The organism is Paraburkholderia sp. Cpub6 (assembly GCF_014201065.1).
In the GTDB taxonomy this organism is placed as follows: Bacteria; Pseudomonadota; Gammaproteobacteria; order Burkholderiales; family Burkholderiaceae; genus Paraburkholderia; species Paraburkholderia tuberum.
This window is the reverse complement of sequence record NZ_JACHDM010000025.1, coordinates 1-103,066: the sequence shown is the minus strand read 5'-3', so window position 1 is coordinate 103,066 and position 103,066 is coordinate 1. Positions and strand designations below refer to the sequence as shown.

92 protein-coding genes and 15 pseudogenes are annotated in these 103,066 nt (G+C 62.4%); 66 read left to right on the top strand and 41 right to left on the bottom strand.

Translation table 11 applies throughout. The annotated features are described in order from the left end of the window. From HDG33_RS29885 to HDG33_RS29865, 5 genes and pseudogenes are all read left to right on the top strand, one after another. A pseudogene (locus tag HDG33_RS29885) lies at positions 1–434 on the top strand (IS3 family transposase); the annotation flags it as partial. A 213-nt stretch (positions 435–647) separates the two neighbouring features. Beyond that, positions 648–1,697: an IS110 family transposase gene (locus HDG33_RS29880; RefSeq protein WP_184037803.1), complete on the top strand. Its 1,050-nt coding sequence runs from the start codon at positions 648–650 to the stop codon at positions 1,695–1,697. A gap of 12 nt (positions 1,698–1,709) precedes the next feature. Beyond that, a pseudogene (locus tag HDG33_RS29875) lies at positions 1,710–1,916 on the top strand (IS3 family transposase); the annotation flags it as partial. A 74-nt stretch (positions 1,917–1,990) separates the two neighbouring features. Next, complete coding sequence (locus tag HDG33_RS29870) at positions 1,991–2,230, top strand: hypothetical protein (RefSeq protein WP_184037800.1); 240 nt, start codon at positions 1,991–1,993, stop codon at positions 2,228–2,230. A 376-nt stretch (positions 2,231–2,606) separates the two neighbouring features. Next, a pseudogene (locus HDG33_RS29865) lies at positions 2,607–2,882 on the top strand (HU family DNA-binding protein); the annotation flags it as partial. Between the two features lie 313 nt (positions 2,883–3,195). On the opposite strand, the gene HDG33_RS29860 reads toward HDG33_RS29865, so the two are convergent. Continuing rightward, positions 3,196–3,465: a hypothetical protein gene (locus HDG33_RS29860; protein WP_184037794.1), complete on the bottom strand. Its 270-nt coding sequence runs from the start codon at positions 3,463–3,465 to the stop codon at positions 3,196–3,198. Between the two features lie 328 nt (positions 3,466–3,793). Beyond that, positions 3,794–3,886 (bottom strand): hypothetical protein, encoded by a 93-nt coding sequence (locus HDG33_RS38465; protein WP_409259094.1) that lies wholly within the window; start codon positions 3,884–3,886, stop codon positions 3,794–3,796. Between the two features lie 338 nt (positions 3,887–4,224). On the opposite strand from HDG33_RS38465, the pseudogene HDG33_RS29850 reads away from it, so the two are divergent. The 7 genes and pseudogenes from HDG33_RS29850 to HDG33_RS29820 form a co-directional block, all read left to right on the top strand. Next, positions 4,225–4,320 (top strand): annotated as a pseudogene (locus HDG33_RS29850) (electron transfer flavoprotein subunit beta/FixA family protein); the annotation flags it as partial. 362 nt (positions 4,321–4,682) lie between these two features. Further along, complete coding sequence (locus HDG33_RS29845; protein WP_184037791.1) at positions 4,683–7,010, top strand: DUF3141 domain-containing protein; 2,328 nt, start codon at positions 4,683–4,685, stop codon at positions 7,008–7,010. Then, positions 6,997–7,980 carry a phosphate acetyltransferase gene (locus HDG33_RS29840; RefSeq protein WP_311548397.1) on the top strand — a complete coding sequence of 328 codons (984 nt, stop codon included), beginning with the start codon at positions 6,997–6,999 and terminating at the stop codon, positions 7,978–7,980. Before HDG33_RS29845 ends, HDG33_RS29840 begins: the two co-directional genes overlap by 14 nt. A 4-nt stretch (positions 7,981–7,984) precedes the next feature. Beyond that, positions 7,985–9,163 (top strand): acetate/propionate family kinase, encoded by a 1,179-nt coding sequence (locus tag HDG33_RS29835; RefSeq protein ID WP_184037788.1) that lies wholly within the window; start codon positions 7,985–7,987, stop codon positions 9,161–9,163. A gap of 12 nt (positions 9,164–9,175) precedes the next feature. Next, on the top strand, positions 9,176–9,967 hold the full coding sequence (fabI, locus tag HDG33_RS29830) for an enoyl-ACP reductase FabI (protein WP_184037785.1): 792 nt from the start codon (positions 9,176–9,178) through the stop codon (positions 9,965–9,967). A gap of 23 nt (positions 9,968–9,990) precedes the next feature. Continuing rightward, positions 9,991–10,245, top strand: a complete 255-nt coding sequence (locus HDG33_RS29825; RefSeq protein WP_184037782.1) for an RNA-binding protein — start codon at positions 9,991–9,993, stop codon at positions 10,243–10,245. Between the two features lie 17 nt (positions 10,246–10,262). Further along, positions 10,263–11,291 carry a hypothetical protein gene (locus HDG33_RS29820; protein ID WP_184037779.1) on the top strand — a complete coding sequence of 343 codons (1,029 nt, stop codon included), beginning with the start codon at positions 10,263–10,265 and terminating at the stop codon, positions 11,289–11,291. Between the two features lie 77 nt (positions 11,292–11,368). Here HDG33_RS29820 and HDG33_RS29815 read toward each other — a convergent pair whose 3' ends face one another. After that, complete coding sequence (locus HDG33_RS29815; RefSeq protein WP_184037776.1) at positions 11,369–12,133, bottom strand: ABC transporter ATP-binding protein; 765 nt, start codon at positions 12,131–12,133, stop codon at positions 11,369–11,371. A gap of 4 nt (positions 12,134–12,137) precedes the next feature. Next, positions 12,138–13,286 carry an ABC transporter permease gene (locus HDG33_RS29810; RefSeq protein ID WP_184037773.1) on the bottom strand — a complete coding sequence of 383 codons (1,149 nt, stop codon included), beginning with the start codon at positions 13,284–13,286 and terminating at the stop codon, positions 12,138–12,140. A gap of 828 nt (positions 13,287–14,114) precedes the next feature. Here HDG33_RS29810 and HDG33_RS29805 point away from each other — a divergent pair. Beyond that, positions 14,115–15,086, top strand: coding sequence for an MlaD family protein (locus HDG33_RS29805; RefSeq protein ID WP_184037770.1), 972 nt, complete (start codon positions 14,115–14,117; stop codon positions 15,084–15,086). Then, positions 15,083–15,721, top strand: coding sequence for a membrane integrity-associated transporter subunit PqiC (locus HDG33_RS29800; protein ID WP_221311585.1), 639 nt, complete (start codon positions 15,083–15,085; stop codon positions 15,719–15,721). Before HDG33_RS29805 ends, HDG33_RS29800 begins: the two co-directional genes overlap by 4 nt. Positions 15,722–15,760: 39 nt before the next feature. Here HDG33_RS29800 and HDG33_RS29795 read toward each other — a convergent pair. Beyond that, positions 15,761–16,092 (bottom strand): annotated as a pseudogene (locus HDG33_RS29795) (IS6 family transposase); the annotation flags it as partial. Positions 16,093–16,530: 438 nt separating this feature from the next. Between HDG33_RS29795 and ppk2 the strand changes: the two are divergent. The 6 genes from ppk2 (at position 16,531) to HDG33_RS29765 (ending at position 26,324) form a co-directional block, all read left to right on the top strand. Continuing rightward, positions 16,531–17,352, top strand: a complete 822-nt coding sequence (gene ppk2, locus HDG33_RS29790) for a polyphosphate kinase 2 (RefSeq protein ID WP_184037767.1) — start codon at positions 16,531–16,533, stop codon at positions 17,350–17,352. 249 nt (positions 17,353–17,601) lie between these two features. After that, entirely contained in the window at positions 17,602–18,396 is a 795-nt protein-coding gene (locus tag HDG33_RS29785) for an NAD(P)-binding protein (protein WP_184037764.1), read from the top strand. A 222-nt stretch (positions 18,397–18,618) separates the two neighbouring features. Then, a complete protein-coding gene (locus HDG33_RS29780; RefSeq protein WP_184037762.1) occupies positions 18,619–20,340 on the top strand; it encodes a SulP family inorganic anion transporter in 1,722 nt (573 codons plus the stop codon). Positions 20,341–20,657: 317 nt separating this feature from the next. After that, positions 20,658–22,145 carry an efflux transporter outer membrane subunit gene (locus tag HDG33_RS29775; RefSeq protein WP_184037759.1) on the top strand — a complete coding sequence of 496 codons (1,488 nt, stop codon included), beginning with the start codon at positions 20,658–20,660 and terminating at the stop codon, positions 22,143–22,145. A 26-nt stretch (positions 22,146–22,171) separates the two neighbouring features. Then, on the top strand, positions 22,172–23,302 hold the full coding sequence (locus tag HDG33_RS29770; protein ID WP_184037757.1) for an efflux RND transporter periplasmic adaptor subunit: 1,131 nt from the start codon (positions 22,172–22,174) through the stop codon (positions 23,300–23,302). Next, positions 23,280–26,324, top strand: coding sequence for an efflux RND transporter permease subunit (locus tag HDG33_RS29765; RefSeq protein WP_184037754.1), 3,045 nt, complete (start codon positions 23,280–23,282; stop codon positions 26,322–26,324). The genes HDG33_RS29770 and HDG33_RS29765 overlap by 23 nt, the downstream gene beginning before the upstream one ends. 327 nt (positions 26,325–26,651) lie before the next feature. On the opposite strand, the gene HDG33_RS29760 is transcribed toward HDG33_RS29765, so the two are convergent. Then, entirely contained in the window at positions 26,652–27,359 is a 708-nt protein-coding gene (locus tag HDG33_RS29760) for a TetR/AcrR family transcriptional regulator (RefSeq protein ID WP_184037751.1), read from the bottom strand. 127 nt (positions 27,360–27,486) lie between these two features. Between HDG33_RS29760 and HDG33_RS29755 the strand changes: the two genes are divergently transcribed. The 8 genes from HDG33_RS29755 (at position 27,487) to HDG33_RS29720 (ending at position 36,726) form a co-directional block, all read left to right on the top strand. Then, the gene (locus tag HDG33_RS29755; RefSeq protein WP_184037749.1) at positions 27,487–28,377 is read left to right on the top strand and encodes an alpha/beta fold hydrolase; all 891 of its coding nucleotides are present in this window, start codon (positions 27,487–27,489) and stop codon (positions 28,375–28,377) included. 73 nt (positions 28,378–28,450) lie between these two features. Continuing rightward, entirely contained in the window at positions 28,451–29,404 is a 954-nt protein-coding gene (locus HDG33_RS29750; protein ID WP_260330626.1) for a VOC family protein, read from the top strand. Beyond that, positions 29,401–31,164: a bifunctional 3-(3-hydroxy-phenyl)propionate/3-hydroxycinnamic acid hydroxylase gene (locus HDG33_RS29745; protein ID WP_184037747.1), complete on the top strand. Its 1,764-nt coding sequence runs from the start codon at positions 29,401–29,403 to the stop codon at positions 31,162–31,164. The genes HDG33_RS29750 and HDG33_RS29745 overlap by 4 nt, the downstream gene beginning before the upstream one ends. 24 nt (positions 31,165–31,188) lie before the next feature. After that, the gene (locus HDG33_RS29740) at positions 31,189–31,983 is read left to right on the top strand and encodes a 2-keto-4-pentenoate hydratase (RefSeq protein WP_184037745.1); all 795 of its coding nucleotides are present in this window, start codon (positions 31,189–31,191) and stop codon (positions 31,981–31,983) included. Between the two features lie 11 nt (positions 31,984–31,994). Next, positions 31,995–32,942, top strand: coding sequence for an acetaldehyde dehydrogenase (acetylating) (locus HDG33_RS29735; RefSeq protein WP_311548396.1), 948 nt, complete (start codon positions 31,995–31,997; stop codon positions 32,940–32,942). Positions 32,943–32,952: 10 nt separating this feature from the next. Then, complete coding sequence (dmpG, locus tag HDG33_RS29730) at positions 32,953–33,981, top strand: 4-hydroxy-2-oxovalerate aldolase (protein ID WP_184037731.1); 1,029 nt, start codon at positions 32,953–32,955, stop codon at positions 33,979–33,981. Positions 33,982–34,164: 183 nt separating this feature from the next. Next, entirely contained in the window at positions 34,165–34,890 is a 726-nt protein-coding gene (locus HDG33_RS29725; RefSeq protein ID WP_184037727.1) for an OmpW family protein, read from the top strand. 183 nt (positions 34,891–35,073) lie between these two features. Beyond that, entirely contained in the window at positions 35,074–36,726 is a 1,653-nt protein-coding gene (locus tag HDG33_RS29720; RefSeq protein WP_221311583.1) for a fatty acid--CoA ligase, read from the top strand. 178 nt (positions 36,727–36,904) lie between these two features. Here HDG33_RS29720 and HDG33_RS29715 read toward each other — a convergent pair. Both HDG33_RS29715 and mgtA read right to left on the bottom strand, forming a co-directional pair. Next, positions 36,905–37,417: pseudogene (locus HDG33_RS29715) on the bottom strand (transposase); the annotation flags it as partial. A 241-nt stretch (positions 37,418–37,658) separates the two neighbouring features. Beyond that, positions 37,659–40,331, bottom strand: a complete 2,673-nt coding sequence (gene mgtA, locus HDG33_RS29710; RefSeq protein WP_184037721.1) for a magnesium-translocating P-type ATPase — start codon at positions 40,329–40,331, stop codon at positions 37,659–37,661. Positions 40,332–40,578: 247 nt separating this feature from the next. Between mgtA and HDG33_RS29705 the strand changes: the two genes are divergently transcribed. From HDG33_RS29705 to HDG33_RS38130, 5 genes and pseudogenes are all read left to right on the top strand, one after another. Continuing rightward, positions 40,579–42,531 (top strand): phosphate transport regulator, encoded by a 1,953-nt coding sequence (locus HDG33_RS29705; RefSeq protein WP_184037718.1) that lies wholly within the window; start codon positions 40,579–40,581, stop codon positions 42,529–42,531. Continuing rightward, positions 42,528–43,574, top strand: a pseudogene (locus HDG33_RS37690) (PEP/pyruvate-binding domain-containing protein); the annotation flags it as partial. The gene HDG33_RS29705 and the pseudogene HDG33_RS37690, both read left to right, overlap by 4 nt. Positions 43,575–43,833: 259 nt before the next feature. After that, positions 43,834–44,157, top strand: a complete 324-nt coding sequence (locus tag HDG33_RS37685; RefSeq protein WP_184037715.1) for a PEP-utilizing enzyme — start codon at positions 43,834–43,836, stop codon at positions 44,155–44,157. Between the two features lie 460 nt (positions 44,158–44,617). Then, positions 44,618–45,226, top strand: coding sequence for an NAD(P)H-dependent oxidoreductase (locus tag HDG33_RS29695; protein WP_184037713.1), 609 nt, complete (start codon positions 44,618–44,620; stop codon positions 45,224–45,226). Between the two features lie 23 nt (positions 45,227–45,249). After that, positions 45,250–45,483, top strand: coding sequence for a hypothetical protein (locus tag HDG33_RS38130; protein WP_311548398.1), 234 nt, complete (start codon positions 45,250–45,252; stop codon positions 45,481–45,483). Between the two features lie 160 nt (positions 45,484–45,643). On the opposite strand, the pseudogene HDG33_RS38125 reads toward HDG33_RS38130, so the two are convergent. From HDG33_RS38125 to HDG33_RS29655, 7 genes and pseudogenes are all read right to left on the bottom strand, one after another. Further along, a pseudogene (locus HDG33_RS38125) lies at positions 45,644–46,033 on the bottom strand (plasmid pRiA4b ORF-3 family protein); the annotation flags it as partial. Between the two features lie 133 nt (positions 46,034–46,166). Continuing rightward, entirely contained in the window at positions 46,167–47,642 is a 1,476-nt protein-coding gene (locus HDG33_RS29680; protein WP_184037707.1) for a PAS domain-containing protein, read from the bottom strand. After that, complete coding sequence (locus tag HDG33_RS29675) at positions 47,639–48,091, bottom strand: response regulator (RefSeq protein ID WP_184037705.1); 453 nt, start codon at positions 48,089–48,091, stop codon at positions 47,639–47,641. Before HDG33_RS29675 ends, HDG33_RS29680 begins: the two co-directional genes overlap by 4 nt. Positions 48,092–48,094: 3 nt before the next feature. Next, positions 48,095–49,657: a PAS domain S-box protein gene (locus HDG33_RS29670; protein WP_184037702.1), complete on the bottom strand. Its 1,563-nt coding sequence runs from the start codon at positions 49,655–49,657 to the stop codon at positions 48,095–48,097. 332 nt (positions 49,658–49,989) lie between these two features. Next, a complete protein-coding gene (locus tag HDG33_RS29665) occupies positions 49,990–50,571 on the bottom strand; it encodes a hemerythrin domain-containing protein (RefSeq protein WP_184037700.1) in 582 nt (193 codons plus the stop codon). Positions 50,572–51,240: 669 nt separating this feature from the next. Then, a complete protein-coding gene (locus tag HDG33_RS29660) occupies positions 51,241–51,831 on the bottom strand; it encodes a rhomboid family intramembrane serine protease (RefSeq protein ID WP_184037697.1) in 591 nt (196 codons plus the stop codon). Next, positions 51,828–54,704 carry an AMP-binding protein gene (locus HDG33_RS29655; protein WP_221311582.1) on the bottom strand — a complete coding sequence of 959 codons (2,877 nt, stop codon included), beginning with the start codon at positions 54,702–54,704 and terminating at the stop codon, positions 51,828–51,830. Before HDG33_RS29655 ends, HDG33_RS29660 begins: the two co-directional genes overlap by 4 nt. 459 nt (positions 54,705–55,163) lie before the next feature. Here HDG33_RS29655 and HDG33_RS29650 point away from each other — a divergent pair, with 459 nt between their 5' ends. The 5 genes and pseudogenes from HDG33_RS29650 (at position 55,164) to HDG33_RS29630 (ending at position 59,312) form a co-directional block, all read left to right on the top strand. Then, positions 55,164–55,853 carry a CBS domain-containing protein gene (locus HDG33_RS29650; protein WP_184037694.1) on the top strand — a complete coding sequence of 230 codons (690 nt, stop codon included), beginning with the start codon at positions 55,164–55,166 and terminating at the stop codon, positions 55,851–55,853. A 44-nt stretch (positions 55,854–55,897) separates the two neighbouring features. Then, the gene (gene phaP, locus HDG33_RS29645; protein WP_184037691.1) at positions 55,898–56,401 is read left to right on the top strand and encodes a TIGR01841 family phasin; all 504 of its coding nucleotides are present in this window, start codon (positions 55,898–55,900) and stop codon (positions 56,399–56,401) included. Between the two features lie 778 nt (positions 56,402–57,179). After that, on the top strand, positions 57,180–57,641 hold the full coding sequence (locus HDG33_RS29640) for a universal stress protein (protein WP_184037678.1): 462 nt from the start codon (positions 57,180–57,182) through the stop codon (positions 57,639–57,641). 207 nt (positions 57,642–57,848) lie between these two features. Then, a pseudogene (locus HDG33_RS29635) lies at positions 57,849–58,271 on the top strand (universal stress protein); the annotation flags it as partial. Between the two features lie 390 nt (positions 58,272–58,661). Further along, positions 58,662–59,312 (top strand): BON domain-containing protein, encoded by a 651-nt coding sequence (locus HDG33_RS29630; RefSeq protein WP_184037675.1) that lies wholly within the window; start codon positions 58,662–58,664, stop codon positions 59,310–59,312. A gap of 163 nt (positions 59,313–59,475) precedes the next feature. Here the strand turns inward: HDG33_RS29630 and HDG33_RS29625 are convergent, their stop codons facing one another. Next, positions 59,476–60,057 carry a lipocalin family protein gene (locus HDG33_RS29625; RefSeq protein ID WP_184037815.1) on the bottom strand — a complete coding sequence of 194 codons (582 nt, stop codon included), beginning with the start codon at positions 60,055–60,057 and terminating at the stop codon, positions 59,476–59,478. A 355-nt stretch (positions 60,058–60,412) separates the two neighbouring features. Between HDG33_RS29625 and HDG33_RS37675 the strand changes: the two are divergent. Continuing rightward, positions 60,413–60,616 (top strand): annotated as a pseudogene (locus HDG33_RS37675) (acetyltransferase); the annotation flags it as partial. Between the two features lie 140 nt (positions 60,617–60,756). Here HDG33_RS37675 and HDG33_RS29620 read toward each other — a convergent pair. Both HDG33_RS29620 and groL read right to left on the bottom strand, forming a co-directional pair. Then, the gene (locus tag HDG33_RS29620; RefSeq protein ID WP_184037672.1) at positions 60,757–61,182 is read right to left on the bottom strand and encodes a hypothetical protein; all 426 of its coding nucleotides are present in this window, start codon (positions 61,180–61,182) and stop codon (positions 60,757–60,759) included. Between the two features lie 107 nt (positions 61,183–61,289). Further along, positions 61,290–62,918 carry a chaperonin GroEL gene (gene groL / locus HDG33_RS29615; protein WP_184037669.1) on the bottom strand — a complete coding sequence of 543 codons (1,629 nt, stop codon included), beginning with the start codon at positions 62,916–62,918 and terminating at the stop codon, positions 61,290–61,292. A 190-nt stretch (positions 62,919–63,108) separates the two neighbouring features. Between groL and HDG33_RS29610 the strand changes: the two genes are divergently transcribed. The 4 genes from HDG33_RS29610 (at position 63,109) to HDG33_RS29595 (ending at position 68,057) form a co-directional block, all read left to right on the top strand. Beyond that, on the top strand, positions 63,109–63,744 hold the full coding sequence (locus HDG33_RS29610; protein ID WP_409259092.1) for a hypothetical protein: 636 nt from the start codon (positions 63,109–63,111) through the stop codon (positions 63,742–63,744). A gap of 353 nt (positions 63,745–64,097) precedes the next feature. Next, entirely contained in the window at positions 64,098–64,571 is a 474-nt protein-coding gene (locus tag HDG33_RS29605) for a hypothetical protein (RefSeq protein WP_184037667.1), read from the top strand. A gap of 71 nt (positions 64,572–64,642) precedes the next feature. Continuing rightward, positions 64,643–67,048: a phosphoenolpyruvate synthase gene (gene ppsA, locus HDG33_RS29600; protein WP_184037663.1), complete on the top strand. Its 2,406-nt coding sequence runs from the start codon at positions 64,643–64,645 to the stop codon at positions 67,046–67,048. A gap of 40 nt (positions 67,049–67,088) precedes the next feature. Continuing rightward, complete coding sequence (locus tag HDG33_RS29595) at positions 67,089–68,057, top strand: 1-phosphofructokinase family hexose kinase (RefSeq protein ID WP_184037660.1); 969 nt, start codon at positions 67,089–67,091, stop codon at positions 68,055–68,057. 207 nt (positions 68,058–68,264) lie between these two features. Here the strand turns inward: HDG33_RS29595 and HDG33_RS38460 are convergent. The 10 genes and pseudogenes from HDG33_RS38460 to HDG33_RS29545 form a co-directional block, all read right to left on the bottom strand. After that, positions 68,265–68,435, bottom strand: a pseudogene (locus HDG33_RS38460) (RNA polymerase sigma factor region1.1 domain-containing protein); the annotation flags it as partial. Beyond that, on the bottom strand, positions 68,422–69,273 hold the full coding sequence (locus tag HDG33_RS29585) for a CorA family divalent cation transporter (protein ID WP_184037658.1): 852 nt from the start codon (positions 69,271–69,273) through the stop codon (positions 68,422–68,424). The pseudogene HDG33_RS38460 and the gene HDG33_RS29585, both read right to left, overlap by 14 nt. Positions 69,274–69,443: 170 nt before the next feature. Then, entirely contained in the window at positions 69,444–70,334 is an 891-nt protein-coding gene (locus HDG33_RS29580) for a TIGR00730 family Rossman fold protein (RefSeq protein ID WP_184037812.1), read from the bottom strand. A gap of 74 nt (positions 70,335–70,408) precedes the next feature. Continuing rightward, on the bottom strand, positions 70,409–71,839 hold the full coding sequence (locus HDG33_RS29575) for an MBL fold metallo-hydrolase RNA specificity domain-containing protein (protein ID WP_184037654.1): 1,431 nt from the start codon (positions 71,837–71,839) through the stop codon (positions 70,409–70,411). Positions 71,840–71,918: 79 nt separating this feature from the next. Further along, positions 71,919–72,410 (bottom strand): hypothetical protein, encoded by a 492-nt coding sequence (locus tag HDG33_RS38455; RefSeq protein WP_409259095.1) that lies wholly within the window; start codon positions 72,408–72,410, stop codon positions 71,919–71,921. A gap of 51 nt (positions 72,411–72,461) precedes the next feature. Next, a complete protein-coding gene (locus tag HDG33_RS29565) occupies positions 72,462–73,130 on the bottom strand; it encodes a SagB/ThcOx family dehydrogenase (protein WP_184037651.1) in 669 nt (222 codons plus the stop codon). A 574-nt stretch (positions 73,131–73,704) separates the two neighbouring features. Then, complete coding sequence (locus HDG33_RS29560) at positions 73,705–74,190, bottom strand: hypothetical protein (RefSeq protein ID WP_260330623.1); 486 nt, start codon at positions 74,188–74,190, stop codon at positions 73,705–73,707. 36 nt (positions 74,191–74,226) lie between these two features. Further along, the gene (locus tag HDG33_RS29555) at positions 74,227–74,601 is read right to left on the bottom strand and encodes a DUF3564 domain-containing protein (protein WP_184037648.1); all 375 of its coding nucleotides are present in this window, start codon (positions 74,599–74,601) and stop codon (positions 74,227–74,229) included. Between the two features lie 61 nt (positions 74,602–74,662). Beyond that, the gene (locus HDG33_RS29550; protein ID WP_184037809.1) at positions 74,663–74,995 is read right to left on the bottom strand and encodes a c-type cytochrome; all 333 of its coding nucleotides are present in this window, start codon (positions 74,993–74,995) and stop codon (positions 74,663–74,665) included. Positions 74,996–75,113: 118 nt separating this feature from the next. Next, positions 75,114–75,785, bottom strand: a complete 672-nt coding sequence (locus tag HDG33_RS29545) for a nitroreductase family protein (RefSeq protein WP_184037646.1) — start codon at positions 75,783–75,785, stop codon at positions 75,114–75,116. Positions 75,786–76,092: 307 nt separating this feature from the next. Here HDG33_RS29545 and HDG33_RS29540 point away from each other — a divergent pair, with 307 nt between their 5' ends. Beyond that, positions 76,093–76,368 carry a DUF1488 domain-containing protein gene (locus tag HDG33_RS29540; RefSeq protein ID WP_090804945.1) on the top strand — a complete coding sequence of 92 codons (276 nt, stop codon included), beginning with the start codon at positions 76,093–76,095 and terminating at the stop codon, positions 76,366–76,368. A 44-nt stretch (positions 76,369–76,412) separates the two neighbouring features. On the opposite strand, the gene HDG33_RS29535 is transcribed toward HDG33_RS29540, so the two are convergent. The 5 genes from HDG33_RS29535 to HDG33_RS29515 form a co-directional block, all read right to left on the bottom strand. Then, positions 76,413–77,444: an Acg family FMN-binding oxidoreductase gene (locus tag HDG33_RS29535; protein WP_184037643.1), complete on the bottom strand. Its 1,032-nt coding sequence runs from the start codon at positions 77,442–77,444 to the stop codon at positions 76,413–76,415. A gap of 130 nt (positions 77,445–77,574) precedes the next feature. Continuing rightward, entirely contained in the window at positions 77,575–78,357 is a 783-nt protein-coding gene (fnr, locus tag HDG33_RS29530; RefSeq protein WP_184037641.1) for a fumarate/nitrate reduction transcriptional regulator Fnr, read from the bottom strand. Beyond that, positions 78,350–78,781: a response regulator gene (locus tag HDG33_RS29525; RefSeq protein WP_184037637.1), complete on the bottom strand. Its 432-nt coding sequence runs from the start codon at positions 78,779–78,781 to the stop codon at positions 78,350–78,352. The genes fnr and HDG33_RS29525 overlap by 8 nt, the downstream gene beginning before the upstream one ends. Positions 78,782–78,969: 188 nt before the next feature. Further along, a complete protein-coding gene (locus tag HDG33_RS29520; RefSeq protein ID WP_184037634.1) occupies positions 78,970–79,617 on the bottom strand; it encodes a response regulator transcription factor in 648 nt (215 codons plus the stop codon). After that, positions 79,614–80,987 (bottom strand): PAS domain-containing sensor histidine kinase, encoded by a 1,374-nt coding sequence (locus tag HDG33_RS29515; protein ID WP_184037631.1) that lies wholly within the window; start codon positions 80,985–80,987, stop codon positions 79,614–79,616. The genes HDG33_RS29520 and HDG33_RS29515 overlap by 4 nt, the downstream gene beginning before the upstream one ends. 221 nt (positions 80,988–81,208) lie before the next feature. Here HDG33_RS29515 and HDG33_RS29510 point away from each other — a divergent pair. Then, a pseudogene (locus tag HDG33_RS29510) lies at positions 81,209–81,686 on the top strand (universal stress protein). 134 nt (positions 81,687–81,820) lie between these two features. On the opposite strand, the gene HDG33_RS29505 reads toward HDG33_RS29510, so the two are convergent. From HDG33_RS29505 to HDG33_RS29485, 5 genes are all read right to left on the bottom strand, one after another. Then, entirely contained in the window at positions 81,821–82,648 is an 828-nt protein-coding gene (locus HDG33_RS29505; RefSeq protein WP_184037628.1) for a universal stress protein, read from the bottom strand. Next, positions 82,645–83,154, bottom strand: a complete 510-nt coding sequence (locus tag HDG33_RS29500; protein ID WP_184037625.1) for a universal stress protein — start codon at positions 83,152–83,154, stop codon at positions 82,645–82,647. Before HDG33_RS29500 ends, HDG33_RS29505 begins: the two co-directional genes overlap by 4 nt. A 57-nt stretch (positions 83,155–83,211) precedes the next feature. After that, positions 83,212–84,048, bottom strand: a complete 837-nt coding sequence (locus HDG33_RS29495) for a universal stress protein (RefSeq protein WP_184037622.1) — start codon at positions 84,046–84,048, stop codon at positions 83,212–83,214. Positions 84,049–84,208: 160 nt separating this feature from the next. Beyond that, the gene (locus HDG33_RS29490; protein ID WP_184037619.1) at positions 84,209–85,612 is read right to left on the bottom strand and encodes a bifunctional enoyl-CoA hydratase/phosphate acetyltransferase; all 1,404 of its coding nucleotides are present in this window, start codon (positions 85,610–85,612) and stop codon (positions 84,209–84,211) included. A 125-nt stretch (positions 85,613–85,737) separates the two neighbouring features. Next, the gene (locus tag HDG33_RS29485; RefSeq protein WP_184037616.1) at positions 85,738–85,977 is read right to left on the bottom strand and encodes a hypothetical protein; all 240 of its coding nucleotides are present in this window, start codon (positions 85,975–85,977) and stop codon (positions 85,738–85,740) included. Between the two features lie 304 nt (positions 85,978–86,281). On the opposite strand from HDG33_RS29485, the gene HDG33_RS29480 reads away from it, so the two are divergent. Both HDG33_RS29480 and HDG33_RS29475 read left to right on the top strand, forming a co-directional pair. After that, positions 86,282–86,794: a flavodoxin gene (locus tag HDG33_RS29480; RefSeq protein ID WP_184037612.1), complete on the top strand. Its 513-nt coding sequence runs from the start codon at positions 86,282–86,284 to the stop codon at positions 86,792–86,794. 22 nt (positions 86,795–86,816) lie between these two features. Further along, entirely contained in the window at positions 86,817–87,242 is a 426-nt protein-coding gene (locus tag HDG33_RS29475) for a hypothetical protein (RefSeq protein ID WP_184037608.1), read from the top strand. Positions 87,243–87,301: 59 nt separating this feature from the next. On the opposite strand, the gene HDG33_RS29470 is transcribed toward HDG33_RS29475, so the two are convergent. After that, complete coding sequence (locus tag HDG33_RS29470) at positions 87,302–88,603, bottom strand: NRAMP family divalent metal transporter (protein WP_184037606.1); 1,302 nt, start codon at positions 88,601–88,603, stop codon at positions 87,302–87,304. Between the two features lie 12 nt (positions 88,604–88,615). Further along, complete coding sequence (locus HDG33_RS29465) at positions 88,616–90,253, bottom strand: oleate hydratase (protein ID WP_409259091.1); 1,638 nt, start codon at positions 90,251–90,253, stop codon at positions 88,616–88,618. A 451-nt stretch (positions 90,254–90,704) separates the two neighbouring features. On the opposite strand from HDG33_RS29465, the gene HDG33_RS29460 reads away from it, so the two are divergent. From HDG33_RS29460 to HDG33_RS38445, 19 genes and pseudogenes are all read left to right on the top strand, one after another. Further along, positions 90,705–91,040 carry a hypothetical protein gene (locus tag HDG33_RS29460; protein ID WP_311548395.1) on the top strand — a complete coding sequence of 112 codons (336 nt, stop codon included), beginning with the start codon at positions 90,705–90,707 and terminating at the stop codon, positions 91,038–91,040. Between the two features lie 57 nt (positions 91,041–91,097). After that, positions 91,098–91,556 (top strand): universal stress protein, encoded by a 459-nt coding sequence (locus HDG33_RS29455; RefSeq protein ID WP_184037600.1) that lies wholly within the window; start codon positions 91,098–91,100, stop codon positions 91,554–91,556. Positions 91,557–91,731: 175 nt separating this feature from the next. Continuing rightward, positions 91,732–92,259, top strand: a complete 528-nt coding sequence (locus HDG33_RS29450; protein WP_184037597.1) for a hypothetical protein — start codon at positions 91,732–91,734, stop codon at positions 92,257–92,259. Beyond that, positions 92,249–92,995, top strand: a complete 747-nt coding sequence (locus HDG33_RS29445) for a beta-ketoacyl-ACP reductase (RefSeq protein WP_184037593.1) — start codon at positions 92,249–92,251, stop codon at positions 92,993–92,995. The genes HDG33_RS29450 and HDG33_RS29445 overlap by 11 nt, the downstream gene beginning before the upstream one ends. 109 nt (positions 92,996–93,104) lie before the next feature. Continuing rightward, a pseudogene (locus HDG33_RS29440) lies at positions 93,105–93,497 on the top strand (alcohol dehydrogenase catalytic domain-containing protein); the annotation flags it as partial. Positions 93,498–93,499: 2 nt separating this feature from the next. Continuing rightward, positions 93,500–93,649, top strand: a complete 150-nt coding sequence (locus tag HDG33_RS38450; RefSeq protein ID WP_409259090.1) for a hypothetical protein — start codon at positions 93,500–93,502, stop codon at positions 93,647–93,649. A gap of 87 nt (positions 93,650–93,736) precedes the next feature. Then, positions 93,737–94,168 (top strand): Hsp20/alpha crystallin family protein, encoded by a 432-nt coding sequence (locus tag HDG33_RS29435; protein ID WP_184037590.1) that lies wholly within the window; start codon positions 93,737–93,739, stop codon positions 94,166–94,168. A gap of 74 nt (positions 94,169–94,242) precedes the next feature. After that, positions 94,243–94,893, top strand: a complete 651-nt coding sequence (locus HDG33_RS29430) for a BON domain-containing protein (RefSeq protein ID WP_184037587.1) — start codon at positions 94,243–94,245, stop codon at positions 94,891–94,893. A 76-nt stretch (positions 94,894–94,969) separates the two neighbouring features. Next, positions 94,970–95,248 (top strand): UDP-glucose 4-epimerase, encoded by a 279-nt coding sequence (locus tag HDG33_RS29425; RefSeq protein ID WP_184037585.1) that lies wholly within the window; start codon positions 94,970–94,972, stop codon positions 95,246–95,248. A gap of 14 nt (positions 95,249–95,262) precedes the next feature. Then, positions 95,263–95,661: a CBS domain-containing protein gene (locus tag HDG33_RS29420; protein ID WP_184037582.1), complete on the top strand. Its 399-nt coding sequence runs from the start codon at positions 95,263–95,265 to the stop codon at positions 95,659–95,661. 134 nt (positions 95,662–95,795) lie between these two features. Beyond that, on the top strand, positions 95,796–96,752 hold the full coding sequence (locus tag HDG33_RS29415) for a DnaJ C-terminal domain-containing protein (protein ID WP_184037569.1): 957 nt from the start codon (positions 95,796–95,798) through the stop codon (positions 96,750–96,752). Beyond that, the gene (locus HDG33_RS29410; protein WP_184037555.1) at positions 96,749–97,069 is read left to right on the top strand and encodes a chaperone modulator CbpM; all 321 of its coding nucleotides are present in this window, start codon (positions 96,749–96,751) and stop codon (positions 97,067–97,069) included. The genes HDG33_RS29415 and HDG33_RS29410 overlap by 4 nt, the downstream gene beginning before the upstream one ends. After that, positions 97,059–97,328, top strand: a complete 270-nt coding sequence (locus HDG33_RS37015) for a hypothetical protein (protein ID WP_221311580.1) — start codon at positions 97,059–97,061, stop codon at positions 97,326–97,328. The genes HDG33_RS29410 and HDG33_RS37015 overlap by 11 nt, the downstream gene beginning before the upstream one ends. Further along, positions 97,328–97,483, top strand: a complete 156-nt coding sequence (locus tag HDG33_RS37010; RefSeq protein WP_221311579.1) for a hypothetical protein — start codon at positions 97,328–97,330, stop codon at positions 97,481–97,483. The genes HDG33_RS37015 and HDG33_RS37010 overlap by 1 nt, the downstream gene beginning before the upstream one ends. Before the next feature lie 410 nt (positions 97,484–97,893). Next, on the top strand, positions 97,894–98,403 hold the full coding sequence (locus tag HDG33_RS29400) for a DUF1269 domain-containing protein (RefSeq protein WP_184037553.1): 510 nt from the start codon (positions 97,894–97,896) through the stop codon (positions 98,401–98,403). 56 nt (positions 98,404–98,459) lie between these two features. After that, complete coding sequence (locus HDG33_RS29395) at positions 98,460–99,692, top strand: molybdopterin-dependent oxidoreductase (RefSeq protein ID WP_184037550.1); 1,233 nt, start codon at positions 98,460–98,462, stop codon at positions 99,690–99,692. A 10-nt stretch (positions 99,693–99,702) separates the two neighbouring features. Then, complete coding sequence (locus HDG33_RS29390) at positions 99,703–100,044, top strand: cytochrome c (RefSeq protein ID WP_184037547.1); 342 nt, start codon at positions 99,703–99,705, stop codon at positions 100,042–100,044. Between the two features lie 105 nt (positions 100,045–100,149). Further along, positions 100,150–100,431 carry a hypothetical protein gene (locus HDG33_RS29385; protein WP_184037545.1) on the top strand — a complete coding sequence of 94 codons (282 nt, stop codon included), beginning with the start codon at positions 100,150–100,152 and terminating at the stop codon, positions 100,429–100,431. A gap of 123 nt (positions 100,432–100,554) precedes the next feature. Beyond that, a pseudogene (locus tag HDG33_RS38445) lies at positions 100,555–101,397 on the top strand (IS110 family transposase); the annotation flags it as partial. A 274-nt stretch (positions 101,398–101,671) separates the two neighbouring features. Here HDG33_RS38445 and HDG33_RS29370 read toward each other — a convergent pair. Next, positions 101,672–103,066 (bottom strand): annotated as a pseudogene (locus tag HDG33_RS29370) (filamentous hemagglutinin); the annotation flags it as partial.

The following is a 103,066-nucleotide window of genomic DNA, read 5'->3' as shown; positions in this document are numbered from 1 at the left end:
AGGAGCGGGTTCGCAAGCTGATGGCGCAGCATGGCATCCGTGCCCGACACAAGCGCAAGTACATTGCGACGACGAACTCGAATCACAACCTGCCGGTGGCGCCGAACTTGTTGGAGCGTAACTTCACATCAACAGCGCCGAACCAGGTCTGGACGAGCGACATCACGTACTGTGCGACGGCTGAAGGCTGGGTTTATCTGGCGGTCATCATCGACCTGTTCAGCAGGCAGGTGGTGGGCTGGTCGATGCAGCCACACATGAAAGCGGAACTGGTCACGGATGCGCTGCGTATGGCGTGGTTCCGGCGTCGTCCAGAGGCTGGCGTCATCGTGCATAGCGACCGGGGTAGCCAGTATTGCAGCGGGCTGTTCCAGGACACGCTGAAGGCCTACGGCATGCGCTCGTCGATGAGTCGGCGCGGCGACTGCTGGGACACTCAGTCTAAGATCGCTTCTGAATGTCGGACCGATCTGACCCGTGCTGGGATTGGCCAAGATGCCTTTGCGTTGACCTGTCGATCGGATTCCGGCGTTCCCCGAGCGTTGCCGGGCTCACCGTCTGTGACCTAATAGGAGCTTTGTACTGCACCGTGAGTGTCCTGTCCTGCGAGTGGGGTTGGCGATGCGCCCACTACAACGGATATATGCATGGAACAAAACGAAGTGATTCTGGGCGTTGACACGCATCTGGATACGCATGTCGGGGCTGTGATCAGCGACACAGGCAGGCTTCTCGGTACGCTATCAGTAGGGACCGACACGGCAGGATATCTCGATCTGCTGACATGGGCGAATTCATTCGGCCCTTTGCGCCGCGCCGGAGTTGAAGGGACCGGTACCTACGGAGCGGGATTGGCCCGCGTGCTGCGCGATCACGAGATCGAAGTACTCGAAGTCAATCGCCCCGACCGGGCGACACGTCGGTCTCGAGGGAAGTCCGATCCCACCGATGCAGAAAATGCAGCCCGCGCGGTTCTCTCCGGAAAAGCAACTGCTATTCCCAAGGAGCAGTCCGGCGCTGCCGAAGCAATGCGCGCCGTCTCCGTTGCCAGACGCAGCGCTGTAAAAGCGAAAACGCAGGCCATCAATCAGTTGCGGGCTTTGCTGGTCAGCGCGCCACAGGAAATTCGCGAGCGCCTTCTGAAAACGAAGACCGCAGAATGCGTTGAGAATTGTGCTCGTGTCCGCTCGTTGGTCAAAACTCCAATGCTGAAAACGCTGACCGCGACGCTGCGACTGCTGGCAAAGCGCTGGCTGACGCTGGCAGAAGAACTCAAGGCGCTCGATGCAATGCTTGAAAGCTTAACCCGCCAGCACGCCCCACGCCTACGTGAAAGATTCGGTGTCGGGCCTCAAACCGCTGCAGTATTGGTTGCCGTCGCTGGCGACAACCCCGAGCGGCTGAAAAGTGAGGCTGCGCTCGCGGCGCTCTGTGGCACAAGTCCGTTGCAGGCGTCATCCGGCAAGACAGTCCGGCACCGCTTGAACAGGGGCGGTGACCGGTCTGCAAACAATGCCCTATGGACCATTGCTATGGTTCGGATGCGCAGCGATCCGCGTACCCGGGCCTACGTTGATCGCCGGACAAAGGAAGGCATGTCGAACAAGGAAATCCACCGCTGCCTGAAGCGCTATATCGTCCGGGAGCTGTACCCGCTCATCCTGGCAGATCTGGCCGATTCGACGCGTGTCGCTTGACATAGGAGCGTCAATGCACCGACCGAAAGCCTGTGGGGTTCGTTGAAAGTTGCACGCCTGCATGGCCGGCACTTCGCGACCCGGCGTGCGGCAATGGATGAAATCGTCGACTGGCTTGGCTTTTATAATTCTCGCCGGCTACACTCGACGCTCGACTACGTCAGCCCCATGACGTTCGAGAAAAACTGGCTCGCCGCTCAACAGGGACGAGCCGCGTAAATCTCTCAGCTATGGGATTCGCGAAACAGGGGCAACGTCACCTTACTCCGCCCGACGCCGGGGTGAGACCGCGCGTGGATCACCATTTCTCCGTCGACGATTGGCATGGTGGCGAAGGGCGGCGGGGCGGAAATGGTTCACGGCAAGTCGCTCCCACGTCGCGCACGATCGTGGGCGAAAGTGGCAAGGCGGCCGTCGTCGTCGCGGTGTGCGCCCGGCCTCACGACGTGCGCTGTTTCATCCACGAGCTGTTTGCCGAAGTTCGTGACGCGCTGGCGTGCCCGGCGACGTCAGCTGCCCGGTTGATGGCCTGACTGCGGCAGAACGGCTAGCTTTGGGATTTGCTGCGAATGGCAGGTCACCGTAAGGGATCACCCAATCGCTGCTGCATGGTTTGTCGCGAAATGCAGTCAGCAAACGGCGGCCCGCACCAGTGTTCGATCGAAGACGCCCGGCTCCAGGCATTAAATGCAATGGATCTGATAGCAGTTATCGCCATTGACATGATGCGGCCCTGATAATTCGGGAGAACTTTCAAACGCGACTGAGGCGGCTGTCGCGAGCGCGGAAGCCTTCGCGCTCGGACGTCACGCGGCGAGGGGCGTGGCGCGGCTCCGGCTACCGGTGGTGCGTAACAGCGCGCCGATGGGGTAGGGTGGCGCGATCTCCAGCCACAACGAGGAACGACTCATGAACAAGCAGGAACTGGTGGACGCCGTCGCCGCAGCAACGGGTGACAGCAAGGCGGTAATCGCAGAGACGATCGACGCGTTCATTGGCACCGTGACGGCGGCGATCACGAAAGGCGATACCGTCCAACTGATCGATTTTGGCTCGTTTTCAACGGGGGCGCGCGCCGCACGCGTGGGCCGCAATCCGGCAACCGGCGCCGAAATCCGGATCCCTGCCGCGAAGACCGTCAGGTTCACGGCCGGCAAGGCGTTCGGGGAGGCGGTGAACGCAGCCTTACCGCGGGAACAGATGACCTCGCATCGCGGGAGGCGAAATTACGACTGGCCGCCCGTCTGCACGAACGTCCTTGTCGGGAGCCCGAAACGTGCGTTGAGGTAGGCGGCTGGGACCAAGACCCGGACCGGCCCCGTCTGGCCCGTTAGCCCGATCGTGGGGCACGGGTGGCCGCTGCAGATCCGGGCCGGTGGCCGGACTGGAGGCTTTGCGGGCTGCTTCTGTTCCTGCCTGCATACCCTCAGGATTCGGTTTGCAATGAACGGGACTGGATTATTTTCCCTGTCGCCGATTTTCGATTGCTACGGTATCGCTACGGCTTTCGCGCCGGCACGCTGCCGGGGGCGCCACGATCGTCTGGCTGTGGCTGGGACCCTTTACGGTCTGCCCCACGGTCCTGACGCGCACTGTCGTCGCTCGAAGCGTTGTTCTTCTTCGGCGCGGCATCTGACGCCATACGATTTAAGGTTTGCAACTGCAGCAGCTTCAAAAGCCTGTCGTTTGGCTCCGCCTTGCCCGTATCCGCCACGCAGCATGCGCATATCAAGCCAAACATCAGCGTCGATCTGGTGATGATGGTCATCAGCGTCTCCCTCCGCGAGGGGAATCATCTGGTGCGTTTCGCGTCACGCTATCGGATCCCCAGCGCATGTTTTCGGGTGGCTTCGACAGCGCCCGCAGAAGATGCGAATTCGAGAGGCTTCCAGGCCCGTTTCGACGGACAAGATCTTTCGGGACGCAACAATTGATGATGTCGCGACAGCCTGTCCTTTGTGCTGCCGGTGTTCCGCGTTCAACCCGAGATCCCGGTTCGCTGCGGCGTAGCTCCTGAGCCTGTCGGTGGATCAGCATACGCGGCACGCCCGTGCTTCCTGAGCAGCTTACGCATCAGGCGCCTGGCTGCATGCCTGTCACGCCGGCTTTGCGCCAATACGTCTAGCACCGCCGCCATGCTGGTCCACGGCGCGCCATAGCCAGTGCTTCCTGCCGTTGATGGTGACCACCACTTCGTCGAGGTGCCACTTCTCGCATCAGGCCAACGCAGTAGACCGGATGCGTCGGGCAATGCCCAGCCCGAACTTCACCGACCAGCGTCGCACCGTTTCGTACGTGAGTTCAATGCCGCGCGCAGCCCGCAACTCCTCGACCATGCGCAGGCTCAGCGGAAATCGGTAGTACAGCCATACCGCGTAGCTCTGATCACGTCGGGCGGAAATCGGTAGCCGGCAGAACAAATGGCGTCGGTCGCAGGTGTGTTGTATTGCAGGGCGGCAGGGCGGCTCGTGTCATGCCCGAGATTGTCTCCGCATTTGCCGCAACATGCCAACAACGTGACGCCCATGAGCCGGCCGAGGAACTGCAGCCGTCGGCAGTGGCGAAGCTGCTCAAGGCGCTGGTCGACAAGGAACAGCCGCAACCGGGCATTCTCGGCAAGCGCTGCGCATTGAATTTATCGGACTTGCCTTTCGCGATGGCTGCGACCGCAAGTCACAGAAATTCGTCTTCCCGGAACCGCGCAACGACCCCCGCTTGAGCCTATAGCGCTTCTTCTGTCCGTCGCAGTCAGCGTTCATCGCAGTTTCCCCGTCGGTATCGCTTGATCACCGCCCAGCGTTGGGGCTGGTGAGGAAGCGATGCGTGTGTCTAAAGTTAATTTGATCTAAGTCACAACACGGGAATGCAGTACGGGCAAGCTGCACGTGCATGCGGTTTCGGTGCGCGCACGCACGGCCGGGCCCGCGTGCAGACGTCGGGGCGGCGGGCGCGGCCTCAATCAATGTCGCAGTGGAGGATGGTGTCATGGATACAGCCACACAATTGGCGCGCAGTCAGGAAATTGCCGGGAATATCGCGGACGTGCTGCAAAAGCGCACGCAGAACGCGCTGGAGCAATATGGGCAACGGTTGCGCGCTGCCGTGGACGGCGACGCCAGCCACGACTACAACCTGTTCGCCGCGCAACTCAATCCCCTGAGCGCATGGCATTACGTCGTCGACGTCGCGCAGCGTTCGCTCCTGCTCTGGGATACGTTGCGCGAGCGCGGCACGCAATACGTCGAACGCACTGCGCAGGAGCTCAAGCCCGCGCTCCATTTCGACTATGACGTCGTGCTCGACGGCAGGCATTTCGCGCGCCCCGTTAATTACGCGCTGCTGTACATCAAGCCGCCCGAGGGTGTGATCGTCGACGCGAAAAAACGGCCTTATCTGATCATCGATCCGCGCGCCGGTCACGGCCCCGGCATCGGCGGCTTCAAGGACGATTCGCAGGTCGGCGTTGCGCTGCGCGCCGGCCATCCCGTGTACTTCGTCGTGTTCTTCCAGAATCCCGAACCCGGCCAGACGTTGCTCGACGTATGCGCCGCTGAGCAAGAGTTCGTCAGGAAGGTGCGTGCGCTACATCCCGACAGCCCGAAGCCGGCCATTATCGGCAACTGTCAGGGTGGCTGGGCTGCAATGATGCTCGCGAGCTCGTCGGCGCACGACACTGGACCCGTCGTTATCAACGGCGCGCCCATGTCGTACTGGAGCGGCGCGTGGAGCGAAGGCGCAGGCGACAATCCGATGCGGTATGCGGGCGGGATACTGGGAGGCACGTGGCTTGCCTCGTTTTCGTCCGATCTCGGCAACGGGAAATTCGATGGCGCGTATCTCGTGCAGAACTTCGAGTACCTGAATCCGGCCAACACATTGTGGGACAAGTACTACCGCGTCTACGACAACATCGACACGGAGCCGCCGCGGTTTCTCGAGTTCGAGCGCTGGTGGGGTGGCTACTACCTGATGAACCGCGAAGAGATCGAGTGGATCACGCGCAACCTGTTCATCGGTAACAAGCTCTGGTCGGGCGAAGTGCGCGGCGTGTCGGGCAAGGCGTTGGACCTGCGGGACATCCGCTCGCCGATCATCCTGTTCGCCTCGATGGGCGACAACATTACGCCGCCGCAGCAGGCGTTCAACTGGGTGGCCGACCTCTACGGCAGCACCGAGGAAATCAAGGCGCGCGGCCAGGTCATCATCGGACTGATGGACGAGGAGGCCGGACATCTTGGCGTGTTCGTGTCGGGCAAGGTGGCGAAGAAGCAGCATGCGCAGATAGTCAACGTGCTCGAGACAATCGAGACGCTCGCGCCGGGGCTCTACGCGATGGTGATCGATGAGGCGAAGGGCGCCGACGGGAAGGTCGCCTACGAAGTGACATTCGTTGAACATCGTCTCGAGGAGATCGCACAGCATTTCAACCGCTTCAAGCGCGAGGACGAAAAGCCCTTCGAGGCCGTAGCCGAGCTTTCCGAATTCAACCAGCGTGCTTATGAATTGTTCGTGCAGCCCTACGTGCAGTGGACGTCGAACGAGACCACTGCGCGCTTCTTGCGCGAATTTCATCCGCTACGCTACCAGCGCTGGGCCTTTTCGGACCTGAATCCATGGCTTGCCTGGCTGCGCCCGGCGGCCAACGCGGTCAAAGCCAACCGGCAGCATGCCGATGATATCGAGCCGTGGCGCAAGCTCGAACATCGCGGCGCGGAGATCATCAGCGCCTCGCTCGACCACTACAGGGCGATGCGCGATGCCAGCGCCGAGTCGCTGTTCTTCAGCCTCTACACCAGCCCCTTCCTGCTCCATTTCGCGGACCGGTATGGCGATCGCGAGGCAGCCGCATTTACGATTACTAACCCGCGCGAATTGCCTTTCGTGAAGGAGGCGCTGGCGTCGATCGGGCAGGGCGGCTACGACGAAGCGGTCGCGCGCGCGGCTTTCCTGCTTGGGCGCAGCGGGGAGCCATTGCCGCTCGCCCGGCTTGCGACGCAGCATGAACTGGTCGAAGCCTACGCCAAGTATCTACCCAGCTTGCCACCCGACCAGTGGCGGCGCATTCGCGGCGAACAGGAGCTCATCGCGACTTACGAGCCGCAGCAGGCCATCGCGACGCTTCCGGCGCTGCTCGCCAAACCGGAAGACCGCAAGCGGCTGTTGACGTTGCTGGACAGACTGCTGGCCGACGCGCGCGTGCAAAGCGTGCCGCCGACCGCGCAGCAATGGGAAGCGTTGCAACGCATTCGCGCGGTGCTCGGTGCGCCGCCCGCGGCGCGTCCTGTCGCGGTGCTCGAGCGTGCGCCGTCGTGAACGTGCTCGTCTTTTCGTAAAGGGAATACCCATGGAAGCCAGACACGCGAAGTATCACGAGCTCATTGCCCATTGCCGGACGCTGGCGCCGATGCCCACGGTCGTTGTTCATCCATGCGACAGGAGCTCACTGGAAGGCGCCGTGGAGGCGGCGCAGACAGGCCTGATCGCACCGATCCTGGTCGGGCCGCGCGCCCGCATCGAATCGATTGCCGGGGAGTGCAACCTGTCGATCGGCGAGTATCCAATCGTCGATGCGCCGTTCAGTGAGGCTTCGGCGGCAGCGGCCGTGCAACTGGTGCGAGAGGGGAAAGCAGAGGCGCTGATGAAAGGCAGCCTTCACACCGAAGAGCTGATGGCGGCGGCTGTCCGGCGCGATGCCGGGCTGCGCACCGGCCGGCGCATCAGTCACTGCTTCGTCATGGACGTGCCTGCGCACGCAGACCCGCTGATCGTGACCGACGCCGCCGTGAATATCGCACCGACGTTGGAGGAGAAGGCCGACATCCTGCAGAACGCGATCGACCTCGCGCACGCGCTTCAGTTTCCGCAGGTGCGCGTGGCGATCCTTTCGGCGATGGAGACCGTCAATCCGAAAGTGCCTTCGACGATCGAAGCCGCCGCGCTGTGCAAGATGGTGGACCGGCGGCAGATCACGGGAGCGCTCGTGGACGGCCCGCTTGCACTCGATAATGCCATCGACCCCGAGGCTGCGCGCATCAAGCAGATCGATTCGCTGGTGGCCGGGCGGGCCAACGTCCTGATGGTGCCGGACCTCGAAGCGGGCAACATGCTCGCCAAGAGCCTGTCGTTCCTCGCGGGCGCGGACGCGGCCGGCATCGTGCTCGGCGCGCGCGTGCCCATCATCCTGACGAGCCGTGCCGATTCGCTCATTACCCGGCTCGCCTCATGCGCGGTGGCGGTGCTCGTCGCGCATGCGCGGCTCGAAGCCGCAAAGATCGTCGGGTGATGCCATGGCAGACGTGATTCTCGTATTGAATGCCGGCTCGTCGAGCATCAAGTTTTCCGCATTCGAAGAGCACGGCGACGCGCTCGAACTGGTCGTGCACGGGCAGTTCAACGGCCTCTACACGGCAAGCGCGCGGTTCGAAGCCGTCGACGCTCAAGGCGAGCACCATGCGAGGGAATGGAGCGACGGCGGCGAGCTGGATCATCGCGAAGGCCTTGCGCAAATCGGTGCGTTCCTGAGCGAGCACCGCGAAGGACACGAGCTTGTCGCAGTCGGCCATCGCGTCGTGCACGGCGGGCAGCGCTTCAGCGGGCCGGTGCGAGTCACGCCCGCGGTAGTGGACGAGCTGGCGAAGCTCACCCCGCTCGCGCCGCTGCATCAGCCGCACAACCTGACGCCCATACGCATCCTCGAAGAGATGCAACCAGACGTGCCGCAGGTGGCGTGCTTCGACACGGCTTTCCATCGCACGCAACCCGAGGTGGCCCAGGCGTTCGCGCTACCTGCGTCGATCACCAGCCGGGGCGTGCGCCGCTACGGCTTTCATGGGCTGTCCTACGAGTACATCGCGAGCGTGCTGCCCCACGTCGATCCGAAAGCGGCCAGCGGACGCACTGTCGTCGCGCATCTTGGCAATGGCGCGAGCATGTGTGCGCTTGTCGCCGGCAAGAGCGTAGGAAGCACGATGGGCTTTACCGCCGTGGACGGATTGCCGATGGGCACGCGCTGCGGCAGCCTGGACCCGGGCGTGGTGCTCTACCTGATGGAAGAACTCGGCATGGACGCGCGTGCCGTCGAGGATCTGATCTATCGCCACTCGGGGCTGCTCGGCGTGTCCGGTGTATCGAGCGACATGCGCGCACTGCTCGCGAGCGACGATCCTCACGCCCGTTTCGCCATCGAGCTTTATATCTACCGGATAACGCGCGAACTCGGCTCGCTTGTCGCGGCCATGGAAGGCATCGACGCGCTCGTTTTCACGGCGGGAATCGGCGAGCATGCGGCGGCGATCCGCGAGGGCGTGGTGCGGCACGCGGCGTGGCTCGGCGCGGAGCTCGACGCCGAAGCGAACGGCAAGGGCGGTCCCCTCATCACCACCGCGTCGAGCAGGATAGCGGCGTGGGTTATCCCGACCAATGAAGAGCTGATGATCGCGCGCCATACGCGTGCGGTCCTCGAATGAAGGAGAAATGCCATGCGGCCCGAAAGCACTGATCGATCACGTCCGGTACTTGCGGGCATGAAAGCGCTGGTCACCGGCATTGCCAACGAACACTCGATTGCATACGGTTGCGCGAAGGCGTTCCGCGAGCTTGGTGCAGATCTGGCCATCACCTACGCGACGGAAAAGACCAGGCCCTTTGTCGAGCCGTTGGCGAGCGAGCTTGAAGCAGAGCTGTTCCTGCCGCTCGACGTCGGCGACGCGGCACAGCTGCAAGCGGTATTCGAGCAGATCCGGCAGCGTTGGGGACGTCTCGACATCCTGCTGCACTCTATTGCATGGGCGCCGAAAGACGATCTGCAAGGCGGGCTGTTGCATTGCTCCGGGGAGGGTTTCGCGCGCGCGATGGACATTTCGTGTCATTCGTTCGTACGCATGGCGGCGCTTGCCGCGCCGCTGATGGACAAAGGCGGCACATTGCTCACGATGACCTATTACGGCGCGAACAAGGTCGTGCCGAACTATAGCGTGATGGGGCCGGTAAAGGCCGCGCTCGAAGCCTGTGCGCGCTATCTCGCTTACGAGCTTGGGCCGGAGGGCATTCGCGTGCATGCGATTTCGCCGGGTCCGCTCAAGACGCGGGCGGCTTCCGGCCTCAAGAACTTCGACCTGCTCCTCAACGAGGCGGCCGAGCGCGCGCCGCTCGGCGAGCTGGTCGACATCATGGACGTCGGCTACACCTGCGCGTTCCTCGCCACACCCTACGCGCGGCGAGTTTCGGGCGAAACGCTGTATGTCGACGGCGGCGTCAACATCATGGCCTGACATGGCTTCAGAAAGGAAACACCATGGCTGAACTTTTACTGGGTAATGTCGAAGAAACCGTGTCTGACGAGGAACTCGACGAGTTCCTGCAGAGATACGGATTCCCTCCGTTCGATTCGATTGAGCGCGTGCCCGCGGGAAGCGGGCAACCCATCGCGCTGCTCAGGTTCAGCGACCTCTCGTCTGAGGCGCTGAATCTGCTCCGTTCGAGGATTCACAACATGTTCTGGAAGGACCGCACGATCAGTGCGCAGATCCTGCCGGAAAGGGAAGGTTGAGCCGCAAGGAGGCGCCCATGAGCATTCTGGATAGGCTGTTTCATCGCGAGGGCACATCGGAGAAGAAGGCCCCGGGTTCCGCGCAGGTGAGTGATGCCATCGAGCGCATAGCAAGACTGAGTCCGCAGTTGCGGCTCGCGGAGCGCTATCAGGAGCGTCTCGCGGCTGCGGTCAGGACTTCGCTCGACTATGTCGGGGCATTGGTGGACGACATGCCGCCGGCACGCGAGGCGAGCGCATCCGCCTGGGCGACGGACCCATATATTCAGGCCTTTTTCGCAACGCCGGAAGAAGTGCCGCGTGCCTTAAGTCATTCAACTGAACTGCGTACGCATTTCGATGCCACCCCCTTGGCAAACGAGGCCTTCGCCGTGCTCAGCATGGCGATGACCGAACGGCGTACATTCGGCGTTGCGCAACATGGATCGGCGGCGTGCGCCGACGTGCAGCAAACCACCCTGAGCTTCAGCGATCACCGGGCACGCGTGTGCGCCAGCACGGAGCAGACGCTTCGAGCGGAGATCGTGGCCCGTGTAGTGGACCAGCTCGTGCTCGTGGGCCTCGAGCGAATAGGCGCGGAAGTGTCGCGCCGCGACGAGCTTGAGCAGGAGCGCGCGCTGCTCAAGACGCGCCTCGCGCTGCTGCAGCGGCAGGGCAGCGGGATGAGCGCCTTATTGGGCGCGGAGCCATTGTCCGGTCTCGTGGAGCTGGCGCGTCTGCAGGCGCAGATGGAAGAAAACGACGCGGAGCTGGCTCGTTTGGGACTCGCGACCGAGGCGATCGACCGCCGGCTGGAGACCATGGCTGATGTGCTCAATTCGCCCGCGGAACACCTGCATATACTCAAGAGGGAACTGCGGCTCGATCGCATGAACGTGATCGTGGAAAACGGGCACGCGCGGGAGGGCACAACGATCGAATTGAGGCTCGCGAGCGTGCCGGAAACAGCGGGTGCCATGCGGGCGTTTGTGCTGGTGCAATTTGCCCGCTCCGACCTGCTGCCTGCGCCGAGCATGGTCGATGAGCAGAGAAAGTTCTTGATCTAACGAGCCGCGAACGCTTTCGAGAGACCGGCCCGCGCTCGCGTAGCGTTTCCCAGTACAAAATGGATCGCTGCGCGGGGTCATATTCGTCCCCGCTCCATGAATGCGCGCACCGTTGGATGATCGCAGGTGTCGCGCAACGCCTGCGGCGAGCCATGTGCGAGGGCCGTCCCAGTCTCCGCATCCAAAAAGACGCCGTCATCGCAAATTCCGAACAGGCTCGGCAGTTCGTGGCTCACGATTACAACGGTGGCGCCGAGACCCTTGCTCAATTCCTGAATCAGTTCATCGAGCCGGTTGGACGTAATGGGATCAAGTCCTGCAGAGGGCTCGTCAAAAAACAGGATTTCGGGATCCAGCGCAAGAGCTCGTGCAAGTGCTGCGCGCTTTCGCATGCCGCCTGAAAGCTCAGCCGGCATGCTACCGGCGGCGGAAGCCAATCCCACGAAAGAGAGTTTAAGCTGAACGAGGACGGCGATTGCATCGGGAGCGAGGCTCGTGAACATTTGCAGCGGCAAAGCCACGTTCTCAGCCACGTTCATTGAACTCCATAGCGCGCCGCTCTGGAAGAGCACACCGAAACGGCGGCTAATCGCCGCTCGTCGCGCCTCGCCCGCAGCCCAGTAGTCTTCGCCGTCCACCACGATTGTTCCGGCCGCTGGTCGAAGCAAGCCGACCATCGCTTTCAGTACCGTGCTTTTGCCGCACCCGCTCCCTCCCATGATCGCGTAAATCGAGCCCTGACGGATCGAAAAGGTGAGCTCGCGTTGGATCACTCGCGTTCCAAACGCAACCGTAAGATTCTTCACTGCGAGACGTTCGGCAGCACTGCGAAGCGGCGCCATGGCATTAGATTCCAAGTGTATTGGTACACACCGCAAATACGGCATCGAGCGCTATCACCCCGACAATGCCGGCCACGACTGCGGCTGTCGCAGCATGTCCGACAGCCGCGGCACTGCGCCCGGCTCGTAAACCGATGTGACAGCCCGCCAGTGCAACGAGGGCGCCGAAGCTGATACTCTTGGCGAGGCCGATGGCAAACTGCGTGCCGGCGACAGCACCGCGAAGTTCCTCGACGAAGGTCGCCGACGTGATGTCCAGCGTCGCAACACTGACCACGCCGCCTCCGAGGAGCCCGACAGCGCAACCGTACAGGTAGAGCAACGGCATCATGGTGACGAGTGCGACAATTCGCGGTAGCACCAGGAAGTCGAAGACAGGAATTCCAAGCGCATTCAGTGCATCGATCTCCTCGTTGCCCTGCATGGTCGCAAGATGAGCCGCGAATGCTCCGCCGGTCCGTCCGGCCATCACGATCGCGGTCACGAGCGCCGCCATCTCTCGGACAACGGCGATGCCGACGAGATCGGCGACATAGATCCCGGCGCCAAAGCGCTGCAATTGCAAGGCGCCGACGAAGGCGATAATAGCGCCGACGAGGCCGTTGACAATTGCAACGATGCCGAGTGCTCCAGCCCCGGTTTCGCGCAGAAGCTGCAAGACATCTACGGCGCGGGTGCAAGTTCGGCCGCCGAAGGCCGCAGCGCCGCGTAGCGCGGCTTCGCCCACAAGCGCTGTTATTGCCACGGTATTCGACCATGCATCGAAGTACGCCCTGCCGATGCGCGTCCTCAAGGAAGGGAGAACAACCGCAGTGGTGGCGGCTTTCGCCACATCGGCGGATGCCAGCGCAAGCAATCGGCGAGCGGCATCCGGGAGGCCGGACTCATCGATCTGAACCGGGCGGGTCCGTCCCGTGCCAGCGCAATCGCGGAGCATCTTCAGAAACGCAATGAGAGCGCTATCCCATTGACCGAGACTGCTGGCGTCCACTTTCAGTTCAAGCCCTTGAACTTCATCGAGGATGTGGCGCACGTCGGCGGCGCTGCGAATGCCGCTCTCGCAGGCGATCCAGTCGCCGGTTAGGCATAGTACCGCTGCCCGTTCGTGGCTCTCGACACTCCAGCCTGGCGATAGCGAGTTGGAGGGAGGCATGATCGATTATTTCGTGCCCCGATAGTGAGCGACTGAGGAATATCGATCCTGACGCCTCATTAGTGGTTGCTCGCTTTCGCCAACTGGTTTCGACATTTTCACAATTAACCTTGCCCCGATGGCGCACTGCTGTTTCAGGAAGCCGCGGAACCGTCGGAGCGCGTTGCGCAGGCTCACAACGGAAGCTGCCTCGAGGCCAGCGCGGTCGTTGGAGACAGCAATCATTGCGAGCGTTCCTTTCAGATTCGCCGACCATTCGGCGTACCGATTCAATCGCACATGCACTTCATCGAGGGCCTTTTTTGACCTTGCGGATGTTCCCGCGGAGCGCATTACCTCGCGGCCTATCGTTCCTCATCGCGTCTGCGCGGCGGGCGTTCAGTGCAAGGACCAGATCGCTGACCGTGGAAACGCTGGTCCGCGAAGATCTCGTCGTACGCGCCCCGGAACAGTGCGGCGCCAGGAGATGAGAATGTCGTCAACGCTGCCTTGTGAAGAATTTTTGAGTCAAAGCTTGCCCGATGCTTTGACGTATATCAATGATGGCGCTTCGCCAAGTTCCATGATGGGAACAATGTGATAACGGTTTGGACCATGGAAGCCTGCAACGGGGCACCACACGGACCGCGCGAATGGGAAGCGAACCGCGGGAGCTAGGGGCGACGCTTAACTCTGGAGGTCCGTGAAGACTCTTCGCCGAAGCGATTCGCGATTCAGGGCGGACATCAGTAACGCAGGAGAATTACCGATGACGACAAAGTCGATCGTTATTGCCAGCACAGTTGATGAAGCGGGAAGCGTAGCTTCAGCAGACGCCTGGTTACAGCCATGAATTCTCGCCCAGCCATTGTCGGCGGCTTCATCCTCGGTGCGCTTGCTCTCGGTGTTGCCGGTATCCTGTTTTTTGGAGGTGGACGACTGTTCGCGACGAGCACGCGGGTCGTGGTGTTCTTTAGCGAATCAGTCGCGGGACTGGAGGTTGGCGCACCGGTTACGTATCGTGGCGTCCGGATTGGTTCGGTCAAGAGCATCGCTGTCCGATTCTCGCCCGACACCATGACCGCCCAGATCCCCGTGTACCTGGAATTCCAATCGAGGCAGCTGATTCTGGAAGGGAAGAATTTTGGCGCCACTCCTGCCGATTTCGAGCGCCTCGTCAAGGCCGGACTCCGCGCCCAACTGGCGCTCCAGAGCTTCGTCACGGGTCAACTACGCGTGGATCTCGACTTCCGGCCCGGCACGCCGGTGCAACTGACGGGCGTAGGCACCGACGTCCCCGAGATTCCGGCTGTTCCCTCCGACCTCAATCAGTTGCGCAATCAACTGGCAGGGTTGCCCCTGCGTGAGGTCGCCGCCGCGGCCCAACAGACTTTCATCTCGGTGGGGAGACTCTCGGATCACCTTGATGCAGCGCTGGACCCTCTAGCCAAGAGCGCGCTCCGTACCACGGCCGCCGCCACGCAGGCCTTTCAAACTGTGGACGACGCGGTGCGTCAGGTGAAGACTGATGCTTCCAGTGCACTGCATGACCTTGGTTCCTTGATTAACGATGCTCACGGTCAATTCGATGTGCGCAATGGCGAGCTGAGTCGCACGCTTGTGGCAACGGATCGAGTGGCGCGCCAGGCGGAGACGTTGCTCGACTCGCTAAATGGTCTCGTGGAGCCGGGCGCGCCCTTCCGCAGCGATCTGGAAGCGAGCACGCGCGATCTTGCCGTCAGCACCAGCCACCTACGCAACTTTTCGGAAACGGTCGACCGTAACCCTAACGCCCTTCTCATGGGCCGGACAAATCGATGAAGCAGGCTACCGCACTCATATGCGGAGGGCAGATGCTTCGGGCAGCGCTTCCCGCCTTCCTCGGTGCCGCAATCATCGAAATTGCAGCTTGCAGCATGGCTGGGCCACCGCCAGTCGAGTACGTGCTCGGTACCACGCCGGTGGCGACGGCGACCACCATACCTGAGACAGGATTGCCGGTCATCGAAGTGAAGCGCGTTCAGCTTCCTGACTATCTGGATACGACCGCCATTCTGGAGCGCAGTGGCAACCGGCTTATCCCGAGTTCCGCTAGCCGTTGGGGCGAACGGCTCTCGGTCGGTATGACGCGCACTCTGGCCGCTTCGCTTGCGGAGCGGTTACCCGGCATGGTCGTGACCGCGACGCCGCCGCTCGTGCGCCCGGCAAAGCAAGTGCTGGTCGATGTGGAAGTTTTTGAGCCGAGAGAGGGTCACCAAGTCGTTCTTGTCGCCCGCTGGACCCTCTTGGACGGGGCAAGCCGCCAAGTATTGCTCGCAGAGCGAGCTTCCCTGGTCGAAACAGTCGCCGGCTCCGGTGACAGCGTCGTCGTGGAAGCGATGTCACGCGCGCTTGACGATCTGGCTGATCAACTCGCCACCAGAATCGATGTAGATCGCCAGGTTCTGTCGCGTTAAGGCGATTTGGGCGAACGATACCGATATGATGAGGATTACCTATGTAGCCAGCGAGTAGAACTGCCGGGCGGCCGATGGCTTGAGTTTGCCTGCGTCTTTCATCTGCCCATTGGCGATCATATGCATGAGTTCAATGCAGATCAAGAAGATGCCAGCATAACGAAAAACCTTGAATTCCAAGATGGATCGGGTACGGCGCTTGATCGACCGATAGTCTTGTTCCACGACTTGGCCTGGCGAATCCTGATGGGCGTCTCACGCTCGGCGTTCACGGCGTGCAGCCCGGCCAGATTGGCACCGCTCTTGTCGATGGTTATGGTTTCGGGCGCGCCATTATGATCGATAGCCTTCTCGGCGTACCGTCGGCCCGCTGTCGCAGGCGTTACCTGGCGGCCGCTTGTTGCTGCATGGAACTCGGAAGTGCAAGGTTCAGTCGACCACGGTCACAATGTGTAGATCTAAGTATTGTGAATTGCTTGATTTGTATCAATCGATCAATCGGAGCATGTGACAGCCTGTAACTTAACGGGCGGAAGGCTGGAGAGAAAGCCTGAGTCCGCCAACTCGGTCGGCCGCGCGTCGGAAGCAGGCTGAATGCGCTGTCGATCACTTTCGAGGGCCGGGAAAGTCACTCGGCGAGCGTCATCAGAATCCGGCGCCGAGGCCGTCCCGATGCGGTTTTGCTACCTGCGGAGAATACCCCGGCGACGACGTCGCCGGCACCGGTCGCACGATCTGCACGCTCGAAGACGATGAGATTGCCAGGGGGGCGCCGATGCGCGGGACAGGCGAATTTTCAGGGAGAAGCAATGTCCGAAACTCCGAAGGAAATGAAGAAAGGCGACTCGAAGCCCATGGGCAAGCTTGGCAACAAGGCGTATTTGAAGGAACTGCGCCGGCTCCACGTCGAACTGGTCAAGATGCAGGAATGGGTCGTGCAGAGCGGCGCAAAGATTTGCATCGTATTCGAGGGGCGCGACGGCGCGGGCAAGGGTGGAATGATCAAGGCGATCACCGATCGCGTGAGCCCACGCATTTTCCGGGTCATCGCGTTGCCCGCGCCGACCGACCGCGAGAAGAGCCAGATGTACATGCAGCGCTATGTTCCGCACCTGCCGGCGGCCGGCGAGGTCGTGATCTTCGACCGTAGCTGGTACAACCGCGCGGGCGTCGAGCGCGTGATGGGGTTCTGCACGGACCGCCAGGTGCAGGAGTTCCTTTTTGCGACGCCGCTCGTCGAGCGAGCCGTCATAGACTCTGGAGTCATCCTCCTCAAATACTGGCTCGAAGTCAGCGCCGAAGAGCAGACGCGCAGGCTCGAAGCCCGGATTCACGATGAGCGCAAAATCTGGAAACTTTCGCCGATGGATCTCGAGTCCTATCGCCACTGGTACGACTATTCGCGGGCGCGCGACGATATGATCGGCATGACCGATACGGAGTTCTCGCCGTGGTATGTCGCACGGGCCGACAACAAGAAGCGAGCCCACCTCAACATCATCAGCCATCTGCTCAGCAAGGTGCCGTACGTGGCTGTGCCGCGGACGAAGGTATCGTTGCCTCAACGACAAAAGGCGGGGGCGTATCGCGAATCGGACCATCGTTTCAGGTATGTGCCCGAGAAATTCTGAGCAATGCCGCATTGCGTCCGGCAGGAAAGAGGATTGCGGAACGCTGGCTGAGAACGGCGCTGACGAACGCGGGTGCTCCTTCTTGTTCCTGCAACTTCGACGCGCGGGACCACAGTCCCCTTCTGCTAGCGTGCCCGAGTGACATGATGTAATCGGGAAAGCGTGACGGATGGAGAGCATGTTGTGCGAACGTGCTTCCCCCGAATGGTTCGCACTGCGGTTGAAGAACGGATTCGAGGAACGATCGAGATGTACCGGATCGAAGAACCGCGGCTTGGCGGGCTGCGTATCAACGAATGGCGGCGCCGCGCGCATCTGGCGGTTGGCCTGTTGCTTCTGGTGCTGCTGGGAACGGCGCTGGGCATTGGGCTGCTCGACCACTCGGATGCGCCTTTGAGCACGAAGATGTTCACGGCCTTGTGGGACGCGGTCAACCTTATCTCGACCTTGGGCGACTTCTCGGAGTTCAACGCGGACCAGAAGATATTCATGCTGGTCGCCATACTTGCAACGATGTTGGTTGCCGGCTACGCGTTGAGCCAGTTGACGGGGATGCTCTCGGGCGATGACGTGATGGTCTTCTGGGAGAACAGGGCCATGGAGCATAAGCTGGAAACGCTGAGCGCCCACGTCGCGGTCTGCCCGTTTGGCCCGGTCGGCCAGCTGGTCGCCGCCCGTCTTCGAGATGCGGGAGCGAGCGTGCTCGTGCTGGATACCGACGTAAAGCAGGCCGAAAAAGCATCCGGACTGGGATACATGGTCATCCTGGGCGATCTGAGCTCGTTCGACGATGTACTCGAGCGTGCCAGACTGGATACCGCCAGTGCGCTGTTTGTGACGGGCTCCGATCCGAACGGCAATCTGGAGATCACGCTGGTGGCGCACACGCTCAATCCCGGGCTCCGGATCGTGGTGTCAGGTGAGAACGATCTGCGCAGGATGTTGCTCGAGAAGGCGGGCGCGACGACGGTCATCGACGAGAACGACATCGTGGCGCGTGCCATGGTCGGGCAGATCGATACGCTGTGGACGCAACGGACATGAAGCCGGGTGCTCGACAGGCGCAATCCGCCGCTGGCCTGCCGTCCGTACCGGCGCGGTCGCACATCTGCGGCACCGTCTGGCCTCTCGGCTTCGGGGGTAGCGAACGTTCGCCGTGACGCTTTCGCTCCCTCTATCGACAACGGCATGGTCTCCTCCGGCACCGGATTCGCGCGCGCATATGGGGATCTGAGGATTTGATGGCAATGGGGAATCCGGGCGACTATGGGACACGATTCATCAACGCATTCCACTGGCGGCTTTCGCATTCCGGTGTTGGAGTGGGTCCGCGATTATCAGAAAGAGTGGATCAAGCCGGATATCGTTGCCGGTGTGACCGCTGCGGCGGTCGTTCTTCCGAAGGCCATGGCATACGCGACTGTCGCAGGACTGCCCGTGCAGGTCGGGCTGTATACGGCCTTCCTTCCGATGGTGATATACGCGTTCCTGGGGTCGTCGCGGCCGCTCAGCGTGAGCACCAGCGCAACGATTGCCATCCTCGCCGCAACGGCGCTCGCCCGGGTGGTTCCGGATGGAGGGACGACAGACTTGCTGAGAGCCTCTGCAACGCTGACGTTACTCGTAGGCGCCATCCTCACGCTCGCCGCGCTCCTGCGGTTGGGATTCGTTGCCAACTTCATTTCCGATCCTGTGCTGACGGGATTCAAGGCCGGTGTCGCGGTCGTCATCGTGCTGGATCAGTTGCCGAAGCTGCTCGGCATTCACTATCTCAAGGGGGCGTTTATCCACAACGTGTTGGCCATCGTCACGGGTATTCCACACGCGTCAGGCGCGACGCTCGCTGTGGGGGCCATTACCGTGGGCATTCTGGTGGGAATCGAGCATTTCTTTCCGCGGGCACCCGCTCCGCTGATCGCGGTGGGCTGCGGGATCGGCGCCGTGAGCCTGCTCGGCCTGCAGTCTCACGGGGTCGACATTGTCGGCCATGTGCCGACGGGCTTCCCTTCCGTCACCATGCCGGACCTTTCGCTTGTCGCGTCGCTTGGGCCAGTTGCCGCGGGCATTGCACTGATGAGCTTTACCGAGACTATCGCGTCCGGGCGGGCGTTCGCTGAGAGCGGGGAACCTAAGCCACGGGCGAATCGGGAGTTGCTGGCGATCGGCCTTGCCAACGTGGGAGGCGCGCTGCTGGGCTCCATGCCGGCGGGCGGAGGAACGACCCAGACGGCCGTGAACCGTCTCTCGGGCGCCCGCAGCCAGCTTGCCGAACTGGTCACGGCTGCCGTCACGCTGGGCACGATGCTGCTGCTTGCGCCCTTCATCGGACTGATGCCGCAGGCCACACTGGCAGCGGTTGTTATCGTCTATTCGATCGGCCTGATCAAGCCCTCGGAATTTCGCGCGATTGTCGCTGTGCGACGCACAGAGTTCGTGTGGGCGCTGGTTGCAGCCTCCGGCGTCGTGCTCTTCGGCACCCTGCCGGGCATCCTCGTCGCCATTGTCGTGTCGCTCCTGGCGCTTGCTCACCAGACGTCCAATCCACCGGTCCATGTGCTGCGCCGCAAGCTTGGCACGAACGTGTTCCGCCCTGTGTCCGCGGAGCACCCCGACGACGAGGCTTTTCCCGACCTCCTGTTGTTGAGGCCGGAAGGCCCCATTTTTTTTGCCAATGCCGAGCGCGTCGGCGAGAAGATTCGCACGCTGATCGAGCAAACCCATCCCCAGATCGTCGTGCTCCATCTGCGCGCCGTCATCGATCTCGAGTACACGGCGCTCAAAATGCTGACGGAAGCGGAAAAAGAGCTGCGCGACCGGGGCATAACGCTCTGGCTCGTGGGTCTCAACCCGGGCGTACTGACGATGGTGCAGCATTCACCGCTCGGCGCGACGCTTGGGCGCGAGCGGATGTTCTTCAATCTCGATCGGGCGGTCGCGGCATGGCAGACGCAGCAACCAACAGGGGCCGTGCGGGAAGCGCCGCAGTGAGTTCACCGACTGCCTGCGCACACGCCTACGCAGCGCGAAAAAGGCAGTCGTGATTTCGCCCGACCCAGTAGAGCGACCGCCGGTTCAACAGGCAGCGGACGAACCCATCGCAGTCGTTGCGCAACGATCTCCTGGCAAGACGACACCTTTGATATGCGTCAAACCAATCTCGCGCCGCAGGGATAGTTTGAACACAAGGCCAACCGGCAGTCTGCCATGACAAACGTCGACCGAAGCAAATCGGCCCCCGTGTGAAACGTGGCGCCGTGATCGACGCATGTCACGGCCAACAATCATTCAACGTCGAGGATTGGATTATGAGCGAGAGCAGTTACCCCGCAACTCGCCTTGCTCAATCGGCACGGCGCGGCCTCGTGGCCACGCTTGCGGTGTCGTTGGCGCTCGCTTTGGCGAGCTGCGCGACGCCCGTCATGCAGGCTTCCATCGACGTGCCTGGCCGATTCGCCGCGGCGCCAGCATCCGCCGCTGAGCCGGAGGCTGCCTGGTGGGACAGCTACGGTGACCCGGTGCTGTCCGACCTCGTTCGCCGGGCGGCTCGCGAGAATCGCGACGTCAAGGTTGCACTGGAGCGCGTGCGTGCGGCGCGAGCCGGCCAGACGATCAGCCGCTCATGGCTGTTTCCCAGCGTCGGAATTTATGGTGCAGCCTTCGATCACACGACCGGTTTCGATTCGTTAACCAAGCAGATCAATCCGGAGGCCGCGGACACGAGGGGTTGGCAAGGCGCCGTCGATGTCTCGTGGGAGATCGACATCGCCGGTCGACTGCGCGCGGGCGCCGCGGCGGCCGCCGCCGACACGCGCGCAGCAGAGGATCTGGCCAGGGGCGTGCGTCTCCTGGTGGTGTCGGACGTCGCCACGAACTACTTCACGCTCGTCGGCGCGCTGCGGCAGCTCGACACCGTGCGCGCGATCTCGACCGCGCAGGATGAGACGCTGCGCCTCGTGACGGCTCGCCAACGTGTAGGCCTCGCCACACCGTTCGACGTCGAGCGCGCGCAAACCGAAGCGTCGAAAGCACGCGCCGCGATACCGCCGCTCGAAACGCTTGCCGCCGTGTCGCGTCATCGCATCGCCGTGCTCATCGGCGATCAGGCGTTCAACGCGTCGATGATCGCGCCGTCGCGCGCCGATGTGACCGTTCCGACCGCGCGCGCAGGACAACCGGCTGCGCTCTTGCAGCGCCGGCCGGATCTGCTCGCCGCGCAGGCGCAACTCGACGCCGCCAATGCGCGCCGACAACAGGCGATGGCCGAATGGTTTCCACGCCTTTTGCTCGGGGCCGTGTTCGGCCGCGAGGGGCTCGATGTCAACGGCATGGCGCTCGGCGCGGCGCGCTTCACCAACGTAGCCGCATTGCTCGCGATGCCGATCTTCAACGCGGGACGGACGCAGGCCATCAACGACATCGCCGAGAGCGGGCAGAAGGAAGCGGTGCTCCGCTACGAGGACGCGATCGTGCGCGCGCTCGAGGACGTCGAGAACTCGCTCGTCGCACTCGACGACGAGCGGCAACGCGCGCAATTGATGCAGAGCGCGGCCACCTCGGCCGAGGCCGCGCTCGGACGCGCCCAATCCCTCTACGACCGCGGTCAGATCGATCTGTTGCCGCTGCTCGACGCGCAGCGCGTGCGCTTGTCGGTGCGAGTCGGTGCCAACGACGCCAACACCCAGCTGCTGCTCGACAGCGTTCAACTGTACAAGGCCCTCGGTGGAGGGTGGGAGGTGTTCGAGCCTTCCGCGGCACCGGCCGCCGCCGATGCAGCGCATTCCCCGAATTCATGAACCGTCGACCGATACGAGGAACTGTCGTGAAAACTGCTCTTTCCCGCGCGCTTCCAGCCATATGGATCGCCGCGATGGTCTCCGGCTGCTCGCACAAGCCGCCACCCGAAGCGTTGCGGGCTGTTCGCACCGCGGAAATCCGCTACGACAAGGCCCAGGAAACCGATCGCTACTTCGGCTCCGTGCAGTCGCGCTACGAAGTCGACCAGGCTTTCCGCGTCGGCGGCAAGGTGGTGAGCCGCAAGGTGGACGTGGGCCAGAAAGTGCATCAAGGCGACGTCCTCGCCGTCCTCGACGGCACAGATTACAAGCTTGCCGTGCAGGCCGCGCAGGAGCAGCTCGCGGCCGCCCAGGCGCAGGCCCGGCAAGCCGAGTCGGATCGAAAGCGGCTCGAAGCGTTGAAGGTCGACGGCTCGGTCAGTCCCTCCGACGACGAGAAGGCGCAGAGCAACGCGCAAACGACACGTTCCGTCGCGGAAGCCGACGCGCGCAGCCTCGACCTCGCCCGCAATCGTCTCGAGTACACCACGCTGCGCGCGTCGCAGGACGGGGTCGTCACCAGCGTGAAGTTCGAGGCCGGCCAGGTCGTGGCCGAAGGGCAGCCGATCGTCTCGATCGCGAAGGAGGGCGATCCCGAAATCGTCGTCAACGTGCCGGAAGATCAGCTGCAGTCATTCAAGACGTCACGGTACAAGGCGTGGCTTGCCAGCGCATCCGCCGAAACGTTCGACGTCGTGTTGCGGGAACTGTCGCCCCAGGCGGCGGCGCAAACACGAACCTTCCGCGCGCGCCTCAAGCCCGCGACGCCCCGATCGCTGCCGCTCGGCGCAACCGCGACGCTCGTGGTCGAGCGCCCGGCGGAGCAAAACGACGCGGCCGCTATCCCCGCTGCTGCGATCACCCAGAACAAAGGCCGGCCCGCGGTCTGGGTGGTTCGTCGGGAAGGGACCGAGGCGATCGGAAAGGTCGACGTTATGCCCGTCGCGGTGCGCGGTTATCGCAACGACGACGTGCTTGTCTCTGGGCTGCCGGCCGGTGAGCTGGTCGTCACCGCGGGCGTGCAAAAGATGGCGCCGGGCTTGAAGGTCGCACTTCCCGGCGTCGCGAGCAACCTCGAACCGAAGAAGGCCTCCGATGAAGTCGTTCAACCTCACTGAATGGGCGCTGAACAACCGCGCCATCGTGTTGTTCCTGATCCTTGCGATCGTGATCGGGGGCGTGCTCGGCTTCAACAAGCTCGGCCAGTTCGAAGACCCGAACTTCTCCGTGCCGTCGATGACGGCCTTCGTGATCTGGCCCGGCGCGACCGCCCAGCAGTTGCAGGACGAAGTGCTCAACCGGATGGAGAAGAAGTTCGAGCAGCTCGATCACTTCGACAAGGTGAAGACCTACGCCCGGCAGGGCTACGCCGGCATGCTGATCTCGGTCAAGGGCGGTACTTCTCACCCGGACCAGCGCGAGGCCTGGTACCAGGCGCGCAAGAAGTTCAGCGACATCAAGCTCGATCTGCCCGACGGCGTCATCGGCCCGATCTTCAACGACGAGTTCGGCGACGTGACCGGCCTGCTCTATGCGGTCAAAGGCGACGGCATCAGTCAGTGGGAGCTTTCCGACATCGCCGAGGACATCAAGCGGCGCCTGCTCAAGGTGCCGACGGTCAAGAAGGTCGACATCTACGGCAAGCAGGCCAAGAAGGTCTACGTCGAGTTCTCCAACGAGCGCCTGGCCGCGCTCGGCATCACGCCCCTCCAGATTGCGGAAAGCCTGCGGAACCAGAACGCCGTGGAGGCGAGCGGGCAGATCGATACCAATACCGACCGCCTGATGGTGCGGGTGAGCGGTCAGTTCACCAACCCGGACGACATCCGCAACGTTCCGATCGCCGCCGGCGGGCGCGTCATCAAGCTCGGCGACTTCACCACCATCACGCGCGGCTACGAGGATCCGCCGCAGTACACGATCCGCCACAACGGGCAGCAGGTGCTCATGCTCGGCATCGTGATGGCCGACGACGGCAACATCGTCGAACTCGGCAAGACGCTCGAAGGCACGGTCGCCAAGGTCCAGTCGGAGCTGCCGTACGGCGTCGAGCTCGAGCGCGTGGCCGACCAGCCGACCGTGGTCGCCGAATCGGTCTGGGAGTTCGAGCGCTCACTGCTGGAAGCGCTCGCGATCGTGCTGGTCGTGTGCCTGCTCAGCCTCGGCTGGCGCACCGGCATCGTGGTCGGCCTCTCGGTGCCCATCGTGCTCGGCGTCGTCGCGCTGGTGATGCTCGGCATGGGCTGGAACCTGGAGCGCGTGTCGCTCGGCTCGCTGATCATCGCCCTCGGCCTGCTGGTCGACGACGGGATCATCGCCGTCGAGATGATGGTGGTGAAGATGGAGGAAGGCTGGGAGCGCGAGAAGGCCGCCGCCTTCTCCTACGCGTCCACCGCGATGCCGCGGCTCACGGGCGCGCTCATCACCACCGCAGCTTTCATGCCGATCGGCTTTTCCAAGTCGACGACGGGCGAGTACGCGGGCGGCATCTTCTGGATCGTCGGCACGGCCGTGGTGTTCTCGTGGTTCGTGTCCGGGGTCATCACGCCGTATCTCGCGGTGAAGATGCTGCCCGACTTCAAAAAGCACGAGCACGGCGGTGACCCCTACCGGACGCCGTTCTACAACAAGCTGCGCGGGATCATCGACCTCGCCATCGCCCGGCGGTGGTGGGTCATCGGCGCGACAGTCGCAGCATTCGCTTTGGCCATCGTAGGCAGCGGGCTCGTGCCGCAGCAGTTCTTCCCGAACAGCGACCGGCCCGAATTGATTGTCGAGCTACGACTGAAGGAAGGCGCTTCGTTCGCTGCAACAACCGAGCAAGTCAAAAAGATGGAGGCGGTGCTCGCGAAGGAGGAGGACGTCAAGTTCTACACGGCGTACACCGGTGCCGGCCAGCCACGCTTCTATCTGGCGCTCGACCCCGAGCTGCCGAACCCTGGCTACGCCGTCTTCGTCGTGATGACGAAGGGCCTGGATGCGCGCGAACGCGTGCGCTCGCGCCTGATGGCGAGCGCCAACGACCAGTTCCCCGGGGTGTGGGTCCGCGTCACGCGCCTCGAGCTCGGTCCGCCGGTCGGCTTCCCTGTCCAGTTCCGGGTCGTCGGCCCGGACACGCAGAAGGTTCGCGAGATCGCACGCGAGGTCGAGGCGGTGGTGGCGTCGAGCCCGAAGGTACGCGATGTGCAGCTCGACTGGAACGACCCAGTGCGCACGCTGCGAGTCGATCTCGACCAGGACAAGGCGCGTGCACTCGGCCTCGCGCCAGCGGATGTCGCGTTCGTGACCCAGATCTTCATGAATGGCGCGACGCTGTCGCAGCTGCGCGAGCGCGAAGACCTGGTCGACATCGTCGCGCGGGCCGTGCCTTCCGAACGCCTCAATCTCGACACGCTGAAGGACATCAATCTCTACACACGCGACGGAACAGTCGTGCCCCTGTCGCAGGTCGCGCGCGTGCGCAACGTGCTCGAAGAGCCGGTGCTGTGGCGGCGCAACCGCGACATGGCCATCACGGTGCGCGCCGACGTCAAGGACGGCGAACAGGGCGTCTCGGCCACGCAGTCGATCGTGCCGCAGTTGAAGGACATCGAGGCGAAGCTGCCGTCGGGCTATCGCCTCGACGTCGGCGGCGCCGTCGAGGAAAGCGACAAGGCGAACAAGGCGCTGGCGGCGGTGTTTCCGGTGATGCTGATCACCATCCTGACCATCCTGATGCTGCAGCTGCAGAGCTTCTCCAAGATGTTCATGGTGCTCCTGACCGCACCGCTCGGACTGATCGGGGTCGTGGCCGCGCTGCTGATCTTCCAGGCGCCCCTCGGCTTCGTGGCGATCCTCGGCATCACCGCTTTGTCGGGCATGATCATGCGCAACGCGGTGATCCTCGTCGATCAAGTGCGGGAAGAGATGGAGCAGGGCCTCGATCCCTGGAATGCCGTGCTGGAAGCCGCGGTCCATCGGACACGGCCAGTGATGCTGACCGCCGCGGCCACGGTGCTTGCGATGATCCCGCTGGCGCGAAGCGTGTTCTGGGGGCCGATGGCGATCGCCATCATGGGAGGCCTCACGGTGGCAACCGTGCTGACGATCTTTTTCGTGCCGGCGCTTTATGCGGCGTGGTTCAGGGTCAAGCGCCAGTAGAGCCCTGGAGCCGTCGTCGCGGTGCCGCCGGCTGCCGCGGCACCGGCATCGGCCGCGGCCGAATGAAGCACGACTGAAATGAGGCAAACTAATCGATCGGAACGACGATGCGCCTGCCGCTCAACGTGTTGAGATCGTCGTCCGCGACCATTGGAGAGAATCCACGGTCAATACGATGAAGGCGGCTGTCGTCCGCGAGTTGGGCAAGCCGCTCGTAATTCGGGAACTAGCCGTTTCCCAATCGACCGGATCGGTCTTTGCTGTTCCCCGGTGGCATCCAAGGCCCGCGCGTTGAGAGTGATCTTGTCGCGAGCGGTTCTTCCGAGCTCAACCTGACGCTGCCTGCATTTGCTTCTGCAGCCTCGCATGCCCGCGCTCCAGCAAAGAATTGGCTGGCACTGCAATGGACGCCAATTCGCCGCGCACCAGGGTTTGGGCCTCCGATCGCTTGACCCCGAGGCCGCGGAGAATCGCTGCAACTGCCTGCTCGGGCTGCGCACACTTTTCCCCTTCGTCGGTAAAACGCTGAATCGTCGTCAATACGGTTCCGGCGATCAGGTCGAGCGCCACTTCGACTGTGACGTCCCGGAATCGTCCTTCGGCCAAACCTTGCTCGATATGGACCGGTAGATACACGTAGATCAGGCTGCTTGGCCCGGCGACATGCAAGCCGGCTGCACAAATGAAGCGCGCGAGGAGCGGGTAGGTGCGCGCCGCGTGCAGAAACATCCGCACGCCACACGCGATCCGCCGTGCCGGATCGTCGTACGAACCCACTTCCGTCTCGATGAGGCGAAGCAGTTCGTCATTGAGTTCCTGCGTCACTGCTGTAAGCAGTTCTTCATTGGTACGGAAGTAGTTGTAGAAGGTGCCCTGTGAGACGCCCGCCGCCGCGATGACTTCCTGAATCACGCTCGCTCCAACTCCCTTATCCGCCAAAACCAGCATCGCGCTCTCAATCAATCTCGCGCGCATCCGTTCCCGGCGTTCTCCTGCCACCCGGGTCCGATGATCAATGGTCGTGGTTTCGCTCATGTCGCGATTATACGGTGCGGGGGCGGCTATCCGGGCACGTCCCCAGGTAGAAACGAGAGTATTGTCATAATGACAAATATCTCATTACAATGGGTTCTACCTTGCTTAACCCGGAGCAATCGACGTCATGGACACCCTTTCTCCCATTCGTGCGATGAGCCAGCGCACCGTTCAAGTCGGCGCGCGGCAAATCTATCTGACGGAAGCCGGCGACGGCCCCGTAGCGCTGATGCTTCACGGCGGCGGCCCGGGTGCATCCGGCGTCTCCAACTACTCGAAGAATATCGATGCGTTGGCCTGCCAATACCGCGTCCTGGTGCCCGACATGCCGGGCTACGGGAAGTCCTCCAAGGGCTTGGACCGCGGCGATCCATTCGGAGATCTGGCCACTAGCATGCTCGGGATGCTGGATGCGCTCGGTATCGGTCGAGCCCACGTGATCGGCAATTCGCTCGGAGGCGCGTGCGCGCTGCGCATGGCGCTGGAGCGGCCCACGGCCATTGGCCGCCTGGTGCTGATGGGACCGGGTGGCGTGGACTCGACGCGCCAATTGCCTACCCCGGGCCTGAAGCGGCTACTGAATTACTACAAGGGCGAAGGTCCCACCCTGGAAAAGCTCACCACGTTTATCCGCGGCGACCTGACCTATGACGGCAGTCAGGTTCCCGAAGCGATGATCCGCGAGCGCTTCAAGGCCAGCATCGACCCGGAGGTCATGGCCAGTCCCCCGTTGCTGGGACCCAAAGGTATCCCGCAGTTCAGGAAGATCGACTTCACGCGCGATCCGCGCCTGGAGTCGGTGCAAAACCCCACGCTGGTGCTGTGGGGTACGGAGGACAAGGTCAACCGTCCCAGCGGTGCGCAGTCGCTGCAACGGCGCATGCCGAACTGTGACGTGTACCTGTTCAGCAAAACCGGCCATTGGGTGCAGTGGGAGCGGGCCGACGAATTCAATGCCGCGGTCCTCGCGTTCCTCGAACAGGACGACGTTGCGGCACGATCCCCCCACACGCGATAACCAGGAACTCGCTGCCATGCCAACCATTGCAAGTTCGGCGCCCACGACGAAGAGTCTGTTCGGTCGCGTTCGTATGGGCTATCTGCTGGCCGAATCCACCCGGCTGGACGAATGGGCGACATTCGCCGCCGAGGGTCTCGGCCTGCATGTCGATCGTCCCACCTCGCGCGTGGTCGCATGCCGTATCGATGCGCATCAACGCCGGCTGATCATTCGCGAAGGTAACGCTGAAGATGTCATCGCAATCGGCTGGCAACTGGACGACGAGGCTGCGCTCGAACTCGCTATCGCGCGGTTGTCCGCGCGCGGCATCGGCGTCCAGGAGGGCAGTGCGGAAGAGGCGATTTTGCGTGGCGTGGACAGATTCTGGTTCTTCGCCGGTCCCAAGAAGCTGCGCACCGAACTCTTTACGCACGCGGTGCTCAGCGATCTACCGTTGCGAATGAAAGCGAGCGGTTTCGTAACCGGTGACGCAGGTATGGGGCACGTCGCCGTGACGACACGCCAGCCGGAAGTCATGCAGGCGTTCTGGAAAGCGGTGTTCGATGCACGGCTCTCCGACCAGATCGAGGACAAAATCGACGGTCTGAATCTCGACTTCGCGTTCCTTCGCTTCAACGAGCGTCACCATTCGTTTGCTATCGCATCGACACGTGGCATTCGCGTGAATCCGTTGCGCACCCAGATCCACCACTTGAATCTTCAGTGCGCATCGCTGGACGACGTGACCCAGGCCTATCTGCGGTGTCGCACGGCGGGTTATTCAATCGCCAACGCCATCGGTCAGCACCCTAACGATCGTGAGCTTTCCTTTTACGTCGAAACGCCGTCCGGGTTCGAAATCGAACTGGGCTGGAATCCGATCGTGGTCGATGAGCACACGTGGCACCCAGCCACCTACCAGAGCATCAGCCTGTGGGGACACCGTCCCGAAAATTTGAGTCTGCGAGCCAGATTGGGGCGCTTTCGCCGCGGTCTTGCCTCGCTGATGCGCCCCGAATTCACTGTACAAGGAGAGCAGTCATGAACGTAGCGCATCAGGACGATGTCTGCGACGTCGCGATCGTGGGGCTGGGCCCCACTGGCCTCGTGCTGGCGCACATGCTCGGGCAAGCCGGGCATCGCGTCGTCGTGCTGGAGCGCGAGCCGGTCTTTTACGGTAATGCCCGCGCCGTGTATACGGACGACGAATGCATGCGCATATTCCAGCATCTCGCAGTGGCCGACGAACTGCAGGCGCGAATGATGATGGAGGCGCCTGTACAGCTTGTGCGTCCGGACGGCAGCCCGATTACACAGTACATGCCGCGCAAGCGCCCGTTTGGATGGCCGATCATCAACTTCTTCTATCAGCCGTATCTCGAAACGACGCTGACCGAGGCCCTGTCGCGTTATCCGAACGTCGACGTGCGCCGTGGTCGCGAAGTCGTTGACTTCTGCCAGGACGCCGACGGCGTGAGCATCGTGCATCAGGCCACGCGGGAAGTGCGGTTCAGCGACAGCACCGATGCGCGCGCGCACGTACACGGCGATCCCGGCGCGCGATCCCTGCGGGCACGCTATATGGTGGGTGCGGACGGCGGTCGCAGCATCGTGCGTACGAAGCTGGGCATCGAAATGACTGGCAAGAGCTTTCCGGAGCCGTGGCTCGTGGTGGACCTCGAGCGAAAACCCGGGACGGACGCGTTGCATCATCTGCCGTACTTCAACTTCGTGGTCGATCCGAAGCTGCCGGTCGTGAGCTGTGTCCAGCCCGACATGTTCCACCGGTTCGAATTCATGCTGATGCCGGGAGAAACGAAAGAGAACATGGAGCGGCCCGAAACAGTGCGTAGGTACCTCTCCAGGTTCGTCGATCCGGACCAGTTCGTCGTCAAGCGGAAGCTCGTCTACACGTTCAACGCGCTGATTGCGGGTAAATGGCGAGTCGGCCGCATTCTGCTGGCCGGCGATGCCGCGCACATGACGCCGCAATTCATGGGCCAAGGTGCCAGCTCAGGCGTTCGCGACGCGTACAACCTCGGCTGGAAACTCGATCTGGTGCTGTGCGGCCTCGCTGCCGACGCGTTGCTCGACAGTTATCAGGCCGAGCGTCATGCCCATGCAAAAGCAATGATCGACGTCTCCGTCTTGCTCAAGAACGTCGTGTCGGCGAGAAATCCGTTCGCGACGCTCCTGCGCGATATTTCCCTCGGCGTGATTCGGACGGTTCCGCCGCTTAGGGGCTGGTTTCAGGAGGGCGGTTTCAAACCGACACCCGTCTACAGGAAGAACGCCTATCTCGGCCTGCCACGCCGTCGCCGCAACGGACCGGAGGGCGCGTTGGCTCCGCAACCCGAGGTGCGCCTTTTCGATGGCTCCAGGCGGCGGATGGACGACCTGCTTGGCCACGGATTTTCTCTGATCGGACTGAATGTCGATCCTTCCCGACATCTCGACAAAGCGTCGGCGGAGACGTTGAAGGCATTGTCGATGCAAAGCGTCACGTTGTACCCATACGGCGGACGCCCGCAGGGGCTCAACGGTGTCGAACGCAACAACCGGAACGGCGCTACAGAGGTCGAGGACATCAATGGCGACATGATTGCCTGGTTCAGGAAATCGGGCTTTAGCAAGCAGGCCGTTGCGATCCTGAGGCCAGACCGTTTCACCTTCGCTGTGGTCCCGGTGACCGAACTCAGTCGTGCTGTTATGCGACTGCGTGACCAGCTAGGTGTGCAACAAGGTGTGCCGGCGGAACTCGCACGCGCATCGAAGAGTGCACCGTCCGTCGCCAAAGCGGCCTGATTTTCGATTTCCAATTCATCTGCCATGTCTCAATCACTCGATCACACCGTCATTCAAGCGGCGGCCGTTGCGTTGCGCAATGCGCGCGCAACACGCACACCTGTCGATCCAATCTCCACGCGGTTCGGCATTTCCGGTTTGGAGGCGGCCTACGCCGTCGCCGAGACGAATACGGCGGCGCGAATCGCCGCCGGCGGGCGCATCGTCGGCAAGAAGATCGGCCTGACGTCGATCGCGGTGCAGCAGCAACTGGGTGTCGACCAGCCGGACTTTGGCGTGCTTTTCGACGACATGGAATATCTCGACGGGGACGAAATTCCGATGAGCCGCCTTCTGCAACCGAAGATCGAAGCGGAAATGGCCTTGGTCGTCGGGCGTGATCTGGGCGACGAAGTGCCGAGCTACGGCCGGGTTCTGTCGTCGTTGGCCTACGCGCTTCCGGCGCTAGAGATCGTGGACAGCGCGATTGCGGACTGGCGGATCACGCTTGAGGATACCGTCGCCGACAACGCATCCTGCGGTCTGTACGTTCTCGGCCACCAGCCGATCGCGATCGGCCAGCTTTCGCTTGGCGAACTGGGCATGTCGATGAGCCGGCAGGGCAAGACCGTATCCACCGGGAGCGGCGCCGCGTGCCTGAGCCATCCGCTGCGCGCGGTCTACTGGCTGGCGTGCGCGATGGCACGCTGCGGGCAAATGCTGCGGGCGGGCGACATAGTCCTGTCCGGGGCACTGGGTCCGATGGTTCCAGTCGCCCAGGGCGACGCGATTCACGCGCAGATCGGCGCACTCGGCAGCGTCAGCTGCCGCATGATATGAGGACAGGATTGGTGAACAGGAAACTGAAAGTAGCCATCGTCGGTAGCGGCAACATCGGCACCGATCTGATGATCAAGATTTTGCGCAGCGGCGAGCACATCGAGATGGGTGCGATGGCGGGTATCGACGCGGCGTCTGAGGGGCTGCGGCGCGCCGAGCGTTTCGGTGTCGCCACGACGCACGAAGGTGTCGAAGGGCTCAGCCGGATGCCCGTGTTCGCGGACATCGATATCGTATTCGACGCCACGTCCGCGTCGGCGCACACGCGCAACGACGCCTTCTTGCGCGCGATCAAGCCGGGCATCCGCTTCGTGGATCTCACGCCGGCGGCGATCGGGCCATATTGCATACCGGTAGTGAACGGGGAGCGCCACCTCGACGCGCCAAACGTCAACATGGTGACCTGCGGGGGGCAGGCCACGATCCCGATGGTCGCCGCCGTGTCGCGAGTGGCGACGGTCCATTACGGCGAAATCGTCGCGTCCATATCGAGCAGGAGTGCCGGACCGGGCACGCGCGCCAACATCGACGAATTCACCGAGACCACGTCGCGGGCGATCGAGGCGGTTGGCGGCGCAGTCAAGGGTAAGGCCATCATCGTGCTAAACCCCGCCGAGCCACCGCTCCTCATGCGCGATACGGTGTACACGCTCAGTGAAATCGCCGACGAAAACCGCATCGAGGAATCCGTGGTCCGCATGGCAGAGGCCGTTCAGTCGTACGTGCCCGGCTACCGCCTGAAGCAGCGCGTGCAGTTCGAGCGCATCGACGCGGACCGGGCGATCCGGATTCCGGGCGTCGGCGAGCGCATGGCTGGCCTCAAGACCTCGATCTTTCTCGAAGTCGAAGGCGCGGCCCATTATCTGCCCGCGTACGCAGGCAACCTCGACATCATGACGAGTGCAGCGAGGATCACGGCGGAAAAGATCGCCGCCCGCCTGCTGACCGATCAAAAGTGAGTTCTGGTCCATGGACAAGAAGATCTACATCTCCGATGTGACGCTGCGCGACGGCAGTCACGCGATCCGCCACCAGTACAGCGTGGCGCAAGCGAAGCAGATTGCCATCGCCCTCGACGAAGCCAGGGTCGATTCGATCGAAGTCGCCCACGGCGACGGCCTGCAGGGCGGCAGCTTCAATTATGGTTTCGGCGCGCACACGGACGTCGAGTGGATCGCGGCGGTCGCGGACGTGGTGAGGTACGCGAAGATCGCCACGCTGCTGCTGCCCGGCATCGGCACTGTGCACGACCTGAGGGCCGCTTACGACGCCGGCGCGCGGATCGTGCGTGTCGCCACGCATTGTACGGAAGCGGACATTTCCCGCCAGCACATCGAATATGCGCGCGAGCTCGGCATGGAGGCCGTAGGCTTCCTGATGATGAGCCACCTGCAGACGCCCCAGGCGCTGGCGGCGCAGGCCAGGCTCATGGAGAGCTACGGCGCGACGTGCTGCTACGTGGTTGATTCGGGCGGCGCAATGAACATGAGCGACATACGCGATCGCATGCGAGCCTTCAAGGACACGCTCAAGCCCGAAACCGCAACGGGCATCCACGCGCACCACAACCTGAGCCTCGGCGTTGCGAACTCGATTGTCGCGGTCGAAGAAGGCTGTGACCGTGTCGATGCGAGTCTGGCCGGGATGGGCGCCGGCGCGGGGAATGCGCCGCTCGAAGTATTCGTCGCGGCAGCGGGCCGGCTCGGCTGGGATCACGGCACCGATCTCTACCGGCTGATGGATGCGGCCGACGATATTGTGCGTCCGCTTCAGGACCGCCCGGTGCGCGTCGACCGCGAAACGCTCGCCCTCGGCTATGCAGGTGTGTATTCGAGTTTTCTGCGTCATGCCGAGCGGGCCGCCGCGAAATATGGCCTCAATACAGTGGACATTCTCGTCGAACTGGGGCGTCGCAGAATGGTTGGCGGTCAGGAAGACATGATCGTCGATGTCGCTCTGGACCTGTTGAAGGCGAGCGAGTCAGTGCCCGCTGTTTAGAGCCTTGCGAAATCGGCATCGGATCGTTTCACATTCGCCGTTCGGCCGCAGCACCGGCGGACGGCGTCGTGTTGCCTGGAGTGCCCAAGCCGGAAGTGGATCCTGGCCCACTTCTAAACGGCATTCCATAGGCCTCGCGAAGCGACGCTCCTCATTTGCAAAACATAAGATATCGGAGACGACATGAAACAGACCGGTGTGGCTATTCTTTTGTCACTCTCGGCGATTTCGGCAGCAAATGCTCAATCGGCGGGTCAGTGGACCATCAACGCGGGGTGGATGCACCTCTCGCCACAAGACTCGAGTCAACCTATGACTGTCAATGCGCTCGGCCGCTCGGCCACGGTTCCCGGGAGTGGTACCTCGGTGTCCGACGCCGATACCTTCTCACTCACGGCGACATACTTCGTGACGGACCATGTCGCGATCGAGACGATTCTGGGCGTGCCGCCGAAATTGAGCCTGAGCGGAACGGGTTCGCTTTCCGGGCTCGGAGAAATGGGTAGTGCGCGCGTCTGGAGTCCGGCGATCCTGGCGCAATATCATTTTGGTGCGCCTAATGCACGATTGCGTCCGTACCTGGGCGCGGGCCTATCTTATGTCTGGTTCAAAAACATCGAGTTGAACAGTCCGGTCGCCACGGGGCAATTCCTCTATTCCCCGACACTCGGCACGCATCTGGAAGGGCCGACGTCAGCATCGCTCAGCAAATCGCTTGCGCCAGTCATTAACGCGGGATTGACGTACAACATCGACTCGCACTGGTCGGTCGGCGTTTCGGCTTCGTACGTCTGGCTGTCGACCAAAGCCACGCTCACGACCCGGTCGTCCCTCGGTACGGTTTCCAGTTCGACCAAGGTAAAGATCAATCCGATTGTCACCTTCGTTTCGGTTGGCTACCGGTTCTGACGATCTCGATACCGTTGATGCCGCTGTCCAGCTCTGTCGCAGTTGTCAATGCGGGGGAGGCCGGTATGCCCGCGACACAAGACGAACAGTGACGTGCACATGTGCGATACGTGATATTGCATGTGGCCTTTAACGCCCCGCTCACGTGGGGACAGACGATGCTATGAAACTATGGAGAATGCGATGCACGACGAGGTGAACCAGCCCACGCTGTCTTCATATACATACCCGCTGTTGATCAAGCGACTGTTGCAAACACCTCTGATTCACGCACCGGATCAGGAGATCGTCTATCAGGGAGGGCTGCGCTTGACCTACGCGCAACTGGAGAAACGTATCGCACAGTTGGCTAACGGACTGCAAAGGCTCGGCGTACAGCATGGCATGACCGTCGCCGTGATGGATTGGGACAGTCATCGCTATCTCGAATGCTATTTCGCGGTTCCGATGATGGGTGCTGTCCTGCAGACCGTGAATGTACGGCTCTCGCCGGCCGAGATCGCGTACACGATCAATCACGCGGGTGCCGACGTGCTGCTCGTTCATACCGATTTTCTGCCGATCATCGAGTCGCTTCATGACAAACTGGAAACGGTGCGCACCTTCGTGCTTATCGACGACGAAGGTATCGGAGCGGCGACAGGAGCGACAGTGTTCGCGCACGAGTACGAGGCACTTCTCGCAGCGAGCCCGCAATACTACGATTTTCCCGACTTTGACGAAAATACGCGCGCCACGACGTTTTACACGACAGGCACGACGGGACTGCCCAAGGGCGTCTATTTTTCGCATCGGCAACTCGTGCTACATAGCGTCAGCGTGATGGCGGCGCTCGCGAGTCCCGAGTCCGGCCAACGCTTTCATCGCGGCGACGTCTACATGCCGCTCACACCGATGTTTCACGTCCACGCATGGGGCATGCCGTACATCGCGACATTGATGGGCGTGAAGCAGGTTTACCCGGGACGGTACGTGCCCGAGCACATAGTGAAGCTCATGCACGCCGAAGGCGTGACGTTCTCGCATTGCGTCGGCACGATTCTGCACATGCTGCTGAGTTGCCCTGAAGCGCGATTGACCGATTTCAGCAGGTGGAAGGTCGTCATCGGCGGTGGGCCACTTTCGCACGGCCTTGCGCGCTCGGCGCTGGCGCGCGGCATTGACGTGTTTACAGGGTATGGAATGTCTGAAAGTTGCCCGGTTCTCACGCTTGCGCAGTTGAAGCCGCACAGTAAGCCGCTCAGCACGGACGAAGCAATCGGTTTGCGTTGCAAAACCGGACTACCGGTGCCGCTCGTCGAGTTGCGCATAGTCGACGAAAACATGCAGGATGTACCGCGCGACGACAATGCGAGCGGCGAAGTCGTCGTGCGCGCGCCGTGGCTCACACAAGGTTATCTAAACAATCCGGATGCGTCCGCGCGCTTGTGGGAGGGCGGTTACCTGCACACTCAGGATATCGCCCGCATCGACCCGGACGGCTTTCTGAAGATCACGGATCGAATCAAGGATGTAATCAAGTCGGGCGGCGAATGGATATCGTCGCTGGAAATCGAGAGTCTGATCTCCACGCATCCGGCGGTGGCGGAGGTCGCAGTCATCGGTATCAAGGACGACAAGTGGGGTGAGCGTCCTGCCGCCCTGGTCGTACTACGCAAGGACGGTACTGCGCCGGTGACGGAAGATGAGATCCGGCAGCACGTGCTGGCCTTTAGCGAGAACGGGCGGCTTTCCAGATACGCGGTGCCACAGGTCGTGAAGTTCGTCGATGCGCTGGAGAAAACCAGTGTGGGCAAGCTGGACAAGAAGAGGTTGCGGGAGAGCTTCGATAGCTAATGGCTGTTACGCGCGACTACACCTTGGGAGCGAACGATACTCCGAGGGGTTCATGTCGTACTGATTGTGTTGAAAAAGTCTTGTTTTGGATCAGGGCGTTGGAGTTGGCATGACGTTATCGAGTTGTGACGATCGGCGAAGCGGTGAACTAGGGCGAGGCAACGATCCTCATTTTTCGTCATGCAACTGCCTGGTTCATCTGCTTGCATCCTGACATGAACCGCTTGGCCATTCTTCGCAGGTTTTGCGCAGTCGCTGCCATCAGGAACTCATCATGAGCACCGCCTGGACCTCGCAGTCGCAAACGGTCCAGTTTCAGGATGCGTTTGAGATGGGCAAAGAGCATTTCCACCTTCTTTCGCTCACGGCAAGGTCGCTTGTATTCAGGCGTCTTCGCAATACGCCTCGTTTCCTCACGCGCAGCTTCATGGATGCTGCGGGCGATCTTGCGGAGAGGTGTATTCGGACAGCAGCGGTCCTTCATCGAACAGCTCTCGCAGTCGAGCTGGCTTGCCCGATAGATGATCGTGTCAGCCTTCGTAACGCGCGAGCGCGGATTCCTGAATTTGCGCCGATCACTGCGTAGTGCGTGCCCGGTAGGACAGCGATATTCATTGGCCAGTTCATCCCAGTGGAACTCGCTGCTGGACAACGTATTGTCCTTGCGCGTCGTCTTACCCCATAAAGGCAGCCCGCTTCGGCGCACGCTACCCATCTGTGGCCGGTCATGTGAGCACCGCCTCATAAAGTTTTACGTTTACGATCCTGAAGCAGATTTGCACGTGCAAAGATCGGTGTGCCCAAAACCTTCCGAATAATCGAGCACCGAAATGACGTCGGACTCACGCGAAAATCCGGACTTCGTCAGCAGACGGCGTTGGTCGTGGCAGCGCGTGCATGAATAACGCTTGGACACCATCGGGACCGTGCACCTAGCTCAATCCAAAACGTCGGACAAACCACGTTTTCATCAAATGGGTCAATGCGGCGTAGCTGAGCAGAATCAACGCCAGGGCGGGCCAATACGCCCACGGCAGCGGGGTAAATCCTAGAACGTCGCCTAGCGATGTGAAAGGCAACGCAATGCCCGCAGTGGCAATGACGAGGCTCGTCGCGATCAGTGCCGGACTCGCTCGACTCTCGAGAAACGGCACTTTTGCCGTGCGGATGATGTGGATGATCAGCGTCTGGGTAAGGAGAGACTCGACGAACCATCCGGTTTGGAACAGACCTGGTTTATGCCCTGCATGGAAAAAGTACAGCATCGTGAAGTACGTCACATAATCGAATATGGAACTGATCGGGCCTATCAGGAGCATGAACTTCACAATGTTTCCGAGGTCCCATCGACGCGGCATGCTGAGATATTCCGGGTCGACGTTATCTGTCGGTATGGCGGTTTGCGAAAAGTCGTAAAGCAGGTTGTTGGTGAGTACCTGAATCGGTGCCATTGGCAGGAATGGCAGAATGATGCTGGCGCCGAGCACGCTGAACATGTTGCCGAAATTCGAGCTCGCCCCCATCTTGATGTATTTGGTGATGTTGCCAAACACTTTCCTTCCTTCCAGCACGCCATCAGCCAGTACGGCAAGGCTTTTTTCAAGAAGGATGATGTCGGCGGAGTCCCTGGCTATGTCGACAGCGCTATCGACTGACACGCCGACGTCAGCGGCTTTGAGCGCGGGACCGTCGTTGATGCCATCGCCAAGAAATCCCACCACGTGTCCCTTCGTATGCAGGGCGTCGACGATAGTGGCCTTCTGCGAGGGCGATAGCTTCGCAAAGACGGATACCGCCTCCGCCACGTCCGCGAGTTCAGCAGGCGGGAGCGCGTCCAGTTCCTTGCCGAGCACGATCCGATCCACGGAGATTCCCACTTCATGACAGATCTTCCGGGTGACAATGTCATTGTCACCCGTGAGAATCTTCACCTGCACACCTTTTTCCTTTAATGCCGCGATGGCCGCCGCGGCTGTTTCTTTTGGCGGATCGAGGAATGCGATGAACCCAAGCAATGTCAGATCGGTTTCGTCGGCAAGTGAATAAGCCGTTTGATTCGGCGGCATCACCTTATAAGCGACGGCTACCACGCGAAAACCATCCGAGTTGAGGGCGTCGGTGATTTTCTTCGTCGTCGCGTAGTGGCTTTCGTCGAGCGTGTTTGTCGCTCCGTCGATGGCGTAGCGGGAGCAAACGGAGAAGATTTCCTCGACAGCGCCCTTGCAGATCATGATGTGCTCGCCGCCATCGCGTGCGAGTATGACGGACATGCGGCGGCGCTCGAAATCGAACGGCATTTCGTCGATCTTTACGTACTGTTCGTGTACCCTTAGCTGCTCGTGGAGCTCGACATGCTTCAGCACAGCAACGTCGAGGAGATTTTTAAGTCCTGACTGGTGGACGCTGTTGAGGTACGCATATTCGAGAACCTGGTCCGATTCATTGCCTTGAATGTCGAGATGACGCTTTAAGATGATGTGATCCTGCGTAAGCGTTCCTGTCTTGTCAGTGCATAGCACATCCAATGCCCCAAAATTCTGGATTGCGTTCAACCGCTTCACGATGACTTTTTTCCGCGACATGTCGATCGCCCCTTTGGCAAGATTGACTGTCACGATCATGGGGAGCATCTCGGGTGTGAGTCCCACGGCGACGGCGACAGCGAAAAGCAACGCGTCAAACCAGTTGCCTTTGGTCAGGCCGTTAATGACGAACACCAGAGGAACCATGATCAGAATGAATCGGATCATCATCCAGGTGAATCGCGTCACACCCCTGTCGAAGCTGGTCTCCACTCGCTGTGCGGCAATTACGTCGGCGATGCGGCCGAAAATTGTCGTCGCTCCCGTCAACACGACAACCCCGCAGCCCGCGCCACTTACGATTGCACTGCCCATAAAGCAGATGTTGGGTAACTCGAAATGAGAGTCGATGGGTGCCGCGTGAGCATGGGACGTTTTCTCGACCGGCATGGCTTCGCCCGTGAGCGCTGACTGATTGACGAACAGATCGCGTGCGGAAATCAGTCGTAAGTCAGTAGGAACCAGATCTCCAGCCGATAGATGAATCACATCGCCGGGAACGAGCTGTTCGATCGGGACATCGACGTGAGTCGCAGCGCCTTGCCTCGCGCGCCGGATGACGGTAGCGGTCGTTCGCACCATCCTGCGAAGCGCGTCTGCGGCCTTGTTGGAGCGGTGTTCCTGGACAAACCCCAGTGAAATGCTGAGGATGACCATAACCGCGATCATGATTGCTGCACGCGGGTCACCGAGCGTGTATGCCACTGTGGCGAGCGATATAAGTAGCAGATTCAGGGGATTGATCGTCCTGCTGCTCAGCTCACCGATGATGCTATGACGTGCCTCGTGAACGACCAGGTTTGGGCCATAGGTGCGCAAGCGGCGCAGTGCTTCATCAGCGTCGAGGCCGGAGGCCGTGCTGTGTAGCCGTCCCAGCGCTTCGTCAGGCGTAAGCTGCGAAAATTCGGTGAGTGTTTCCGCGCTCGCCGTGGAAGGCTGGACCACGGTACGGGACGAACGTCCTAACCGGCTCAAAAACGGAGCGATTGTGTGCAAGCCACGCTTGCCGCCTACAAACATCATGATCACGCTCGTTTCTGATCGGGCGACGTTCCGTCCCCGTCGGTCGGTGGCTCGATAATCAAGGGGCGGCAGGTACTGTCTGGCGCCATGCCGCAGCATCAGTGATAGTTCCTTACGCAATCAGGCGCCGACTGCATCGACCAACAGTTGATGCAGGTCAATCAGCTCGCTGAATCGCCTTCGCTGTCAAAGAAACGTCATATTGACGATCGAGACTGGACTGATTCGCTTACCGCGGGTAGTCACCATGGAAAAGACCGAGGCGATCAATGTGCTGGGAGAGCGCAGCTTGCTGCTGCCAGGCTGGATCCGGGCGGCGCTCGCTGCCAACGACCGCTTGAAGCTTTATCTGAGCGTGCTTCAGGCTGCATCGGCGCACGCCGATGATGCCAACACCGACGCGCTGGATCTGAGCGCGGAACTGGCGGCTGCACATGTCGATGTTCCCTGGCTTCGAGACATGCCGGGCGGTTCATCGCTCGTCAACGACGAACTGCTTGTGCCGGATCTGCGTCGTCTCATGCAACGACTTGGCGAAGATCTCGCTACGATGGCAAAGCCGCTGCGTGGATCGGATTATGACGTGCCGGCTCTGCGAGATCGTATTCAACGCTGGCAAGCCGAACTGGAATCACTGGGGGGCGAGCGGATCAGCCGCGCCCAGTTGCAGGCGCTGACGCGCGGCCGCAATGGCGCCGGCGCGGACGGCTTCCACTGGCTCGTAATGGATCTGCATCGCGCATTAAACAAGCTGGCTGGCTCGCTTTCAAGCGAAGAAGTCGATGGCGCGCATGTATGGCAACTGCAGCCGGCCGACCGCAGATTCATCATCGCGTTCATGCGTGGGTTGAACCGTACGGCGCGGTTGAAGTTCGATCACCCAGGACTCGAGACAGCTGCCACACGCGACGGTGACCGGGTACTGCTGCAGAACGACATCGGCACCAATGACGCGCATGTGCTGGTCATTCAGATCGAGGGCCAGACAGTCACGCTGAGCTATACCGATCTCCACCGGCAACGTTTTGAATTCCTCCAGACCCTTCTTGCCCCCCTTGGGGCGCACTGGACGGGGGTGCAATCGAAGGTGGAGGCCAGTCTCAACGAGGGCGCTGCTTACACGTTCGGCACCGCGCGCTTTGATTGCGTTGACGAACCGGCTCTCGATGCGACCCTGGAAAGCATCGGCTCGCGCATCGTGTTCCTCATTGACTGGAACAGGGCACGCAAACGGCTACTGCCTTTTGTCGACAAGGACACGGCAGTCGCAGTGCTGATCGAATCCGCGCAAAGCGAGGCTGGGCACATAGGGTGGTTGAAGGCGGGCGGCGAAGCGCTGATTTACGCGGCCATGCAGGATGTGGGACAAGGTGTATTCCGGATCGGTGACCGGCTCGATGCAATACTGGGAGCCGCCGACGCGAAAGCATTTCTGGTCGACGTTCTGCAAACCGCCAGTCGCGTGCTCCTCGGTGGGCACCCCGTGGCACTCGTTGCAGATGAGACCCGCCTGCTACTTGCCAGGAGGGTGCGCCAGCGCAGCAGCGAATTCGAATTGCTTGAGGAACACGCGGCCTACTGCAATGCGTTGGCGCAAACGGTATCCGACGGGCTGATGCATGACGTGGCGGCCGGGGCGGACGCAGACGCGGTGCGTGCGCTGGCGTCGAGAGCCAAAGTGTGGGAGCGGCAGGCAGACCATCTGGTGATGCGCGCGCGTGAGCAAGCCCACCGGCAACCACGCTGGCAGCCATTCGCGCATTTGCTTGAACTTTCCGATGACGTTGCCGACGCTCTGGAAGAAGCAGCGTTTCTGATGTCCTTGATCGCCGAAGGTCATCAGCGCGATTGGGACGACGACGTCAGAAGCGCGTTATCGCGTCTTGCGCAAACCGTGTTGCTGGCGACGCAAGAGCACGTGAAGGCGCTATCCATCGCGCGGTGTCTCGGCGATTCAAGTGACACGTTGGACACTGACAGTTTCCTCGCGGCGTTATGGAACGTTTTGCGCTCTGAACGCCAGTGTGATGAATTGCTGCGTGCTGCCCGGCGCGCAATTCTCGCCGTGGTGCTCGATGCGCCTACACTGATGCTCGCGAATGATCTGGCTACCACGCTGGAAACGGCGTCGGATCGTCTGCTTGTTGCGGGGTATGCGCTGCGCGATGTTGCTTTCGGCAAGGCAGGAGCAAGCGCATGAATGAACGTGCATTTCATGGTACGCCACCGCTGTGTGAAAGCGTCTATCTGATCGGCTGCAAAGCGGCGCAGTCCGCTAACGTGGACCCGGCGCGTGTGTCGACGGATGAGATCGGCTTCAAGGCCCACAATCTTGCACGCATGGCTAATCTTGGCCTTCCCGTGCCGCCGGCATTCGTGCTCGGTACGCACTACTGCAGGGACGCTGACCTGCGAAAAGCCTCAACCTCGAACGCAGTGTGGGGCAGTGCACTTCAGGAACTCGAGCAGACAACCGGCAAGCGCCTCGGTGATACGAGACAGCCGCTCCTTCTCTCGGTGCGTTCCGGGGCGCCCGTTTCGATGCCGGGCATGATGGACACGCTGCTCAACATCGGGCTCTGCGATGCGACGATTGCAGGGTTGTTGCGTCAGACCGGCAATCCGCGGCTTGTCTGGGACACCTATAGCAGGCTCGTTGCGAGCTATGGAGAACTGGTCGCAAATGTCCCTGCGAAAGTCTTCGAAACTGAACGCGAGGCGATTGCCGGCAAGCGCGACGAACAGACGCTCGATTTTGCCGAACTACGCGAACTCACGCATCGTTGCCTTGCCGTCTACGAGCGCGCAAGCGGTCAGCCGTTTCCACAGAATCCGCAGCATCAACTGGCGGGCGCGATAGGCGTAGTGCTCCGAAGCTGGCAGTTGCCGAAAGCCGTCGCGTACCGAAGCCGATGCGGTATCAGTGATGCGATCGGAACGGCCGTAACGATACAGGCAATGGTGTTTGGCAATGCCGGCGGTCGTTCGGGCGCCGGCGTTGGGTTTACGCGCGATCCTGTCAACGGCGAGCCGAATCTCTGGGTGGATTTCCTGTTTAATGCTCAGGGTGAAGACGTCGTGTCCGGCAGACGTAGCGCCCGAGGCCATCAGGAACTAGCCCGGACCATGCCGGTTGTCTGGGCGTCACTACGGGACGCGGCGGCAACGCTTGAGCGGGAGTTCGGCGACATGCAGGACTTCGAGTTCACAGTGCAGGATGGTTGCCTCTATATGCTGCAAACCCGCAATGGCAAGCGCACGCCGGAAGCGGCCGCGCGGATTGCGCTGGACATGCTCGACGAAGGCATCATCACCGCGGCCACCGCTCGTGAACGCACCACGGAGCTTAGTCCCGCGGCTTTGGTGCGTACATGTATTGCGGCGCCTGATGGTCGCTCGCTGATCCCGCTGGCACACGCTGCGAGCGCGACGAGCGGAGTGGCGATGGGCGAAATTGCGCTTGACGAGGCGCGCGCGCGAACGCCACGCCGCTGGTGCGGCTGTGATCCTGGTGCGCCGCGACGCCGAGACCGAGGACATCGCTGCTCTCGACATTGCGTCCGGACTGCTGACGCAGCGGGGCGCGCGGACTTCGCATGCGGCTGTCGTGGCGCGGCAGCTTGGCAAGGTCTGTCTGGTGGGCTGCACGACGCTGCGGCTCGAAGAGCCGACCCGTAGGTTGCAGATCGGGGAAACGTGGATGTGTGAGGGGGACATCCTAACCTTGGATAGCGGCGACGGTTCAGTCTATGCCGGTGCCGTGCAGACCGCGGTCGAACCGCTTGTCGAACTGCAGTCCCGTCTCGCACGACTGCGGGCACAGTGACCGGTGCGATCCGTCTATCGGCCCACGGGCCTGGCGCACATCCAGGAAAAAGTCGAACGCCACGCTTTGTCACCGCAACCTGGGGGAGAAGGTGGCGAGCCACATGCGCGGCGTGATGGGCTGGCCAACCGGCTCGACGTACCCAACAGCGACGCCGTGGCCCACGTTGCCGAGCCCATTTATGCGGCTCTCGCGGGCGGCGTGCAGCGGGAGCTCGCGGGCGATCCCTATCACGGTCGAGGACGGCGTGGCGACGCTGGGCAGCACGATGTGGTTGCTGCGCGACCGGCGTGCGGCGCGTGGTCGGCAGGCTGGTTGTCGAATGAGCCGGGGCGCTGGGCACGTTCAGCGCAATCCCCGCATTGTTGATCTGTGTCAATCGGGTGGCTGTCGGGACGCGCACGATGATCCCGTCCGTGCGCAATAACGCCGCGCGGCGCGTTTTTGAAAGGCCCCTGCCATGCAGAAACACCTGATCGTGGTCACGCATCCGGTGGAAGACAGCTTCACCATGAGCGTGACGCGCGCCTACCTTGGGGAACTGATCCGCATAGGTCATGACGTGCGCGTTCACGACCTGTACCGGATGGGGTTCGATCCCGTGCTTTCCGCGCAGGAATTGACCGAGGGAAGCGACGCGCACCTTCGCATGGCCGACGTCTTGATCGCGCAGAAAGACGTGCTCGCGGCGGATGTCGTGACTGTCGTTTATCCCCTCTGGTGGATGGCGATGCCTGCGATGATGAAAGGCTACATCGACCGCGTGTTCAGCCGAGGTTTCTCGTATGAGACGCAACCGGGCGGCGTGCACGGCCTGCTGTCCGGACGCCGCGCCGTCGTGGTGACCGTCTCCGCCTCACCGTTGGCCTCTTTTGTGGCGGACGGCCGATGGCAAGCGCTGCAGCTGCTGCAGGATACACACGTTTTCCGCGCATCCGGTTTCGACCTGATCGGGCACCTGCATTTCGACGAAGTCGGTCCGGCTATGCCTCCTGCCATGGCCGCCACTCATTTCGCGCAGGTGCGTGAATTCGTTCGCGGGCATTTCGCTTCGGTGCCGGCGGCGTGAATTACAAATGAAACGAACCCGCGGTGGGGCGCTTCAAGTGTTCACCAGCGCGCCAGATCGACGACGGCACGGCCACGTTGACCTGCAAGGTTGCCTCGCACGGCGAGCGGCGGCTCGTCTACGGAGCGGCCAAAGTGGCGCCGGGCGTGCGCACGACGGCGTTCTTCTGCACGCCACGAGGATTCGTGATGGGGCATTCACGGCCACCTCCACAAGGTTTCGCCGATGCGCGAATGACGCAGCGGGTGCCGCGCTAGCTGCAGCGTTTCCCCTCGATACACCGATCCAGCCAGATGAGCCATTCGCCGACCTCACGCGCAGATCGTTCACTTCTATCCTGTTTTCGCCTAGCGTCTCGACCCATTCGAGAAACTCGTACTCGCCGTGCTCTTCCAGAGCGGTCATGTATCTCTCGGGACCGCCGGCGTGTTCTGGCGGGCAACGCCCAGCCCCCGCGGTACAGCGTGGTAGTGGCTTTGACCGCTGGTTGTACGCTCGCCGCTCGACGCGCACGTCATGTAACCATCACGAGGTGAAGTCGTACACGTAGGCAACGCGCTCATGCTCGCGCAAGTCAAACGCCGCTAGCGACAGGGTGTCTGGGCCGTCGAAGAACTGCAACGCGCCGTCGCGATGTCCGCCGTAACGCCAGCCGCGAATGACGAACCGGTGCAGGTGTTCGTCGTTCGAGCCCATGGCGAGTTGCATCACACGATGCAGTTGCGCAACCGTGATCTGCTCGGGAATCAGGAGTCGCCACCAGACCGGCGGGCTGACGCCGCGCAGACTGACTCGTAGCTGCAGCACGGAAGTCGCCCGATCACGGTGGCCCGTTCTAACGGATAGCGGCTCCGAACGGCCGGGGAAACTGGTTTCGATCGCTTTCACGGTGAAGCGACGAACCGGAGATGCCGCTGCGCCTTTGACGTTCTCGGGCAGCTTACCTTTGTCCTTTGCCCTCGACCATCGCAAGCGGCAACGAGAGGGATAACGCAAAGCCCTGCTCAGGGGCAGTCCGAATCCGTAATTCGCCGCCGAGCGCTATGGCACGCTCGCGCATGCCCAACAAGCCGAACGAATTCCTTGCAGGTCGCCTATCGCTCAAGCACCCTCGACCATTGTCTATGATGCTGACGATACAGTTCGGCCCGTCTCGCACGATTTTGAGCGTCACTTCGGTCGCGCCTGAATGGCGTGCGACGTTGGTCATCGCTTCCTGGACGACTCGGAACACCGCAGACGCGCTCTCGCCATTGAAGTCGATGTCGTCCGCGCCGATGTGACGGATGACGCGTACACCATGCCGCGCCGAGAACTGGTCGCTGAACCATTCGATGGCCGGGATCAGGCCGAGATCGTCCAGCATCGCGGGACGCAGGTCCGCAGCAATTCGCCTCACGGACCCAACGAGCTGATCGATCAACGCGTATATGGTGCGCAGATCCGCATCGGCCAATGCCGTCATGGCGGCCTCGGCGCGGTTTTCGATTCTCGCGACCTCAATTTTCAATGCAGCCAGTTGCTGGCCGAGATCGTCGTGCAGCTCGCGCGCGATACGGGTTTTTTCCTCCTCGCGAACGTGCTGGATATTCGCCGAGAGGTGCTGCAATTCTTCGCGCGACTCTCGCAGCGCTTCATCCGCCCGTTTCCGATCCGTCACGTCCATGATCCAGCCAACCATACGATAGGGCTCACCGGCGCGGTTCCACAACGCCTGGCCGCGAGAGTGTATCCACTGGAACTCGCCAGATCGGGTGCGTACTCGATATTCGACGTCGTAGGCACGCTTGCGTTCGAGATGCGCCGCGAGGCTGGTTTTGACCCGATCGATGTCGTCTGGGTGAATCGACTCAAGTAAAAGCTGCGTTCGATTCGGCAGTTCATCGCCGGCATACCCCAGGATTTCCTTGAAGTGAGGCGAAAGATATATTGCATCGGTTTGCAGATTCCAGTCCCACAAGCCTGCAGTTGCGCCACTTATCGCAAGCTGAAACCGCTCCTCGCTTTCTTTGAGCGCCATGGCTGCGCGATGACGTTCAATCGCGTATCGGATGACCCGGCTCAACTCCGACGGGCGCATCTCCCGCTTGGAGAGGTAATCCTGAGCGCCGTCCTGGATCGCCAGCAGGCCGACCGACAGGTCATCAAGGCCGGTGAGAACCAACACTGGCAACTCGGGCGCCTGCCGGTGGAAGGTTCTAAATGTGTCAAGGCCCTGTGCGTCCGGCAACCCCAGGTCGAGCAGCACCACGTCGAAATGGCTAGTCTGGGTGCGCGCAAGCGCGTCCGACAAGCACTCTGTGTGTGCCAGCTGGTGCTGAAAATCCAGCACATCCGTGAGCGTCTCGCTGATCAGCAGAGCGTCGGTTGGGCTGTCCTCTACCAGGAGGATCTCGATTTCGGCAAGCGCATTCATGACTTGACGGGAGGTAGGGTGACGACGCTAAACCAGAAGTCCTTGATGCTGCGCACGACATCGGCAAACTTGGCGAAATCAACGGGCTTGGTGATGTAGCAGTTGGCATGGAGGCCGTAGGTTCTGGCCACATCCTCCTCCGACTTGGACGTGGTCAGCACGACCACCGGGATGGTCATGAGTTCTGGGTCTGCCTTCAGCTCCTTGAGCACTTCCCGCCCGCTCTTTTTGGGGAGATTGAGATCGAGGATGATCAGACCGGGGCGAGGCGCAGCGCTATGCTTGCCCTCGCGCCGCACATATTCCATCGCTGCGACGCCATCTTCCGCGACGTGCAGGGGATTCAGCACTTTGTAGTATTCGAGGGCCTCACGCGTCATCATGACGTCCGTGGGACTGTCCTCGACGAGGAGGATGTGAACCAGATCGTCCGTTGCGTCGGAAAGCATTGGCTACTCCTGCGGAGTGGACTGAGCTTGAACTCTACCGTCCGTCTTGGCATTCAGTGTGAAAAAGAACGTCGTTCCGCTGCCGGGAGCAGACTCGACCCAGATGCGGCCACCATGCTGCCCGACGATTCGCTTGCACAGCGCAAGTCCTATCCCAGTGCCTGGATATTCGACGCGCGAATGCAGGCGCTGGAAGATCAGAAAAATGCGCTCGAAGTATTGGGGATCGATTCCAATCCCGTTGTCTTTCACCGAGATTACCCAATCGTCGCCCTGACGCACGGCATCGATATTGATCTGCGCAGGGCGGTCGCTATGCCGGAACTTGAGAGCATTTCCCACCAGATTCTGAAAGAGCAGCGTGAGCTGCGTGGGATTTGCGATCACGGTGGGCAGGTCTGCGCGACTAATCATCGCGCCAGACTCCTGGAGGCCGACGCTCAGGCTTTTCAGGGCCCGATCGAGTGCCTTCCCGCATTCGGTCAGTTGACGCGCGGCTTCGGATCGGCCTACACGGGAATAGGCGAGCAGGTCGTCGATGAGCGTCTGCATTCGGATCGCGCCGTCCACCGCGTGCGCAATGAACTCATCAGCACGCGCATCCAGTTGCCCCTGATATCGGCGTTGCAGCAGTTGCAGTGGGCCTGCGACGGCGCGCAACGGTTCCTGCAAGTCATGGGAAGCCACATACGCAAACTGCTCCAGGTCCTGATTGGAACGGGCCAGTTCCTCGGTCCTTCTCACGAGCTCCTGTTCCGCACGCTTGCGCTCCGTAATGTCGACGATCGCAGCGAGCACAAAGACTTCCTCCGAGGTTCGGACCGGGTTGAGTCCGATTTCAACCGGGAATTCCGAACCATCCTTGCGCAGCCCGTAGAGATCGCGGCCGGTGCCCATCGAACGAGGTTTCAGGTCGTCGAAGTACGCGGCCCGATAGCCATGATGGCCGGCACGGAAGCGCTCAGGTACGAGTGTCTCGATGGTCTTTCCGAAGAGCTCCTCGCGTGCATAGCCAAACAGCTTTTCGGTCTGCGCGTTCACGAGAACAATCCGGCCCTCGCGCTCCACCATCACCATCGCATTGGGTGCCGCTTCCACCACCTGCCGGAAACGCTCCTCCAGCCGTCTGCGCTCGGTAATGTCGACAACGGCCGCCAGGACGAATACGCCCTCATTGGTCGTGACCGGATTGAGTCCAATCTCGACCGGGAATTCGGAGCCATCCTTGCGCAGAGCGAAGAGGTCGCGGCCGATGCCCATCGGGCGACTCTTCAGGTCGTCATAGAACGTACGACGGTATCCCGAATGGGCGGAACGGAAGCGCTCCGGTACGAGTTGATCGACGCTATACCCGAGTAGTTCGTCGCGCGAATAGCCGAAGAGTTTTTCCGTCTGTGCATTCACCAGGACGATGCGGCCGTCGCGGTCGGCCATCACCATGGCGTTGGGCGCAGCCTCCACCACCTGCCGGAAGAGTTCATGGGTCAGGCCGCTCAGTTGCTTGTACGGTTCCAATTCGATCTCCGGATTCGTTTTCGAATTGACTGTCGGAATACAGTCGGCCATTGACTGCTCAGCAAAGGCGCCTGCCTGTCAGCCGAATCATTTACCGCGCAGGATTGCTCCGCCGAACCTGGTTTCTGCTTCCACGCAGCGTTCGGCCCGCGCATTCCATTTTATAACCGCGACGCCGGCTCGGGTCTACGGGGGGGACGACAGCGGCAACGTACCAGGTCGTCCTCAGGGGGCGATTAGTCCAAGTGAGCGCCAGGAGATCTGTCCAAAGTTCCATCGATTCCGGTCAGCCAAAGCCGCGGGATGGATGACCCAAACTGGCCGCTGTGAGAGGCATCTCCCGTACGCACCACAACTCGCCAACTCTGCGAGACGCCAGAGTTTCAGTGGCTGACTTCCCGAATGATGTTCACGATCATGTGGAACAGCTTGTCGAGATCCTCTTCCAGTTCGACACCCTTGAAGGGATCGCGATTCGAGCCGAACGCCGCATCGATTTCCGCCCAGTCGTCTGCGGTTAGGACGTGCAGGGCGACGGGTAAGACTACCTCTTCTTCGATCCGACGGTGATTTGCGCAAAAGCTTGCATATTGTTCGACCTGGCTGCGAAGGTCTGCGAGCGCGGAGTTCCCTGCCAATTCATAACGGGTTAATGCGTGCTCGAGATTCCGAACCCTCGTCTCGCCTTCGGCATGTTGACGAGTCAGTTCGTCCAAAACGTCATTGAGTTCATTGGTGCGCTCTCGTATCCGCATGAACAGGTGCTGTTCCTCTTTCGGATGATGAACACGTTCTGGATACTCCCGGACGTAGTAAAGCATTGACCGAAAGACCACGAAAGCAGGTGCAGCGCCATCTTGCTCGCGAAGCCGAACAAACTGGAGCATCCCGCCGATCACCGTCGTCAGCTGCTGATGCTCCTTGAGGATGATACTGGGCCCATCCCTGCGTCCCCAGGCGTTCATGGGACATCTCCGTCAAAATTGTATTCAGCGTAACAGCCCAGCACTGCAGAACTGCGTATGCCGCAACTTAGCTAGCTAGCGCCGCTGGTTACAGACTGAACCTGCCAGGACCGAGCGCATTGATCGCGATCAGATCAGCTTGCAACGATTACGGCGGCAATTCCAGTAGCGTTGCCGGCGACCTTCTCTGTTGGGACTGTCTGTGCGTCAGGGCGCTTGCAAACGCGAGTGTTTTATTGACGCGCCTCTTTACGACCACGCGGCGGCAGTATGGACGCGCGTTGCCAGAGGTTTTTGATGCTTCCCTCAATGGGAGACACCTTTATCGCGAATCCGACCGCGCCTGCCGGCAAGGCATGCCTGCAAAACGGGAACGCCGATGAGATGAGCCATCTTTTCCCGGTAGCGCGGGTGCATGCATACGAGCGTCAACACCACGAACGCACCGGGCAACGCAAGGAAACCGAAAAATACGAGTCGCTTTAGCATGGCGGATTCTGGGCGTGGGGTGAGTGGGGATGCAGCCAGCTTAGGCGTCGCGTGTCGGCGGGGCTTGATATGTGTCAATCGTCGCGGGTCGAATGGGGTAATGAGGCACAAAACTGACGTGCCCACATCGGTGCGGTCTGCCGTCGTATGCGCGGGATCGGTGGCACAGCATTGCGGCCCTCAGTCGGTCCTCCGTTCGTGTGGCGTATGCATCCAGTGCAGTAACAGCGTCGCCGCCCCCAGCATGCCGCCAACATGCGCAAAGTGGGCGGCGCCGCTTTGTGCGCCGGAAATGCCAAGAACGAGTTCCAGCACGCCATAGCCGGTAGCGAATAGCCACGCGGGCATCGGCACGGGCGGGAAGAGCAGGATCACACGGCGGTGCGGGAACAGCAGTGCGTAGGCGATCAGCAGGCCGAACACGCCGGCCGAGGCGCCGATGGCCGGTACACGCACCGTCGCATCAGCGAGGCTTGCCAGCAACTGCAGCAGCGCCCCGCTCATCACGCTGGTGCCATACAGCAATGCCAGGTGCGTGCGACCTATCGCGGCCTCCACGTCGCGGCCAAACATGTACAGTCCGAACATGTTGACGGCGAGGTGCATGAAGTTGCCATGCAGGAAACTGTAGGTCAGCAGCTGCCACACGTGAAATGCCGGCGTACTACTACTGCCCGCTGGCCAGAGCGCGAAGAGTCCGATCAGCCGCTCAGGAGCGAGTTGCTCAACCAGAAAAGCGGCGGCGTTCAGGGCGATTAATAGACCGATCATGGTACGGTGCTCGCGAAGTCGTGTTCGCTGTCATGCTCTAGCGCCGTCTTATCGACAGGATGTGCGATCAGGGAAGGTTCGCCGCAACGCGCGAGGATCGCGTTCCGGGCGGCTTCGCGGAGTCGGGTCATTGCGCCGAGGTCGGAGCCGTCGGGAACGATGGGCGGCAAGATGACGACCTTGATGGACCCCAATCGCGGCAACCATACGCCGTCCGGCAACACCGCGCGCACTCCGGCCAGCGCCACCGGCACGACGGCGCGGCCGGCGGCGCAGGCCACCCGGAACGCGCCCAGGTGAAATGGCCTTAAGCCCGCGCCGCGACCGAACGTGCCCTCTGGAAAGAAGAGCAAAGGCGAGTCGCCGTCCGCCTGCTGTACGAGCCGCCGCTCGTCGTCGACACTGCCCCGGTATTCCCGTCGCTCCACAAACGAGGTGCCGATCGCGCGCAGAAAACGGCCGGCCAACCAGTGGCGGTCCAGGCCCCGCTTGGCGACGAACCGGACAGGCTGCGGTAGTACGGCGAGCAGGATCAAGCCGTCCAGATAGCTGCTATGGTTCGCCACCATGACGAGCTCGCGCATCGCCGCTGATCGCGCATCGATCTCAACGTCGACGCGCAACCCGGTCAGCCGCAAAAACAGACGGCCGACGGCGGCTGCCCGACGCCAGTTGCGCGACGTGTCGACCGACAGGAAGACCGTGCCTATGAGTGGCGAGAGCATGCCAAGGAGCGTCCAGCAGTAGAGCCCGTATGCCGCGTGCGCGGCCTGCCGCACGATCCGTCGCAGGAGCGGCAAGAGGGCGCCCACGACGACGCTGGCGAATTGGCGCCATACAGGACTCGCCGGTGACGGCCTGCCGCCGTGTTCGAACTTGTCGAGGGTGGCGGCGTGTCTGATCTTGCCGCTCGGTGTCTTGAGAATGGTGTCCGGTGCGACGAGGCACACGTGCTCGGCAGGCGCGCCCAGCACTTCGACTGCCGTGGCGCGGACGCGCGCGAGCAGTTGCTCGCGCGCGGCGGCTTGCGTCAATGCCGTTTCCGCGAGGATCACGACGCGCTCGGTGCCGCTCGCGCGATCCGTGCTGCCGCATACGGCCACGCCGCCGGCAGGGATACCCGGCAGCCTGCCGATCGCCTCCTCGAGTTCGTATGGGAAGATGTGGTGGCCGCCGCGAATGATCAGATCTTTGGCTCGACCCGTGATGAAGAGTTCGCCGTCGGCGAGATAGCCGAGATCGCCGGTGTCGAGCCAGCCGTCGTGGATCAGCCGCGCGGTCTGTGTGGGGTTATGAAAATAGCCCATCGTCGCCGACGGGCCACGAAACTCAATGCGACCCACCTGGCGTTGCGGCTGTTCTCTGCCGTCCTCGTCGACTATTCGGATCTCGACGCTGTCCAGCGCTTCGCCGCAGCCCACTACTTCAATCGCGTCTGCGTCAGAGGCGGCCGGCAATGCGTGTCCTGTGGCGCCGAGCGCGTCGCGTTGCACGCGGTCCACATGCAGCCCGCGGCCGGGACGCGGAAAGCTCAAGCCCAACGTGTTTTCTGCGAGCCCGTAGACGGGCGTCACCGCGCGCGCGTCGAAGCCATAGTGGCCGAAACGCGCCGCGAACGCGCGGACAGTAGCGGCGCTGACCGGCTCGGCGCCGCAGAAGGCAAAGCGCAACGACGACAGATCGAGACCGGCCAGGATGGCTTCGTCAAGATGTTGGGCGCAATGCGCATAGGCGAAATTCGGCGCGGCGGTGAGCGTGCCGCGATAGCGCTGGATCAGTCGCAACCACCGCTCCGGGCGCGCCAGAAAAACGGTGGGCGGCATCACGACTAGCGGCATGCCGAAATACAAGGGCCCGAACCACGCGCCGATCAGCCCCATATCGTGGTAAAGCGGGAGCCAGCTGACCAGCACGTCGGCGGACGTCACCTGCATGCGCGCGCCCATGGCGCGGATATTGGCAAGCAGGTTGGCATGCGTGAGCATTACGCCTTTCGGGTCGCCGGTGCTGCCTGACGTGTATTGCAGGAGCGCAATGTCACTGGCCGCCAGTGGCACGGACGTTTCATTGCGGTCGACACCGATTTGCGCCGCCGTCAGGACCTGTTGCAAAGCGGGCACATGCAGCTTCAGAAGACGGCCCACGCCGACCACTTCAGGCGAGGCGATCAGCGCTTTGGCGCCGGCATTCGACAGTACGGCTGCGTGGCGCCGGACGTGCTCTTCGATCTGCGAGACGCGAGCGGGCGGGTAGATCGGAACGGGAACGGCGCCACTCATCAATATCGCGACAAACGAGACGAAGTAATCCCAACCGGTCGCCAGCATCAGTGCAACCGTATCGCCGGGGCCGATTCCGTGGCGGCGCAGACCCGACGCAGCCGCGGCGGCGCGGCGATACAGATCGCCGTAGGACAGCTCGGCAGGCGTCATGCCATCTTCGAGAAAAACGATGTGCGTGCGCTGCGGATGCCGGTCGACGTGCCACTGCAATACCTCGATCAGTGTCGTCGCCTCATGCGGTTCTTCGGTCAAAAGCGACGCCGGCGCCTGCGCGCGCTGCGCAATCGACGGCTGTTCGCCGCCGGAAGCCGCCGGCTCCTCTGAGCGTTTGATGGCCTGTACGAGGTCGGCGGGCGTTAGTGCGGTGGAAAAGGCATCGAGCGGCACGCGGACATGAAGCGTCTGCTCAATCCGGCTAAACAGTTCAGCGCGCGCAAGACTGTCGAAACCAAGATCCCGTTCTAACTGCGAGTCGAGATTGACGGATCCTGGGGGGGCCGCGTCGGCGTGGGTTTCCGCGTAGAGCGTTGTGACCACGCCGAGAACTCCTTCGGCCAGGTGCGTGCTGTCGAATAGCTGATCGGTTCCCATCGCGGCTCCCCCGTCGCAGGTACTACCTTGACTTGTCCAGTACGTCCAGGTTGACGAGCGGCACGTACTTCCATGTCCCCGCCGCCTTCGACGTGCCATCCATGGTTGAGCGCCCGCCCGCGCGATCGAACATGGGAGCGAACGGCGCCCTGAAGCGGTGTTTCGCAGAGCGCGCGAGCGGGTGAACGACGTCAGCGCTACGGCAAACGCGAGTTACGCCTGCTATTCGACAGCAGACGGCCGGCGCCCAGTTGATCTGGGTCAAGCGACACAGCGCCCCCGCCACACATCGAGCGAGAACTTCACGAGCCGGTCTCCGGGATGTGATCCATATCAAATGACACGCTGCCGTGCCGGCCTAGTCTCGAACCATACGAGCGCTCGCGGGCAGCTTGGTGCTCACGACCGAGGACGGCCTTTTCCGCCCATTAAACAACCCATCTGTTCAGGAGCGTTGCCATGCGTGCATCCGATGTCATGACCGGTACAGTTATATCGGTCACACCCGACATGACCGTGCGAGAGGTCGCGAAAATATTTGTCGACAACGGCATTAGCGGTGCGCCGGTGCTGGATCCCGACGGCACGGTCGCCGGCATGATCAGCGAGGGCGATCTGCTTCGCCGCGCCGAAATCGGCACCGACGAGCGCCCGCGAACCTCGTGGCTCCATCTCTGGTCCGCCAGTCATGAAGCACGGGACTACATCAAGACCCATGCGCCAAAAGTGCGCGACGTGATGACAAAGGACGTGGTGACCGTTCAGCCCGACACACCACTGGCCGAAGTGGCCGCCATTCTGGAGACGCGGCGCATCAAACGTGTGCCCGTGACCAAGGCGGGGCAGCTTGTGGGCATTGTGAGCCGCGCCAATCTTGTACAGGCACTGGCGAGCGTCCCGGATGAGCCGACATCGGATGTGACGCTCGCGGATGGCGAGATTCGCGCAATCTTGATGGACGAGCTCGCGGGCCGTAACTGGGCATTCGCCGGACGCAATATCGTGGTCACCAACGGAGTCGTGCATCTGTGGGGCGTATTCCATTCGATGGAAGCCGTCGATGCGGTTCGTGTGGCGGCGCAGGCCATACCTGGCGTCAAGGGCGTGGAGGATCATACGGAGCCGTATCCAGCGATGCCCGGCATCTAGCAGGTGGTGGCCGAAACGGCGCGGTATTCAAGATTGGAGGTGTCATGACTCAGCTCATTCCCGACCGATGGCTCAGTGCAGAAAGCGAGGGCTTCGAGAAACTGTTCGGCATTACCAGCCAGTGCTTCGAGGCTTTCGAGCGGCTGACCGCGTTGAACCTTCAGGCGATCCGGTTCGGACTCGCTGAAAATCAGGAAGCGCTTGCAAGGACATCTGCGGCGCACAATCTGCCGGAGTTTCTTTCTCTGCCGGTCTTGCTCGCGCCCGTGGGGGCGGCCCAGGCACTGTCGTACAGTCGGCAGTTCTTCGAGATCATGTCCAATCTGCAGTGTGGCGTTGCACCACGACAGCCGGCTAACGCGGTCCCACGACGGCAACTCGCGGACAGTCTGGTCGGCAACCTGACCGGGTCGCTCGTGCCGTGCGACGTGCCGGGGGGGCCGGCGACGTCTCCTGCGTCCGCCGCCGGGCATGCCGCAGTTGGGGTGTCTGAACGCGTGGAGAATCCGGCGGACAAGACGGCGATACTTCCGATGCACACCGAGTAACGGCCTTCGGATTCAACTCAGTGGGCTCGGAGGTATGAAAGCAGGATCGTCGGCGTCGACTTCGACGCGCGAGCCAGAGCCAATATGGCAATCTGCCGCTGAGGCGGCAATGAATGAGTTCGCCCCCGGTTGTTTTGCTCCGATACCAGATCATGCGTTCCGATCCAGCGTCGAGCACATCGAGCGGTGTTGACTCGCCTGTTGCGCCGGTCGTGGCCGGTGAGGCTGGCGTGCCAACCTCAGGGCCATTGCCGCGGGCAACGGATCAACGGTTGCCGTCTGCCAGCCAGGCTGGTGTGACAAAGGCGCGTCACGGGGAGGGCGCCTTCCTCTCTTCTGCGCATTCAGCGCGATGCTATGACGCGCGCCTTACACCATCGGACGGGAGAGGCAGGTGCTATCGAGTAAAGCAATAAACCCGAATGTCGAGCCGACCGCCCATGGAGGGCGCGCGGCATCGACTGCAACTTATCGGCGCATTTTCATTGGTGCGAGGGGTGGTCGTTTCCCGGGCGCTCTGATTGACTATGCATCCGCGTGGGCGGGCCGCGAGACGGTACTGCAAGTCGCCGCGGCGGTAGCGCGGCCTGCCGGTGAGGGCACGCGGTCACGCGACTCGGGCGATGCGCGCCGTACGGCCGAGGAAATATTGCGGACTGCCCAAGCCCTGCTTGCGATGCGCGGGCTCAACGCAAGCACGGCGCTTCTTGCGTTGTCGCACCCCGACGCGAACAGCGTGCATGCACTGGCCGAGGCGGCTCGCCGTTGGGGCGCCGACTTGCTGCTGACTGACTGCGCCGGGTCGGCCAGTCTTGCGCGTGAGGTGCATTGTCCGGTACTCACGTTGCCTGCTGGGGGCATCGGACGGTGCCACGTGCCGCCCGCGCGGATTTTTGTGGCAAGCGACGACGGTGACGCTTCGCGAGCGGCAGTCTCCGAAGCCATGCGAATCGCCGCCGATCGCGCAGCAGTGCGAGTCGGCTATGTGGCATGTTCGCCGCAGGATCGATGGGACAGGTTAAGCCACGAGGCTGTGATTCTTCAGCCGGCGCACGAGGGAGATGACATCGCGCAGGCGATCGGACTGGCCGCTCGGGAATGGCGCGCTGACCTGCTCGTGATCGGCACCCGCGGCGCACGGCTGACGGGCAAATGGCGCTTCGCCAGTGTCGCCGAACAGGTGGCCGCGCTGGCGGTGCTGCCAATGTTGCTGGTGTCGTATTCGCCCGCAGACCGATAGAAAGAGAGGGGGACAGGCAGGCTGTGGAGAAGAACCGACAATGCCGATCTCATGATTCGCGGTAGCTTCATATCGCTGCGGGGTGATTCACAGGGTGACCGTCGCGGACCGGAGCGTGGGAGCGCCCCGTAGTGACGAACGTGACTAACGTGACTAACACGCCTTGTCGTTGCTGCGCAGTGCGGATATCGACATCGGCGGGGCTGACTGGACGGAAGCGCCGCCTCGCTGGACGCTTTGCATTTTGGACTCCAACTGGCGATGCCGGAGTCCCGCCTCCGTGCAATCTACGTGATAGACCGTGCCGTTCACCTTACCGATGCCGCGCCGATCCGGGTCCTCGAGGAAGCCTTTGTCGAAGAAGGAAAGGTGATTCTGGCTGCGGCGGAAAGGGTCTTTGCGGACTTGTCCAATGCGTCCGAGAGCGCGTTTGTCAAAACTGCGCCAACGCGAGACGACGTAGCGCACGCAATCGTCCGTGACGCCGAGCAATGGGGCGCCGACCTGATCGTGGTCGGCACTCACGGACGACGCGGCATTTCACGCTGGTTCCTCGGCAGCGTCGCGGCCCGCACCGCGCGCCTCGCCCACACGCCGCTGCTGCCGGCGCGGCCAGCCCCGGGAGCTTGACACGCCCCGTGGTTGAACACGCCAAGCGTATCGCGCCACGTACGAACGGGTCGCCACTAAGTTGGTGCCGGACGTTCACAAACAATGAGGACGCTTTCAACATGCAAATCTTTGATCGCTACCCGCTTCGAATCACTGCCGCTGTCTTGCCGCGGCGCTCCACCGGCGATGCGCAGGTGAAGTGCCCGCAGTGCCGGGGCGGCGTTGCCCCGGTAGGGCGGACTTCGATCATGGGAACACCGGGTGCAGCATCCGACGTGCGGGCCAGCGGTGCGCTCCATGATTGACCTCGGTCAATTGAATCGTGCGGAGGCGCATTAGTCTGAGTGCGTGACGTATCCGAGGCGGGACACCGTGTCGCGTTGCGATAATTGCTGAGGAGAATTTTCCATGAAGCCGGACAGTCAACTGAAACAGGAAGTCGAGGACGAACTGATGAACAATTCAGCCGTCGACGCAAACGGAATAGGCGTTGCCGTGGTCGACGGCATCGTGACGCTCAGCGGGCACGTTCCGGACTATGCGAAGAAAGTCGCGGCTGAAAAATGCGCACTCAGAATAGCCGGAGTCGTCGCGGTGGTGGTCGGCATCGACGTGAAACTTCACGAGTCCGAGCAGCGCACCGACGAGGACGTTGCCTTGAGCGTGCGCGCCGTTCTCGACTGGATCGCGGGCCTCGAAGAGCAGGCGATCAAGATCAAGGTCGAAAAGGGTTGGGTAACCTTGAGCGGTGAAGTCGAGGACGGTTACCGCAGCCACATCGCCGAGAAAAACATTGTCCACATGCGCGGTGTGACGGGCGTGACGAACGACATCCGGATTCGTGGCTCTGCTTCCCCGATCGAGATCGAGTACAACATCCGCAAAGCCATTCAGCGCCATACCGATCGTGAGTTGAAGCATGTGGGCGTCGAAGTCGACGACGGCAGGGTGATCCTGTCGGGGCGTCTCAGTTCGTCCATCGAGCGCTCCATCGTATCGGGGGCTGCGCGTTCCACGCCTGGCGTGAAGGCTGTCGTGGACCGTATGGTCATCGGCTGACGCGGCGAAGCCGGCCGCTGGCGCGTTCATTGCCGTGCATGGCTGACTCTGGCGTGGCGGACAGTGCCACCCCCCGAGTGCGGACATGCCGACCATCGCGCCGGGACAGCAGGCAGGAGTGGCTCCGCCGCCGAGGCTCGGCTCTCCGGTCTTGTCCCGCGACTCATTGAAAACCGGGCTGGCCGATTTGCTCCGCGCTTTGCGGAACCCGCCGTACCCGGTTCAGGTTGACGCCCATGCGGGCAAGACGCGCGCGCATCTCCGCATAGGTGGCTTCATCCATCGCTGGACTACGCGAGAGCAGCCACATCATGTCGCCGTCGGCCACGCAGCGGATCGTGTAATGGTAGTCGGGATCCACATACGCTGTGACGACCACTACTTCGAACGGCCAGATCAGTCCCACGCGCCATTTCGTGTTACCGGTTCCGGGCATCACCTTCGCCACAAAATGGCTTCCCGTGACCGGCGCGTCGAAGTTGTGACGCCGGCCGAGATATTTATCGTCGATCCTTCCATCGCCGCGCAGCGTCCACTCGTCGTAATTGCCGACGTAATCGTGCTCACTGAGAACCGGCGTTTCCGCGATCACGTACCACCGTCCCATGTACCGGTCGAGGTCGATCGGCGGGCCCGACCTACATGCCGACGGGGGCGCTGGCGGGTGCGGCGGGACTGCCGGATCGTACGCGCAACCGGCAACGCAGATGACGAACGAGGCGACGCACGCAAATGATTTGTGCATAGGGGTTATCCGGTGGGTTCGGTGTAGCGCGGAAAGATAAGCAACCCGCAATGTCGGTCATTCGACCGCGTTTTTGGGGCTAGCCGATTGACGTGAGTCAATCGCATGTTCACGCCGTGCTCGGAGATCGTGGAGTTCCGAATCGCACCGCAACCGCATCGCCAATGAGGGGCGGGCCCTTGCAGTCGGATCGGCAACAGCCGCCACGCGGCGCCGCCGGTATGCGATACAAGGTTGCCTGCCAATATCGACAGCGGGCCATGATGCATGACATTCTGGACGGTCCTCGGCATACTAAGCCCGAGCCGCGCCCAATGATCATGGTTTGGCAACGCTCCATTCAAGGTGGCAGGGCATGAAACATTTCGATGTGTTCAATGGCGATGCTGACGGAATCTGCGCATTGCATCAATTGCGCCTGGCGAGACCATTGAGGTCGTCGCTGGTAACGGGTGTCAAGCGCGATGTGCGGCTGCCCGGCCGCGTCCCGATCCGATCCGGCATACCCGTGACGGTGTTGGACATCTCTCTGGACGTCAATCGCCGGAAAGTGCAGGCATCCTGGCCCGATCGATCTGTGTGCAAGCGACACCCTCAGCGCTCCGGCCGAGCGAACATGCGGCTGGACGCGGCCTCGATCTATCACAAAGCACGATGTCACCGTACCTCGCTGAAGTCCCTGACTCGGCCTGAAAAAAGTCATGGCCGACGCACCGGATAGCGGCGCCGCGGGCGGGCGAGCCGAGCTGAAGTGCGGGACAGCGCGAGCCCGAGCGGCTCTGCGTGAGCGGGCGTGCCAGCCGTGCGCTCATGCGACGGCCGCGTCGGTTTCACCTGGACGGCCGGCCATAGTTCACGACGGCCACGAACCTTGCTCCGCTTCGGCATAACTTTCTGGCGCCGAGGACCGCGCCGATTCTGCAGATGAGCGATGCTGACAAGCGTGCCGGGTACGTTTGCGCTCCTGTCGTGGCGGGTCATGCGTTCGATCAGCCCCAGCAGGCCCACCACCTTGCGCAGACGCGCCGCGCTAAGCTGTCCGCTGGACAGCGGGGGCAGGTCGTCGACGATCGGCGAGGCATGGCGGATCTCGATCCGACACATGGGCGCTTCGTCGTCGAGCACGATCAACACTTCATACAGTCTGGGGTCGTGCCGGGCACCCCGGTAATGGAAACTGAAGCGGGTGGGGCCGGACCGGTGGTCCGACGCCGATGCTGGCGGCGCGGGCATTATGCGCCGCCGTAGAAATCCGACGAGACGCCAAACGGCGAGGTAGCCTCCGCCGCTGGCTGGCTCGCAACCATGCAATCGGTCGTCAGCAGCAACGACGCGACGGAGATCGCGTTCTGCAACGCCGTGCGCGCGACCTTGACCGGATCGACGATGCCGGCCTCGATCATGTCGCCATACTGACCGTGGGCCGCATCGTAGCCAAACGAGCCGCTTGCCGCTGCAACCGCATGGACTATCGCCTGGCCATCGGCTCCCGCGTTTTCGGCGATCTGGCGCAACGGCGCGGCGAGCGCGCTAAAAACAATTCGGGCTCCGGTATCTTGCATCTGTGTATCGCGTCCCGATTCGAGGAGCACGCCCCGGGCGCGCACAAGGGCCACGCCACCGCCCGGCACGATGCCTTCCTCTACGGCGGCGCGAGTTGCGTGCAACGCATCCTCGAAGCGGTTTTTGCGTTCGTGCAGCGCGGCTTCGGTCGCCGCGCCCACCTTGATCACGGCGACCCCGCCGGCGAGCTTCGCAAGCCGGCTCGCCAACGCATCGCGCTCACGACCCGGGCCGAGCGTCTGCATCTGTTTTTTCACGCTGGCGATCCGCTCGTCGATGAGTTTGCGATCGCCGCCGCCCGCGACGATCGTAGTCGTGTCGGGCGTGATTTCGACGCGTCGCGCGGAACCGAGATCTTCGAGGGTCGCTCGCTCGACGGTACGCCCGGTTTGCGGCGAAATCACCGTTGCTCCAGTCAACGCGGCGAGATCGGCAAGCTGTCCGGAACGACCCTCGCCGAAACCGGGCGAGCGGATCGCACAGCATTTCAGCGTGCCGCGCAGATGATTGACCACCAGCGTGGCCAGCGCTTCGCCTTCGACTTCGTTGGCGACCAGCAAAAATGGTTTGCCGATCGAGCTGACCGCTTCGAGCACTGGCAGCAGATGCGCGACCGCCGTGATCGGAACGTCGCAAAGCAGGATCCGGGGCTCTTCCAGCACGACCTCGCGGCTCTCCGCTTCGACGAAAAGAGGCGAGAGGTAGCCGCGATCGAGCAGGGACCCGTCGACCGTTTCAAGTTCATCGTCGAGCTTGGAGCCGTCCTCTATGCTGATCGCGCCATCCTTGCCGACCCGCTCGACCGCCCGTGCGACAAGCTCGCCGATACTGCCGTCACCACTTGCCGAGATAGTCGCGATCTGTCGCATTTCATCGATCGTCGAACAGGGCCGCGCAAGGCGATGCAACTCGTCGACAACGCGCTTGCCGGCTGCCTCGACCGCGCGCTTGAGTGCCATCGGATCGTAGCCGGCTGTCACGCACTTCATGCCTTCGACCATCATGGCCTGCGCGAGCGTAGTGGCCGTCGTCGTACCGTCGCCAGCGATTTCACTGGTTTTCGTCGCGACTTCGCGCAGCAGTTGTGCGCCCATGGCCTCGAAGCGATCCTGCAGTTCGATTGAACGCGCGACCACCACCCCGGAGTTCGCAATCAGCGGCGCTTTGCCGGGCCGCTCGACGATGACGTTGCGGCCACCGGGACCCAAGGTGACCTTGACAGCTTCGGCCAGCGCGTTGACGCCGTTAAGCAGCAGGTGCCGCGCATTCTGATGAAAGACCAGCGACTTGCCCGACATAGTCTGCCTCCGGATAGGTCAAGGCTTATTCGACACCCGGTCCCACCGTGCAAAATTGATATGAATCAAGCATTTTTGACGGACGGCTGACAGCCTGAGCTCTGCGCGGCAAGTGAATCGAAGGCGAAGATGATGTGTGCAACGGAAATGCGGTGGTGATTCCAATGAGCACGATTGCGCTCATCGATGCTTGATCGACATCAACATCTCCAACGCCCGCGGAGCGATGCTGTCTTCCGTATACGCCGCCGCGCTGCGATGCCTGCGCGACCGGAAAGTCGTCCCATGTCAAGCGGCGCCGCGGCAGATATCGATGAAGTCAGACGAATTGTCGAAGCAGGACAGGTGCCCACGGAAGATCGCTACGTGCTGCGCCAAAGCGAACTGCTCGACCGGCACGGAAAACGACCTCGAGCGCGCCACTGCGATGGCGCGCCACATGGTCGCCCGTTACGGGATGAGCGAGCGGATCGGTCTTGTCGCTGTCGGCGATGCTGACGGCCAGGTGACAGGAAGGATGTTCCCCTCCTTCAATAATGGGCAATGCAGCGACAGCACAGCCCAGTTAATCGACGAGGAAGTCAGGCGGCTTCTTGCGGAAGCGAACGACCGTGTCACACAGACGCTGGACGAACGGCGTGCATTGCTCAAGCGCATAGCGCAGCGGCTGGTGCAGCGCGAGGTGCTCGATCACGACGCACTGGCGCAATTGATCGCGGACCAGCACGCGGACAGTTCTGCTCGTGCCGATACGGCAGACGTTGCGAATCATGTGGCCGATGCGGGAGTAGTCCTTCCGGCGTTAGCCGCCAGCATAGGCGAGTGAGTTTCCTCTGCCCGTCGGCAGCGACCGCAGTGGGGCCGGCTAACGAAGGAGCGCGCGTCAGACGGGGCGCGGCCGGTCACGGGCGCGCAGGGGATAAATTCAACCGGCTACCTGAGGGCTGAATGTTGTCAATTGCGTGGCGTGGCCAGAAGGTGAATAAATCTCCAGGACACGCGGGACTACCCTTATCCGTTGACGTGTAAATCCTTGATGCGCATCAATTCGTCATCGGACTGCGATGGCATTCTCTGTTTGACAGAATGAGTCGCATGCGCCGACTGGCGCAATCAAGCGCTCGCGACATCGCGACTAAGGCGCGTGCTCTCCTGCGCGACGTGTGATCGGAGGTTGACATGAACTGGCTGACAGAATATTTCGCACAAGAGACGAAGTCCCTGACAATTTCGCTGTGGGCTTATCCACCACTGGCGCTCGGTCCAGACGGTCCGGTGGCTCGCCCGGCCCATTCCTTGCCCTATCCGGGCGTCCAGCTTGTCTTTACGCCAGGCGAAGTGATCAAACGCGGCGATCTCATTTACGAGCTGCCCGCACGCTATGACGCGATGAAGCCCTTGGCGACGGACTTGAGCGAAGTTGTGCGAGACGAGCCGGCGTCATCTTTCTTTCGCGAGATCACGATTTATGCGCCGTCGTGCCTGAATCGTGACTGTCTGATCACGGTCAATGGCGCCTTTTCGTTCGTGCCGATTTTTTCTTTGGACGGCGCCCCCGGCTTTCTCGGTACAAGCACCGCACACGCTGAGCTCCCCGCATCTTCTCCTCAGATGGGACTGCCCTGGTTCTTCCAGGGCTACGTCAGCATTTGAATTCGGTGATTTGTTCGCTCACCGGTCCGCCCGACCGGTGGACAGACGGTGGCATGGCAATGGAGCTGGACATGGCTTACGACACTTCTCACGTCGTCTGGTTCGAGGACTTGCGGCGCGAGGACGTGCCTCGCGTCGGTGGCAAGAACGCCTCGCTGGGTGAAATGGTAGCGAACCTCGCCGCGCGCGGCGTCAAGGTGCCACCGGGTTTCGCGACCGTTGCGGATGCCTACCGGTGCTTCATCGACGAGAACGCACTGCGCCCAAAGATTGCCGCCGCGCTCGACGAGCTGTCGGAAGGGCGATTGAGCCTTGCCGAGGCCGGCGATCAGATTCGCCGGGCGATCTTGCATGGAACGTGGCCCGACCGGACAGCGCGAGCCATCCGAGCAGCCTACCAAGCGTTGAGCCAGCGTGCCGGGCAGGCTGAGGTCGACGTAGCCGTGCGCTCGAGCGCGACGGCGGAAGACCTCCCTGACGCGAGCTTTGCGGGACAGCAGGAAACCTTTCTCAATGTCCGCGGCGAACGCGCATTGCTCGATGCTTGCCGGCGATGCTATGCGTCGCTCTTTACGGACAGGGCGATCAGTTACCGGCAGGCAAAGGGTTTCGATGACCTGAAAGTCGCGCTGTCGATCGGAGTGCAACTCATGGTGCGCTCCGATCTGGGGGGCGCCGGCGTGATGTTCTCGATCGACACGGAGACAGGCTTCGACAAGGTGGTGCTGATCAATGCCGCCTGGGGCCTCGGAGAAAATGTCGTGCAAGGCGCGGTCGATCCCGACGAATACGAGGTATTCAAGCCGCTGCTGGGCGACCCCTCGCTGTCGCCAATAATCGGAAAGAAAAAGGGCGAGAAAGCACACAAGATGATTTACGGGGCCAACGGCGCTCACCGGACGAAGAACGTTCCGGCGTCGAAACAGGAGCGCGCCGCGTTTGTCCTGAACGACAGCGAGATTTTGGCGCTTTCGCGCTGGGCGTGCGAAATCGAAACGCACTATGGCCAGCCGATGGACATCGAGTGGGCCAAAGACGGCGCGACAGGCGAAATGTTCATCGTTCAGGCCCGGCCTGAAACCGTGCAGTCACGCCGCGAAGCAGGCGCGGTGAAGACCTACCGGATCGGCAAGACGGGGCGCAAGCTGTTGTCCGGTGTCAGCGTCGGCGAGGCGGTGGCGGCAGGCAGCGTTTGCGTCATCGAGCATGTACGAGATATGGGGCGTTTTGTCGACGGAGCCGTGCTGGTGACTCAAACCACCGACCCCGACTGGCTGCCGGTCATGAGGCGCGCGGCCGCGATCATCACGGACCACGGCGGGCGCACATCGCACGCGGCAATCGTCAGCCGTGAGCTTGGCTTGCCGGCGATCGTCGGGGCAGGCAATGCCACGCACGTCCTGCACGACGAGCAGCAGGTCACGGTGTCGTGTGCGGAAGGTGACGAAGGCTTTGTCTACGACGGGATCGCCAATTACGAGGTGGAGGAAATCGACTTCAGCAGTATTCCGGCGACGCGCACCCGCGTGATGCTCAATCTCGCGAATCCCGCTGCTGCATTCCGTTGGTGGCGCATCCCGGCCGACGGTGTCGGGCTTGCGCGCATGGAATTCGTGGTGAGCAATCACATCAAGATCCATCCGATGGCGCTGGTGCGCTACGACACGTTGCAGGACGTTCATGCGAAGCAGACGATCGCCGAGCTGACGGCGGGTTATGCGAGCAAGACCGATTACTTCGTCGAGCGTCTGGCGCTCGGGCTTGGGCGTATCGCAGCGGTTGAGTTTCCGCGCCCCGTGATTATCCGCATGAGCGACTTCAAGACCAACGAGTATGCCCATCTGATCGGCGGGGCCGAATTCGAGCCGCAGGAAGAGAACCCGATGCTCGGCTTCCGCGGCGCGTCGCGTTACTACTCTGCGCGCTATCGCGAAGGCTTCGCACTCGAATGCAGGGCGATTCAACGCCTGCGCAACGAGATGGGTTTCACGAATGTCATCGTGATGATTCCGTTCTGCCGGTCCACCAAAGAGGCCGATCAGGTGCTCTCGGTGATGGCGGAAAATGGGCTCGCGCGCGGCGCAGCGGGGTTGCAGGTCTACGTGATGTGCGAAATCCCCTCGAACGTGATCCTGGCGGGAGCGTTCGCGCAGCGTTTCGATGGCTTTTCCATCGGCAGTAACGACCTGACTCAATTGACGCTCGGTGTGGATCGGGATTCCGCCGAGCTGGCTGAATTGTTCGACGAGCAGGACGATGCCGTCAAATGGATGATTCGCAACGTGATCGCGGAAGCGCATCGCGTTGGCGCGAAGGTCGGGCTGTGCGGACAGGCGCCCAGCGATCACCCCGAATTCGCTGGGTTCCTGGTCGAATGCGGAATCGATTCGGTATCGGTCAGCCCCGACAGCTTCATCGCGGTCAAGCAGCGTGTCGCGGCTGCGGAAACCGAGGTTAAAACCCACACGCCAACCTAGGCGCGGCGGGTGCGGCAGCGCTTTCACGGCAAGGTCCATCATGGCGGAGATATTGACGGTCACACTGAATCCAGCGGTGGACGTGGCGACCTCCGTCGAGGTGCTGGAGCCGACCCGAAAACTGAGGTGCGCGGCGGCGCGGCGCGATCCCGGCGGTGGCGGCATCAACGTGGCGCGTGTGCTTCAGCGCCTTGGCGGCGATTGCCTTGCGCTGTATCTCGCGGGAGGCCCGACTGGGCGCGTGCTGCAAGACCTGCTCGCGGCAGAACAGGCAGCGAGCGTTTGCCTGAGGATCGAGGGGGAGACGCGCGAGAACTTCTCCGTCTTTGAGACATCCACCGGGCGGGAATTCCGCTTCGTCTTGCCTGGACCAACGGTCACGGAGCGCGAGTGGCAATCCTGCACCGATTACATCGACGCGCTGGATTCGTCCCCGCGCTATCTCGTACTCAGCGGTAGCCTGCCGCCGGGTGCACCCATCGACATTTATGCGCGCATCGCCAGGTGCGCTCGTGCGCGCGGCATGCGGGTCGTGCTGGATACCTCGGGACCGTCACTCGCTGCGGCACTCGAAGCGGGGGTTTTTCTCGTCAAGCCGAGTTTGAACGAGCTGCGTGGATTGACCGGAATGCCGCTTGTCGAAGAACGGGAGTGGTGCGAGGCGGCACGGCGGATCGTCCGCGACGGGCGAGCGTCGATCGTAGCGCTCACGCTTGGCGATCAGGGCGCCCTGGTCGTCACAGGCGACCGTACGCTGCGCGCACCGGCACTCCCTGTGCAGGTGTCGAGCTCCATCGGTGCCGGTGATAGTTTTGTCGCCGCCATGGTTTGGGCTCTCAACCACGATTCGAGCCTGGAAGTTGCCTTCCGGTATGCGCTTGCCGCTGCGTCGGCGACTTTGCTGGTCGCGGGTACCGGATTGTGCGAGCGGGCCGATGTCGAACGGTTTTATCTTGCGCTGGCGGATTGCCAGTCGTTTGGCATCTCCAAGGCGGACGGCGAGGAGTAGAGCGACTTGGCTGCTGCGATTCAAACTACGCTGGACTGGCAAGACGGCATGCGCGGGCACGAGATCACAGCCGATGTTCGTCGAGGCCGGGTAGCGGGAGTCGTCCATCACATCAGAGCCGCCGAAGACGCCGGAGTCGGCATCGTCGTCGACGAGGGCGGCGGCCTCGTCGCAGGAGGGTTCGGTCAATCTCGCATCGCTGTTCGCGGGCGGCGCGTCGAGCACGGTGACGCCGAATTGCGCGAGTGTCGTGTAGGCATCTTCGATCGTCTCCGCACAAGCCGCGTCGGCGGGTAGCGCGTCGACGATTTCCGTGTAGCGGAGATCACCCCGTTGTGCAGCCAGTTCGAGAAGTCCGGCGCGACTAAAACCGGACATGTCTGTGTCTCGGGCACGCACCTTCGTCATCATGGCATTGGCGGATCGACCGCGGGTTGCGGGGTTCGAGCTCCAGTGGCCGGCACACACTCAGCGTGACGGAAAACTCCTCGGCTGACTGTCTCAGCGACTGCACGTCTTCTTCCCGCACCCAGTTCGGAGGCCGGTTGACGAGACGGAACAGCGCCGCTGGTTCAGGCGCAAGCAGCCGCCGCAGGCGCACGAGATCGCGGCGAATGCCGCCCAGCTTTGGCCTTTTCGGCAGTCTGTCGGCGGCCAGCGTTGCGTCCACCTCATTGACGGTTTGCGCTGCTGTGCGGACGCTGCTGACCAGCACATCGGCTTCCTCCTGCAACAGGTGAATCAGGAGCGCCATGGGGCTGTGAAAGGGGGTGCCCATTTCGACAGCCTGCCTCAACTGGCTCACTGACCGCAGAGGAAGGCTGCGTACGCTCATCAGGCAGCGAACACCAACGTTCAGCCAGAGGGTCGCCACGTTGAGGGGCTCCTTTCGCGCGAAGTCATAGTCGACATCGTTGAGCACCGCAATTAGGTTCTCGTTGACGTGCGTGATACGGGTCGAGCGGGAACCTTCCCTCAGGGTATCGGCGAATGCGTCCGGCAGTCGCACGTGTTGTAACGGCCAGCCTTCCAGCACGCCAGGCAGGTCATGGAAGTGCAGCCAGATGAATTCACCGTCCTTGTCATGCTGATGTTTGAGCCAATCTGCTGCTGTGACGGCGTCGATTTCGCGGCCCACACCGTTGCTGGAAAACGCGTATCCATGGTTCAACGGAAACTGGCCGGTCGTTTGTGCCGGCAGCGTTTGTGTGTTCATTGATGCTCCATCCCGCAGGCCGATGTTTGACATGGCGATTCCACGGTAACGTCGTCGATGGCACGCTCCGACGCGTCATGCTTTTTCACGTTCGCCTGTGACGGGGCCGGCGGACGTCGCGTGGACTCTCTACAGCATCGCGCAGCGGAAGCTGGCGCTGTCGAAGTCGATCAATTGCGACCGGCGCCCTCTGACGCTTCGTCGTCCCAACTGCGTATCGCGTCCCAGATCTCCTGCGCCGTCTCGCAGAACCGGAAAAGCTGAATGTCACCCGGCGCGATCATGCCTTCGTCGACCAGAAACTCGAAGTCGATCGCAGTGCGCCAGAACGATTCGCCAACCAGGACCACGGGCAATGGTCGGATCTTGCCGGTTTGTAGCAGCGTCAGCACTTCGAACAACTCGTCGCAGGTGCGGTAACCGCCCGGAAAAAAAACAGCGGCTTTCGCACGTTCGAGCAGATGAAGCTTGCGGATCGCGAAGTAGTGAAAGCGGAAACAGAGGTCCGGTGTCAGATAGGGATTCGGCAATTGCTCGCGCGGCAGCGAGATGTTCAGGCCCACGCTGGGCGCGCCGGATTCGTAGGCGCCGCGGTTGGCGGCTTCCATGATGCCCGGACCGCCGCCCGTGACGACAGCGAGATGCCGCGACCGCGCCGGGTCCGCCGGGCGGCCGATCAGCTTCCCCAGTTCACGGGCCACATCGTAATAACCGCTGCGCTCGAGCAGCCTTGCCGCGACCCGCAACGCCTGCTGATTGGCCGGTGTAGCGGGATGCGCCGCCAGCGCGCGCTGTGCGTCTGCCAGACGCCGACGGGCTAGCTGCGGGTCGACGATGCGGGTGCTGCCATAAACGACGATCGTCTCGTCGATACCGAGCCTCTGCAGGCTCTCTTCGGTCTTCCAGTAGTCGAGCTGCAGCCGCACGCCGCACATCTCGGGGCGTTGCAGGAACGACGCGTCTTCGTCGGCCTGCAGGTATGTCGGGCTTTCGAGAAGATGGCGCACACGTGGTGACAGCTTTCGACCGGCTGCACGCGTGGGTGCAAGCTTACCGGGCATCGTCCCGCGCGGCCATGCGGGCCGTAACGGCTTGCCGGCGCGGCAGCGCGCGAGGTTTTGCGCAGGGCGTGACATCAGCTCTCCGCTGGGCCGGAGATCGAACATGCCGCAGCGGCGGCCGCGGACCGGCCGTCGAGCGCAGATTTTTCCGCAAGCTCGACGCTTTGCTGATACACCGGCACCGTGCAAGGCCAACCAAGCGTGTCGGCGATTCGACGGCGCAACGCATCGGCGGCGGCGGGCTCACCGTGCGTAATGAACGTTTGCGCGGGCGCGGGCGATATCGCTGCGAGCCAGTTCAGCGTTTCGCTGTAGTCCGCATGCGCGGACAGCGACGAAATCGTCTCGACATGTGCGCGAATTCGCACGTACTCGCCGTGAATCTTTACCGCTGGTTCGTGTGCGGCAATGGCGGCGCCGCGTGTGCCCGCGGCCTGATAGCCGACCAGCGCGATCGTATTCCTGGGGTCCGGCGCATACAGGCGCAAATGATGGAGCACGCGACCGCCGGTGGCCATGCCGCTGCCAGCGATAATGACCATCGGACCATGATGCGCGGCGATCGCTTTGGACTGCTCGACCGTGCGCACCATGACTGCCGCCTTGTCGATCATGGCCGCCTGCGAAGCCGTCAGGCGGTGCTCGCTCAGATGGTGCCGGTACACCTCCGTGACGCCGGTGGCCATCGGGCTGTCCAGATAGACCGGCACGTTTGCCATGCGCCCGGTCTGCTTCAGATGCGCGATGTAATAAAGGATTTCCTGAGCTCCTCCGACCGCAAAGCAGGGCATGACCACGACGCCGCCGCGCGCGAACGTCCGCTCGAATAGCGCGGCCAACTCCTGCTCGGGATCGGTCGTGGCATGCAGGCGGTCGCCGTAGGTCAACTCGACGACCAGATAGTCCGCGTGCGCGAGCTTCATGGGGGCACGCATGATCGGATCGTTCGGCCGGCCGAGATCGCCTGAAAAAGCCAGCACCGTATGGCGCCAGCAGAGCACGACGCTGGCCGCGCCCAGGATATGTCCGGCAGGCAGAAAGCGGAAGCACAATTCGTCGTTCAGTGGGGTGGGGACATCGAATTCGCGCGGCACGATGAGCCGCAGCGCGCGCTGTGCGTCGTCGCGCGTGTAAAGCGGCAGAGCCGGCTTGTGCTTCGAGAAGCCATGACGGTTCGCGAAGTCGGCTTCCTCTTCCTGTAGACGCGCACTGTCGCGCAGCATGATGTCGCACAGGTCGGCCGTGCCGGGCGTGCAGTAGACGGGGCCGCGATAGCCGCTGCGCGCGAGCACGGGCAGGTAGCCGGTGTGATCGATATGCGCGTGCGTGAGGATCACAGCGTCGAGCGTATCGACCGGCATGGGCAGCGGGCTCCAGTTGCGCAGGCGCAGGTTTTTCGTACCCTGAAACAGACCGCAATCGATCAGAATCCGCAAGCCGGCGGCTTCGAGCAGATATTTCGAGCCGGTGACGGTTTCGGCGCCACCCAGAAAAGTCAGTTTCATCATGCCCTCGCGCGGAACCCGCCCATGGCGTGGATAAATGCCATTGCACTGCATTGGCCTGGCGCAGCTTTGACATGGATCATCGAATGCGGCCGGGCGGTTCGGCTTTCGCTTCACTATCGCATTCGATCGCGTGCCAGAATTCGCATAACTGGGGATGAACAGCGTCGTGCCAGCGCAGGCCCGTGAAAAGATCGTAATGGTCGCACTGGCCGATGGTCGCGCGCCGATGCCGTGGCGCGTCCGGCGCATGACATAGCGCGTGCGCGCAATGAGTCTGATCCGCGCCGGTGATGTCGTCGCGGTCTGCCTCGATCGTGCAAAGCGGGACTTGCCCAAGCGCGCCGGTATTCCAGCCCGACCTGACGCGCAGGGTGGGCGACCAGGATGGCAGCCTGCTGGATGAAGCCCGATAGATCCGGCGTCCGGACGCAGACGTTGAGCGCGCTATCGGCGAACGCCCTGGCGAGGCGCCGTTGTGTATCGAGCAGGCCGTACCACATGGGTTGCCTCTTCGGATCGGGCATGCTGCCAACGGAACCCTGCCGGCCGCCCGATAACCGCATCGCACGTGCGGCGCGCGAAGCCCGGGTTGCCGGCCACCGCTGCGCGCCACGCCGCTTCAATCCGCGAGCGAATTCAATGTCGTTGCCAGCGCGCCTACTGTTTGAGCCAGGATCGGCAATTCGTCCTCGTTCAATTTCAGTGCGTCGCTCAGCGAGCGATGATTGATCCAACCCCGTACGACGCATCCGAGTCCGGCTGAAGCGCAATACAGCGACACGTTCTGTGCCATCGCGCCCGCCGCGACGGCGGAAAAAATATCGCGCTGCTGAGGCGGCATCGTCAGCAGGCGCGACATGTTGACGACATACACGAGATCGAGCGGTGCGTCGCCGACAAAATCCTGGTATCCCGTCATATTGCGCGCGTCGCTCTCGTGTTTGAGTACGAGCCGATGGTTTGGCGCGTCATAGCGATAGACTCCGTTCGGCAGCACCGCATAAAGGTCGATTTCGTTGAAGGCATGGGCCGACGGCGCCGTGCGGCCGCCTGTCGCCGGACGGTTGACGCCGTCCGCCGCCCATAGCAGCGCACCAAGCGTCGCGGGCATCAAGGGTGTGTCGGAAAATTCGCGGGTGCTGGCGCGCAGCGCGAGCGCTTTCATCAGCGGCACGCCGCCGGCCATGTCAGGCCTGGGCAGCGTGATCACGGCAGGCGTTTCGCCGCGGGTACGAGCGGGGGCGCGTCCGGGCGCCGGTTCATAGGACAGCAGTTGCATATCGGTCATGATCGACTCCGTTCAAGGTCAGCGCCGGTGCATGCGCAGGTGAACCGCGCACGCGTTTTCACCATAGCCGCGCTGAACGCCTGTGTTTTGATGCGTGTCAACGGAGCCTTCTCGCCGCGTATGAATCGTATGGCGCTCATGGTTGCCCGGTTCTCGTTGATGCAAATCAACCCGCATCGCAGCCGCGTACGTAGTCTCACTGCTGGTATCAGGGATGCCCGACAGTTGTTCACCGTGCGTCCGCGGTGCCCGGCACGCCGACCAGACGCAGTCGCAACCGGTTGAGCGCTGCTGCGCTTCGATGGCGAAGGGACGTGCCCAGCGCCCGCTCTGGCTCGCATGGCGGCTAGCGCCATTGAGCGCGGATTCGGCCATCAGGCGCGGCATTCATACACGATGACCTCGACAAGGAAGAACCTGAACGTGAGCGATACGGTCGCGTTATATGCGGCGCTGGGTGGGGGATGGGAGAGCGGGCAATGACCGGGCAAGTTTTTGAGTGAGAGTTCGCGGGCATGGCGCCGGGAGGGCGATGCGTAGAGGGCGCGGGATCGAGGCCCGCGCAGCGTGCGCCTCAGACGTTGCTCGCCTTAGGTGTGGAAGCCGTCGACGCCGGCGCGTCACCCGGCTTGTCCCGCTCGCAACGTTCGAGCCGCAACGCGCCCCAGCCCAGCGGAGCAAACACGCGGCCGCCAGCAAGCTCGACCTGCTCGACAAACGATTCGAGCGTCACGCCAGCCATGATGTGAATCGGCGCGTTGCTGATGAAATCCTGCGTGCGCAGCCACGGAGCGTCGCCCCGATTGATCTCCATGACGCTGCGCATTTTGCCATCGTAACCGGCATTGGGCGGATACAACGGACCGTCGAAAGCGACCGTCAGTATCTGGTCCGGCATGTCGTTGTAGGGGACGCCGGCATGTTGTTCATATGGCACCTGTTCCCAGCCATCACCCCATTGCTGATCGAGTGGCACACGCGTGAAATAGGCCCACGGGGCGCGCACGAAACAGAGTCCATACGCGTGCCGTACGCCGTCCAGATCCGCGGTCAATCCCATGAGCGCACCTCGTTGTCGTGACGGTTCAAATAAGGTTCAGGCAGTGTCGTCATCCGCGAAAATGCCATTTTCAGGCTCCGCGCCCTCGTGGTCGACACATTGAATGTGCCAGTGGCCGCTCATCAGCGTCCTGCCTGCATTGGCGCACCATTGCGCACGCCCGGTCTCACCTTCGAACGGGCCGCCGGACACTTTCAGATCAAGCCCCTCAAGCACACAGCAGGGCACCGAATCGTGCGGGCCGCACACGAGTGTATTGCCGCAGTCGATTTGCAGCGTGCCCCATTCGGGCAGTTCGAGGCCCAGGTGCCCCTCGCGCGACCATTGACGCGTTTCGTTGTCGAGCCACAGGATGGCAAATGCCATCGGATTGACACGGTCGAATGTGTCGAGGTGGATGGTCAGGCGCATGATTTTCTCCACGAGTACCAAATGCGTTCGCAGTAAGCGGCTAGAGTCGGTTCATTGCGGTTCATTGACTAAGAACCCACTGGATCAGCGTATGGGCGTCTTCGGGCGTAAGCGGTCCACCGCGTTCTGGCGGCAGCGGCATGGCCATGTCGCCCCAATGCGCCTTGCCGCCGACCCGCAGTTTGTGTTCGAGCATCACCTGCGCATTCGGCTGGTTGCGGTAACGTTGCGCGATCTGCTGGAACGAAGGGGCGAGAAACGGCGCGTCGCGGGTATGGCAGAACATGCAATGCTGTTGATCGACGAGGGCGGTCGGCTCGGACTGCGCGAACGCCGCGCCGCTTGCTGTCAGCAGGAGCCCGACTACATGCGCGGCCAGGTACGGCGGAAACATGGCTTTCACGAGACACACTCCACGAAAGGTTGCAGGCTCAGTCTACGTTTGACGACGCGGTTGCAATTGACTCACGTCAAGCCGACGTTTGCCTGCGATCATTGACCGTTTGCTTGCGTTATCCGGCATCGTCGGCGCTACCGGATAAATCAAAGTGGCCCACCGTTTGAGCGAGCACCGGAACGCTGTCGCGCGGCAGGCGCATTTCGACACTCAGCGCACTGCGGTTGAGCCAGCCGCGCGCCGCGACAGCGAGTCCTGCGGCCGCGCAGAAGAGATAGACGTTCTGCACGATCGCGCCGGCGCTCGCCGACGCAAAAGGTTTGCGCTGCGACGGTGCGATGTCGTGCATGCGTGCAAGATCGGCGACGTACACCAGATCGAGCGGCGCATCGCCCACGAAGTCCTGGTAGCCCGTCAGCCCGCGCAGATCGCTTGCGACGGCCAGGTCGAGGCGATGTCGGCGTGGATCGTAGCGATACAGTCCGCGCGCGAGCACCGCATAGATGTCGATTTCATGCAGGGCCAGCACCGAGGGCGCGATTCGCCCGCCGTCCGGCTCGCGATTGATGCCGTTAGCCGCCCACAGCAAATTGCTGAGTATCGTGTCGTCCAGCAAGTCGGCAGCGAAGCGGCGCGTTGTGCGGCGTTTCGCGAATGCTTCCATGATCGGCATGCCGCCGGCGCGCGCGGGAGCAGGCAGTTCGATGTGCTCCGACACCATGCCGGTGACCGGACGCGTACCCGCCTGATCGCGCAGTGCGGTGCCAAGTCTGAATAGATGTTTCATGAACACGTCGTCCTCGTGCAAGCCGGAACTGCAAACGGCACACAGTCATCGTGTACCAGCGCGGCATTTGATGATTGACTCAAATCAACCGGCTTTCGCGAACATGGGGCTGTTCGAGGCCTGCCGTCAGGTGATGTCACTCGCTTGATCCGAGTCAACCGGGATCGCCACCAAAAAAATTGGCGACGTTTCAAGCGCGTCTATTCTGAACACATCAGAGCGCCGAGCGTGGCCGCACTCTGGTTACCCGCGCCGCTTCCGTCGGCTTTATTCAAGCCACGTCCTTTCACTCTCACAGGCACCGGCCATGCATATCCATTTCCCGCAGGAACGTCCCGAGTACTGCGCGCGCGATCTCGTCGTCGCCTTTCCAGCGGAGGTCGACGGTGAGCGCGTGCAGTGCGCCATTACCGCGGAGGCGCTGGAAGACCACTTTGGCGCGCCGTCGTTGCGTGAGGACGATCTGATCGAAGCGTTCGATACACACCGGCTGCCCATCGAGGCCGCCGCGCGAAATTTGCTGAAAGAAGTGGGCGCGAAGCCGGTCATGATGCACAGCGGCTACTTCCGCTTCCGCGATTGAAGCCGCGCGGCCGGGCCGCTGATCGGCCCTTTGACTGCACCGCGCTACGACACCACTTCGGCAAGTGGGCGCCGCGGCGAATGCGGCACGGCGCTGCCACGGCCAACCCGGATCAGCAGTTGCGGAACGGCGTCCAGATTGAGCGCGGCGCGCAGGCGCTCGCGCAGCGAAGCCACTTCGATCGGTTGATTCAGGTAGGAAGCCGTCATGCCTTCGGAGGCGGCGGTGAGCAGCACCCGTTCGAGCGCCTGCCCGGCCGCGAGCCATGCGGCCGCGTCGTCCGTGCCGGTGCCGATGCACAGCAGCAATGGCGAGCCGGCGACGAGTGTCTGATGCGCTGCGGCCAGACCGCCGCCCAGGTCGAAGGTGCGAACGATCGAACTCACCAACGGCACCGCGAAGTCGAGCAGCCCGCGCGCGCCGGTCGACAATGCGGGCATGCCGTCCTGAAGGCGCCGCGGATGAATCCAGCTGGCAAGTTCGCGGCGAAAGCGGGGGTCCTTGAATTGCGTCTGGTCGGCTTCGCCGATCAGCTCGGCGAGCTGTTCCCGACTCGCCGTGCTTTCAATGCAGACCGTATCGCAGCCTTCCGCCGTCCCCGCGTCCACGAGGCGCCGCTGAAATTCGGGTGGCGTGGGTTCGCCGGCGAAAATCTCACGCGTCGTCACGCGCAGCGCAATCGCATCGAACAGCGCGGCGAGGCCCTTATCGCAGCGGCCGCCGGGTATCACCCGCAGATGCGCAAGGACGTCGGGGTCGGCGTTCGAGGGAAACGGCGTGATCGCGTAGGCCAGCCCAAAGCGGCTCAGCGCCACGCGCAGATTGAACAGTGCCGCGCCGCAACTGATAATCAACTCGCGGTCGTGCGGATCGACCACCGGCAGCGCGCGCATGCGGTCCGCGCACAGCGTCATGCAGTCGCCATCGACGATGAAATGCCACGGCTGGGTGTTGTGGTTCGACGGTGCGAGTACCGCATAGCGCAGCGCGAAGCGCAGTTTTTCGTCGATGCCGGCATGCGGGTCGAGTTGCCGTTCATCGACGGACCATGCCGTCGTCTGGGGAAGGGTGCTCATTCGGGGTCTCCTGACGCCGTGTCGGCTATGTTGCGTCAGACCATCGTGTCAGACAGTCCTGCGGCCGGCTTGACTCCGATCAAACGGCGGCGCAATGCCGGCTTGATTCAACGGCGGCGAGCGCACGCGGCTAGACGCGGGCGAGACCTTCCCTGTCGAGAATCCTGATCTGCTTGCCGTGGGTGTCGAGCAGGCCGTCCTTCTGAAACTTCGATAGCATGCGGCTGACGGTTTCGAGTTTCATCCCGAGGTAGCTGCCGATCTCTTCCCGCGTCATGCGCAGATGAAATTCCGCCTGCGAATAACCGCGCGACTTGAGCTTGCCCGACAGATTCAGCAGGAACGTCGCGACCCGCTGGTCCGCGGACATCGTGCCGAGCAGCATCATCAGCGTGGCCTCGCGCACGATCTCGCCGCCCATCAGCCTGTGCACATGCTGCTGCAATGCCTTGACGTCGCGGCACATGGCTTCGAGCAAATGGAACGGGATGATGCAGACCTTGCTGTCCTCGATGGCGAGCCCATCGCAGCTATGCTTGCCTGAACCGATGCCGTCGAGACCCAGCACATCGCCCGCTAGATGAAACCCGGTGACCTGTTCACGGCCGTCGCGATGCATCACGACAGTCTTGAACGAGCCCGCGCGAACTGCGTAGATGCTCTGGAACGAATCGCCTGCGCGAAACAGGGATTCGCCATTTTTGATCGTGCGCGAAGGGCAGATCAGCGCGTCGACCTGTTCGGTCTCTGTCGCCGTCAGACCTTCCGGCAAGCATGAAGCACGCATCGCGCAACTCGGGCAGTTGGCGCCGCCGTGCTTCGGCCGGGCCGGTGCAAATCCGGGATCTTTCAGCGCGTGCAGCGGCATCTGCGCGATGGTCCGGGTCTGGGAATATTCGGCAACGTCAGACATGATGGGCTCCGAGATGGTAGAGACCACGCGCGCAATGCTCGTGGGCAATTCGCTCGATGGTGTTGCATGCAAGATCGAATTCGCTGGTCTTGTCGAAGAAGTACTGCGCGCCGTTGGCGACGCACGCCTGCCTGAACCACGTGCCCGAATGATTCGTAAGCACGATCGTGATCACGGTGGACATGCTCTGCGCGAGGTTGCGCAGCAGGTCGATGCCGCTGCCGCAGCTCAGATGTAAATCCATCACCACGACGTCGGCTGCCGTCGCGCCGATGCCGTCCTGTGCCGCACCGGGTTCCTCCGCTTCACCGACGATCTCGACGCCTTCGATCGCACCGAAACGCGCGGCGATCCGTTTCCTGATCGAAATCGCGTCGTCCACGAGGAACACGCGTACGGCTCGGTGTGACGGGCTTGAGTTCATGGCTCGAAGTATCGGCCGCGTCATCTCAAAATAAAATAAGCAAGGAACGAGCTTCGGGTAGGCGAGCGGGAAGTGTTGTAGGGAATTTCCTACATACACTCTGTGACGGCAAAGCAGCCGCGCGAGGAGCCACGGATGTGACGGGGGTAACGACGAGCGGACCCAGTGACAGCGGCGCCGTGACGGCGCTAGATTTCGTCGTCTTCCCCGAGCAGCTTGTGGCGCAGCGCGTAGCGCACCAGCGCGGCTTCGTGCGGCATCTGCATTTTCTCGAGGATGCGGGTTTTATAGGTGCTTACCGTCTTGCTGCTGACACATAATTCGGTGGCAATTTCCGTGAGGGTTTGTCCTGCGGCGATGCGCCGGAAAACGTCGAATTCGCGATCCGACAGGCGCTGATGGGGCAGTGTGTCGGCGGGCTCGTTCAGGCTTTGCGCGAAGCGTTCGGCCATCGCGAGACTGACATAGACGCCACCCGAGGCGACCTTGCTCACCGCCGAGACCAGTTCCGCGCTCGCGCTCTCCTTGGTGAGATAGCCCGATGCACCGGCTTTGAAAGCACGCGCGGCGTACTGTTGCTCCGCATGCATGGTGAGTACGAGGATGCGCAGCGCCGGCATCTCGTCCTTGATCTGTTTGATCAACTCGACGCCGTTGCGCCCCGGCATCGACAGATCCAGCACCAGCACATCGGCCGGGTGCGAGCGAACCAGAGCAATCGTACTGACGCTGTCGCTGGCTTCTCCGACCACTTCGAAGCCGTTTGTGTTTTGCAAAATATGTCGCAGGCCATCGCGCACGAGCGCATGATCGTCGGCTATCAGCACGCGAATCATGTTAGCGTCTCCTGCTGTTGCACGGCCGCGGCCGGGAACGTGACGGTCAGTGAAAAGCCCTTGCCGCTGGACGTATGTATTTCGACGGTGCCGCCTAGCATATGCGCACGTTCGCGGATCCCGAGCAGCCCGAACGATTTTTCGGCGCGCGCGTCCGAACGGCCAGCGCCATGACCGTTGTCCGCCACTCGCACAATGCAGGCGTCCTCTTCGCGGCGCACCGTCAGCGTGACGACCGTGGCTTCCGCGTGGCGGGCGACGTTGGTGAGCGCCTCCTGCACGATGCGGAATAGTGTGGTTGCGCCTGCCGGCGTAAAGGGTGTGTCGCCGACTTCGATGTCACGTTTCACCTCGATGCCGTAGCGGTTCGTAAAGTCGTTGGCGAGCCATTCGATGGCCGGGATCAGGCCGAGATCGTCGAGCATGACCGGGCGCAGGTCGGCCGCGATCCGGCGCACCGACGCGACCGTCGCGTCGATCAGCCGTCGCATGTCGTTGAGTTGCCGCAGAATCCCGGACTCGGCGGTGGCTTCGAGCGCCTGTTCGACCGATGAAAGGTCCATTTTCAGTGCGGTCAACTGCTGGCCGAGGTCGTCGTGCAATTCGCGGGCAATACGGGTTTTTTCGTCCTCGCGAACCATCTGCAGATTGGCCGACAGTTCGCGCAATTCCTCGCGCGATTTGCGCTGCGCGTTCTCCGCTTTGACCCGTTCCGTGATGTCGCGCAGCATGACTGTGTACAGCTTGCTGTCACCGTCGGCCACCTGGGAAATCGACGCTTCGATCGGAAATTCTTCGCCGTTGCTGCGCAGCCCGAATAGCACGCGCTGCTGTTTGCCCATCTGGCGGTCGGACACGCCCGTGACGCCGAACTGGTCGACATGCCGCTCGTGCGCCGCGCGAAAACGTTCCGGAATGAAGCGCGACAGCGAAGCGCCGAGCGCGTCCGGCGCGCTGCAGCCGAATACCTGTTCGGCCATCGGGTTGAAGATGACAATCTTCTGTCGTTCATCGACGGTGATGATGGCTTCCATCGACGAGCGGATGATCGCCATCATGCGTGCCTCGTTGACGCTCGACTGGCTTCGCGCCTCGCTAGTCAAGGTCGAGACGCCGCGTGCGCGGGCAAGCAGAAAGGCCACGGCGGCGAACAGACAGGCAGCGGCGATGCATGCCGTCAGCAAGCTGTTTTCCCGGAGCGGGGCTTCGCGCAGCGACCGTTCCGCCAGCCAGCGCCAGATGCCGAGCGCCAGTGTGAGCCCGACGACGAAGGCCAGCGCGCCGACGAACACAGGGTGTCGTACATAGGTCGCGACTCGCGACCGCGAGGACGGCCCGGGCGCGAAGGGCGTTTTATCGCGAAGGGGCATGCGCGCCTCGATGGATAACGGATAACTCACGACGCCGGCCGACGGCCGGCGCCCGTTGGATCACGAATGCCACGATATTTTTCAACTCGTGGCGTTTCAGCCTTTGCGATGGGCGACAGACCATGCTGCGCTGTTTATTTTGCGCGATTCGCACGGATCATGCCAGTAGCCGCGGATGATGACGCATTCGTTGGGGATGCGTCAAAGTTCAGGAGCATGTCATGTACAAGCGGATTCTCGTAGCAATCGACGGCAGTCAAGCCGCCCAACTCGCGCTTCAGGAAGCGCTGACCATCGCGGAGGCGGCACAGTCGACCGTGACAGCGGTATTCGTCGCCGAACATGCTCGCGCAAATGGTCGACGTCGGCATGGGCCTGATCGATCAGCAGAGCCGCTCGACGGTGTCGGCCGAGGCCGCGATGGCGACGCTGGAAGATGCTCGCGCGCTATTCGAGCAGCGTGGGGTGCGTGGCTTGACGCGAGTGGTCGACGCGTACGGCGAGGACATCGCGGGTGTGCTCTGCCGTATCGCCGGCGAATACGAAGCCGATCTCGTCGTGATGGGCACGCATGGACGGCACGGGATAGGACGCTTGCTGATGGGCAGTGTGGCTGAAGCCGTCTTGCGGCGCACCGAGGTGCCGGTCCTGCTGGTCCGGCGCGAACGGGATCTGGACGAGATACCCGCGGGCCTGTGACGGCTTGAAGTACAACCTCGGCCTATGGATCGCGGACAAAAGAGGCGCCCTGACAAGCGGGCGCCTTGAAAGTTTCGTGAGGGGCTATCGCCGCGTAATGCCTAAAAACCCGTACATCGCGAATCCGTTTCGAATCAGTGCGACATCAGCACCGGCACGGTCATCGACTGGAGCATGGTTCGCGTGACGCCGCCGAGCAACCTTTCCTGAACGCGCGCATGCCCGTACGCGCCCATCACCAGTAGATCGATATGGCGGTCGGCAAGCATGTTCAACAGCAGCGCGCCGGTCGATACACCGTCCACTCCGGGCGTCCCGGCGAATCCCGCCTCGATGCCGTGCCGCGCGAGCCAGGCGGCGACGTCGATGCCGGCCGGTTCACCGCTCTGCGAATGGCGCCGCACCGTCATCACGGTGACGAATTTCGCTTTCTTTAGCACCGGCAGTGCATCGGCCACGGATCGCGCGCTTTCGCGGCTGCCGTCCCACGCAATCAACACGCTTTGCCCAAACGACCGGACGGCTCCGGCGTAAGGCAGTACGATGGCCGGGCGGCCCGCACTCATGACCACGTCCTCCACAAAATGGCGCGCGATATACGACGAAGACTCCTTCGGATCGGACTGACCGAGAATCAGAAGGTCCGCGTGGCGAGCGTGCAAAGCCGCTGTTTCGACCGCATCACCCGCTGGCGCGCGCCATTCAACGCTCAGGCCGGCGCGCTCGCCGGCTGCCAGGAAGCGTGCCTGGGCGTCCTTCAGATTGGCGTCGCGTTGCGCTTCCTGCGCAGCCACCCAGGCGCCTTCTCCATCCAGAAAAAGCGGTCGCGCGAGTTCCTGGCACACCACGTACAAGCCGATCAGATGCGCTTCGTACCGGCGGGCCAGGTCGAGCGCGAATTCGGTGCGCGCGGCGCTATACGGACTGTCGTCCAGATGCACGAGCAGGGTTTTGCAGTTCATGACAGCTCCTTGGCGGCTTCGGCCGTTGGCGATTGATCGCCTGTAGCCGGGGTCACGCAGTGCGCGGAGATCAGCAGCACCGGGCACTGCGCGATGCGCAGAAAGGGTTCGGCGACGCTGCCGAGCACCATCCGCCGGAAACCTCGGCGCCCATGGGTGCCTATCACCACCACGTCGGCCTTGAACTCGGCAGCGGCGCGCTGGATGCATTGCGCGACGTCGTCGGCGACCGGATCCGCCTCGACGATGCGCGGTGAGCCCGCCACGCCGGCGCGGCGCATGCGCGCGGCGGCGTCGTCGGTCACATGCGCGCCTTCTTCGAGAAGCGCGTCGCGGACATAAGAGGGATCGTAAGAGGAGGGCACGTCATACGTCATGAGCGGGACGTTCACGACATACAACGGCTGCAATTGCGCGCCGGCTTCGTGTGCAAGCTGCAAGGCGGCGTCGAGCGCATGACTCGACGTTTCACTGCCGTCGACCGCAACCAGAATCTGCTGGTACATGGCGAACTCTCCTTAAGGAGGCGGCTTAGGGCCACGCCTGCAAAGCGCCTGCGATTGTCAGTGCGACATCAGCACCGGCACGGTCATCGACTGGAGCACTGTGCGGGTTGCGCCGCCCATCACCAGTTCCTGCCAGCGGGCATGGCCGTAGGCACCCATCACGAGGAGGTCCGCGCCGAGATCGGCGGCTTCCGATAGCAGCGTGTCGCCAACCGACGCGGCCGGACCGGCTTCGACGTCCTTGACTTCGACCTCGATGCCGTGCCGCGCGATCACCGCTGCGATGTCGGCGCCTGGAATACGGGGGCCCGTTTCCCCGTGAGCGCCGTTGACCGCGACGATCGTGGTGAGCCGCGCTGTGCGCATGAACGGCAGTGCGTCATGCACGGCACGGGTGGCTTCGCGGCTGCCGTCCCAGCCGACCATCACATGGCCGCCGGGGGAAGTGACGCTGCTGGCGTTCGGCACCAGCAGCACTGGCCGGCCCGCGGACATGACCAGGTTTTCGGGGAAATAGTTGCCGACGTACGACTCCGGATCATCCGGATCGTCCTGGCCGGCGATGATCAGATCCGCGCAGCGTCCCCGGTGCGGCACCGCGAGACTGGCTGACTGATCGACGGCGACCCACTCGCCCGCCACCCCGGCCCGGCTCAGCTCCGCATGGAAGAGGCGTTCGAGCGCGCCGCGCCGCTCGGCGCGCAACTGCTCATGCGTCGCGTAGTAGCTGGCGGTGCCGGCCATTACGTACAGCGAGCGCGGATCGGGACTGAACAGGGCGAATACGCCGGTCAGATGGGCACCGAAGTGCTTCGCGAGGCGCAGCGCGATTTCGAGCCGCGGATGCGCGCGCCGGCTCGTATCCAGATGAACGACGATGGTTTTGTAGCTCATTGCAAAACTCCCGGAAAGTGAATGGGCGGCGCTTGACCATGTGAACTGAGTCTATGAGCCGATGGCGCTGCGGCGTTGATTCAGATCAACCGTGCGACTGGTGGGGCGGGGACAGTGGAACCTGAAAACGACGGGGCGCGCCGGTCCGCAAACGCCCCGTTCACGGGCGCCCCGAGCCTGTCAGCGCACGTTCCGCCGTCAGCTTGGCGAGTGCGGCGGATGCGAGCCTTACGCGCACGCTGTCGGCACGGCTCGTGAGGATGATCGGCAGCCGCGCGCCGAGCACGAGACCAGCCGCGTCGGCGCCGGCGAAGTACATGAGCTGTTTGGCGAGCAGATTGCCGGCTTCCAGATCTGGCGCCAGCAGGATGTCCGCCTGACCGGCCACGGGCGAATCGATCTGCTTGATTTTTGCGGCCGCCAGGCTGATTGCATTGTCGAAGGCGAGCGGGCCGTCCACCAGCGCGCCCGTGATCTGACCGCGCGCGGCCATGACGGTCAGCGCGGCAGCGTCGAGCGTAGTCGGCATGCGCGAGTTGACCGTTTCGATCGCGCCGAGGACCGCGACCCGCGGGAGTTCGACGCCCAGCACGTGCAACAGGTCGATGGCGTTCTGGCAGATATCGCGCTTATGGTCGAGCGATGGCGTGATATTGACCACGGCGTCGGTGACCACCAGCGGCTTCGAATAGGCCGGCACGTCCATCGCATAGACATGGCTGATGCGCCGCGAAGTGCGTAAGCCGGATGTCCGCGCGACGACCACGCCGAGCAGTTCGTCCGTGTGCAGACTGCCTTTCATCAACGCGGCGACCCGACCGGCCGCGCCCATTTCCACGGCACGCGCAGCCGCCGCATGACTGTGCTCGACCGCTTCGATCGGCACACCCGCGAGGCTGAGATTGGCGGCCTCGGCAGCAGCGCGGATTTTGGCTTCGGGGCCGATCAGCACCGGTTCGATCAGGCCTTCGTCGCGCGCTTCGATCGCTGCCAGGATGGCTTCTTCCGAGCAGGGATGAACGATCGCCGTGCGCAATGCGGGACGCACGCGCGCCTGCCGCATAAACGCGTCGTAGCGGTCGTGACGTCGCAAGGCGACCTCGGCATTCACCGTGCACGGCCACAGTACCGGCATCGACGGTGCAACGACCGTTGCCGTGCCGAGCAGCACGCTGTCGCCTCTCTGGTTCGTGCAGCAGATGTCGAGCAGGACGATGCGTCCGTCACTGCGCTTTTCCTTCACCTTGACCATCGCGGTGATGGTGTCCCCCGCTGAGACAGGATGACGGAACTGCAGGGTCTGGCCGAGGCAGATCGTGCCGGGGCCAGGCAGCCGCTTGCCGAGCAGCACGGAAATCAGCGCGGCGGTCCACATGCCGTGTACGACTCCATGGCCGGACAGCGCGCCCGCGGCGATCGCCGCATCTTCGTGCGCGGGATCGAGATCGCCCGATACGGCCGCAAACAGATCGATATCGTTCTGCAGGGCCACGCGTACGAGCGACGCCGACTCGCCGATTTCGATTTCGTCGAAAGTGCGGTTGCGCAACAGGTTGTCGTTCACGATGGCTCCGACACGACACGATGCCGTGTGAGTTTCAGGTACGTCGATTAAGTCATGCCGACGCTCCGGTGAGTTGATCTGCATCATCTGTTTCGGGGACGCGGCTGCTGGCGCCCTGCATTCCGTCAGACCGGCGCACGCTGACCGACGGTGTCGCACAGCGCTTCGGCGAAGCGTTTGAACGCATGCAGCGAGCCCGCGATGCTCTGGTATTTTTCGCGGCCGATCTGTCCGTCGAGCGTAATCAGCAGCCCCGACTCGCGCGCGAGCGCGAGGATGGCATCGAATTCAGGGATCGCGTTGCGCGCGTCCTGTGATGGTTCCGCCGATGTCGCGGCGCGGGCGAAAAAGGCTGTGTTCGACATGGCCGGTCTCCTTACGGGTCTACCTCGGCACGCGCACCGGGCGCATCGCGAGGGCAATCGATTCGGGCTGTCACGAATCCAGTATGGGTCGGCACCCTGCCGGTGCAAATCAGGTGGCACCGAGCTTCAGGTAGGACGTTCTGCATGCTTGTCAGGTTTTTCCTACGCAACGATCCGCCGTCATGACGGCCAGGTTCGTCGCTTGATATGGATCATGAGAATTCGCTCAACCGCGCCTATGCTCGTGGCATGTGTTGCGAATCCAGCATGTGGATGCACAACCGCGAGTGATATGGAGGCTGAAATGTCCGAAGCGAAAGTCCTTGTCGTCTATTTCTCACGCACCGGGACCACGCGTCTACTCGCGTCGGCGATTGCCGGAATGCTGGCCGCCGATCTCGAAGAGATCTGTGACTACAGCGATCGCGCAGGGCCGGGCGGCTATCTGCGCTCGCTGATCGATGCGATCCGCAAGCGGCCCACGGAAATCGTTCCGCCCGGCTTGAGCGTGTCGGCCTATGACCTCGTCGTGATTGGTTCGCCGGTATGGGCCGGTTCCGTGTCGGCCCCGGTGCGTTCGTATCTCATCGAGAACCGGGCGCGACTGCCTCAGGTTGCATTCTTCTGCAGCTTCGGCGGACACGGTGCCGACGCGGCGCTTCGCGAGATGGGCGAACTGGCCGGGAAGCCGGCCGTTGCCGAATGCAAGGTCACCGCGACCGCGGCGCACCAGGGCGCGCAGGCCGCGCTGGCTGCGTTCGTCGGTGGGCTCAAAGGGCACCTGGCGCGGGCCGGCGAATTCGAATGGATGTGTTGAGTCGCATGGGGAGCGGGCGAACATGAACTGGCGGCTCTTTCCGATACTCGCCGTCACGGGACTTGCGGCGTGCAGCTCCGAGGCACGCATTGCCGCATTGCGCGACAGTGCGATTCGGCTGCAGCAGGCCCGCACACAGGCGTGGGTGAACTGCTCCGCTGGCGCCGACTGCGATCGCCTTTGGACATTGACGAAAAAATACGTCGCGCAGCGTTCGGTGACGCCGATTCGCCGCGCCGACGACACCGCGATCGAAACCGCCGAGCCGCTCTATGTCTGGGCAACCAGGACCACCGACGACACGGGCGCCTCGACCATCAGGCTCAAAGGCATGTGCCGTGGCATGTATCGCGCCGACGGTAACCCCGGTTGGCTGTACACGAGCTGCGCCCGGCAGATTCGCGCGGTCGAAACCGATTTTCGCGCGTACCTCGGCGCCGCGTCGTAATTCAGCTGATCGCACTTTCACTGTGACCGTGTCGCGGTGTGCTTTTTCCTGCTTTTCTCTTACCCGGGAACAAACATCAGCAGCGCGGCCACGCCCATCACCAAGGTGGCGATCGAGCCGAGCACGATCAGCGGTTTGCTGGCCGTGAACGCGCCCATCACCGATTTCCTCGACACGAGGATCATGACGACCACCAGTAACGGCACCGCCACCACGCCGTTGATGACCGCGCTCCAGAACAGCGCCTTCATCGGACTGATCGGCGAATACTGGATCGCGAGCGCCGCCAGCACGCTGACGCCGATGATCGCGTAGAAGCCGCGCGCGTCGCGCACCTTGCGCTCGAGCCCCTCATGCCAGCCCATCGCTTCGGATAGTGCATACGCGCCTGAACCCGCCAGCACCGGCACGCCGATCAGGCCGACGCCGAGAATGCCCGCCGCGAACAGGATGTAAGCGAAGTCGCCGGCGAGCGGGCGTAACGCGCTCGCCGCCTGCGCGGCTGTGGTGATATCGGTCACGCCGGCCGCGTGCAGCGTGACGGCAGTCGCCAGCATGATGAAAAAGGCGGTGAGGTCGGAGTAGAACATGCCGGACCATGTGTCCCAGCGGATCCGCTCAAGCTCCCGGGGCGCCGCGCCGGCATCCAGGATGAGCGCGACACCGCCGCGATGAGCGTGCATGTCTTCCACTTCTTCGGATGCCTGCCAGAAAAAGAGGTAGGGGCTGATGGTGGTGCCGAACACGCCGACGACCATCGCCGCCGGGTTGCCGTTCAGCGTCAGATGCGGCCACAGCATGCGCCAGGCCACTTCGCGCCAGGGCACCTGAACGGTCAACAGCACGACGGCATAGGCGAGCAGCGAGACCGTCAGCCACTTCAGAAAGAACACGTACCGATGGTACGGAACGAAAACCTGCAGCAGCAGCGTGCCGAACACGAAGCAGGCCGTCATCAGGTGCCGGTCGACGCCGCTCACCAGTTCCGCCACTTCGCCCATCGCGGCGACATCGGCGGCGATGTTCAGCACGTTCGCGACCAGCAGCAACGACACGACGCCCATCAGCACGACAGGTGGGAACGCGCTCTTGATGTTGGCGGCGAGCCCTTTGCCGGTCACGCGGCCGAGGTTCGCGCACATTGACTGGACCGCGGCCATCAACGGAAAGGCGAGCGGCATCGTCCACAGCATGTTCAGGCCGAACTGCGCGCCAGCCTGCGAATAGGTGGCGATGCCGCTCGGATCGTCATCGGCGACGCCCGTGATGAGGCCCGGACCGACATGGGCCAGCGGATGCTCCTTCAGACGCGCGAGCAGCGTCCGCAGGCTTTTGGTATGCCGCAAACTGTCGACTTCCACCCGATCACCTCGCTAATGGTCCCGCAGCGTCGCTAATGCCTTGTAGACGATCCGCGGGTCATGCTGCCCCTTGTAGACAGCCGGTGCGGCCCGATCGAGCCCGAGCAGTGCATACACCGCGTTCTGCGCCGAGCGCACCGAGTATTCGACGGTGAACACGACGTCGTCGGGCAACTCGCAGAACTGCCCGGTGAAGGCGAGATTGCGCCAGCCGTCGGGCACCACGGCAGGCCGGTCGCCGCGACGGCGCGGCAGGAACTGGCTCGTGATGAACGGCATCATGCAGGGAATGCAAACCGCGTGCTCGAGGATTCGGGCCGACTCCGACTGCACCTTCAGATGACCCACGATCTCCGTCAGGATTTCGCGGCCGGTGCAGGCCTGCATCGGCTTGTCGACGAAATCGCCGGGCTGGTCGACACGCAAGCCATACCCCCAGAACACCTGCACGTCCGCCGGCTGACCGATGAAATGCGGCTGATGCGGCAGCACGATCGACACGAGCCAGTTCGACTCCGGAAAAGTAATCAGGCCGCCTTCACCCGGCACATTGCCGGTCAGATCGCGGATCAGCCGGAACAGCGTCGGGTCACGCAGCGTCACCGTGAAGGAGAGCCACTTCGACGCGTCGACATGATCGGCGAAGATGGACGGATGACCGAATTCCGGCCGGCCCGCGGCGATGTTTTTCCACAGGCTCCAGGCCCCCGTTGCGTCGACCGTATCCAGCGGCGCGGGACGGTCCATGCCGCCCAGGCTGGAGGCGGCCGTCATCGAGCCGAGCGTGACGATCACCTTGTCGGCGGGATCGACCGGCAGATCGAAGCGCCCGTGCGCCGTTTCGCCCGCTATTGCGCTGACGCGGTTCAGTGGGCCCGTTTCGTCGAAGCGAAGATCGGTGACCCGGGTGTCCTGCCGGAATGCCACGCCGTGGTCGTCGAGCCAGCGGCGCAGCGGCCGGATCATCGAATCGTACTGGTTATAGACCGTGCGCATGATGCCGTGCAACTGGTTGAAACCGGTGGACATATGCGCGAAACGCAGCAGATAGCGGCGGAATTCGACCGCGCTATGCCACGGCTGGAATGCGAACGTCGTGCACCACATCAGCCAGAAATTGGTTTCGAAGAAGGACGTGTCGAAGTGATCGGCAATCCGGCTAGCGCCGAGCATCACTTCCGGTTCGATCGACAGGCGGCCGAGCGTCACCAAGTGCTTTTCATCGAGCCCGTAGGCCGGCGCGTCTTCGCGTTTGCCCGCGCGCACGAGCCGCGCTCGCGACGAGGTTCGCATGGTTTCGTTCCAGTCGAAGATTTCCTGCGTCACGCTTTTAGTGCCGTCCAGCGTGGGGATCGACGAGAAGAGGTCATATGTGCACAGATACTTGCTTTCGAGCATGCGCCCGCCGCGCGCGACATAGCCGCTTTCGGGATTGCCCGCACCATCCAGGCTGCCGCCCAGCTTGTCGAGCGCTTCGAAAATGGTGATGTCGCAGCCGCGCAGGTGGCCGTCGCGGATCAGGAAGGCAGCGGCCGCCAGCGAAGCGATGCCGCCGCCGACAAGATAGAACTTGCCGTTCTCCGCGGCATGGCCGTCACGGTCGACGTCGGCGCGCGGCGCATGTGCGTGAATCGGATCAGAATTTTGCACGTTGTTTTCCCTTTCGAGGTTCGCTGCGATCGAACTGCAGCCGGACCGCGCTGCCGCGCAGAGCGAGCGTTTGTTCCAACATACGCGAGGCTCGGGTGGTCCGATTGAGTTGGATCAAGCAACGATCGCGGCGGCGCGCTCGGGCGGGCGTCGAGCTCAGTTTGATTCGCAAAGGCGACGCGGGCGGCGCTGCGCTGCGTATCTCGCCTCTTTGTGATCCGCATCAAGGTCGCCCGAAGCTGCCCTCATACGATGGTCCAGTGATCAGGAAAGGCCGGCATCCACTCGATGTCTTGACGCAAGTCAAGTGGCTCAAACCGTCCCAGCCGATGATCCAATCATCCCGCCGGTTGCGTCTCGTCAACTCACCCTTGCCACCGCGGCGGGCGAATTCGCTATGGAACCTGCGCGAAAACGCTGGACGCCTGGGAGAGGGCACATGGGAGTCGGCATGCAAATCGTCTATCTCGGCTTTGCCGGGACGTCGCAAATCGAAGCTGAGGCGGCTTCGCAACTGGTGCGCCTGGAGCGGTTCAGCAGATCCATCGCGGGTTGTGATCTGGTGATCGAATCCGTCCATGCCGCGCTTCCTGACCATCGGGCCAACGTGCCGCCAGGCGATGCGCGCGGTCGGATGTTCGAGGCCCGGCTCGACCTGATCATGCGCAGCGGCGAACTCGTCCCGATCAAACGTTGTGTCGACGCCAACGCGCAAGCAGCGATCCAGGCGGCATTCAATTTCGCCGAGGAGCAACTGGCGTGCAATCCGGTGCGGAGCCGGTCCTGATCATCGCGACGAGTCGTGCGACGGCAGCGCTTTTTAACGCCCTACGAGGAGAAAGTCATGTACCAAAACATTCTGGTTGCCGTGGACGGCAGCGAGGCGTCGAAACGCGCGGTCAGTGAGGCTACCCGCATGGCCAGGCTGGCGCATGCGAAGCTGACCGCAGTGTACGCGATCGACCAGTCGGCGGCCTTTACTTACGCGGGCGCGTGCGACCCGCATCTGTTGACCGATGCCGAGCGCCAGGTCGGACGAAGCCTGCTGGACGACGCACTCGCGAAAATGGAAGTCCTCGACGTGGCCGGCGATTCTGAAATCATCGAAACCCAGGGCATCGCCGAAGACATCGCGAGTTGCATAGCACGTTGTGTCGAGCGGCGCGGCGCGGATCTGGTGGTGATGGGTACGCATGGCCGGCGCGGCATGCGGCGCATGGTGCTCGGCAGCGTCGCCGAGCGTTTCGTGCGGCATTCGCCGTGCCCCGTGCTGCTGGTTCGGGAAAGCGCCGCCGACGCCTGAGCACCGTCCTGACAGGCGCGCCATGTGCGGGACTGCAGCACACTGGCGGGCGTTGATGCAGGTCAACCGCACTTCGACGCCCGGGCCTACATTGAACTGTCTGTTGTGTTGCGCTGACCGGCAGTGTGAATTGCGGGCCCGCCTGCATCCCCACCAAAGCGACTTGAGGACCCTCATGGCAACTGACTCCACCACGCCGCTGGATCTGTATCGTGCAAACCTGGGACTCGCATTGCGGATGCTCGGTTGCGGACACGAATACCGCCGGCAAGCCTGCGAGTTCGAGATGTTGCGCATCAAGCGCGATCTTGCCGCGTTGAATGCGACGCGCGACGCGGCAACCGGCGCGCACGACTGGAGCGAATTCGCGGCAGGCTATCAGACGATGCTGCGCGACTACATGGCGGCCACCACGAACCTCTGGCAACAGGGGCTCGTTTCGCCGGCCCGGCACCAAACCGCGTGCAGCGACGACATGCGCGACGCGCTCGCCGGATGGCAGGCCGCATGGACCGGCAACTGGCAGCAGGGCGCCGGCATGGATCTCGCGACGCTGCCGCTGCAAGACTGGATGCGGCGCTTCGAACAGACGGTCAGGGGCGCGCTGGACCGCGGCGTGCCATTCGGTTGGCGCACGGATTCGGCGACGCCTCCCGCGACGGCACGCCGCTTTGCGCAATCAGGAGAACAGCATGTCAACTAAGCGCATTGCCTTCATCACTGGCGGTATGGGCGGACTGGGCGCCGCCATTAGCCGACGCCTTCATGATGCCGGCATGGTGGTCGCCATGTCGCATTCGGAACGCAACGATCACGTCGCCACCTGGCTGGTGCGCGAGCGCGACGCCGGCCGACGTTTTCATGCCTACGAAGCCGACGTGACCCGTTTCGATTCGTGCGCGCATTGCGCAGAACGCGTGCTCGACGAATTCGGCACGGTCGACGTTCTCGTCAACAATGCCGGCATCACGCGCGATTCGAGCTTTGCGAAAATGAACAAGGACGACTGGGATGCGGTACTACGCACCGATCTCGACTCGCTGTTCAATATGACCAAGCCGTTGCTCGGCGGGATGGTCGCGCAACGCTTCGGGCGCATCGTGAATATCGGCTCGGTGAACGGCGCGCGCGGCGCCTTCGGCCAGACCAATTACGCGGCGGCGAAAGCGGGGATTCATGGCTTCACGATGTCGCTGGCGCTGGAGGTTGCGAAACATGGCGTGACGGTCAACACCGTCTCGCCCGGTTACCTCGCGACCGCGATGACCGCGGCCGTGCCGAAGGATGTGATGGAGACGAAGATCTTGCCGCAGATTCCGGTGGGCCGCCTCGGGCAACCCGACGAAGTGGCCGCGCTCGTGGCGTTTCTCTGTTCGGACGACGCGGGTTTCGTCACCGGCGCGAACTTCGCCATCAACGGTGGGATGCATATGGGCTGAAGCGGGGCGGCGACCGACGACTATCGCTTGATACATGTCAATCCATGTGGCGCGAGACGGCCTAAAGTCGGTCGTATGGCAGGCCAGTTTCCCTCAGCGGAGGTAGCACATGACGGCGCTCGTCTATCAAGGTGCCGGCAAAAAATCGCTCGAGGAAAGGCCCATTCCAGAACTCGCTGCGCCCACCGATGCGATCGTCAAAATGACGCGCACGACGATTTGTGGCACCGATCTGCACATTCCCAAAGGCGACGTTCCGGGTTGCGAGCCGGGGCGCATTCTCGGCCACGAAGGGGTCGGCATCGTGCAGCAGATCGGCGCGGCGGTGTCGTCGTTCAAACCCGGTGATCGGGTGCTGGTTTCGTGCCTTTCGTCGTGCGGCAAGTGCGACTACTGCCGGCGCGGCATGTATTCGCATTGCACCACCGGCGGCTGGGTTCTGGGCAACAAGATTGATGGCACCCAGGCCGAGTACGTGCGCATTGCGCACGCCGAGACGAGCCGATGCTGCTAAAGACGGTCCGAGCGGGCCGCATCGATCCCGCGCGGCTGATTACGCACCGTTTCAAGCTCGAAGACGTGGCCGGTGCCTACGATACCCTCAGCCGTGCCGCGGACACGCATGCGCTGAAAGTGATTACTGAAGTGTTCTGACCGGCGCGTTGCGCGACGCATGCGCACCCGCGCCATTAACCCAGTCCCCTATCCATGACCGTAATGGATGATCCAAGGAGTGACACGATGAGCAACTTGACCCGCTTTGACCCGTTTGCAATCGAACCCATGTCGGATCTATTTCAGGGCCTGTTCCGCCCACTGCGCGGTGGCGCAGGCGGGGAGGCGCCGCTTGCCGATATCAAGGTCGATGTGACGGAGAGCGATACCCAGTACACCGTGAAAGCCGAACTGCCCGGCGTCGAGAAAGACGATATCGACGTGAAGATCGACAGCAATCTCGTATCGATCAGCGCCAAGGTCGAGCGTAAGCAGGAGCTGAAGGAGGGCGAACGCGTGGTTCGTCGCGAACGCTATTCGGGCGCCGTCAGCCGTTCGTTCTCGCTGCAGAGCGAGATTGATGAAGCCACTGCAACGGCGCAGTACAAGGACGGCGTGCTGTCGCTGACGCTGCCCAAGAAAGCGGCCTCCGCGCGCAAACGCCTGCCGATCAGCTGATTGGCGCGGCGCCGGGCGCACCGCTGCACGTCCCGGCGCAGCGGCAACCCTTACATGCCATCAAGGAGCAGGTAATGAAGTCAGACATTGAATTACAGCAGCAGGTCGAAGAAGAGCTGGCTTGGGATCCGGCCGTCAGCGTCACGGACATCGGCGTCGAAGTATGCGACCGTGTCGTCACGCTGTCCGGCCACCCGGTCAGCTACGCGGAAAAAGTCGCGGCGGAAAAGGCGGCGCAACGTGTCGCGGGCGTGAAGGCCGTCGTCGTGGAAATGGATGTTCGCCTGCTGCATACGGATGTACGCACCGACGAAGACATCGCCAAAGCCGTTCGCACGATCCTGCGCTGGACCGTCGGGCTGAGCGAAGAGTCGGTCAAGGTGCAGGTCGAAAAGGGCTGGGTGACACTAAGCGGCGAAGTCGACAATGCCTATCAGAGTCATGTCGCGACCCGCACCATTTCGCATATGCGTGGCGTGACGGGCGTATCGAACGTGATCCGTATCGTTAGCGACGCGGCCGCGCAGGATATCGGCGAGCAAATCAGCCGGGCCCTGCAGCGTCACGCGGACCGTGAAGCGAAGCATATCGCGATCAAGGTGCACGAAGGCACCGTGACGTTGACGGGCAAGCTCGATTCGGCGGCGGAGCGCTCGGCTGTGCGCGGGGCCGCGTGGTCAGCGCCGGGCGTGCATGCGGTCATCGACAATCTGACCGTGGGCTAGCTTGCGGCGTGGCGGCCGGGGCGCATTTGCGTGCGGCCCGCGTCACTTCATCTGGGTGAAACATCAGGAGCGACTCATGACGCTTTCCGGAAAAGTTGGCGACGGCCATTGGTCGGTATCGGTCGTGACGCATCCGACGGCGGAAGGTTTCAACTGCTCGATCCAGCTCAGTCACACGACACCGGAAGGCGTCTTCACTCACGAGTTCACGCACAGCAGCGCATTTCCGAGCGAACGCGAAGCCGTACTCGGCGGGCTACGCGAGGGGATGGTATGGGTGCAGCTGAAGATGTCACATACGTTGTCGCTTCAGGCGGCAGACCACACTCAACTCAAACCACCCTCGACGCAATAGTCGGGAGACTTGCCATGCGTGCTTTCGACATAATGACCAGTAGCGTGGTATCCGTCAGGCCCGACATGACGGTGCGCGAAGTCGCGAGGATGTTCGTGGAAAAGAGAATAAGTGGCGCGCCGGTAGTCGATGCGGCCGACGCTATCGTCGGCCTGATCAGCGAAGGCGATCTGCTTCGACGCGTCGAGCTCGGCACCAATAAACCCGTGCGTTCGTCATGGCTCGACCTGTTCACCGCGAGGGACGACGCCCGCGACTACGTGAAGTCGCATGGACTGAAAGTCGAAGACGTGATGTCGCGCGAGATCGTTTTCGTGCATGAAAAGGCGGTTCGCGTCGCGGCCGAAGGGATCCCCGGCGTGAAGCGGGTGGAAGATCATACGGAGCCGTACTCGGTCACGCCCGCTATTTGAACGGCCCACCCTCGGCGGGAGAGTCGCCGCGGCTCCGCCGGCGTGCCTGGATTGGTATAAAGTGAAGCGGTCGCCGCCACCGGGCGCGTTGGACGAGTATTGCCGCCTCCGTTCCTCACCGATCAGCTTCCAAAATGAAATACAGGGACTATTACGAGATCCTGGGTCTCGAACGCACCGCTTCTCAGGAAGACGTCAAGCGTTCGTATCGTAAGCTCGCGCGCAAATATCATCCTGACGTCAGCAAGCATGACGATGCGGAAGACCGCTTCAAGGAGTTGGGCGAGGCGTACGAGGTGCTCAAGGACCCCGAGAAGCGCGCCGCCTACGATCGCATGGGCGACAAATGGCGCGACGGTCAGGATTTTCAGCCGCCGCCTGACTGGGACGAAGGCTTCGAATTCCGCGGCGCGGGCAGTCAGCCGGGTGCTCAGACCGACTTCCATGAATTCTTCGAGTCGATGTTCGGCGGCGCGCGCGGCGCGCATGGGCATGCGGGGCACAGGGCGTTCAACGTGCGAGGCGAAGATCATCACGCGAAAGTGCTGATCGATCTCGAAGACGCGTATCGCGGCGCGCAGCGTGCGATCTCGCTGCAAGTGCCGGTGATCGATGCGCAAGGCCATGTCGCACTGGAATCGCGCACGCTCGACATATCGATTCCGAAAGGGATACGCGCGGGCCAGCATCTTCGGCTCGGCGGCCAGGGCGGCGCGGGTGCCACGCCCGCGGACGCTGGCGACCTCTACCTGGAAATCGGGTTTCGCGAACATCCACGCTTTCGCGTCGACGGCCGCGACGTGTCGCTCGAATTGCCGGTCGCGCCGTGGGAAGCCGCGCTGGGCGCGAAGATCGCGGTGCCGACGCCGGATGGTATGGTCGAGATGACAATACCGCGGGGTTCCGCCGGCGGCCGACGCCTGAGACTCAGAGGCAAGGGGATCCCCGCCAACCCGCCTGGCGATCTCTACGTGATACTGAACATCGTTCTGCCGCCGGCGGACAGCGAAACGGCGAAGGCCGCGTATGACTCAATGCAACGGGCCTTCAACTTCGATCCGCGCGCGCACTTTTATGGAGGATCATCGTGAAAGAGACCAGGACGACGACCTGCCTGCAAGGACAGGTTGTCGACGAGAGTGTCGAGTTTACGCTCGTCGAATTAAGTCGGGCGAGCGGGGCATCGGAAGAGGAATTGAGGCTTTGGGTCTCCGAAGGCGTGTTCGAACCCAAGGGGGATCAACCGCAGGAATGGCGTTTCAGTGGTGCGGCGTTTCGGCGCGTACGGACCGCACAGCGGCTCGCACGCGATCTTCAAATCAACCCACCTGGCATCGCGCTCGCCCTCGATCTGCTCGACGAAATCGACGCGCTGCGCGCGCGTGTCAATCGTCCTCGTGTTGGTTAGACGCTGGTGCGCGATGTGTGCTGCGGCGTTGCGTCAGGCTACGCGCAGTGCGTCATCTTTCGCGGTGCCGCGCAACGTGCTGGTGGTGGGGCTCGGCAATCCCGATTGCGGAGATGACGGTATCGGCGCGCTCGTCGCGTTAAGCCTGGCCGGCCGCCTGCCCGCCGATGTACCCGTGGTTGTGCGCAGCGGCGACATGCTGGCCCTGACTCGGCCGGGTTCGATGCGCTGGTGTGCGTGGACGCCGCCGCGCCCGTGATGTCGCCCGGCCGTATCCAGCGGATCGATCTCGCCACGGACGAACTGGCGCGGGACATCTCGTTTGCGTCGAGCCATGACATCGGCGTTGCAGAGGTGATCGGACTTGCCCGTGTGCTCGGGCTTGCGCCGCGCGACTTGGTCATCTCGCGATAGAAGGCGCCTGCTTTGACGGCGGTGCGTCCATTACGCCGGAAGTCGCTGCCGCGGCGGCGTGGGCCATTGAGCGCGTGGTGGCCGAGGTTGCCGGCTCAGGTCGACAGGCGGCGATATGACGCCAAAAGGGGCGTGCCGTACTTCCTCCTGCGCTGCGGCGATGTTGAATGTTCCCGTGGCTTCCCGATGTGAACCGCGTCGACGCTCTAGTGCGCGCTGGTCGTCCGCGATGACACTCTCCGAGGATGCCTGCCGGATCGATTCAATCTGATCGGTGCGACGAAGGAAGTCAGTCGGAATTGAGACTATATTGAATGACAGAATTTCCTTGCATATCGCGCGGGTTGGGGTAGCGCACAGCCATGGGTGACCGGGCCGGGGTTCCGGGTATTCCCTACAGGAGGCACGAGATGAGGCGCATCTATTTCCTGCTGCCCAACGTCGGTAGCGCAAAAGGGATCATCGACGAACTCCTTCTCAAGCGCGTCGAATGGCGGCATATCCACGTGCTGGCCCGCCCCGATGTACCTCTCGAAGACTTGCCCGCAGCGACGCTTGCGCAACGCAGCGACCTGCTTCCCGCGCTCGCGCGGGGGACCGCAGCGGGTGGTGTTACCGGCATGCTCGCCGGCCTCGTCGCGATGGCCTTTCCTCCGGCCGGACTCACCATTGCCGGGGGCGCCGTGGTCTTGATGACATTGGCGAGTGCCGGATTTGGAGCGTGGACTGCGACGATGATCGGCGTCGACGTGCCCAACACCCGTCTGAAGCGCTTCGAAGACGCGGTCGCGAAAGGTGAATTGCTGATGATGGTCGACGTCAGGACCGACCGCGCTGAAGAAATTGAACTGCTGGTCAAGAATCACCATCCGGAGGCGGATGTCGAGGGCACGGATCCGACCATACCTGCGTTTCCTTAATTTCGTAGACCCGATAGGGACGTAAAGAAGCCGATAGGCGTGCACAGAAGACCACAATGAGAGACGAATACGGGACGAAACGCCGACAGTTCGTTCATGCCTTGGCGGCAGGCGGCCTGATAGGCATGGGTGGCGGTTGGGTACGCCGCTCGTGGGCTGCCAATGCAGTGACGCTGCCGTTCGGGAACGGTCTGCGAGAGTTGACGAGTGGGTTTCCGCATAAGGGTGAGATGCTCCTCTTGCGAAGCCGCCCGCCTTTGCTCGAAACACCGTTTTCCGTATTCGACGAAGGCGTGTTCACCCCAAATGACCGGTTTTTCGTGCGTTGGCATCTGGCCGGCATTCCGACCCGGGTCGACGGCGGCGCCTCCCGACTGGTGGTGCGGGGACTGGTCGGCCGCGAACTTAGCCTGAGCGTCAGCGAAATCATGAATGGCTTTGCTCACGTCGAAGTGGCTGCCGTGAATCAGTGCGCAGGCAACTCTCGCGGTTTCTTCAAACCGCGTGTCGCCGGCGGAGAGTGGGGCAACGGCGCGATGGGCAACGCCGTGTGGACCGGCGTGCGGCTCAAGGATATTCTGGATCGGGCAGGGGTTAAGGCGGGCGCCGTTCAGGTTCGTTTCAATGGGCTCGACACAGGGGTGATCGCGGCCACGCCCGACTTCATCAAAACGCTCACTGTCGACCATGCCCGCGACGGCGAAGTGATCGTGGCGTTCGGGATGAACGGCCAGGCGTTGCCGCTTCTGAACGGGTTCCCGTTGCGGCTCGTGGTGCCCGGTTGGTATTCGACATACTGGATGAAGATGCTGAACGACATCGAGGTCATCGACCGGCCGGACGAGAATTTCTGGATGGCCAAGGCGTACCAGATTCCTGACACACCTCACGCGAATGTCGAACCCGGACAGACTGGCGTCAAGACGGTGCCCATCAACCGGATGGTGCCAAGATCGTTCTTCACGAACCTCGGCGACGGTTCCGTGCTCCCCGTGATGCGGACGCAGACGGTCAGGGGAATCGCATTCGGTGGCGACCCGGGTGTGCAGCGGGTTATGTTTTCCTCCGACGGGGGCGGTTCATGGATGCCGGCGCGCCTTGAAAAAAACTATGGAAAATACAGCTTCCGCCGCTGGGATGCGCAGTTCACGCCGCATTACGCCGGCCAGTTTGTATTGAAGGTGAAGGCGGTCAACGAGAACGGCGTTGAGCAGCCGGACACACCGAACTGGAACAGCGGCGGCTATATGCGCAATGTCGTCGAATCGGCAACTGTGGTCGTCGCGTGAGGAGGCGAACATGAAAGCGTCTGCTGCAGTGCTGGTGGTATGGGCGAGTTGTGTGAGCGCGTCTGCCATGGCCGGGCCGGACAAGCCCGGAGGCGCTGCCGTAATCCGGACCGTCGACGTCACGCTGCCCAATGGCAGCCTGACTTTCCCGCCGGGCGTTGGTTCGAACCTCGCGAACGCGCAATGCGTGATTTGCCATTCAGCCGGAATGGTCACCCGGCAACCGCCATTGTCGTTTCAGGAGTGGAAAGCGGAAGTGGTCAAGATGCGTGCGGTCTACGGTGCGCCGCTGGCTGCCGATGAGGTTGATCAGATCGCACGATATCTGACGGCGATCAACGGAAAGCCTTGAATCCTTGCGCGTCGGATACGCGGTAGTAAGAGTATTAATCACCACAACCCGCTGTCGGCAGCGTGTCTGCCACCGCGGCTTTCCAAACTTTCCCCGGAGCAGCAAATGGCAAAGAAAGTACTTACGGCCGAGCAAATCCGTGAAGAAGTGCGTAGGCGCATCCATCAGGACAAACCAGCAGGTGAAGACCGGGTGGAAATACCAGTCCCGCTGCCGAAGGTCCACGCGGTAGATGCTGAGACGCGCAACTGGAATATGGAATCGATAGGTCACGCTGGGTACGACGCCTACGTCCGGCGTGTTATCGAGGAGGCGAGAAGAGAGTTCTTTCTATCTGACACCGCTGAGCACGACGAAAAGTTAGGCGATTCGATCGCGCGCCGCTGAGTACCGCACGTTTCTGACCGGGTACCAGACTGTGCTTGCCGACGAAACGCTGATCGCGAAGGAGCTCAAGCGGTGCAGACAACGGCATCAGTTTGGTCAAGGTGGTAAATGCACAGTCTTCCGAGGGTGAGGTTCCTTGATCACTTTGCCAACCGGGCTCCGTGCCTGATCGGAATGGAGGCGTGTGGCGGTGCGCATCACTGGGCGCGGCAGCTGATGAAGATGGGACACGAGGTGAAACTGATGCCTGCCGAATTCGCGAAGGCATTCAACATTCGCAACAAGAGCGACGCGGCAGACGCTCGCGCTATCTGGCTAGCGGTTCAGCAACCGAGCAAATCGGTGGCAGTGAAGTCGGAAGTGCAACAGGCGATGATGGGACTGCACCGGATGCGCGAACAACTGGTGAAGTTCCGCACTATGCAGATAAACGGATTGCGCGGGTTGCTGACCGAATACGGTGAGGTGATGAGCAGAGGTCGAGCGAAACTGGACAGAGAGATACCAGCGGTGCTCGAACGAGTCGCCGAGCGACTACCAGCAGTGCCGATCGATACGCTACGTGACCAGTGGAATGAGGTGGCGAAGCTCGACAAGCAGATAGCCGAGATCGAACGGCGCATACGCAAGTGGAAGAAGGCACTCACGCCGTTGTGGCGCCTGCAACTGAGCGCCGGGGAGCGTCGCTTTGGCCATTACCTGCTGGTGCGGCGCAGTCGCGACGAGAGCCGCGAGCACGCGTATTACGTCGTCTATGCTCCCCGCAGCAAGGTTACCCGTCAGACGCTGGTCAACGTCGCCGGCAGGCGATGGGAAATCGAAGTCGGATTTGAGGTGGCCAAGGGCGAATGCGGCCTTGATCAATACGAGGTTCGTCGCTTGCAGGGCTGGTACCAGCACATCACACTGGCATTGCCGGCGCACGCGGTGCTTGCTGCCCTGAGGGCACAGGCCAAAAAAAAAACAACTGAAGGTTCACTGCCGTTCAGCGTTCAGGAGATCCGCCGGCTACTGTGTCGACTGATATGGCGAACGCTCCACTCCATTGAGCATGTGATGTCGTGGTCAATCTGGCGGCGTCGACATCAATACCGCGCCCAGCAATGCCACTACCGGCGACGCGGTGGCGTGCCTCCGGCGTATCTACCGCTCTAGTACTAAGAGACCCCGGAGTCGTTGGGTGAAAAACCCATGGTTGCCGGTCCCGCGGCAAAACTATCGTTGCAGCGTCTCAGCTCCGTCACTGGCCAAGCTGCCAGCGCAGAACGGGATGCGTCGCTCCATTCGGCATCGCCCATACGCCCGTCGGACTGAAGTCATAAGATACAAAGGATGCGGGCGTGCTCATTTGAGCGGTCGTGAGGCCATTCGAAGCTGGTATCGGCGTGCCGTACACGACGCCAACCGCAGCTGTCGTCGTATTCTTGTCCCAATAGACGTCGTTCGTGATGGTGCCGTTATTTGTTCGTGCAATTCCGATGGGCTGATAGAACGGCTGCGTGACCGGGCCCGTCGCAAACGACTGACTGATTGTCCCTTCGTTGACGATGACAAGTCCAGCACCGCCGCACGGCGTATAGCTAGGGCCGCGGCAGTAACCTCTGAGCAGCGTTGGGCTCGTCGAATAGGACTGGTTGATCACACCCGTGTTGTAGCCGACGAGGCCCCCTGCGCCCTGGTTGCCGTAGCTCAGCGATTCAACCGAACCACTCGAGAACGATTGGGTGATAAGGCCGCTATTCGCGCCCACGAGGCCACCCAATACATTGCCCGCAATCACCGAGACACTGCTGGAAGAACGCAGGACCGTGCCGGCGTTAGCTCCCAAGAGGCCACCGGCTACCGTAGCGTCCAGTCCGAAGGCAGTTACGTTGCTATTGAGATTGCCAGACGCGTTGACGCCTACAACGGTCCCGCTGTTCATACCCGCCAGCATGCCCATGAAGCCGTAAGGGGCGTTGTAGGGCTCCGCGAAAACCCCAGTGCCTTGCACGTTCAGGTTTCGCACGACACCTTTGCTGCCGATGACGCCGAACATCCCCATCAATTGCGGACTGTTTTGGTCGGCAGGCGCCCACGGTTGCAGCGTCAGCGAACTGACTGTATGCGCTTGTCCGTCGAATTGCCCCATGAACGGCGTGACGCTGTTGCCGAGAGGTGCATATGATCCGTCGCTGGTTGCGCTCGCATTGATATCCTTGCCGAGCGCGTAGTTGCCGGCGAGGTCGCTCGCGACGCTCTTCAGATCGGTAAGGGAATTGACGAGCTTGTACGCGGTGCTTTGCGTCAGCAGGCCGCTGTAGGGAGCCGGTGTCCATGCCATATTGGTAAGTTGCGTGCCGGCGCCGTACGTGCCGTTCATGTCGTACAAAGCACTGAAGGCGCCCGTGCTTTTCGACCAGTCCAGCGCGCCAAGGTTGGTGACACTGCCGCCATTGTCGATGCCGTATGCGTCGGCACGCAAGGTCAGATTGCCCGCGCCGTCGTTTGCGATCGTCGTGCCGCCCGTGACCGACACATTGTGGTACGCCGCGAGCGTAAGCGAAGCCGGGCCCTGCCAGCGCAGGATCGAAGCGACGCCCAGGTCGCCCGTTGCACCGTTGCCACCCGTGGTCGTGACATCGACCGAGGTGCC

Bases quoted from the DNA above. Each gene is read 5' to 3' on its own strand.
- HDG33_RS29880 (WP_184037803.1), top strand. From the start codon at position 648: ATGGAACAAAACGAAGTGATTCTGGGCGTTGACACGCATCTGGATACG.
- HDG33_RS29860 (WP_184037794.1), bottom strand. From the start codon at position 3,465: ATGACCATCATCACCAGATCGACGCTGATGTTTGGCTTGATATGCGCA.
- HDG33_RS29845 (WP_184037791.1), top strand. From the start codon at position 4,683: ATGGATACAGCCACACAATTGGCGCGCAGTCAGGAAATTGCCGGGAAT.
- HDG33_RS29835 (WP_184037788.1), top strand. From the start codon at position 7,985: ATGGCAGACGTGATTCTCGTATTGAATGCCGGCTCGTCGAGCATCAAG.
- fabI (WP_184037785.1), top strand. From the start codon at position 9,176: ATGCGGCCCGAAAGCACTGATCGATCACGTCCGGTACTTGCGGGCATG.
- HDG33_RS29825 (WP_184037782.1), top strand. From the start codon at position 9,991: ATGGCTGAACTTTTACTGGGTAATGTCGAAGAAACCGTGTCTGACGAG.
- HDG33_RS29820 (WP_184037779.1), top strand. From the start codon at position 10,263: ATGAGCATTCTGGATAGGCTGTTTCATCGCGAGGGCACATCGGAGAAG.
- HDG33_RS29815 (WP_184037776.1), bottom strand. From the start codon at position 12,133: ATGGCGCCGCTTCGCAGTGCTGCCGAACGTCTCGCAGTGAAGAATCTT.
- HDG33_RS29810 (WP_184037773.1), bottom strand. From the start codon at position 13,286: ATGCCTCCCTCCAACTCGCTATCGCCAGGCTGGAGTGTCGAGAGCCAC.
- HDG33_RS29805 (WP_184037770.1), top strand. From the start codon at position 14,115: ATGAATTCTCGCCCAGCCATTGTCGGCGGCTTCATCCTCGGTGCGCTT.
- HDG33_RS29800 (WP_221311585.1), top strand. From the start codon at position 15,083: ATGAAGCAGGCTACCGCACTCATATGCGGAGGGCAGATGCTTCGGGCA.
- ppk2 (WP_184037767.1), top strand. From the start codon at position 16,531: ATGTCCGAAACTCCGAAGGAAATGAAGAAAGGCGACTCGAAGCCCATG.
- HDG33_RS29785 (WP_184037764.1), top strand. From the start codon at position 17,602: ATGTACCGGATCGAAGAACCGCGGCTTGGCGGGCTGCGTATCAACGAA.
- HDG33_RS29780 (WP_184037762.1), top strand. From the start codon at position 18,619: ATGGGACACGATTCATCAACGCATTCCACTGGCGGCTTTCGCATTCCG.
- HDG33_RS29775 (WP_184037759.1), top strand. From the start codon at position 20,658: ATGAGCGAGAGCAGTTACCCCGCAACTCGCCTTGCTCAATCGGCACGG.
- HDG33_RS29765 (WP_184037754.1), top strand. From the start codon at position 23,280: ATGAAGTCGTTCAACCTCACTGAATGGGCGCTGAACAACCGCGCCATC.
- HDG33_RS29760 (WP_184037751.1), bottom strand. From the start codon at position 27,359: ATGAGCGAAACCACGACCATTGATCATCGGACCCGGGTGGCAGGAGAA.
- HDG33_RS29755 (WP_184037749.1), top strand. From the start codon at position 27,487: ATGGACACCCTTTCTCCCATTCGTGCGATGAGCCAGCGCACCGTTCAA.
- HDG33_RS29750 (WP_260330626.1), top strand. From the start codon at position 28,451: ATGGGCTATCTGCTGGCCGAATCCACCCGGCTGGACGAATGGGCGACA.
- HDG33_RS29745 (WP_184037747.1), top strand. From the start codon at position 29,401: ATGAACGTAGCGCATCAGGACGATGTCTGCGACGTCGCGATCGTGGGG.
- HDG33_RS29740 (WP_184037745.1), top strand. From the start codon at position 31,189: ATGTCTCAATCACTCGATCACACCGTCATTCAAGCGGCGGCCGTTGCG.
- dmpG (WP_184037731.1), top strand. From the start codon at position 32,953: ATGGACAAGAAGATCTACATCTCCGATGTGACGCTGCGCGACGGCAGT.
- HDG33_RS29725 (WP_184037727.1), top strand. From the start codon at position 34,165: ATGAAACAGACCGGTGTGGCTATTCTTTTGTCACTCTCGGCGATTTCG.
- HDG33_RS29720 (WP_221311583.1), top strand. From the start codon at position 35,074: ATGCACGACGAGGTGAACCAGCCCACGCTGTCTTCATATACATACCCG.
- mgtA (WP_184037721.1), bottom strand. From the start codon at position 40,331: ATGATGTTTGTAGGCGGCAAGCGTGGCTTGCACACAATCGCTCCGTTT.
- HDG33_RS29705 (WP_184037718.1), top strand. From the start codon at position 40,579: ATGGAAAAGACCGAGGCGATCAATGTGCTGGGAGAGCGCAGCTTGCTG.
- HDG33_RS29695 (WP_184037713.1), top strand. From the start codon at position 44,618: ATGCAGAAACACCTGATCGTGGTCACGCATCCGGTGGAAGACAGCTTC.
- HDG33_RS29680 (WP_184037707.1), bottom strand. From the start codon at position 47,642: ATGAATGCGCTTGCCGAAATCGAGATCCTCCTGGTAGAGGACAGCCCA.
- HDG33_RS29675 (WP_184037705.1), bottom strand. From the start codon at position 48,091: ATGCTTTCCGACGCAACGGACGATCTGGTTCACATCCTCCTCGTCGAG.
- HDG33_RS29670 (WP_184037702.1), bottom strand. From the start codon at position 49,657: ATGGCCGACTGTATTCCGACAGTCAATTCGAAAACGAATCCGGAGATC.
- HDG33_RS29665 (WP_184037700.1), bottom strand. From the start codon at position 50,571: ATGAACGCCTGGGGACGCAGGGATGGGCCCAGTATCATCCTCAAGGAG.
- HDG33_RS29660 (WP_184037697.1), bottom strand. From the start codon at position 51,831: ATGATCGGTCTATTAATCGCCCTGAACGCCGCCGCTTTTCTGGTTGAG.
- HDG33_RS29655 (WP_221311582.1), bottom strand. From the start codon at position 54,704: ATGGGAACCGATCAGCTATTCGACAGCACGCACCTGGCCGAAGGAGTT.
- HDG33_RS29650 (WP_184037694.1), top strand. From the start codon at position 55,164: ATGCGTGCATCCGATGTCATGACCGGTACAGTTATATCGGTCACACCC.
- phaP (WP_184037691.1), top strand. From the start codon at position 55,898: ATGACTCAGCTCATTCCCGACCGATGGCTCAGTGCAGAAAGCGAGGGC.
- HDG33_RS29630 (WP_184037675.1), top strand. From the start codon at position 58,662: ATGAAGCCGGACAGTCAACTGAAACAGGAAGTCGAGGACGAACTGATG.
- HDG33_RS29625 (WP_184037815.1), bottom strand. From the start codon at position 60,057: ATGCACAAATCATTTGCGTGCGTCGCCTCGTTCGTCATCTGCGTTGCC.
- groL (WP_184037669.1), bottom strand. From the start codon at position 62,918: ATGTCGGGCAAGTCGCTGGTCTTTCATCAGAATGCGCGGCACCTGCTG.
- HDG33_RS29605 (WP_184037667.1), top strand. From the start codon at position 64,098: ATGAACTGGCTGACAGAATATTTCGCACAAGAGACGAAGTCCCTGACA.
- ppsA (WP_184037663.1), top strand. From the start codon at position 64,643: ATGGCTTACGACACTTCTCACGTCGTCTGGTTCGAGGACTTGCGGCGC.
- HDG33_RS29595 (WP_184037660.1), top strand. From the start codon at position 67,089: ATGGCGGAGATATTGACGGTCACACTGAATCCAGCGGTGGACGTGGCG.
- HDG33_RS29585 (WP_184037658.1), bottom strand. From the start codon at position 69,273: ATGAACACACAAACGCTGCCGGCACAAACGACCGGCCAGTTTCCGTTG.
- HDG33_RS29580 (WP_184037812.1), bottom strand. From the start codon at position 70,334: ATGCCCGGTAAGCTTGCACCCACGCGTGCAGCCGGTCGAAAGCTGTCA.
- HDG33_RS29575 (WP_184037654.1), bottom strand. From the start codon at position 71,839: ATGAAACTGACTTTTCTGGGTGGCGCCGAAACCGTCACCGGCTCGAAA.
- HDG33_RS29565 (WP_184037651.1), bottom strand. From the start codon at position 73,130: ATGACCGATATGCAACTGCTGTCCTATGAACCGGCGCCCGGACGCGCC.
- HDG33_RS29560 (WP_260330623.1), bottom strand. From the start codon at position 74,190: ATGGGATTGACCGCGGATCTGGACGGCGTACGGCACGCGTATGGACTC.
- HDG33_RS29555 (WP_184037648.1), bottom strand. From the start codon at position 74,601: ATGCGCCTGACCATCCACCTCGACACATTCGACCGTGTCAATCCGATG.
- HDG33_RS29550 (WP_184037809.1), bottom strand. From the start codon at position 74,995: ATGTTTCCGCCGTACCTGGCCGCGCATGTAGTCGGGCTCCTGCTGACA.
- HDG33_RS29545 (WP_184037646.1), bottom strand. From the start codon at position 75,785: ATGAAACATCTATTCAGACTTGGCACCGCACTGCGCGATCAGGCGGGT.
- HDG33_RS29540 (WP_090804945.1), top strand. From the start codon at position 76,093: ATGCATATCCATTTCCCGCAGGAACGTCCCGAGTACTGCGCGCGCGAT.
- HDG33_RS29535 (WP_184037643.1), bottom strand. From the start codon at position 77,444: ATGAGCACCCTTCCCCAGACGACGGCATGGTCCGTCGATGAACGGCAA.
- fnr (WP_184037641.1), bottom strand. From the start codon at position 78,357: ATGTCTGACGTTGCCGAATATTCCCAGACCCGGACCATCGCGCAGATG.
- HDG33_RS29525 (WP_184037637.1), bottom strand. From the start codon at position 78,781: ATGAACTCAAGCCCGTCACACCGAGCCGTACGCGTGTTCCTCGTGGAC.
- HDG33_RS29520 (WP_184037634.1), bottom strand. From the start codon at position 79,617: ATGATTCGCGTGCTGATAGCCGACGATCATGCGCTCGTGCGCGATGGC.
- HDG33_RS29515 (WP_184037631.1), bottom strand. From the start codon at position 80,987: ATGCCCCTTCGCGATAAAACGCCCTTCGCGCCCGGGCCGTCCTCGCGG.
- HDG33_RS29505 (WP_184037628.1), bottom strand. From the start codon at position 82,648: ATGAACTGCAAAACCCTGCTCGTGCATCTGGACGACAGTCCGTATAGC.
- HDG33_RS29500 (WP_184037625.1), bottom strand. From the start codon at position 83,154: ATGTACCAGCAGATTCTGGTTGCGGTCGACGGCAGTGAAACGTCGAGT.
- HDG33_RS29495 (WP_184037622.1), bottom strand. From the start codon at position 84,048: ATGAGCTACAAAACCATCGTCGTTCATCTGGATACGAGCCGGCGCGCG.
- HDG33_RS29485 (WP_184037616.1), bottom strand. From the start codon at position 85,977: ATGTCGAACACAGCCTTTTTCGCCCGCGCCGCGACATCGGCGGAACCA.
- HDG33_RS29480 (WP_184037612.1), top strand. From the start codon at position 86,282: ATGTCCGAAGCGAAAGTCCTTGTCGTCTATTTCTCACGCACCGGGACC.
- HDG33_RS29475 (WP_184037608.1), top strand. From the start codon at position 86,817: ATGAACTGGCGGCTCTTTCCGATACTCGCCGTCACGGGACTTGCGGCG.
- HDG33_RS29460 (WP_311548395.1), top strand. From the start codon at position 90,705: ATGCAAATCGTCTATCTCGGCTTTGCCGGGACGTCGCAAATCGAAGCT.
- HDG33_RS29455 (WP_184037600.1), top strand. From the start codon at position 91,098: ATGTACCAAAACATTCTGGTTGCCGTGGACGGCAGCGAGGCGTCGAAA.
- HDG33_RS29450 (WP_184037597.1), top strand. From the start codon at position 91,732: ATGGCAACTGACTCCACCACGCCGCTGGATCTGTATCGTGCAAACCTG.
- HDG33_RS29445 (WP_184037593.1), top strand. From the start codon at position 92,249: ATGTCAACTAAGCGCATTGCCTTCATCACTGGCGGTATGGGCGGACTG.
- HDG33_RS38450 (WP_409259090.1), top strand. From the start codon at position 93,500: ATGCTGCTAAAGACGGTCCGAGCGGGCCGCATCGATCCCGCGCGGCTG.
- HDG33_RS29435 (WP_184037590.1), top strand. From the start codon at position 93,737: ATGAGCAACTTGACCCGCTTTGACCCGTTTGCAATCGAACCCATGTCG.
- HDG33_RS29430 (WP_184037587.1), top strand. From the start codon at position 94,243: ATGAAGTCAGACATTGAATTACAGCAGCAGGTCGAAGAAGAGCTGGCT.
- HDG33_RS29425 (WP_184037585.1), top strand. From the start codon at position 94,970: ATGACGCTTTCCGGAAAAGTTGGCGACGGCCATTGGTCGGTATCGGTC.
- HDG33_RS29420 (WP_184037582.1), top strand. From the start codon at position 95,263: ATGCGTGCTTTCGACATAATGACCAGTAGCGTGGTATCCGTCAGGCCC.
- HDG33_RS29415 (WP_184037569.1), top strand. From the start codon at position 95,796: ATGAAATACAGGGACTATTACGAGATCCTGGGTCTCGAACGCACCGCT.
- HDG33_RS37010 (WP_221311579.1), top strand. From the start codon at position 97,328: ATGTCGCCCGGCCGTATCCAGCGGATCGATCTCGCCACGGACGAACTG.
- HDG33_RS29400 (WP_184037553.1), top strand. From the start codon at position 97,894: ATGAGGCGCATCTATTTCCTGCTGCCCAACGTCGGTAGCGCAAAAGGG.
- HDG33_RS29395 (WP_184037550.1), top strand. From the start codon at position 98,460: ATGAGAGACGAATACGGGACGAAACGCCGACAGTTCGTTCATGCCTTG.
- HDG33_RS29390 (WP_184037547.1), top strand. From the start codon at position 99,703: ATGAAAGCGTCTGCTGCAGTGCTGGTGGTATGGGCGAGTTGTGTGAGC.
- HDG33_RS29385 (WP_184037545.1), top strand. From the start codon at position 100,150: ATGGCAAAGAAAGTACTTACGGCCGAGCAAATCCGTGAAGAAGTGCGT.